We start from the raw sequence: 115343 nt of genomic DNA on the forward strand, positions 1-115343 counted from the left end.
GTCGTCCTTGGCCAGGTCGTTGCTGGTGCCGGTGTAGGAGAACCCGGTTTGCAGGGCTCGGCCGAGGGCGTCGTAGCCGTAGGTTTCGGTGCCGCCGTTGTAGGTCTGGGTGATCGTCTGGTCGAAGGCGTCGGCGGTGGTGGTGTAGGCGTTGTTCGGGCCGACCACGTTCTTGAGGGTGCCGCGCGGGGTGTAGCCGTAGCTGACGCCCGTGTTGTCGGTGGTCAGGCGGTTGCGTTCGTCGTAGGTGTAGGTGGTTGAGCCGTTGCCGGTTCGGTTGCCGGACAGGTCGTAGGTGTAGCCGATGGTGGTGTTGCCGTCGCCCCAGGAGGTGAGCCGGTCGGCGCGGTCGTACGTGTACGTGTTGGTCGTGGTGGCGGTGGTGCTGCCGAAGTTGGTGGTCGTCTTCGAGGTTTCGTTGCTGTTTTCGTCCCAGCCGTACGCGATCTTCGCGAGAGACGTGCCGCCGGAGGTCTTCAGCTCGTCGGCAGTGGTGCGGTGCAGGCCGTCGTAGGTGAAGATTCGCCGGTTGGCGGTACCGCCGTAGGTGATCTGGCTGACCGCGGACGTCTGGTCGTAGGTGTAGGTCAGGTCCGTGCCCGCGGTCGTGTTCTTCAGCGTGAACAGCCGGTCGGCTTGGTCGTAGGCGTAGTTCGTCGTGCCGGCGGCGTCGGCGCGGGAGGACATCAGGCCGTCGTCGGTGTAGGTGAAGGACGAGTTACCGGACGGGCCGGTGACCGCGGTCGGCAGGCCTCGGTCGTCGTAGTCGACCGTGTTGTCCCCGGTGGGTGAGGAGAACTTCGTGACGCGTCCACCGAGGTCGTATCCGAAGGTGCGGGCGCTGGTCGCTGCTTCGGCGCCGGTACCGGACTGGCTGGTCAGCTCGCCCATGTTGTCGTAGGTGTAGGTCTGCGCGATCCCGCCCGGGGAGGTGCGCTTGACCGTCTGGCCGGCCGCGTCGTAGGTCGTGGTGTAGCTGCGGTCGGTTTCGGCGGGGTACTGGCTGGTGGCCGGCTCGATGGTCTTCTCGGGCAGGTTCCAGGTGTTGTACGTGGTCCAGAACGCGTTCTTGCGGCCGTCGGTGAACCGGGTCCGGTTGCCGAGCAGGTCGTAGCCGAAGGAGGTGTCGACCGCTGTGCCCTGAGTGTCTGCGACGGTGGTCGGCTGGTGTTCGCCCAGGACCAGGCCGGTTGCGTCGTAGGTGAACGAGGTGACCGTCTTGCGTCCGTCGGTGCTGGTCAGCACGTTGCCGGCGGCGTCGTAGGTCTGCGCGCTGCTGGTCAGGGCGGGAGTGCTGGTCCTGGTGGTGTACGCGGCGGTTGCGGTCGCGCGGCCGAGCATGTCGTAGCTGGTGGACTGGTATGCGCCGTCGGGTTGTTCGACGCCGGTGGGGCGGCCGAGGCCGTCGTAGTCGGTCTTGGTGATCTGGCCGGCGCCGTCCTTGACGGTCAGCTGGTCGCCGGCGTTGTTGTAGGTGTAGCTCTCGGTCACGCCGGCCGGGCTCTTCGTCGATTCGAGCAGGCCGGCGGTGTTGTACTTGTTTTCGGTGATCAGCGTCTGGCCGGTCTGCCGGACCGCCTGCGTCGACGTGATGGTGCGGCCGAGGTAGTCGTAGAACGTTGAGGACACCGCGCCGGTCGGGCCTGTGACTGTCAGCGGCTCGCCCACGTTGTCGTAGGTGGCGGTGGTTTCGCCGCCGTTGGGTGTCACTGTCTTGGCGAGCCGGCCGAGCTGGTCGTAGGTGTAGGTGGTCTCGTTGCCGAGCTCGTCGGTTGACTTGGTCGGCTGGCCGAGCGTGTCGTAGTCGGTCTTCGACATCGGGTTGATGGTGGTCACGCCGTCGGGCGTGACGTATTTCGCGCCGTGGGTCTCCAGGACGTTGCCGGCTCGGTCGTAGAACGTCCAGGACTTGTTCTGGTTGGCGTCGAGGCTTTCGGTCTGGTCGCCGAAGGTGTCGTAGCCGGCCCAGGTGACTGGCCGTGCGGGCGTCGGGAGCTTGCCGAAGAGTTCGTTGGTGACGGCGGGGCCGGTGGTGACGGTGGGCCGTTCGCCTTCGTCGTAGCTGACGTCGGTGAGGTTGCCGAGCGGGTCCTTGGTTCGTACGGCCAGGCCGCTTTCGTCCAGCGTCGCGCTGGTGCGTGAGACCGTGGCGGAGGCAGCGGGTGCGGTGCCGCTGGTGATCGCCGCGACCTGGGTGGTGCTCAGGGAGCTTTGGTAGGCCTGGACGTCGGCGATCGAGCCGGTGAAACCGGTGCCGCTGGTGGGCTGGCCGATCAGGATCGACGATGCTGGGGCGTTGAGCGTCTGGCTGCTGGTGAGGGTGGCTTCGGCGGTGCCGTTGACGTAGAGCACCACCGTCTTGGCCTGCGGGTTGACGCTGACCGCAAGGTGCGTCCAGGAGCCGAGCGTGGGCGAGCTGGTGCCGTCGCCGCCGGCCGACGCGATGGTGCCGTCGGTCTTCTCGGCGGCCAACCCGACGTGCCAGCGGTCAGCAGTCTTCGCGTAGGAGACGCTCAGCGGGAGCGTGCTCAGCTTGCCTTGCAGCGCGACGATCTGGCTGTCGGCGCCCTTGCTGGTCAGTTTGACCATCGCCGAGAGGGTGTACGGCTGGGTGGTGTCGACCGGCGCCTCGTCGCCCTTGATCGTCGAGGTGGTGCCGTTGAACGTGGCGACCTGGCCCCGGGTGGTGTCGTTGGTCCAGGTGATGTTGGTGGCGGTCAGTGGGTTGTTGCCGGAGCTGTCGGCGACGGTGGTGCCGCTGGTCTGGTTCATCTTCCAGCGGGCTACCGGGGTGGTGTCCGGGCTGGCGTTGTACGCGGTCTGCGCGGTGATGCGGCCTTCGCGGTCGTAGCGGTAGCGGGTCGCGTTGAGCGCGCTGCCGGTGCCGACGTTCTGGACCGTGTTGACCACGTTGCCGATCGCGTCGAGGTCATTGGTGGTGACCCGGTTGACCCCGTCCGGGTCGACGATCGTCTGGTACTGCCTGCCGGCGTTGTCGTACTTGAACTGGGTCTTGGTGACCCCGTTGTTGGTCCACTGTGTGATCAGGTTGCCGTCGTCGTCGTACTCGTTCTTCTCCTGCAGGTACGCGTCGCTGCCCTGGGAGATGGTGACGGTCGCGGTCAGCCCGTTGTCGGTGTAGGTGTACGCGGTCGTGCGGCCCACGGCGTCGGTGCGGCTGATCAGCCGGCCGGCCGGGTCGTAGATGTTGCTCACGATGGGCAGGTCGGTGGCGGCGGTCGGGTGGTTCGGGTCGCCGGTCCAGCCGTGCATCGTCTCGGACAGCACGTTGCCTTCGGCGTCGACGTCGAAGGTCGTGACGCCGCCGTCGGAGTCGGTCTCCGAGGTGACCTGGCCGTAGGGGTTGTAGGTGAAGCTGGTCGTCTTGGTGAGCGCGTCGGTCTGCGACTGCTTCTGCCCGAGGCTGTTGAACGTGACGGTCTGGGTGCGGGCTACATCGCCGCCGGTGCTGTCGGAGATCGTTTGCGACGTCATGTTGCCGTCGGCGTCGTAGACGTTGGTGGTGACCGCGGTGTGCGTGGCGCTGGTGACCCGGTTCGTGATCGTCGGATCGGTCTCGGTGAGCACCCGGCTTTGCGCGTCGTAGGTGAACGACGTGGTGCGGCCCTGCGCGAAGGTGCTGGTGGTGACCTTTTCCGCGAGTTTGCGGCCGAGGTTGTCGTAGGTGTAGTCACTCACCTCGCCGGCCGGGGAGATGGCTTCGGCCACGTCACCGTTGGCGGTGTAGAAGATCTGCTGGACGCCGCCGCCGGCGTTGACGATGCGGTAGGGCAGCCCCGGCGGGGCGAAGGTTGTGGTGGAGCCGAACGCTTTGACGGTGGTTCCGTCGGTGAACAGGGTGCTGGTGGTGCCACCGAGCGGATCGGTGGTGACCAGCGGGTTGCCCTTGGCGTCGTAGTCGTAGGTGGTCTTGTAGGCGTTGTAGTTCGCGGCCGTCTTGTCCGCCGGCGTGCGAGCGTCACGGCTGGCCGTCATCAGGTCGTTTCGCGGGTCGACCGGGCTCGCCGCGTTCAGGTAGTACTCGTAGTAGGTGCTCGAGCACTTGTTGGCCGACTGGTCCTGGCAGGTGACCTGCTGGACGGTGTTGCCGCGGGCGTCCTGGACGGTCTGGGTGCGCACCCCGTTCGGGTCGTAGACGAGGCTGTCGAAGCCCCCGGTGTCGTAGCCGTACTTGGTGATCTTGCCCAGCGCGTCGGTCTCGGCGATCTGCCGGTTGTTGATCAGGTCGTAGGCGTAGGCGATGGTCTTGCCGCCGGGGTCGGTGACGGTCACGTTCTTCACCGGCATGGTGATCGTTTTGACCGTGGTGTCCACGGTGGTGACCGCGACCGCGACGGTCTGCTTGCTGGCCTCGAACTGGGCGGCCACCTGGTCGGCGGACAGTTCGCTGGGGTAGAAGGCCGCTTCGGCGAGTTTGCCGGTGTAGCGCACGGTGTTCAGGCCACGCAGGCCGGACAGGCTCGTGCCGGTGTAGCCGGCGCCGAGGTAGGCGTTCGGCTGGTTACCCGGGTCGAGCGCCATCGTGCCCTTGGTCGTGCTCTGCGCGACGCCGTCGAGGTAGAGCGTCTGGGCGGTGCCCGACGAGGTCAGCACGGCGCTGTGCCACTTGCCGTCGTTGACCGCCGTCGCGGACGACAGCGACTGGTTCCAGTTCTGCGAGACGGCGCTGTTGCAGGTGTAGATCTGCATCTGGGTGTGGTTGGTGGTGGCGCCGCTGGCCGAGTCGAGGCACTTGCCGGAGTTCGGGTTCTTCAAGGTGGCGCCGGACTGCTGCCACACCTGGCCGACTCCGCCGCTGCAGGTGGCGAGCTGGACCACCGTGCCGTTGGCCGCCAGAGCGCCCTTGACCTCCAGGCACTTGCCCAGGACCTTGACCGGCCCGGTGCCGCCGGCAGGCAGCGTGAAGTTCTGCGACACGGCGGCGTTGCAGTCGTAGATCTCGGCTTTGGTGCCGTCCGCGGTGGCGCCGGCGGCGATGTCGATGCACTTCGCGTCGGTCGCGGAATGCAGCGGGCCGGTGGGAGTGGCCGACGGGGACAGCCCGCGGAGCCTTCCGTCGGAGGTGGTCCACAGCCAGGGCAAGCCGGGGGCGGTGGTATCGCCGATCGCGCCGGCCTGAGCACCGAGCAGGACACCACCGGTGCTGCTGGTGGTGTTGAACCAGACACCAGCGGAGGAGGCTCCGGCGGGGGCCACCGTGCCGGGCAGCGCGATGTTGGAAGTGGTGCCGTTGAAGGTGGCGGCGGTGGAGTCAGCGAACGGGCCGGTACCGCCGAGCGTCACGGCGCTGTAGGTGGCGGTGTCGCCGGCTACCTCGTTGACCGCGTCGGTGGTGTCGGCGTTGGTGTCGCCGAGGCGCCAGTAGTTGGTGGGCTTGCCGCCGAGCACGGAGGCGGCATAGATGTCGCTGCTGCCGCTGACGGTCGGCGTGCCCAGCTTCCAGAGGCCGCCGTTCTCATCAGTCACCGAGGTGACCTGGCCGGTGACGTTGCTGACCGCGACCTGTGCCTGGACCCGGCCGGCCGGAGAAGTGATCGTCTGGATCGTCGAGCTCGGCGTCTTCGCGACACTGTTGAGCAGGTCGACGTCGGCGCCGGTCAGTGCCTTGGCGTAGAAGGCGACGTCGGCGATCGAGCCGTTGAAGTAGGCCGCCGGGGCCGGCGAGACACCATAGTTCTGGTTGTCCGGCCAGCTGCCACCGACATAGCCTGCACCGACGTACTCATAGGCGGAGCCGGCACCCTGGTAGAGCGCGATCGTGCCTGCCAGCGGGGTGCCCTGGGCCTTGCCGTCCAGGTACAGGGTCTGGGTGTTGCCGGCGCCGGCGAGCACGGCGTGATGCCAGGTCCCGTCGGTCACGGTCGCCGTCGACTTCATCGGCGCGATGCCGCCCTGCCAGAACTCGCCGCGCAGGTAGCCGTTCTTGTCGACGTACAACGCCGGCGTGTAGTTACGGGCGCTGGTTCCCGCGGTGATCGCGTCGCTGCTGTAGCTGAACAGCACACCGCTGGCCTTGGTGGTCTTGAACCACATGCTGACCGACTGGTACGAGCCGTCAGCGACCAGTTTGCCGGGCAGCTGCACGTACGACGAGGTGCCGTTGAAGGCAGCGGTGCTCGCCCCGGAGCCGGTCAGTGACGGGGCACCGCCGAGCGTGACGTTCTTGTAGGTGCCGTTGTCGACGCCGGCGTTGGTAAGCACGCTGCTGGCGGCGGAGACGCCCGCGGCGTCGTTGAGCCGCCAGTAGGAATACGGGTTGAGGTTCAGCACCGCGTTGGCGTGCTGGTTGTTGGTGTTACCCCAGGTGTAGGTGGTGCAGGCGGTGGTCGTGCCGGGCGGGCAGACACTGGTCAGCTGGTCGCCGGTGGCGTAGCCGTAGGTCCAGGTGTAGCCGGTGCCCCCGGTGGTGGGGGCCTCGGTGGCGACGGTGGCGACATGCGAGGCATCGGTGCCGGAGACCGGGGTGCTCCAGGTCATGGTCAGCTTGCGGCCCGACGCATTGGTCATCGTGGAGACGCGACCGTTGCCGTCGTAGCCGAAGATCAGTTGCCGCCCGTTAGCGTCGATGATCTTCGCGATCGGGAAGACCTTGCTGCCCGCGGCGCCGCTGAACACGTACTGCGTGGCGTCCTTGTCGGTCAGTGTGTAGCCGGTCGTCCCGTTCTGGGTCAGGATCGCGTAACGGCCCGACGCAGCGGTGAACGTGCCGTCGGCGTTGCGGCCGAACGCGACCTCAGAGCCGTTCGGGTAGGTGATCACGACGGTCTGCACGGCACCGCTGGCGTCGGAGCGTTCGGTGGCTTTGACGTCCAGGATGCTGGACCAGCCCTGGCCGAACGCGCCGGTCCGGCGGGTGTCGACGCTGTTGTAGCTGCGGGAGATCTCCAGCGACGGACCGATCCCGGCGACCTGGGCGTCGCTGGCCGAAGTGGTGTAGTTGCCGTTGTTCGGGTCGAAGCCGGCGCCCGGGTTCTGCGCCAAATCTGAGGTCACGCGTGGCTGCGGCACCGGCGTGGTGAACACGAACGCGTTGGACTCCACGGAGGTTCCGACGGTGTCCCCGACCTTGACGGTGTAGTAGTAGCTGCCGTTCCAGGCCAGCTTGCCGGCCGGGACCTGCCAACTGCTGGAGGTCAGGGCACCGGAGGTGGCCACGACATTGGCCGCGGTGTCATAGACCGTGTACGTGTAGGTCAGGCCCTTGTTCGGGTACGCGTCCGGGTCGTGCGCGCGGGTGGCCAGCTGCGGCGTCAGCGTCTCCACGACGGTGTTGTCCGTCGGGTAACGGGTGTCGACCTGAGGCAGCACGTTCGGGGTGTAGGTCAGCGACAACTGCGGCTTGTACGCGCCGGAGGAATAGGTCCCCGACGTGAACCGCTTCCACGCGACCTTGTCGGTCTCGGACGCCACCAGCGCCAGACCGTAGTTCGGGCTGCCCGACGTCCACGTGTTGAACGTCGCCGGGTTCAGCGTCACGGTCACCCATGTGCCGACGCTGCGGTTGCTGGCGGTATTGGTGCAGGCAGCACCAGGATCGGCCACGGTCAGCGAACCCAGCGCCGACGCGCTCACGGTGGGGCCCGGCCAATTCGCCGACTTCAGCGTGTTCACGTCCCACGACTGCGTGGCCGCGTAAACGCTGAAGGGACGGTTCTCGGAGCAGGAGTACTGCCAGGTCAGGTACAACTTCAGCGACGCTGAGGTGACTCGCTGGCCGGTGGCCGGGGTGCTCGCGCCGGCGAAGTGCAGGAAGGAGCGGGTCTTGGTGGTGGCGGTGGCGTCCCAGGTGCCGACCGGCAGGTTGTCGCCGTTCTGGTCGGACGGGCCGGTGCTCGTGTCGTTGTCGACGTACACGTCGTCGTTGTCACCTGTGGTCACGGTCGGGTCGACCCGAACCGGATACACGCGGGCGGGGTCGTCGAGCCACGCCCGGTCCGCGACGACCTTCAGCGCGGGCTCGCCGGCGACCTCGGTCAGTGACATCGTCACGGCCGAGGAGTGGGCCATGTCGCCGCTCTCCGGGTTGAACTTCGAGTCCTGCATCGAGCCGTGCGGGAACGACGCCTGAACCTTGCCGTCCGCATCGACCAGGTCGACCGAGCCATCCGCGGTCATCCGCGGGGTCAGCCCGTCCAGGTGCAGCGGGAACACCCATTCGTTCTCCGCGTCCGGGGAGTCAAGGACCAGGGTCTCCTTGACGCCGTTGGCGAAGGTCTGCAACTCGAGGTTGGTACCCGGCAGGATCTGCGCATACGTCGCGAGGTTGTCGGTCACCGTGGGCACGACCGTGGACGCGCCGCGCAGGTCGTAACCGACCGAGTCGTCGGAGGGCAGAGTCATCGACACCAGCGGGCCGGCCGCCGGCGTTTCGGTGGCCGGCGTTTCGGTGGCCGGCGCCGCCGGATCCGATGCCGAGGCGGAGGGATCCGCCGTCACCGGGTCCGAACTGGGCGCCGTGGGCGCCGTGGAGGTGGCCGTCGCGGTCGGCGTCGCGGAGGCCGCATCGGAGGGCTCGACCATCGCGGCGCGGGCGCCTTGCTTGCGGACCGGCGTGGCGGTGGCCGCACCGAGGGTGACCTTCAGCGAGTTCGCTTTCATCGACCAGCGGTCACCGGAGGTGACCAGCGTCGGGTCGATCGGCTGCCAAGTCCCGTCAGCGGCTTGGTAGTTCTCCTTGCCCGCGGTCAATACCTGCGTCGTCGAACCGTCCGCGTTCGCGAACTGGTCCATACCCGCCTTGGATTTGCTGGCCTGCCGCTTGCTCGTCTCATCGACGTAGCCGTCATGGCCGCGGGTGGTCCTGGTCGACCCGTCGCCCCGGTGCGGCTGATAGCCGTCAAGGCCGCCCTTGACCTTCTTCTGCACCGAGCCGTGACCACCGTTGGCGGCCGACGCCGACGCCGAGCCGTAGCCGCCGTGTCCCGCGTCACCGTGCTCCTGCACCGGCAGCCCAGTGACCGCCGCAAGCGCCTTACGCAGGGCGAACAGATCCGTGAACCAACCCAGCGGGAAACTACCGCCGGGCTGCACCACCTGGGCCGGAACAGCTACTGACAGTCCGAAGACCACAGCAGTGACAACGGCACAACGCCGCATCCATGACATCGCGAATCGACTCCCCCGTGCGTGGTGCGGCTTGCCGGGGCAGTGTTCGCTGAGAAGATGATCTCGGTCAACGGGGAAACGGCTGAAACTTTGATAACAATAAGATCACGAATATTGAGATTGTTATGTTTACAGTGGACAATCAGCCGCCGCTGAGGCGCTCGTTGATCAATGCCTCGACTTGCGAGAGATCGACCCGGCTGACATTCGCTGCCCCCGAGGCATCGCCGCCGACAACAACGAACTGCTGCTGCGACTGCTGCGCCGCGACCGACCTGACCGCATCACCCGCGATCCCCTGGACCGCCACAATCACCGAGCACCCACCTATCACCAGCGTGCCCACGAACGTCTGCGCATTCGCGGGCGTCTGCTCACCGGTCACGGCCAGGTAGCGCACCTGACCACGGGTTTGCACCGACGCCGCCTGCATCGCCGCCCACACCGGAGCCGCTGCCTCCCCTGCCACGCCCTGCCGATCAGTAATCAGGCAGGCGGTCACATCCCGGTACTCCCGCGGACGCGGCTCAACCTGATCCTCAGGCAGCACGACCCAGACCACCCCGGCGAGCGCAAGCACACCCGCAACGCCCCCGGCGAGGATCGCCTTGCGGCGCGGCGTCCACTCCCGCGGAGTACGCCGCCCCTTCGGCCGCCGCGGCCCGCGCATCGAACCATGCAATCGCTCATCAACTCGTCCACCCAACACGCGCCGAAGCGTAGTGACCTCCACCCGGCCCGGGATCCCCAGTTCAGAGCGACCTTCGGTCACCAATCCAGGCACTGCAGTCCCAGACACCTCAGCCGAACGGCCAGGCGGCGGAATTGGTGCAGCAGAGCGAAGGTCTGCTCGACGACGTAACGCAGCTTGCCCAGACCCTTGATGTTGGGCGTCTTCGGCTTCGCGATGATCGGCTCAGTGCCGCGTTCGCGGCAGGCCTGGCGGAAGGCCTCACTGCTGTAGCCCTTGTCGGCCAGCAAGACCTCGAAGCGGCGGCGAGGGCGGCCCGGACGGCCGGCGATCGGCGGATAGCAGTCGAGCAGATCAAGAGCGCGGCTGATGTCCGGCACATTCGCGCCGCTGGTCAGCACGTAGATCGGGGTCCCGTTGCCGTCGCAGATCAGGTGGTGCTTCGAGCCGGGCTTGCCACGATTGACCGGCGACGGACCTGTCCCGGCACCCCCTTTTTTGCGTCGATGTGACTACCGTCCATCGCCGCTCTCGACCAGTCGATCCGGTTCGCCGCGTTCAGCTTGGCCAGCAGTATCTGATGCACCTGATCGAAGACCCCCGCGTTGGTCCAGCGTTCGAGGCGCCGCCAGCACGTCATCCCCGAGCCGAAGCCGACTTCCTGCGGCAGGTCTTCCCAGCCCAGCCCGGTATGCAGCACAAACAGGATGCCCTGCAAGCAGAGACGATCCGGGATCGGCCTCGGCCCGGGAGCCTTCTCCGGCCACGCCGGCAGGACCGGCTCGATCAACTTCCACAACTCGTCATCAACGACCCACGGCCTGCCCACGACGAACGAACGAGACTGATCTTCAGTTCGCAGTGCTGATCATCATCGATTCAGCAGATCGTGTTAGGGACTCTTAGGACACCGCCACTCAGGTGACCCTCAACGGGATCAATCATCGCGAACCGAACACCCACAGGCCACATCCAGCCAGCAGCGCCCTCCATGCCGTGCGCAAGGAGTCGCTAGGCCTCTTGAACCGTCAGCGCGCGGACGCCGACCAAACGCTCCTTTGCCATAATTCGCCAGGCAGGAGCGGTAGAACTGCCGGATCAAAGAATTTGACAGGCAGATCTATCACAGCGTCGCGATCGGCGAATATTCAGCGCGGGCAGCGCATTTTACGAGTTATCGCTAAAGCCATGCCGCGCAGGTTTCCGCCAGCCAATCCTCAAGGCCGGCAAGCATGGCAACGGTTCCGTAGGAGATAGCTGGCACATTTGTGACCCGATCAGACCGGCCATTGTCTCCGAACGCGAAAGCACTATCAGTGATCGCCGGAACTTCTTGATTTGTCGTGACAACCCCGATGAGCTCCTGCGGCCATGATCTCCAACTGACCGGAGCACCGCTCATCCCCGCAGGGACGGCAACACTCATCTCGCCCGCAAAGTAACTGCCGCCCAACGGCTTATCATAGTCGAAGAAGCGCTGGAAGTGTCCCTTAATGAGTCGGCCCACAAGATCGTCCCGCAGCGGACCGTCCGGATATCCGAATGCCAGAAAGTCTCCGCCGAAGAGCAGAGCATCTCGCTTCGGCAGGAATATCTCACTTGCCATGGTCTCCCCCCGCACACGCTCGGCGATGAGCACAGCAATGTCCGAGGTGTCATGTCTGGCAATGTTGACAACATTCCGCTCGGACTGCCCAGGAATGGCGACGAAAGCCTCCGCGCCCTCGGGCACACAGCGAGAGGCGGTGACAAAGACGTGACGCGCAAGATACGCCCCACACGACCCGCCGATGACCCGCGGGCTGTCGCCGACCTTGTAGATTACGACTCCGGTCGAGTCCATTGGTTGGAACACTGCGCCAGCCTATCCGGCACTGCGGATCGATACGGCTTCGTCGAAGATGCCAGCCTTGAATGTCAACCTCGACGTCGATGCTGATGCTCTGCTCCGTTCCCTCCTAGCCGAACCTCAGCCAGGAACGTCAGGAGCAAGCCCGCCATCTGCTGCGCCGCGACACCGACGCCTCCGCAGTGGTCAAGGACCTGCTGCGCCGCGAGGAGATCGCCGCCCAGGCCAATGCTGATCCACCGAGCCGGCGACTGCTACACGAAGCCGAACTCGACCGATATCGGCAGCAGCAGCATCATCATCATCAGCAGCCAACGCCCGGACCGGCGCCGCGCCCGCCCGACCCGACGCCAGCGGCACGGATCACGGCGGCCGAGACACCACGGGAGGTGCTGGAACCCATCGGAGCCTGCACCGCATTCTGTGTCCAAGTACAACCCTGGTGCCACATCTGCCGTCAGTCCCACAGATCGGGGCGGGACGGGATTTCCAAGCGGGGCATCGGCAGGTTCGAGCCACTCGGGCTGACGAACGCCTTGTAGGCGAGCGAGCCCGGCGACGGGATGTCGAAGACCTCGCGCAGCGCGGCCACCGACATGTCGGCGATCCGGCGGTACTCGGCGGACGGCGCCGGCCACGACAGGCTCAGAGCATGGTTGCGGCTGGGATCGAGCGGGGGAGCCGGCCAGCCGATGCGTTCCAGGGCGGCGGTCTGCTCCAGGGTGAGGTTGGGCCGGGCCAGCGGATCCCAGCCGCTGGCCACCTCGGCGAGGATGCGGCTCTGGCTGAACATGAACTGCACGAAGCACTCGGGGCGCTCCTGATCGCCGACCAGGAGCGCGCCGCCGTCCGGCAGGGCGGCGATGCTGCCGGCGAGCCCGTCGCGGAACGCCGTCCAGTTCACTTCCATGGCCCGGTCATCAGCTGGTTGGGGGTCAGTTGGATGCCGACCGCGTCGTCCTTGGTGATCAGACCGAATGCGGTGTCCGGGCGGCGCCACCACAGCTGTGGTTCCTCGCCCGGCAGCGGGTCGGTCGGCCGGCCGAACTCTCCGGTCAGGGCGGCGGCGGCCGCGGCGAAGGCGTCCTGTTTGAACGCCTCGATCGCCGGTTTGTCCCCGACGGCTTTCTCCGTGAGGTTCATCGAGACCGACTCGACGCGGCTCTGCTCGTCGGTACGGAAGAAGCCGCTCATCGGGCCGAGCCCGAGCCCGGTGTCCAGGAACGCGCCGAGGTCCGCCCACTCCTGGTCGAAGTCGGTCACCTGCCAGCCGAGGTCGGCGGCGGCCTGCGGGACGACGGCCGACATCAGCCACGGCTCGGCCGACAGCAGGGTCCGCGCCGCCCGTACCGTCATGGTCTCGTCGAGGGCTCGCCACTGCGCCATTCGTCGGTACCTCCGTAGTTCTATCGTGCGTCGATGTTGCGCGGGTCGAAGATGTTGTTCGGATGGCCGGTGCCGAACACGAACCGGGTGACCCGGGCGTCCGGCACCACGCCGGCCGCGTCGGCGTGCGGCTGGCTGACCAGCAGGTAGTCCACCTTGATGATTCCGGAGCGGATCTGCTCGGCGATCACCGGGTTGTCCCGCAGGAATTTCTGGAAGTTCGGGTCGAGTTGCATGACCCGCTCCAGGTACGGGCCACTGCCCTGCTGGAGGTGCTCGCGGCCCTCGGTGCCGGCGCCGCCGCCCTTGGCCTCGACGACGACGAGCGTGGTGTTGCCCTCCTGGTCGTGGCCCAGACCCCAGATGTCGAGCTCGCCGGATTTCGGCGCGTCGAACACGCCACCGTGCAGTTCCCTCGGGGCAATCCCGTACTCGCTCATCGCGTACTCACGACCGGCGATCATGCCGACCCGGTTCGAGGCGAGCGTGCGCTGGTTGTACGTCTCCGACCAGGTCCGGGCCGAGTCCCGCAGGTCCTTGATCATCGGTTTCATCTCGGGGTGCTCGCGGGCCACCTCGCGCAGGCGCTCGATGGTCTTGTCGAGGTTGGTCGAGTTGAGGTCCTTCGGGGTGACCCGTTCCAGCTTGCTCTCCGGCAGGCTGGAGTTCGGCTCGACCGCGTCGAGGACCGCGTTCACCGCGTCGATCTTCGCCGCGCGGTCAGTCGTGGCGGTGTCGAGGTCCGTGGCGTGCTGCTGGTAGTTGGTGGTCTCCCCGGCGATCTGCTTCTCGTGCGCGGCGTCGTGCGGGTGGTCCGGCAGGGCCTGCTTGCTGTTGGTGACGTCCCAGCCCTCCGGCTTGCGGAACGGGTCGGTGGCGTAGTGGGTGCGCCCGTCGTGCCCGTACCGGTAGAGCTCGCCGCTCTCGATCCGGAACGTGTTCGCCGGGTCGCCCTCGACGTGCAACCGCAACTTCCAGGGGGTTTGCTGGTTGGCCTCCATCTGGAGGGTTTTGTCGTCTGCCAGGAAGCTGGGATGTTCGTCGATGCCGAGCCGGTCGGCGAGTTCCTTCGGGATGGCGCGCAGGTCCGACTCGGTGTAGGTGTGTGGCTCGGGCGCCGCCGGAAGGTCCTGCTCCGGGCCTTTGAGCAGGTCGCTGAGCCGGCCGGCGGCGGCGTCGTTGAAGTCGTGCGCCGATGGGTTGTCGAGCAGGTCGGTGACGGCGTCGCGGCCGGCCTGGGCGGGCGGACGGTCGCCTCGCAACCCGAGGTGGTCGATCAGTTCGCCGAGCCGCTCACCGGCTCCGGGTTCACCGGCCGCCGCGCGTTCGTGCCAGTCGAGCATCTCGGCGATCCGGCCGTGGTCGTCCGGGCTCAGTTCACGCGCGCCGGTGTCCTTCGGGCTGAGCAGGTTCTTCGTCGGGGCCGGCTCGCCGGCCGCGCGCAGGCGCTCGGTGTGCAGGATTTCGGCGATCTCGTGGCTGGTGACCGTGGAGACGTGCTCGGGGCGGGTGCCGGAGTTCGCCCTTACGTCCCAGACGTCGCCGTGTTTGGCGTGCGTGGACGTGCCGACGAACCGGCGGTCCATCGGTTCGGCGCCGAACTCGGCCTTGATCTCGCCTCGACCGTCGCCGGGCCGCAGTACGTCCGGGCCGCCGCCGTCGGGCCGCTCGAACTCGACGTCCCGGAAGATCCGGTCCAGCACGCCCGGCACGGACTCGCGCACCTCACGGCCCACCGCCACGGTGTCCGACGGGCGGCCGAAACCGTGGTAGTCACCGCCGACCACGTGCTCGGAGTGGATCGGGTCGGCCGCCGGAATCTCGCGCGGCAGCTGCGGCAACAGCTCTCGCAGCTTGTCGATGTTCAGCAGCCGATGGGTCAGGCTCGGCGGGCGGGAGGTGCCGAGCTCGCCCAGGCGGGCCGCGATGTCGTCGGGCGAGGACGGGCGCCGGATCGGCTGGCCGTCCTTGAACGCCGGGTCGGTGAAGTTGTCCCGGACCATGTCCTGGAACCGCCGGGCGGTCGCGTCGAGCCGGTCGGCGGGCGCATCGAGGACCTTGCGCACGGTCTCCGGCGTCAGCCGGGGCTCGCCACCCTCGCCGGGCCCGAACCGGCGCGCCATGGCCCGGTCCATCGCGGCCTGGTCCGCGGTCCGGTTCTCCGACCAGCGCTGCACCCGTTGGGCGTAGTCCCGCCAGCGCTTCTGGTTGTCCCGATTCTCGGGCCTTTCGCGCGGACCGTCCCCGCGCTCGTCCCGCAGCGGATCCCGCCGATCGTCACGGGCGGGATCACGGCGCTCGTTGCCTGAGTCGCGCGGCGACTCACGCCGGTCATCTCGCGTCGGATCACGACGGTCGTCACGCGTGGGATCGAGGCGCTCCTCGCGCGGCGCGTCGGATCGCGGTTCCTCACCGCGTCCATCGCGCGCCGGCGCATCCGAGCCGGGCCGGGCGTCCCGGGGCCCGGCATCCGTCCTGGCGTCCAGGCCACGGTCAGATTCAACACCACGATCAAACCCAGTTTGCCGTACGTCGCTTCGCGCCCCGCCGTCACCGAACCGCCCACCACCCTCGCCGCCACCGCTGTGCGCACCCACCGGCTGCGGCGCGCCGGCAGCGTCGGGCGACGACGACTCACCCCGTTCCAGGTTCCGGGGACCACCCACCTCGGCATGGCGCCCGTTCCCGGAGGAGGACGCCGCATCGGACCCGTCGCGGACGGGAGCACCGTCGGACGGCGTGGCCCGCTCACCACCACCGCCGCGCTCAGCGGGCCGATCGGCGTCAACCGGCCCGCCGTCTCGCGCCGTCCTGTCCGATCCGGCCCGCTGCGAGCCGTTCGCCGCGTTGTCCGGCGTGGCCGGCTCGGTCTCGCTGTCTCGCGTCCCCTGGTCGGACGCACGCTCCGGCGAGGGCCGATCCGTCCCGCTCTCCTGGGACGGCCGCTCGCTCCCGCCCGACTGCTCCGGAGCGGTCCGATCCGTTCCACCCGGCTGCTCCGACGCGGGCCGGTCGGGGCCGGCCGAAGCCCGGTTGCCGTCGCCGGACGTGCTCTCCGGACGCGCGTCGGCGCTGTTCTCCGATGATGCGGGCCGATCGGCGGGCTCGGCGCGCGCGTTCGGCGTTTCCGGCTCGGCAACCCGCAGCTGCCCGCCACGATCCGCCCCGCCGCCCTGCTCCTGCGATCCGCCCGCCGGATCGGTCTCACCCCGCGTCGACCGGTCGCCGGCAGACTCACCACGCGAAGGCTCACCCGAGCCGTGCGACGACGCATCGCCCGACGTCTCCCCGCGCGAGGACGGCTCGCCCGAAGCACGCGACGAGGAACCGCCTGCGGATTCGCCGGGCGTCGACGGCTCGGCCCCCGGCTCGCCGGAGGTGCGCTGGCCGCCGGTCTCCGACGGGGCGCTCTGCCCCGTACCCGCATCCGATCGTGACGGTGATCCGAGCTTGCCATCGCCCAGAGCGCCCTGCTCACCGAGTTTGAGCCGGAGATCGGCCCCGGCATCGCGCATCCCCTCGCGCATGCCCTTCGCGCCGAGGACCCCGCCGAAGAGGCCGGCGGTGGCGACCCCGTCGAGGGGGTTGAAGTTCTCCCGGTCCACGTAGAGGCCGTGGTCCTTGGCCCACTGCGTCAGGCCCATCGCGTCGAACAGGTCGTCGCGGTACAACCGCAGGTAGTTGTCGCCGAGCTGCCCGAGGGCCATCGCCCCAGCCTCGGTCAGCGGATTGTGCCCGCCCATCGCGATCGGCCCGCCGAGGAACCCGGCGAAGAACCCGTCGACGACCTCACCGGCGAACTCGATCGGGTCGAAGTTGGCCATCGGGTCGTGGCCCTCGGCCGCCTGGACCGCCATGATCCCGGCCTTGGACCCGGCCGTGAACATCGCGAACTGCAGGCCACGCTTGAGCCCGGCCTTGAGCGCCGCCTTCACCGCGCCCTTGAAGCCCTGCCCGATCAGCTTCTCGACCAGTTCTTTCAGCGCCGTCTTGAGCGCCTGCCGGCAGGTCGCGATGGCCAGGCCCTCGCCGACCGCGGAGAGCCCGACCGTCTCGATGATCGTCAGGACCACCTCGAGCGTGGCCATCGCGAGCATGACCAGGTTGACGACGTCCATCATCTTGGCCGCTTCGACGCTGAGCGCCGCGCCGTGGACCATCTTCTGCATCTCGCCGAACGTCTGGGCGTCCGCGTTGACCTGCTCCAGGTATTTCTGGAGGTGATCCTGGGTCTTCTGCGCGCCGCCGTCGCCCTGCCAGACGCGGTACAGCTCGCCGAGCTGCTGGCGGACCTCCTCGGCGTGCTCGGCGTGCAGCTGGGCGGCCTGGCCGTAGTAGTCGGCGAGGTCGAACAGTTCCAGCTCGCGACCCTCGGGGATCTCGACGAGCATCTCCAGGACCGGTCCGACGATCGGCACCCACTGCTCGCACTCGTGGAAGAATTCGAGCAGCTCGTCGAGGATGGTGTCGAAGGCGGAGCCGAAGCCGTTGCTGCCGGGCATCAGGCGTGCGGGCTCACATCACGCCCGCGATGTCGGTGCCACCGGTCTGGTCAGCGACGTCGTAGTTCGTCATCGCGGTGACCACGTTCGTGCCGACCTCGTCGAGGACCTTGCCCGCGGTGGCCAACCGGTCCTGCAGCGCGTGCGCGAGCGTGCCCTGCTCACCCATCGGCTTGTGGTACTGCTGCTCGAACGCCTTGCCGGCTTTGTCGGCGCCCCACGGCGTGCCGCCGTCGAGGCCCTGGATCCTGGACAGCAGCGCGGCCGAGCGCTGCTGAAAGCTCTCCGCCGCGGCTTTCAGCCGCTCACCGACCTGTGCGGCGGCCTGCGGGCCGTCCGGCAGATTCACGTACGAACTCATCGACGCGACTCCCTCCCCCGACGACGCCGAACCCTCATCGTCACCAGAAACGGATCACCGGCACCCATGACAGATGTCATGGTCAATCACCGCGGAGCACATTCAGCACGGACGGGCGCCACCAGGCGAGCTCGGTGTCGTAGGTGCCGACCACCACCTCGTGGCCGCTGACGAGCCGGACCAGCTGCGCGCCGTGCGGCAGGGTGACCTCGGCGAGCCCGGGATCCGTGCCTGCCGCCACGTGCCAGCGCACCAGGTAGCCGTCGACGATCCCGGACGGGCCGGCCGCGGTCACCGTGCCGCTGATCCGGGCGCCACCCTGCTCGAGCAGGCTCTTCGCACGATCGGCGGTGATCTCGGCCTGAACCCGGATCATCGGTGGCGCGACCGGTTCGTCCTTTCCTGAAGAGACAACGGTTTCCGGCGTACGGCGCCGGACCAGTTCCTGTGCCCAGCGAAACAGATCCGGCACCTGCGCGCCGGTGAACGCGGACTCCATCGCCGAGCCGGGATTGACCGTGAGCCGGTACCCGTCACCGGGCCACGCCCGCACCACCGACAGCAACGGCACCCGGATCGTCGCGCCCTGGAAACCGGCCTCGGTAAGCCGCCGCGACGACGTGAACACCGCGATCGTGGCGTCCCCGGCCGCCCGCCGCACCAGCCACGGAAAACCGGGCCGGCGCAGGTCGCCGGGGCGCGCCGGGGCATCGACCGGCAGCAGGACGTCCGAGGTGACCAGCAGGTCGAGGTAGACCTCGGCGTCGCCGGACTGCTGGGCCGCGCGCATAGCCCGTTCCCGCTCGTCGGCCGGGCGGAACGCCGGCTCGGCGGCCACCTCCCCGGCCAGCTCCTGCACCTGCTCCGGGCCGAGGTACGCCCCGATCGGCGTGTGCGGGCTGATCGCCAGCCCCCAGCGCTCGTTCGGCCACGACCCGGCCAGCTCGGCGAACGTGACCCGCCGCCAGCCGTCGGTGACGTGCTCCATCGCTTCGTGCAGCGCCTGCACGGACGTGTAGACCAGCACGTACGTCTGCTCGTCGCGCTCCCGCACGACCAGGCGCTGCCCGTCGTCGCCGGCCTCGGCGAACCCGGGCAGGTAGAGGTCGCAGGCGAGCAGCACGTCGGCGAACGTGTCCGCGTCGTCGTCCGCCCACGCCTTGGCCAGTCGCCGCTCGACGCTGTTGGCCGCTGTCCAGACTTTCCCGTCCACGCCGGCAACCTATCCCAGCAGCGAGTCGATCGAGATTGCTCGACGGCCGGTCTCGGGCTGCCAGTCCGCGCGCAGCTTCGCTGGCAGCGCCGCCCCGGCCAGGTCCGGCCGCACCGCACGGATCAGTCCGTCGGCGCTCAGATCTCGGCGACCTCCCGCAGTACGGCGGCCGGCTGGCGCAACCCCGCCCAGAACGCGTCCCAGTCGTCGGCGCACCGGCGCAGCAGGCGGGCGCAGATCTCGGCCGGGCCCAGCCGATCGTCGTCGCGTGGATCGTCGTCGTCGAGAAACCACACGCTGCCGGTGTCCGGGCCGGTCAGCCGCAGCGCGAGCAGGCCGCCCTGGACGAAGCCGACCGGCAGGAACTCGGGCGTGAACCGGTCGGCGAGCCACTGCGGGGCGTAGGCCAGATCTCGGTACGGATCCTCGGCCCCCAGCCCGAACAGCGGCTGATCCATGACAAACCCGCAGGTCGGCAGGACCGCGGGTGCGGCGGGGCCGGCGCCGTTGCCCTCGAGCAGGAATCGCTCGTAGGCGGGCGGAAGGTCGTACGGAAGCAATCGGCGGACCTCGGCCAGAATCTCTGCCGGAACCGGCTCGCCCGCCTCACGTGCCATCGGCGCCGGAGCGGCGTCGGTCCGCACACCGGTCCCGGGACGTCCCGCCAGCAGGGTGCGCGTGCCACCGCCGTGCCGGAATGCGCCGTGCAACTCGATCGGGACAAGCACGATCCGGCGGGCCGGACCGTCCCCACTCACCGGAAGCCGCGCCCAGCACCAGCCGGCCGGCGTCCGATCGGAATCACCGAGCGGATCCGCGCCCTGCAACCCCAGGTTCGCCGCGAGTACATCGAAGACCCGCTGCTCGTCGGCGGTCAGCTCGGCGATCGGCGGCGGCAACTCGACCACGGCCCGCGCGTACAGCAGCCAGTCCGGGAAGCCGTACGGGCCGATCAGAACACCCTGCCGGAACCGGACGTGCAGCGAGGCGGGGCCGGGGTGCAGCACGCTCATGGCGTGCCCGGCGCCCGGCATCACCGGCCGGTCAGTCGTCGGCATCCAGCGCCCGCTTCAGGTCGCCGTCGTGGTGGCGCATCAGCGTGCGCACATCGAGCGGACGAGGCGTGCCGGGCGGCACGATGTCGTCGAGCGCCGGCAGCTGGCTGTCCACGATCTCCTTCGTCTGCTCGATCGCCTTGTCGACCGCGACCCGGGCGGTGGCCAGGATCGTCGCAGCGAGCGCGCCCGCGTTCGGCGTCCGGTAGACGCGTGGATCGATCTTCAGGTCGATCAGCTGGCCCCGCGGCCCGACCACCACCGTGATCATCCCGTCAGACGAGGTAGCCGCCGCAGTCACGGCCAGCACACGCCGTTGCGTCTCGGCCGCGTCACCGACCGTACGGCGAAGGTCGCGGATGACACTCAACAACGCGGACGGGTCGACGTTGCTCATCCCTCGGCCACCTTTCCAATCCCCGGTGACCGCACACTATCGCTTGGCCCGGGCATCCAGCCGTTGCCCAACCGCAACAGCCGCTGCCCCGCTACCCCGGGCCACTGCAGAGCGCGCAGTACCAGACACCACGACCGACGCGTCCGGACCGGTCGCCTGAATATCCTCGCCGCCAACCACCTCATCGATGCGCTATACCTCGCTGCCCGGCGCTCTCGTGCGCCGAGGGGCCGGGCAGACCAGATGGTTCTGGTATGCCACGACTACCGCCCGGGTGCGCTGATGGACACATCGCCTCGGTACCGCGGGGATCAAGGTTGAGTCCAGCACCCACTTAACTGCCGATGAGATTGCTTTGCGCACGGTGAACAGACTCGAGTTTCCCTACGTCGTAGGTGCCGACTCTCGAGGCGTCAACGTTATGGAAGTCGGAACTCGATGACCTTCAGAAAGAACCGAAGAATCGGTCCCACCACCTGGGCTCACCGGAACCGTGGAAAAGCAAGGGAGTTGCTCCGTCATAGTGATTCGCAAGAATCTCTTCCTGGATCGCGACGTACCCCGACCCGGAAAGAGCTTGCTCTACCGTTTCAAGGTCACTCGCGGCGAGGGCACCTTCAGCGTGGGCTTCATCCGTGCCCAGGAAGGCGCCCTGGTTGTCGGCCGCCACCATGGCCAACGGGTGGAACCTGCTCACTAGGACAACGATCCGCGTCCCGCAGACTGTAGCTTGCGCCGGCACTTCGATTCGCCCGTACTGAGCAGAATCCTGGATGTCTTGATCGATCTCGCAACCTATCGAAAAGCGAGAATTAATCTGCATGACCAGACGGCTGGATGAAGCTGCAGTTCGGGTTTCATCATAGTTAGATGGGAATTCCCCCCATTCGGGATCATCCAGCTGATGCAATATTTCCATCGGACTTGTATCTCTTCCCATGATCCACCAGCTTCCGATGATGCTGCATCCGGGTTCGCTGAGCCAACTCTTCAGATGCGGAGCGTACCGAGGCCACCGATTGGTGCATGGCTGAGCGCCCTCTTCTGCCGCTGTCCGGGCTGGGGCCGGCTGCCGTCGCGGCCGGCGGCCGACTGTGATGGCCCGGCGTCTTGTCGTGCCGATGTCCGTGCATGTGATCTCGACGCGGTCGAGCGGATCGTCAGTCCTTGTCGGCGGTTCATGCCGAGGCCGAGAAGGCTGGCTCAGGTCAAGAAGTAGACCCTCCGGATTCGTGGGTTACCTCTGGTGGGGCTTACAGCTGTTCCGTGCGCGTTCGTAGTGCTTCGGTCAAATCATCATTGGCCGCTTCGAAGCGGCTGTCGGCGGCCGCGAGGCCCGCTCGGTCGGTGAGCGCCTGAGCCAGCAGTGCCGCGCCGGCAGGGTCGCCGCTGTCGTGACATCGGCGAGCAGAGACAACGCTCTCGTCGAATACCGACGCGCATCGCTGAGCCCACCTCGTACCGCTGCGCCACTCATCGCGCACCGCAGTTCGAACTGCCAGTTCGCGACGCATCAAAGCGAGCTCCGGCTGGCTGGTCAGCGCGGCGGCCGACCCGGCGATCGCAGCGGTCTCTGCGCTGTACGTCTCCCGTAGGTCAGGTGACCAATCGGTGATGCTCCAGCCGAACGCCGGCAGCGGGCCCTCGGAGTCCCGCTCGCTCGTGACGCTCGATGCGGCCAACAGTGTGCTCCACAGGCTCGACTGGTAGCCACTCCATACCTTCCGCTCGCCGCCAGCCCGCACGATGCTGCCGAGGACCGCTAGGGCGTCCCGCTCCACCTCGGCTGCTGCCTGCCCGCAGCCGTCAGCGCGCAACATCCACGCCTGATACACCAGCAGATGAACCAGCACCCGCTCCTGCCCCTCGCCGCGGTCGACGAACTCCCGGTCGACCTCGATCGCGTCAGCGAGGACCGCGTGGGCCTGCTCAAATCGTCCGGCCGCATGAGCCTGAGCGACGAAGCGGATGATGCCCCACAGCTGGCCGCTCCAGGTGCTGCCGTCAGCTGGGCGCTGCTGAACCATGAGCTCTGCGCAGGCATCGGCAGCCTCGGCATGCCGGCCACTTTCAGCCAAGCAACGCGCCCACACCGCGAGCCCAGGCAGGCTTCCGTCATCCGCCCGCCGAGCCAATCGCCCTAACTCGGCGCACACATCGAAACCCTCGGCCCGCCGACCCGCCTCGTACAGCGCAGATTGGTAGCTGTCGAGTACCTCCACGTACCTCCGGACGTCACGCGCGGACGTCAACGGAGACGAACGCCCAACCGTCACCGCTTCTTCGAGCAAAGCCATCCGGCCCGTACGAACATTCCAGCTGCGCTTATGCAGCTGGCCCGCGAGCCTCAACCCGTACACCTGCGGTTTCCATGCCGCCAGGATCCGGTACGCCTGCACCATCTCAGCGGCTGACGCCCGGCTCTTGACCAGAACCGCTTGCGCCCAGGCGACCTCGTCTTGATCAACCTCATCCGACATCACGAGCACCGTAGCTGACCGCCGTACAACGGAGTACGCGCGCCATCTCGCGGACAGGACTTTGATGGCAGACCTGCTGTCAACGGGCATCCGGCGCATGCGCGCGGATATGCCGCGAGTTGCGCGTCACGGAGCGTCAGAGGCTGCCGTGGCGACCGGGGTCCGTTCCTGCCGCATGGCGCGCTTCTCCAGCAGCCCGCGCCACCGTCCGGCAGCCAGGTACCTACCGGGGACCGGTGACGTCGCTTTCAGGAACGCGAAAGACACCGCGGCCGCGTTGGTCCTGGATGTGGAAGTGCAGCCGTACGAGGACGGACGCGGAGCCGGCAGCGTCCTGATCTCGTTCCAGCACGTCGCACGGAACATCGATCTGGGAAGGGATCTCCGGCTCGGTAGCTGGTAGCTCATCTGAGAGAAGAACGGGCACCTTCTCGATGATGGCGGTCGTGGTCCCGTCCGCCTCGCGGAGATGCACCTCGATCCACCCGGGCCATTCGGCGTCCACCCAACGCACGAACTCGACTTTGACGTAGTTCACGCGGCATATGGTCAACTGCGCAGCGTCGCGCGGCAACATCGTTCACTCAAGGCCGTACTCAACTGCCGCAGGTAGCTCTCCACCCGGCAGCGGAGAAGCCTTACAGCGGCCTTCGCCTTCGTAACGTGCAATGGAGCCGGGCGGCTGGGCGCGAGGCTGCTGGAGCTGGACATGCTCGGCGACCGCCGCCGCGCCGTTGACGGACGCCCGGGTAGCCTCCGCGGATGACCGCGAACGTCCACCCTTTTCAGACCGTGCACGTCGGCACCCGGCGCGCCGAGATCGACGAGCTGCTCGCGCCCGTCATCGAGGCGATCTGGCAGCATGACCTGGTCACATTGACCAGCTGCCAGGACGCCGGGCAGAGCAACGCCGACTGGGTCGACGTCCTGCCGCACATGGCGGGCTATGTCGAGTCACGCCGCGGCTGGGCGTTCATCGACTTCCCGCAGGACGACGGCCTGGAATTCCTCACCCTCCTCGCCAACGCCGGGCCCCGTGACGCGTTCTACACCCGCATGACCCACTGGGCCGCCCCGTCGGCGTGGGACGTCAAGATCAGGCCGCGGGACGTGGCCATGCAGGACTGGCCGCAGCCGTCCCGGTTCACGACCACCCTGCTGCAGGTTTGTTTTCCCGTCACCGACCTGCCCGAGATGCTGCGCCGCCTACAGGCCGGCCAGATCGTCCCGCCGGCTCCCGCGGACTGGACCACTGTCGGCCGCTCCCGCCCGTCACCGGTCACCTTCCCTGACACGCCGCCGGCGCCGTCGACGCCGGTGATCCGCGCGGTCGAGAGCACCGGCGACACCTGGGACGATCCCGACCACAACACTCTGGACCGCCTGATCGCGGACCTGAACCTGCGGTGGCGCCACCTCGTCCTGGAACGCCGGGATCTGCCCGGCGGCGAGCACTACCTGCAGATCTACCTCAACGACGACCACAGCTTCCAGGTCGAGTTCCGCGAAGGCGGCGCGGACCGCCACTACCGCGCCTACCTCCCGATCGAGCCGGAGGGCGATCTCGAGCCACTTCTCGACCTGGTTCACGCCTGGTCCACCGATCGGCCCGGCTGGCGCGACACCCTGCAGTGGTACCCCCTGACCGCCTGAGCAAGTCGGCCGACGGTAATTCGGCCGGTAAATCTCACCACGGCGGCTCGGCGTCTGATCACCGCTTGCAGCGGCCTCGATCACCGGGTTGAGGTCGACGCCATGCGGGACTAAAACAAGACGGTCACGTTCACGCCGGCGCGCTCATCTGCCGCTCTGAGCGTGCTGGCGTTCATCGTTGATGGTGACGCACCGTGGTGCATGACTACCTTTCCCACCTCCATGTCCGATGTCGTCGCCTCCGATCAACTCGGCGTGCGGGCCGCAGTGTCCGCTTTCCTGGGCCGATACCGCGGCCAGACCCGTGTGCACACCGACTCCGACCTGCGCGTCTTCCTCCGCTGGTGCACCGACCGGGACCTCAACCCGCTCACCTTGTGCCGGGTCGACGTCGAGCGGTATGTGCGCTGGCTGCAGGAGATACGCCGGTACCAGCCCTCGACGGTCTCCCGGCGGCTGTCGGTCGTGGTCGGCTTCTACCGGACCTGCGTCATCGATACCGTCCTCGAACACTCCCCAGCCGACTACGTCCGCCGCCCCACCGTTCCTGCTGAATCACAGACCCTCGGGCTCGGACACCTGCAATTCGAGGCTCTGATCACCACTGCCCGGCAGTCCACCAACCCGAACGACTTCGCCTTGATCGCGCTGCTGGGCCTGCTCGGTCTGCGGATCTTCGAAGCCTGCGGCGCCAGCATCGCCGACCTGGGCGAGGAACACGGCCACCGTGTGCTGCGCGTCCACGGCAAGGGCGGCAAGGTCGTACTCGTCCCACTACCGCCCGCGGTGGCCCGAGCCATCGACCGGGCCGTTGAGGAACGCCCCAGCGGACCGATCCTGCGCAACACGATCGGCGCCCGGATGGACAGGCACGCCGCGACCCGCCGGCTCAAACACCTCGCCGCCACCACCGGCATCTGGATGCCCAGGATGCACCCGCATATGCTGCGCCACACGTTCGTGACCACCATGCTCGACGCCGGCGTCAGTCTCCGCGACGTGCAGATCGCCGCCCGGCACGCCGATCCCAAGACCACCATGCGATACGACCGGGCACGCAAGAACCTTGACCGACACCCCAACTACATCCTCGCCGCCTACATGGCCTCCGGTACATAACAGCGACCGACCAGAGCGAGCGACTCTGCCGATGAGAGTGCGTACGAGCCGCCTTCTCGATGCACTGGCTACGCCTACGGCAGATGACGAGACGAGCAGCAGGATCCTGCGCATCACTCAAATGTCTTCCCTTGTGTAAGGCGGCGTGCTAAACCGTCTGCATGTCACTGAGGTCGTTGAACCATGCCGGCGGAAAGCTGCTCTATTCGGTGGGGCGGCTCGATATCATGTCAGGTCAGGGTCAACACCTTCTCAAGGTCAGCACCGAGGTCAGCGCCGATTGGCTTGCTCAACAAAGCGATACCGCGCAGGTGCTGGTAACCGGCGAGGTCTGGTGCGCCAACGCTCCAAGCGCGCCCTGGCTGGGTGCGCTCGTGCCCCAGGTGCAAACATTTCGACTGTTTACCACCAGCACCTGGTTCGCAGTGCAGGTCACCGACGACCAGCTGATCGCGCTAGACAAGGCACGCGACAACAAGACCCTCGACTTGCGTGTCGACGTCAAGTCGACACTCTTGCACCCCGGCGACGGTTTCTACCCTGTTGCGGAGGACCAGTTCACCGCCTCCGTCGACGAACCGGAGTGGACGAAACTGCTCGATCGGGTGGGCGTGCTGACTGGCTTCTTGATCCGAGTCGCCGGCCCATTCCATGGCCAAGCCACCTACGCTTCCCAGCCGCACGAGGAAGACCAGGCGTCATTGACCCAGGCCATTGCACGCCTCCGACAGGCACGGGCGGAGCTGGCGGAGGGGCGTTGGGAGGCGTGCACCGCAACGTGCCGGCGGGTCCTGGAGAACCTTCAAAGGATTGCTCAACCTCTGCCGACCGCCAAGTCCATCAGGACTGCGCCGGATCCGGAAAAACTCAACGAGGATGAGCGATGGGCGGCCCTCTTCTATGCCGTCAAGGCACTGACACAGCCCGCCCATCATGATGACCACACGACGCTGGCCTTCACTTTCACCCGTGAGAAGTCCGAAGCTGCGCTCGCGGCAACGGCAAGCCTTCTAAACGTCTACACGGCGGGTTAGCCTGCCAATCGGACTTGGCGCGATCCGACAGTCAACCCTCGATACTCGGCGCGCTACCCAAACCGGCAGCCGTCGCTGTCGAAAGACTCTAATTGGATGACGACATGCGCGCTGTTGATTGAGCTATCCCAGATACTCATCGCTCCCGGATTACTGAGTTGCCGAGTTGAGTACATCCACGAAAGGGCCTTCGGATCGAATATTCTTTTCAGCTTCCTCCGTCTCCGGCGGCAGGTTTTTTACGGAAACGGTCGCCCTCCACGACCTTCTCATCAAATGGTCGTTGGGAAAGTCGAGAGACGGTCGCCCACATTGCGCGTTCATCTTTCAGCGTGGCTGGAAGCGTTAGGCCTAGTTGGTTGGCCAGCGAGGAACGACCCAGGTTGACCATTGCCCGAGTAGCAGCGGCCCAGTCGTCGACAGCAATGACAGCCACGCTATACCACGCGACCGCCAGCAGGAGCAACGTGGCGATCGTTATCATCAAGACCAAGTAGCGGCTATCGCCCGCAATCAAGGCCCCGAATCCGACAAGGGCAGTAAACAGGTGTCCGTATAGCAGGGCTATTAAGAAATCAACCGTAGTGCGGGCCTGATCAACATGCTTGCGACTTTGTTCGGGTGCCGCAGCGGATAACTCGTACCAAAGGGCCTGGGAATCAAGCCTATAGCGGTTATATCCATACTCCTCTAGGCGGCGCATGGCATTCCCCAGACGAGTCGGCGCCACTTGGTCGTCCGCTACGGGGTAGCGGCGAACTTGCTCGCGCAGGAGACCTAGCTGGCTTGCGCCTCGCTGAAGGTCTGAGTTCCGGTAGGGATCGAGACGGCGGTCGCCCTCGGCCGCTGTAAGACGGTTGACAAGTTCCTGTCGGAGCGGATCTCCCTTATCCCTTAGCGGCTTTAATTCGGCATAATCGAGTCGCCGCTCCAGGATCTGCTTGCGAGTCAGTTGCCTCTCTCGCGCGCCACGGAGAAACGCTGCTAGCCAGGCACGCGGCGTACGGTGGGAGCGCCCCGGTGGCTGCCAGCCGATGTAGCCCTCCAGCAGCCGGTAGAGTTGCTTTTGTAGGGTAGCGAGTAGAAGTCCGAGCACGACCGCGCCGGCTACGACTATAAAGCCCTGATTCGTCGGATCTAGCTTGACAAACCAAGAGACCGACCCGGCGGTTCGTATGCTTGGCAGAATTAGGTAGCCGAGGACGAGCAAGTTGATCGCGGACGGCAAAATCCAGCCTACGAGAAGCGACCAACCACCCCCGAGCACCCCTTTTACAAGATCACTCACGGCACGCCCATCAAGGCTCGGTCGGGAAGTCGGGGCCGTCAGGGGGTCCTTGCGTCTGGTACAACCGGCCTAGCAGGCCAGGCAGCAGCTCAGCGTTGGACCGATCGACCTGGATGCTCGTATTTCCGACGGAAATCCTGGCCATGGTGTCGTTCGGCATTCGCCGGAGCCAGGCGACGATGACCTCTGCCGCGGCAGAGGATGTACGAAGGCTGAGGTCGAGACCAAGGTGGTCCGGCGCACTTAACCGAACCGACACTGCCACGAACTCCCGAAGTGCCGCCGCCAGTGAAGCAAAAGCATCTTCAGCAGGGCTGACGACCTCGATATCGACGGGATGCTCAGGTTCTCTTTCGGCGTTCAGTTCCTGCCCCTTCGTTCTTTTGCAGCCAACCGAGCACGTCGCGTGCGGTCGAGTTTAAGTCGACTCTCCTTTATAGCGGAACTGGCTACATGCTGGCGGAACTTCGCTGAATTTTCTTAAGAGTCCCTAACACGATCTGCTGAATCGATGATGATCAGCACTGCGAACTGAAGATCAGTCTCGTTCGTTCGTCGTGGGCAGGCCGTGGGTCGTTGATGACGAGTTGTGGAAGTTGATCGAGCCGGTCCTGCCGGCGTGGCCGGAGAAGCCTCCCGGGCCGAGGCCGATCCCGGATCGTCTCTGCTTGCAGGGCATCCTGTTTGTGCTGCATACCGGGCTGGGCTGGGAAGACCTGCCGCAGGAAGTCGGCTTCGGCTCGGGGATGACGTGCTGGCGGCGCCTCGAACGCTGGACCAACGCGGGGGTCTTCGATCAGGTGCATCAGATACTGCTGGCCAAGCTGAACGCGGCGAACCGGATCGACTGGTCGAGAGCGGCGATGGACGGTAGTCACATCGACGCAAAAAAGGGGGTGCCGGGACAGGTCCGTCGCCGGTCAATCGTGGCAAGCCCGGCTCGAAGCACCACCTGATCTGCGACGGCAACGGGACCCCGATCTACGTGCTGACCAGCGGCGCGAATGTGCCGGACATCAGCCGCGCTCTTGATCTGCTCGACTGCTATCCGCCGATCGCCGGCCGTCCGGGCCGCCCTCGCCGCCGCTTCGAGGTCTTGCTGGCCGACAAGGGCTACAGCAGTGAGGCCTTCCGCCAGGCCTGCCGCGAACGCGGCACTGAGCCGATCATCGCGAAGCCGAAGACGCCCAACATCAAGGGTCTGGGCAAGCTGCGTTACGTCGTCGAGCAGACCTTCGCTCTGCTGCACCAATTCCGCCGCCTGGCCGTGCGCTGGGAGCGCCGGCTCGACATCCACGACGGCCTCGTCAGCCTCGCCTGCGCCATGATCTGCTGGCGACGCTTGATCAAATGGACTAGTTAGAGATCGCGTTAGGAGCTCTAAGGCACGCATGCTGCCGGCCAACATCAACGCGCTCTTCTAATAGGTTCCGTCAGCCTGTGGGTGCAGGATGGCTCCAGTAGCGGCTGGCGGGTCAGCACTCCACTCTTCGGACCCTGTTGAGGTCTTGCCGCAGACCGTGCGCCCGTTGGTCGTGAGGAGATGAGACAGCTGATGAGATGACGTGCCCCACGGCTGTGGTGAGCACTTGGCTATTAGATCGCTGGCGTCTCCTCCGTGCTGCTACCAGGCAGTTTCGGGTGTGGGAGGTGCGAGATGATCTGGATAGGTGACGACTGGGCCGAAGACCATCACGACGTCGAGATCCTCGACGAGGACGGGCGGCGCCTGGCTCGGGCTCGGCTGCCTGAGGGCCTGGAAGGCATCACCCGGCTGCATACGTTGATCGCGGAGCATCTGCCAGCGTCGTGGTCAGATCTGGAACCGGTGCAGGCGGCAGGGAGAGTCGGGATTGGGATCGAGACTGATCGCGGCACCTGGGTTCAGGCGCTGCTCGCAGCCGGTTATCAGGTTTATGCCATCAATCCGATGTCGTCGGCCCGGTATCGAGAGCGGCATTCCACCTCGGGTGCGAAGTCCGACGCCGGGGATGCTCACGTGCTGGCCGAGATCGTGCGTCTGGACCACGACCACCACCGGCAGGTCGCTGGCGACAGCCCGACCGCCGAAGCAGTGAAACTGCTGGCCCGGGCTCATCAGAGCCTGGTCTGGGATCGCACTCGCCAGGTCCTGCGACTGCGGTCGGTGCTGCGGGAATTCTTCCCCGCCGCCCTGCAAGCCTTCGACGACCCTGGCTGCCAGCGACACCCTCGAACTACTCGATCGGGCTCCCGACCCGGACCGGGCTGCCCGCCTGCCCCGGCTGACCATCGTCGCCATTCTGCGCCGGGCCGGACGCCGCGACCTCGACGGCAGGGCCACCACGATCCAGCAGATCTTCACAGCGCAGCAGCTGCGCCAGCCGCGGCCGGTCCAGGCCGCCTACGCCGCGATCGTGTCCAGCCAGGTCCAGTTGATCAACATTCTCAACATCGAGATCGCCGAGCTGGGCCGGGTGATGGGCGACCATTTTGGCCGGCACCGGGACGCTGACTGCTACCTGAGCCTGCCCGGCCTCGGGCCAGTACTCGGCGCCCGGATCCTCGGCGAGTTCGGCGACGACCCCCACCGCTACGCCGACGCGAAAGCCCGCCGCAACTACGCCGGCACCTCACCGATCACCCGCGCTTCCGGCCGCCGCCGGGTCGTGCTGGCCCGCTACGCCCGCAACCGGCGCCTCGCCGACGCCGTCCACCAGTGGGCGTTCTGCGCCATGCGCGGATCACCCGGCGCCCGCGCCTACTACCAAGCACTTCGCGACCGCGGCACCGGCCACCAAGCCGCCCTGCGCCAACTCGGCAACCGCCTCGTCGGCATCCTCCACGGCTGCCTCAAAACCAAAACCGCCTACAACGAAGCCACCGCCTGGGCCCACCTGCAGCCCACCGCTTGACATTCAAAAACATGGGATGTCTGCCGCCGACAGTGCCCTCCGCACCTAGGAATTCCGGCGGTGCCGAGCCGGTACGGTCCGGCGATACTGCGAAGGGCCGGGAGGATGATGTGTCTCGTGGCGTTGTCTCAGGGTATGGACGCCACGGTCTCGGCCGCTTCATCGGTGACCAGAAGCTGCCGGTCCGGCTGCAGTCGGACGCTGTTGCTATCGAAGACGGCTCGAAGCCTCGCCACGCTATCTCGCCACCACGATTGAGGCGGGACACCTAGGAATTCGACATCGAGAGTCAACCGCACCGCAATATCGAGGTCGTTCCAGACCAGTTCGTCACCGACGATTTCGGCTGTCTCTGGCGGTCTGCCGTTGCGGAGTACGACCACCGTCATGGAGGAGCTGAGCTGGCGCCACCACATTCGCTCGCGGATCAAGTCTTCTACTGGCCGCGGCTTGGCGACAACGGGCCAGCTCAGCCGACCTCCGGTGACCGCGGCCGAGAGGTCACCGTCTCGATGCAGCGTCACCATTACACGAGGCTTGGGCGCGGCCACGTATTCCAGAAGACCGGCGGCCGTCCAGGCCGCGATCACCAAGGGCCAATCCTCGGCCGAATAGTCCCCGAAGTACATCGTTGGCCGACACGCAACGGCTTCGCGAAGAGTCAGAGACCTCACGTCGGTGGCCGAATATCTGCGGTAATCATCCACGCGTCAATCATGGCACCTATCGAGCAGCATCCGGATCTGCCGCCGAGCGTGCGGCGCATTGACGGAGGGCCGCCACGCAGTGTCATGCCGACCGAGTTGGCCGGCGCACGCTCGTGCCGAGGAGAGTGCGTCAGCCGCGAGGGGCTGGATCGCTGAAATGTCTCCGCGATTACTGTCTAAAGCCGCTAAGGGCAGGAATCTCTGAATTTCTGCCCCAGTTCACGACTTGGGGCAGTCCATCGCGGAAGGCCGCGAGAGAATCACCATCAACGTCGAGCTTATGGTGCTGACTTCAGCTAGTCCGATGGTCGCGGAGGCGTCTGGCGATATCGTCAAGGTTAGATCCGTGCCAGCCAGCTTCGCTGAGCGGAGCCCACCGTAATGGGTTCGGCCATCGCCCGTGGTGAGGCAGTAAGTGTCAAAACCTAGTCGGACGTCCTGCTCATCGGGCTCGTAGTCAGTGCGTTGAAACATCAGCGCAAAGCCCGACCCATCGGGCTCTTCGGCGAAGCCCGCCTCGACCACCTCATCCGCGTCGTCGATCTCGAACCCCGCAACCTGAGCAACCACTACCCTGCGACTCTGCATCCGGGACTCCCGCTGAACCGTCACGCTGCCTTATGGCCAGCGCCATCTGAACCAGAACATCATGGCGCTGCCGATCTGGTGCTGCACTCGAGAGAGCAGGGCTCCAGAACGCGCCGATCGGCCGCACTCAGTGCACGGCGGACCACCGGGACCCGTCACGCGATGTAAGCGTCAGCCCGGCTCGCCGGCTGCGCGCTCGTGCCGATGTGAGTGTGTTGTTGCGCTGGCGGGATACGGCACTCCCTACGACCGTCGACGCAATATATTGACTGCTGCTCTTGCTTGTGCGGCAGATCGGGATTATGCGTTCCAGCATCGTGGCTCTGTCCGTCTAATTTAGGAGGTAGGCGACAAAACGTGACAAGCATCCCTCGCGGTATCACGATCTGGGCCTAACCCGGCTGCATGAGCCGCTAAGCCTGTCATGCTATTTACCGTTTCGCGCGTGTGACGCCTTGTGCCGGTTCGTTCCATGGTGGACCATTCTCTCATGGGCGCATTTCAAGTGATCGCAACGGCGGCCCTGGCTGCCGCCACTGGAATACTAACCGCGTTGATCACCGCTCGATTGCAAGCCCGAAACGAAATTCGCAAATGGGAACGCGAGAAAGCGATAACACTCTCCAAGCTGATTGCGGAAGACCTTACCAAAGGGATGGCGCTGGCCAGCCAACTCGCTACGTCATACATTCGCGACAGTGCAGGTAGGAAGTTCTTCTTCGCTCCTGGAGCAAGGTTGATCGTCGGCCGCGACCCTGAAGCCGCAATAAGATTCGATGACGAAGACAGCATGTCTAGGAAGCACGCCGCATTTGAAGTGAGAAGCGATGGAACCTGGCTGACGGACTTGCACACCGTTAACGGCACCATTGTCAACGGACAGAGGCTCAGTCAGGGGGAATCTGTTCGACTGAATGATGGCGATACAATCCGATTCTGCCGAAATTCTGTTGTGAAGTTCCATGACCTATAGAATTCGCTGTCCTCGTGTCCTAATATCACTTCAGCGCCTAGCGACTGGCCCTGCCGCCAAACGCGCGGTCAGCTCTGCCGAGATTCCGGTTCCGCAAATCCGCCCAACGTTGGCGGTCGACCCCATCTGCCGCGATCCGTGAAGCGGCGGCGCCGCGCGAGGAGCACCAGATTCGCTGTGCGGATCCCAAGACACGTTGGGTGGTGCTGTCGATCTACGGTGTCGCCATGGCGTACGTAAGCGAAATGCGGGCTCTTGTTGGGCATCGGCCGCTGTTGCTCGCAGCGGCTGGCGTGGTCGTCTTGGACGATGCCGGTCGTTGGCTGCTCCAGCAGCGCGTCGACGACGGCCTGTGGGGACTTGTCGGCGGCGCCGTAGAACTCGGAGAGTCCTTCGAAGACGCGGCGCGCCGCGAACTTTTCGAAGAGAGCGGCCTGTCCGCCGAATTGCTCCGCCAACTCGACGTGTACTCAGGTTCTAATTTCAGGCATACCTACCCCAACGGCGACCAGGTGTATGTAGTGGGCGTGACGTTTCTGGCCGACCGGGTAACCGGCTCTGCAGTAGCCGACGGCCAGGAAGGGGCCGAGCTGGGTTGGTTCAGTCCGGATCAGTTCCCCGCTTTCAGCGGATACAACGCCATGTTGACGACCCGGGCCAGAGCGTTAATCGCGGAACTTGAGAAGTAGGGGGCAGGGTGCGGCAAGCAACCTCCCCTTCTGCCGCCGATCAAGCGAAGAACCGCCTTATTCCTAGGTCTTGGCCTTTGCAATCTGTCCTGCGACGTCTACCAGATCAACCGCACCACGGGTGTCGACATACACAACTGGGCCGACGCCGAGAGGTTCCGCCTCCACTTCCCACCGGGGCCACGCATCAGCGAGTTGGCGCCGGTCATCGTGGATTCGGTGCCGCTGCCGGACTGCATACCGGCTCTTCGCGACATGAACCGGAACATCACACCAGACCTCGACAATCTTCGCTGGATGACATCGGCGCAGTCCAGCCTCGACGAAGCGCAGATCCCGCGGCTTGAACCACCAAGATTCCAGCATCACGCTGCCGGACATCGCAGCCGCCAGCGTCCACATCATCTCACTGGCTGCAATCCCGAGAGCCTGGCCAGGAGCTTCCGACACGATCTGCGCGACGGCCTCTTTGATCGCATCCTTGGATATCAGCGGCACGTCGAGCACCGTCGCCAGCCCGGTCGCCAAGGTCGTCTTGCCCGAGCCGGGCAGACCGTTTATGAGGACCAATTCGAGCATTTCGTCATGATGTCAGAAAAACGCTGACGCGCGCTTTTGCGATGCGCTCACATGCCGCCGTCCGCGTGCGGAAGCAGGTCGGCGTGTACGGACGAGCGGAGCGCCAGTACCGTTCGGCCGTGCCTCCCGACGCCGAACGATATGACCGCCTCCTTGCGATGTACCGCAGCCGCGTCGCCGGCTACGACAGCGTGCCTGACGACTATCCGCAGCGCTGGAGCCGGTGGTGCCAGCATCTGCTGCAGTACGGCGGCGAACTCGTGGTTCCCCACCGGTACCCGGAGCACCACCTGGACGAGTTCCTCGCCAGCGCCGCCGTCTTTTCCGCAGCCGGTCGCTTCGTGCCGGGTGAGGACAACGGCTGCCACGCCAATGCGGCGATGCTGTGGACCGACGGGACGGTTGCGGCGATCGGCACCGGCTACGCGCTGTCCGACGACGGGCTGTGGCGCCAGCACTCATGGGGTGTCGACGCCGATGGCACCCCGGTTGAGACCACGGCCGCTCGAATTAGCTACGCCGGTATCACCCTCACCGCAGTGCCGGCGTTCCAGTTTGCCGTCAGCAACGCCGGTGACCAAGTCAAGGCCATGCTCAAGGCCAACGGACCGCGCTCCCGGGAGCTGAGCGCCATCCTGACCGAGGCCCGCCGCCAGTACACCAACATTCGACCCGGATGACCTTCTCAGCCGCTCACCCCGGACGGCACCTCGCGTGCGGTCGTTTTCGATCTTGACGCGGATGAGTCCGGCTGTCCGCTTCTGCCGCGAACCGCTCGCCACGGAGCGTGACAGCACGCGGCTGCTCGGCTCGCGGACATGCCGAGTTGATTATGTAGTCGGCAATGCCTGTCGCCCGTCTCTGTTCCACATCAGACGCATAGAGGGCTGAAGCTGCTACGGAGTGGGACTCCGTCGATCGCTCGACTTGGATATCGTTTACCCAGGGCGAGCGGAGGTTCGGCATGGGCCACGATGATCCAGACGATCAGCAAGAGTATGCCGGCGATGGCGAAGAATCGGATATCGATCGGTCATCTAGCGGCTTTTCCCCTAAGGATGGATACGTCGATCCGGAAATCTTCCCGTCGGAAGAAGCAGGTGACCACCCACAAGAACGCGATGATCGCATAGCGGAGATTCAATCGAATCCCAAGGAAGCGACCTTACTTTCCTTTATAATCTCGGAACTGCCCGCCGTCGAGAGGGAATGTGCTGTATTGCTTGACAGCGAAGCAGCAGGCCGGCACGAAGCGGCTGCGCGCGCTGTCTTGAAAGCATTGCTGGTTGGAGTTCGCCGCATCAGACAACTAAATCTTCCGCTACCGGCCTATACCGAAACTGCAGTGACTGCTGCACAAGCTAGAAGTTTTCTCGAAAAGGTGGGAACACTTCTGAACGGGGCGGTCAGGGAAATGGGAATGGAGTGGCCGCCGCCACTACTGCACCCTCCCCCTGCCGTTACGCGAGACTTAAACTCTCTGTACGACCTCGCCACCATAGGATCGCTACGCCGCGATCGCAGTCCCGACGAATCGTTCCTGGCTGCCCTTCAGCTGATCGACAAGAAAACTACGGAACTCCTCGCGGGCTCGGAGGAGCGCCGCATTAGAGGTGCCAAGGCGGCGGCAGCTTCGCTGCCAGGAACGACGCGGTCTCGAGTAGGTATGTTCCTGAGTGGTTCCGCCGTATTAATCGGCCTACTCCAAGGGCCGGGAGCAGCTCATGACTTCTACCAAGATTCTTTAACGCTGGGTGGAGATATAAGGGATATTGCTCTACACATCGTGTCAGGAGTATCAGATTCGTGGAGTCGTACTGTCACCGAAATAAGCAACGTGATCGACCCCAGCTTTCAACAAGATATCCAGGATGGCCCGCTCCCTGAAAGCAGAAACGACCGAGGAGGTTTTGAGGGCGTGGCAGAGTCTGAGAATAACATGGAAGCGATATTCGCGACGCTGGATCAACTGGTCGCGCTCTTGCCCACCGAATCGCTTGAACAGGCAAATGAACGCGTGAACTCAGCGATCGCTGGCCTTCAAGTGATCGAAGGATCTGTCGGCCATGACGCCGTATCCGGCGCCGGGCAGAATGCACTTTATCGGATCCTAGCCGCTCAAGAGGCTGTCGATACGCTGCGCGAGCAGATCGAAATCTGGAAAGAGCAGCGTGGGGGTCACCGGTTGCACTGATCTGCCGCGAACCGCGCGCCGGCAGTCGACGTGTCGTCACTCTCGGTGGTCGACTTCTCGGGCTGGCCGGCAATCTGAACTGCCGAAGAGCTGCCTAAGCCGGACCATCGCGATCCTGCACGCCGTCCTCTTTCCAACCTGCATCGACTCGATCAAGTTGGCTTCGCCGCTGGAATAGGCCGATCACGACCGCGACGATCATGCCCACGTATGCCCAAAAGATCGCGTTCGCTATCTCGGACACTGGGTCCCAGGTCCCGTGCCAGGCCTCGTGGACGGCCTGCGACCAGGTGTCGCCGTTCCCGGTGGTCCACGGCAGTGGGAGTCCCAGGCTGACGATCCAGGCGGCGTCGCAACAGGCCTGCTGGATCGGGGTCACCACGCTCGCCAGCAGCCCGACGGCACCGACCGCCGTACCGGCGATCCGCCCTGCCCGGCTTCTCCGTGGCTGTTGCCGAGCCTGCGCAATCATGATCGGTCCCCCGATGACCACCACCGCGGAGAACAATGAGACGTTCCACTGCGCCTCGTACACGGTGGCGTTCATGCCGCCCATGTAAAAGCCAAGAATGACACTGCCCCCACCGACAAGCACCCGGACGACGGCGTGCAGGGTACGCCGCCGCGGCCTGAACCCGGGCCGACGCTCGCCGGCCAGGTACCCGTCGTGCTCCGCCGCGGACACCGGTCGATGATCGCACGGACGCGCCTGGCGGGCCGGGGGTAAGGCACTTGTGCGGCCTCGTCAGTACCACTGGCCCAGGCGCCTGGGACAGCGACATGGAGGTCGGCGGTTTGCCGACCTTCTCAGGTGCGATATCACTATGAATCACAGTGGGGCAGGAGGTCCGTTGGTTCGAGGCCAAGCAGCGATACAACGGAACATCCCGACCATCCGGATCTGCCGCGATCCGCGTCGTCAGCGCCTCTCATCCGGTAACACGGCGTGATCGCCGGACGTTGGGGTTCCTATTGTCGATCCTGGAGCCGAACCGACGTCGCCAGCAAAGGACAAACACCTGGCTAACCACGATCGCCGCCGAATGCCCAGGCTCGGGGCTTCCCCCCAGCATGTAAGGACGGGCTGCCCGGTTAGGCGCTGATCTTGCGGCCTAGGCCGGCGTAGATGGGGATGTCGCGCGGGTCGGCGGCGGATTGCTCGGTGGGGTGTGGCCAGTGGTCGACCCAGACCACGCCGGGTTCCTCGAGGTGGAAGTCGCCGAAGAAGGCGGAGATTTGCTGGAGTGTGCGGCTGACGGCGGTGGGCGCGTTTGTGCGTTGGTAGATGGCTGCGACTTGGGTTTCGGCGTCGCGGGTGGTGGCTTCGGTTGCGACGTGCGAGATCGCAAGCAGGCTGCCGGGGGCGAGCGTATCGCGTAGCGTCGCGACGGCTGGATAGCACTGCTCGTCAGGCAGGAAGTGCAGCATGGAGACCAGCAGCAGACCGACCGGGCGGGTGAGATCGAGCAGGTCACGGACGCCGTAGTGGCTGAGGATGGCGTCGGGGTAGCGCAGATCGGCGCGGATCGCGGCGGCATGCGGGTTGTCGCGTAGCAGCTCGACGCTGTGCGCGACCGCGATCGGGTCGATGTCGGCGTAGACGACCCGGGCGTGGGGCTGGGTTTCGGCCGCGATGTCGTGGACGTTGCCGGCGGTCGGGATGCCCGAGCCGATGTCGAGGAACTGGGTGATGCCGGCCTGGGTCATGAATCGTACGGCGCGGTGCAGGAACGCCCGGTTCGCGCGGGCGACCTGACGGACGTTCGGGGCGACCGCGATGACTTGTTCAGCGGCGTCGCGGTCGGCGGCGAAGTTGTGGCTGCCGCCGAGGTAGTAGTCGTACATGCGAGCGGTGCTGGGCGTGCTGGTGTCGATGTTTCCTGACCAGTCGCCGGCTGTCATGAACGAACAGTAGCAAGGTGACCAGTTGACGGTCATCCACCGTGTGCAGCACACCGGTGCTCCGGCAGGGCCCTGTCGTGAGGGCTCCTGCCGGAACACGGGTGGACTGTTTCAGCTGGCCCGGCCTGCTGCGGTGTCCGCGCTGCGGCGTAGTACCGGGCGCGGGTTGAGCAGGACACCGCATTGGGTTGCGGTGGCCGGCCGGCCGTAGTGGCGTCCTTGGACGGTGTCGCAGCCGGTGTCGCGTAGCGCGGCGGCGTGCGCGGGGTTGTCGACGCCGTGCACGGTGAGGGTCATGTTCATGCTGTGTGCGACGTCGGCCATAGCGGTCAGCAGCGCCCGGTCAGTGTCGGTCGCCGGCCCGGAGCCGGTGCTGGCGGGGGTACGCAGTTCGTGCACGGGCAGGTTCCGCAGTGCGGCGAGGTGTGTCAGGTCGATGCGGGAGCCGTCGACCGCGATCCGCACACCGAGGGTGTCCAGGCCGGCGAGGACGGTATGGGCGTGTGCCTGCGTCGGCAGGGTGTCGATGCCGGACAGCTGCAGTTGCAGACGTTGCGGCGGCAGGCCGGTTTCGGTCAAGGCGTGCCGGACCAGTTCTACGACGTCGGGGTAGCCGAGTTGCAGGACCGGCAACTCGACGGCGAGGTAGGGGGCGTGGGGTGCGGTGCCCCATTGTTGGGCTTGCTGGCACACCTGGCGTAGCAGCACCGCGGCTTTCTCCCGCACTGCGGCGGGGCTGCCGGTGAGTTCACCGATGCGGCGCAGGTCGAGGTCGCCCAGGTGCGGGTGCTGCCAGCGGGCCACCGTTTGCATGCCGTGGACCTGGCCGTCGCCGAGGCCGACGATCGGCTGGAACAGCAGCGGAATGGTGTGCAGGTCGGCCATGACCGGTGCCGCGGCGACAGCGGTGTGGCCGGCCGGTTCCTGGATCGCCCAGCCGTCGTCGCTCTTGCGAGCCTTGTGGACGGCGATCTCGGCGTCGATGAGCATGCGGGCGCCGTCGGCCTGCCCGGGTGTCGTGACGACGATGCCGACGTGGGCTCGTAGCCGGACGGTGACTCCGGGGACCCCTACCGGCTCCCAGAGCGCGGCCAGGACACGGTCGGCGAGGTCGACCAGGTGGGCCGTGCCGGCGCAGTCCTCGACCAGGATCGCGAACTCGTCGCTGCCGCACCGAGCGAGCAGGTAGTCGCTGTCGCGGATCAGTTCCTTCAGGCGCTGGGCAACCGCGGCCAGGACCCGGTCGCCGTTGTCGACACCGTGCTGATCGTTGATGCGTTTGAAGCCGTCGAGATCGATAAGGCACAGCCCGATGCGCTGGTCCGTGCCGGCGAGGCTGTCGCTGTTGCGCAGCTGATGCAGCAGCGTCCTGCGGTTGGCCAGCCCGGTCAACGGGTCATAGCGGACCAGACGCTGGGTTTCACGGCTACGCGGCGCCAGACCGGTCTGGTCCACAGCCGCCCGGGTGGCCCGGTGCAGCGCCTCCTGCTGGCGCAGCACCTCGTTCCGCAGCGCCTCGGTGAACCCCGCGGCGAGCGTGCTCAGCACACCCACCAGCGCCACCGGTAGCTGATTCTCGCTACCGGCCAGGAACTGCGCCAGGATCCGCAACGTCGCGGCCAGCGCCGCCGGCTGGGTGATCCCGAACGCCACCAACTCCGTCCCGACGCGGTGGGCGACCTCGGACGCGGCCGCGCCGGCCGAGTTGTCGCTGAGCACCCGGACATACCCGGCCAGGGTTGCCACCACCGCGGGCTCGGCGACCGGGAACAGGACCCCTGCCGCGGACAGCGCCGCATACCAGTGCGCGGCGACCGGCGTGTCCTTGCGGTCGGCCGCTCCCGGCGCCGGTGCGAGGGCCGGCACGGCCCTCTCGACGGTCGTCCACGCGGTCGCCCGCTGGGTCGCGCGCCGCGCGGTCTGCAGCGCCCGACCGGCCTGATCCAGAGCCTGGTCGGTGTACCGGTCAGCCACGACCTGCGCCGCCGCGATGATCTCCGCGCCCCGGCGGCGGGCGTCGGCGATCACTGCGGCCGCGTCGGCACGCGCCTGGTCGCGGGCCGTCCAGGGCAGCTGCGCCCGTAGATAGTCGCAACGAGCCGACTGGCAGCCCGCCCCCGCGCCGGCCCCGCCACGAGGCTGGCCGCCGTGGATAGCGTCGAGATCGCGGCGCATCATCTGTTCCATCCGAGCACTCATGCGTGGCTCGCCCAGGATGTTGCGGATCTCGCTGACCATCTTCTCGAACGACTCCGGTTCGCCGAACGGCTCAGGAGTGTCGTCCGGATCGCTCGAGGTGCCCTCAGGCCTACTCATCACTAGCCTCCTCCGCTGCGGTGACCATCGGCGGCGTCACCCGTCGCTGGTGTGGCAGGCCGGCGCCTTCTGAGGCTGCGCGCGTGCGCAGCGCGGCGAGCGCCCGGGCGATCAGTTGCCGCACCGCGTCCGGGGACCTGCCCATCTCTGTGGCGATCTCGGTCATCGGGTAACCGTCCATCGCCAATTCCATCGCCCTGCGCTGTCCGGGCGTGAGCGCCTGCAGCAGCCATTGCCGCCGTTGCTCGCCGGCAACCAGCACCGCGCAATCCACACTCGACGCGTCGGTGGCCGGCAGATCCGCATACAACGTCGCCCGGCCCGCCTGCACCTTGTGATCGATCAAAATAAATGGGGCTGCGGTGAATACCCAGGCGGCCGGGTCGTCCAGCTCATCCCAGCGGGCCAAGGCGCGCGAGACCGCCTCGGACGTGGCGTCCTCAGCCGCGGACTGATCCGCACCGCTGCGACATAACCGCGCAACGACGCGTGGAGCCAACTCCCGATACCACCGCTCTGTCTCGCGGCGATCCGGGCGAGCCCTCGCCTGGTCAGACCGCAACGACGACTCGTCGGGGTCGTCCGTCTCCACCACCGCCATGGCTCCCTTCGTCATTGAATGCACACTCATAGGCGGGCCAGCACGCGCGTTTCGTGACGCGACAAGAACAAGATCTTTTAGTGCCGTTCCACGCCACGCCGATAAGCAGCAGAAATGAAGATCCCCATACGATTTTTGTGTAGCCAGAGCCGGCCGGATCTCGATCTTCGAGATGGCCGGACGCATTCGGGCATGCCCGGGCCGCCGCCGTCACGGCGCCTGCCAGCCGCTTGCGCAGTGTGCCCGGTCAAGGACGGCCATGCCATAGAGGTGCGCGGGAACTGCAGGACGCCGCGGGCCGCCGACTTCCCGAGCGAGCTACGGCTCTGACTACCTGCTTACGCTCGACGAACTGCAGCAGATCGCCGCATCGCGCGCGCATCGGTCGAACCGACCGTAATGCACGCACGCGTGGCCAGAGGACCGCCCCAGAACCGCCCACACACGGCCCAACCAGGTACAAGATACGTATGGGCGGCTCCCGAGAATCAGGCCTCGAAGCTCGGCTGGCGCGATCTCGGTGACGACATCGGACAGCTACTCGGCATGGAACGTGACGAGATGCTCGGCGGCTGAAGCGAGGCCTCGCTCCGTCCCGGGTCCGCCTACCCCGGTGGCCCGGGAGCGGCGCCGAGCGGCGCGGATCTCGATGTCAGCGACCTTGTCATAAAGCAGCGCGTAGATCTGGGTGGTCTCGGTGGAGGCGTGCCCGAGCCGACGGCGGGCCGTCTCGATGGAAACGCCAGCGTTGATCAGTTCGGTGGCGTGGGCGTGGCGCAATTGGTGGATGCCGATTTCGACGCTGGCCCGGGCACAATAACCAGCCCACCGGTGCTGGGCGGCGTCTTAGGACAACGTGCCGCCGGTGCCGTTGATACTGGCCCGGAACAGCGGCCCGTGCTGGTAGCCGGCGCGCTGCAGGTAGAGCTTGAGCAGGGCGACGTAACCACGGTCGTCGAGCAGCACAGTGCGTACGGCGCCGCCCTTGCCGTGGATGCGCACGTGTTCGTCGTCTAGGCGCAGGTCGAGGTCATCAACGTCGAGCGCGCAGACCTCGCCGGCGCGGGCGCCGCAGACGTAGACGTAGACGTAGACGTAGACGTAGATCGTTTCGAACAGCACCCGGTCGCGGAGCCGGTCCAGCCGCAGGTCCCTGCGGGGCCGGCGGGGGCAGATCGCGTTCAGGACCTTCGCCACGGCGGCGGCCGGTGCGGGCCGGGGTAGCCGCTTGGGGACTTTGACGGTGTCGACGCGGTCCATCGGGTTCGCGTCGAGCAGCTCGTGCTGGACCGCCCAGCGGCAAAACGAGGAGACCGCGGCGCGCTTGCGCTTGCGGGTGGCCGGGGCCAGGTCGGTGGTCGCGGCCAGGAACGCGCGCACCGGGGCGACGGTCAGCTCGCCCGGGCCGGCGTCGTGGTGGGCGGCGAACTGCAGCAGGTCGCCGCGGTAGGCCCGGATCGTGTGCGCGGAGGCCGTGCCGTTGGCAAGGTCCGTGAGGAATGCGTCGATCGCCGCGGCCAAGGGGTGGTCGGCGCCGAGCTGCTCGCGGATCGCCTCGTCCATCGTCATGTTCTCCAAGTTGCCTAACCGGAAATCGAGCGGTCGCCGTCGCTGGCGCGGTCCCGTGGTCACGAACACCTCTGGCACCGATGTTGCCTGATAACCGAAGTTATCAGGCAACTGATCGAAATCCGCACAGGCCGACAGTGGTTGCCGGGTTCCAAAACGGCTACGCTGTAGAGAACTACAGCACTTGAGATTGGACTTCTGCACTATGGCGCTGCACTACAACTACCGGCCCGTCGCGAACGGGCTTCGCACCGACCACCCCATCGAGGGCCTGCCGTTCGTCGACGACTCGCTGCTCGACCTCGACGATCCGGACGCGATTGAAGCGATCGGGCGCGGAACCGGTGAGGGCATGTGGGGCCGCACCGACCGCTGCCGCGAGGGCTGGGCCGCGTTCACCACCGACCCCCGGCGCACCGATCTGGCCTGGCTGGTGCGCTGGCACCCCGAGCACGGCCGCTCCGTGATCGTCTACCGCGACGAGGACGCCGCTGGCGCCTACACCACCTACGAGGAGGAGGCGCTGCTGTTCCGCTCCGGCGGTTACTGGTTCGACGGCACCACCTGGTACCGGCCCTCGCAGGTGTTCGACGCCTCCCGCGAGACCTACGTCAACCGGCCGGTGCCGGGCTCAGTGACTGCCTCCGCCGCGGACCGGCTCAAGGCCGGCCGCACCGACCCCAGCCGGGGCGTGGTGCTCGACATCGTCAACGTCGACCCGGACTCTCCCCGACGGGGTACCCGCTGGAGTGACGACCTGGCCCTGTGGGCCCAGCAGCACATCGGCCGGCCCCTCGGCGAGTGCGTCGTCGGCCTGTCAGCGCCCGAGCTGAACCCCGAGCAGCTGCTCGGCGTCACCGAGCTGGCCGAGACCGCCGAGATCGCCGCCTCGACCCTGCGCGCCTACCAGGCCCGCGGCGAGGGCGACGTGCCGATCCCCCAGGCCGTCGTCGGCGGCCGCGACATGTGGTCGCGCCCGGTCGCCGAGGACTGGGCCGAGAGGCGCCGCCGCTCCCACGAGGGCATCGCCGAGGTCCTCGGCGATCAGGAGCACCCCAACCTCGATCGGGGTGTCGCCGAGCTGTGGCAGGAGTTCACCCGTCAGTTCACCAGCCGGCTCTGGGACAACATGACCTGGCGTAAACGGTTCGCGCTGCGCTGGCGCACGAAGACCGCTGTCGAGGAGATCGCCACCGATCTCGCCTGGAACGTCGCCGGCGGCCTGCGCCGCATCGTCCCCATCAGCGAGCTCGGGGCTACCGTGCACGACTCCGTGCTCTACCAGTTCGCCGCCTGGCTGCGCCTCATCGAGAACGACCCCGGCTTCGACGATCTCAACGCGCCCGGCGCCTACCTACCCACCGGCCGGCAGGCCGGGCACATGCTCGACTGGCTAATCCGGCACCACCACAGCCAGGCCGCCCACGTTGTGGCCACCATCGTCGGTGACGCCGAAAGCGAACTGAAGATCCCGGCCGCGCTGGCCGGCTACTCACTCCGCAAGGCCATGAGCGAGCACGGCAAGCTCGACGCCGAGACGTACAACGCGTTCTTCGACCGCGCGCTACCCCCGGAAAGCTGAGGCACCGGTGACCACGACGAGCTCGGCGCCGACAGCCCCCGTCGGCGCCGGCGTCTACCACCCGGCCCAGCCGGGACTGGCACGTTCACCCGCCGGGGTGATCTTTGCCAGCGATTCCGTCCGGGGGTGGCCGCCGGGCCTTCCGCCTACCGGTTTCGTCGTACCCAACCGAGATCATTTACAGCATGACCAACAGGAACAGCATCTGGCTGATGCGCGACGAGTCCCTGCAGCAGCCCCACGTGCTGTAGTTATTTACAGCATACACGCTGAGGTTAGTGCAGCCATGCTGCTGAATGAATCGACAAAAAGGGCAGCGCCCTCCTGTCGAGGACGCTGCCCGGGGTGCCTTTGCCGTCTGGCTGGAGTCAGTGCCCAGCCCAGCCCGCATCAGCTCACGACGAAAGCGCGGCGCCGCTCCGCAGGGCAAGCGGTGCCACCGCGCAGCGGCTATCGCCTCCGGCGGTTACGGCGACGGCTAGCCCGCCGGCTGGGACGGCACGGCGCCACGGGCGCGATGACCGCCTGCGGCAGCGGGTGCACGGAGTCCGGCTGCTGTGCGCCCCGGTCCTTGCAGGACTTGCGCAGCTGGCTGGTCGCACTGACCAGGTCCGGCAGGAGCCTCAGGATGACGCGGCACACCTGGACTACGGTGTCGGGGTCGATCTCGTGGAACATGGGCGTTGGTTCCTCCGCCGCTAGGGGCTGCGTGCCCACCCGGAGGTTTCCGGGTGGCGGAGTCATCGGTGCCTGGCCGGTCGAGCACGTCACTCGCCGGCGCCTCCCGGCCAAGGCCATAACTGCAGGTAAAAGCCACGACGCAGAAAGGTGTGACCGGGGTCACACTTAATCTTCCGGTTCAGCGGCGCCGCTGCCGGACCGGCGGCCGCGGCTCGCGATCACGTCCCTCCCGCAGCCGCGACGAACCCGCATGAGTCAGGGTCAGATCGGCGTCGAGCCCGCAGCGGCCTTCTCGATCCAGCTCAGGCCCAAGCTGAGGTTCGGGCCGGGGTACGACATGTCAGTTCCTCCCGGCGTGCTCGGCGTGGAGGCGGCGGATCGTCTGCGCACCGACGCGGGCCGGCCCGGTGCACTGGGCATCGCGGCGCACGCACTCGTCGACCGGCACCCCGGTGAGGTCTTCGACCTGCAGCCGGGCGCCGGCGTCGGCGGCGAGCCGGGCGAAGGCGGCGACCGCGTCGTCGGACAGGTTGGTGTCGGCGGCGACGACGACATCGACGCCGCCCTCGAGCAGCGCCCGGATGCTGGCGTGCTGGGCGGCGGTGACCATCGTTTCCTGTTCGGCGGTGCCGAGCCTGCGGCCGTGCATCATCGCCCGGATGTCGTCGCGGTTGAGCCGCGCCCGCCGCACCGGGGCTGCGGCGACCCACGTGCGGGCCCAGACGGTCTTGCCGGGGCCCGGCAGCCCGCGGGTGATGGTCAGCAGCGGGCCGGCGTCGGCCTGCGGTGCCGGAGCGACGGGCCCGGCGGTCAGGGCGGCGATCTGCCGCAGGGCGTGCAGCCGCAGGTCAGGGTCGGTGGCACCGAGGCCTGCGGCGGCCAGCCGGGCAACCGCCGCGGCGAGGGCGGTCATCGCGGCCGCTCGCTCTCATCCGCGACGGTGCTCTGATCGCTGTCGCCCGGGGCGAGGTCGCCGCGCAGGCCGGGCACGTCGCCGGCGGTGCAACGCGGGCCGGATGCAGCCGTGGGTCGGGGTCTCCGATCGAGGTTAGGCCGCACGGGTCTGCGCGGCGACGGTCCGGAACGGGTAGGTGTACTCGGCGCCGCAGCCGGCGCACCAGGCGCGGAAGAGCGCGCTGGTCGGGGTGTCGGCCGCGGCCGGCTCGACCTCGTAGCGCACGCCCTCGATCACGACGTAGAGGCGCGGCCAGCGGATCAGGCAGATGCACGCGGATCCGTTCATGCCTGCACCTCTCCGTCATCGCGGGCAGCCGCGGGGTCCTGGGCACGCCACTCGCGCGGCTTGGCACCGGTGGCCTCGGTGACCGCGTCGACGTCGCGGTGGCCGTAGGCGGTGCGTACCCCGGAGATGGACATGCCGGCGGCCTTGGCGAGGTCGCCGAGCGTGTAGGGGCGGGGCTGAACGAACTCGCGACCGTACGCGAGCAGCTCGCGGATCAACTCCTCGGCCTGTTCCTTGGCCTGACGGGCGTCCGCGAGGGCGTAGATCAGCGGATCGACTTGGCCCTCCTCCCAGGAGAGCCGCAGCTGCTCGGCAGTCTCTTCCTGATCCCGGGCCGCCTGGTCGCGCATGTCGAAGAAGCCGTCGTGCTCGTCCTCGTCGGGTTCGGGCCGCGGGATCGGGTGCATGATCGCGGCCAGGTCGCTGAAGATGTCTCGTCTACTCACGACATACATTCTGCGCACTGATTTGCGACTATCGCAATACTTGGCGCACGACGTAGTTTTGAGCAGTTCTCGCATTCTTCGGATGGTTGCGCTCAGGCATCGACCAAGTACATTGAGTAGTCGTTGTGGCGGGGCGGTCTCCCCCGGCCCACGCTGCCGTCGACGATCGGGGAACGCGCATGGGATTGACGGACAGCATCCGGATCATGCTCGGCAAGCTCACGCCCGCCGAGATCGAGGAACGCGACGCCGCCGCTCGCGCACGCCGCGCGAAGATGCAGGCCGCGGAGAAGCAGGACGCCGATCGGCGCGCCGCTGAGGCTGCGGCGGCCCAGGCAGAAAACGCTGCGCGCCGCCGCGAAGCCGATCTCTTCAAGCAGCGGCTCTCCCGGGCGGCCGGCATCGCGATCCTCGAGCTCCACTGTCACCGGGACACCTGGCAATGGATCCAGGACTGGATGAGCGTCGGGCTCGGCGGTGGGCGCAGCTGGTGGTCATCGGCCTTCGACGACCGGATCACCCAACAGACCGACCACATGCTGGTAGTCCAGCTCTCCGGACCGCAGACTGCGGAGATCCTCACCCGCGTCGCCCGGATCGGGCGGATACACGGCGCCTCGACCGGATTCGGCAGCACCGCCAACGACACTGACCGAGCCATCGGCAGACGCCTCTACCAAGCAATCGGCCGAATCCTCGACCAGATCGCCCCCGACACGACCAGCAAGCAGGCGGTTCCGCCCGTAGTTCTCGACGACCGCCCCGAACACCGCAACGACTAAAAAGCCGTGCCTACCGGGCGTCTCCAACCCGGGCCTGCGGGACTCATGGCCCGGGGTCTCGCTCATGGGGTCGGCTACAGCGGCCCAACCACGCGGATCCACGGCTCGGTGATCCCGTCGAACTGCTCCGTGGTCAGCAGGTGGCGGTAGCAGACCGCCGCGGCGACGTACCCGGCGAAATAGTTCGGGTTGCCCGGGATCTCCGGCAGGTCGGCGCGTTGTTCGAGGACGTACTGGGCGGCATGCCGGGCCAGGTACCAGGCGCGCTGCTCCCGGCTTTCCACCTGGTAGCGAGTCATCGCGACTTTCACGCTGGCGTCGGCGCCGGCCTGACACCGGTCCATGTCGTCGTGGTCGACGGCCGCGGCAAAGTCCAGCCGCTCGCGGCGCTCGTGCCCGGCGCGTTTGAGCGCCCGTACGCCATCGCCGTTCCTGGGCGCCGGCTGCCGGGGCGGCCGCGACGTCTGCGGTCGTCAGCGCGGTGAGGATCTCCGCTTCGGTCCGGCCGCTGGCCAGCAGACCTGCCGGTCAACGGCCGGGAGCAGAGCATCCTCATGCCGGGCATGGACCTAGTGGTGGTTCGCGGTTTGTCGCGGATGCCCCGATGGCGAAGGTCAACAGCGTCTGATGGTGCTGGAACGACGCGGCAGGTTCCGCGATCCCGTTGCCGGAACGGCAGGCATGGCTGGGCACCAGCCCATCTCGTGGCCGTTCCGAGTCCGCCTGAAATACGCTCCGCACTGCCCGGGGTCCCAGTCGTCAGCCGTGACTGGGGAACGGCCCGATCTCGGTGGCCTCGATGCCTGCCAGCGCCACGATCATCCGTTCCAGACCCCAGCGCGGATCGAGGAGCGGCCGGGCAACCCACTGCGCGCCAACCCAGTCGAGGGCGCCGATCTCGGCGCGCAGCGCGTCGTGATCATCGGCGGGAGCAAGGATCGCCACCACCCGGCCCGGAAAGGACAGCGGGAAGTCGCCGGCGTGGCGCCACTCGCGCTCCCACCAGAACTCCTTGAGGATGTCCCTCGGCTTGCCCATCTGCTCGAAGAACGGCGTGAGCTTGAAGATGGGATTCTGGGCGAACGCCGCAGCGTCGAACACGCCCTCATCGGAGGTGGCCACCTCCCGGGCCTGCTCGATCAGGTCGTTCACCGATTTGACCAGCCAATCGCGGCCGGTTCCCGGGGTCATGTCCGTGTACCAAACGGGGTTGCAGCCGGCCCTGCGGGCGGTGGTCTTGGTGATCACCAGGCCGTAGGCGTCGAGTTCTACCTGGCGGCGGGGGTTCTCCAGCTCTTCCAGGATCGTCCAGGTGTGCTCGAGCGGCGTCTCGGTGAAGCAGACCGCCTTCTGGCTGTCGGGGTCGAGGTTCCCCAGTCCCCCGGCAGGACCGAACTTCGAGCGCGCTTCGATGCGCAGGCTCTTCAGGATGGAGAGCAGGTTGGCGCGGGCGGTGCTGCCGCCGTAGGAGCGGGTCAGGTGCACCAGGAAGGTCGACAGGTCGGTGCGCCGGTGCAGCAGTTGCGTGATCGTGGGCACACGCTTCACCCTGCCGCACCAGGGCGTCTGCCCGTGCAAGAACGAGCGCGGCCGGGCACGGGATGCGGGTCGTGGCGGACAGCCACGAACGATCCGGGTGGGCCGTTCGGCACACCATCATCGCGGATTTCGGCCGAAAGGTAGACCCGCGCGCCGGTCGATGTCCACCCGATCTGAGCTGCGTTTTCCCTGTTCACGACCGCGCGATGCGAAAATGCTGTGGCGTTTCACAAGTTGAAATCGGATTGTTCCCCCGGGCGGACAGAGACGCAGGCTGAGGACCTCAGCATGACCCCGGAAATCTTTACATGAACTCCGATATCGTTAACGGGTTTGACGTCGGCCAACTCAAATCCAGATCCGTCGACCGCGACCCAAATACTTCCCGAAGAACCGTCAACCCCAGAAACAATACCGGCCTTAGTCTTCACAGTCGGTCGATAATGCGCATCTGAACAATAAATGCCCGCAGCAATATCCAATGCCGTCACAGCGTCAGGAGTGACCAGAGGGCTTCCAGTCAGTTCTTTAAAGGCCTTTGCTCGCTGACGGTCTCCGTAATCGTCGCCATCAGTCCAGTTGTCCACGATCTCCTGGCAGGCATCTTCGGCCCTACTGACTAGATCATCAGCAGGAACCGCAGCGAACGCGGAAATTTTGTGCATCCGCTCGACCAGTTCCTCCTTGCGGTCCTGATCGCTCGGCATCAGAATAAAAATGGCAGCTAGCAGAGGTAGCGCAAGAATACCTGCCAACCCGCCTCCGGTTGATCCCCTAGAACTAGAACCCCCTTTTCGTCGCCAGGCTCCGCCCATAGAAAGCAGGCCAAACCCGACTCCCGCACCACGATTACTGAAGCCAATTCGGAACGGCCCTAAACCGAATCCGAAACCGATTTTCATGGGTCATCCAAAATCTTGAGCGGATTAGAGCTACTGGCAGAAATGTGAATAATTGAAGACAAAGAAATTTCCTATATCGGCAGTAGCCTGGCAAATCTAAGAGGTTCCGAAGACCTGGGCTGCACCTCGTGCAAGATGTCCAGTGCAGGTAGCGTCGACGGCCTGGACGCCACGCACCGCGAGGTGCTGCGCGGCGGGCGGACCGTGCGCCGGGGGCCAGGGCTACAGCTTGCACGTCACACCCTGGCCGGTCAGACGATCCACCTGCCGCACCACTGCCTGGCAATCCCCGCCGACCAGCACGCCCGGTCCGCGCCGGTCGGCCCGGGCCCGGTGCGCGCTACGTACGGCAGATGTACGAGGAGACCGGGCCCGACGGGCGCCTGCTGTACACCGTCGAACAGATCGCCGCGGAGTTCGGCGTCACCCGGCCCACCATCTACCGGCACCTCGCTGGGCTCGCCGCCCTGACGCCCACCCCGTAGATCGGACCATCGACGGCTCGGCGTCCCGCGCGCCATGCACCACGAGTTAAGGGTCAAACGACGGTAGTGCACACGACTTCGGAACGGATAGATGTCCGAAATCGTGTGCCCCGGGGCTTTCTACCAGGGGCGCCGTGCAGACGACTTCGGAAACTGACATCAGGGCCGCCTCCTACTCGGAGGCGGCTCCTCTTGGTTGTCGGCGCTCGGAGCGTCGAGTTGGTCGAATGGTCTTTGCCGTGTTGTAAATCTTGGACGTCTCGAGTTCACGCACCTGCCGCTTGTACACGCGGGCGCCCAGTGCTTCGCGGAGCCGCTGCAGCACCGTATGATAGGCGCTGCGCAGGAGCTGGTGGTACTTGGTCAAGTAGAGAAACTCTGCGAGCAGACGGAATAGGCCCTGATCGCTACGTCGGGAGCTGCGCCGACGCTCAGGGTCTCTGTCGATCACGCGTCTCCATCGGATACCGACGCTGTCGGTGAACGCGACCTCGGCGTCAGCGATCTTCCGCACCAGGCTGACGCGCGGATCCAGGTCCACAAATGGCCAGGGGAAAGGCTTGGCGAAGAGAACTTCGGTCGAGTCCGTGATATTGCCGGGGATCGGCGACATACTCACTTCGCTCGCGCCGAATCCCGTCTGTCTAATCAGAGCGACCTGCACATGGACGTCGAATATCGATGTCGGGCTGTTATTGCTCACCGAGACACGCAGGCCACGCCATTGCTCGTCGCGGGAACCGACGGCGCCGACGATGGAGACTAGGACCAGGCGTGCCTGCGCCGCCACGGAGTCGTCCTTGTCCTCGCGCCGGTGGTTTAGCTCGCGGCGAAGGACAAGAACTGCAACTAGGACTGCGGCAGCGGAGAGAATGGCACCGGCCAGGGTGGCCCAAGCTTCGAGCCAGTCGGCGGCGTTCGGACCGTCAGCAGCGTAGATAGACATAGTGACTCAGGGTACGAACCGACCGCTACCGGCTGATGGGTTGCGGTCCGGCGGTCGTCATCAGAAGGGGTTCGTCAGCGCCCGCCGGAGCCTGCCGTAGGTGCCGTTCCCCACGTCCTGTGGGCCCGCAGGGCTAGGCGTGTTTTGGCCGGTGGTGTATAGCCCAGACGGCACCCACCTGGCCAGCACCAGCACCGACGCGAAAATACGAATCTGGGACCTGGCCACCGGCAGCGTCCGCGTCCTGGTCGGCCACACCGCCCCGGTGATGGCGGTGGCATTCAGCCCGGACCGCATCCACCTGGCCAGCGCCAGCGACGACGAGACGGTACGGGTCTGGGACCTGGCCACCGGCAGCGTCCGCGTCCTGGTCGGCCACACCGAGGCGGTGTCCACGGTGGCATTCAGCCGGGACGGCACCCACCTGGCCAGCGCCGGCGTCGACAAGACCGTACGGGTGTGGGCGGGTGCCGGGATGGCTCCGTCAGAAGTGATCGAATTCATTTGTGACCGGCTGCGGCGCGACCTCACCCCTGACGAACGCGAGGCCTACCTGCCATCAGCAAGATCCAACCAGCGGGCATGCCCTTAGCGGCAAATTCGGTGACGCAGTCGGCATCGGGCTGGCGGGGCCCCTCGTCTTCGGCGGCTCACCGGTCGATAGGTAGGGAGTCGATCGCGGCCTGCTTGTCGTCGTCGGTGGGCAGGCTGTGGAGGCGGGTCGTCTCGATGCGGGCGTGGCCCATGAGTTCGGCGACCAGGACCAGGTCGTAGCCAGCGCGGACCAGGCGGGTGCCGAAGGTGTGCCTCAAGATGTGGCCGCCGTTGAAGACCTCGGCAATCGCGGCGTCGTCGGCGATCGCGAGCAGGACGTCGTGGGCGCCGCGAGGAGAGAGCCGGTTGCCGCGGTGGTTGAGCAGCAGCGCCTTGCTGTCGGCGGCGCCGGGCAGGGCGGGCCGGGTGTCGGTGAGCCAGGTGCTGAGCGGGCCGCGTAGCTGGGGGTGGATCGGGACTTCGCGGTAGCGGCCGCCCTTGCCGGCGCGGACGATGATCAGGCCTTTGCGGGCTGACATCTGGATGTCGTCGGTGTCGAGGGCGACGACTTCGCTGGTGCGCAGGCCGGCGTAGAGCGGCAGCAGGCCGATCACCTGGTCGCGGACCTTGGTGTGGCGTTCGACGGCGCGTAGCCAGCGTTTGGTGTCGCGCTCGTCGAGGGCGCGGGGCTGTTTTTTGGGCAGGTCGAGCCGGGCGGCCACCGGTTCGCCGAGTCCGAGTCGGGTGTAGAAGTCGGCGAGCGCGGCGAGGGTGGTGTTGATCGTGGCCGGGGCGTGTTTGATGACGGTCTGCTGGTGGGCTTTGTAGTCGCGGACTGCGCCGTCGCGGGCGGCCCGGTCGGTCAGTGGGTCGCCGTCGACGTCGGCGGCGGCGGCGAGCCAGGCCAGGTAGCCGCGCACTTGGGAGACGTAGGTGCGGTGGGTGTCGTCGTCGAGCACGGTCACCAGGGCGAGCTGGCTGGAGTAGACGGCCAGGACGGTCGCCAGCTGCGCGGGCAGGACCCTGGCGGACCGGCCACGCCGCGGCGCCGGCAGCGCCTCCTCGGTGTGCACCTCGACGGTCATGCCTGCGCCTCGCCCTTCTGCTCTTCTGCTGCGCGCTGGTGCTGTCGGGTTGACCAGTCGTGCATCCAGGTGTCCGGCTGATCGGCCCAGAGTTCGGCGGCCTGGGCGCGCAGCCGGACGGCGGCCGCGGCGAGTTCGTCGACGGCCGGGTCGGGGTGCGGCGGCGCCTGGGCCACGGTGATGCCGGGCGACGGTCTTCTCGGCGTGTTCCGCGAGGTTGCTTCACAGGTGGCATCTTCGGCGACCTGCACCGTGTCTGGAGCAATCGTCGTGCGATCAAACAGCCTTCGGGCGACTTGGGCGGTCCTCTTTCGAGGTCACTTTTCGTTCTTCGCAATTAGAATGAATCACTACTATATCCGGCATGCACGCGTGAGCAGATGGCGTCGACAGAACTGGATTTAATCAGGCCAAGGCGTCGCGCCATCTCCTGTGGACGGGTTATCCACAGACCAGGTCTATGACGCCCACCAGAGACCGCCCTGCCGCTACCGTCCTCCTGACCAGCCCAAAGGCCCGCCCACCCGAGCAGGCCCAACATGGCCGGTTTCTGGGATGGAGGAGTCGAGATGGGCAAAGATCGTGGTGTTGCCGAGGGCACCAAGGCAAGGGCAGTACTTGCAACCGGCGGCGGATTCACCACCGCAGTCGCCACCGTCCTGGGCATCTGCGGCCGCTATGAGCTGGGGGATCGTGCACTGCTCTACGGGCTCGGCGCGACATGCTTCATCACGGCCCTCACCATGCTGACGGCCGCAGCGATCGACCGCGCTTAACCTGCGGCTCGCGGCGCCCCTGGGCCGTCGTTAGCATTCAGCCCGACCGGACCTCTCTGGCCATCAGCCTCGATGGCCGAGGCCGGTACCTCGTACAGCCCATCGAGCAACTAGACGTTGCGCCAAGCCTTGACGAGTCGCTCTCCCGGTCCACAGCATATCGACCGACGCCCTGCTGGCGAACGCGCCGGGCCATGTCAGCGGAGTACACCCACGCACGTAAGTTGCTCCGACGGTTACCCCTCTCGGGATCTCGTGAGCCGCGGCTTCCCTCTCGAAGACCACCCTGGCAACCTCGACCCGCTTCGCGCCAGCGTCGACCCGGCCACGCGCGCCGACCTGGGCCAGCCAGCCGTCGGCCTGAACCACCGTCACCCACCGGTCCGAACTGCCGACCGTAGAGGCCGATACACACTGGCCCGCCACCGGGAAGCTCCACCTGACCATGGACCTCGTCCTGCCCTTCGAGCAGGTTGAAGCGCACAGCGCAGTCGAGATGAGTCTGAAAGTCCTACTCGAGGTCAACCCGCATCGACGCAAGCTCACAGCGCCCGGCCCTGCGGACGTCGTGCCCGCCCACGGCAACGGCCGACACGACGCGATGGTCGGCCGGCAGACGGTCGCGACGTCAGATGATGGTGGGCATGACTCAACGCCGCCGCCCGACCGGCAAACGGGCCGAGCCCGGGAAACGGCACCTTCCGGCCGGTCGTCCCTCGCCAGCGGCCGGCGGCGCACCGGGCCGTGACGCGCACCAGGAAGATCCCGAGCGGGCGATCCACGCGCAGATGCGCTGGGACGGGTACGCGGACATGGTCGAACTGTGGGCCCAGCAGCTCGAACGCCAGCACGGCGACTTCACCCGCAGCGCGGAAAGATGGTCGAGCACCGAAGACGGCAGGGACCTCGGATCCCGGTGGGCGGCCAAGGCGCGCGAGACGGCGGCCGTACTTGAGGTGGTGAGCCGGGGCCTGGACCCCGCAGGGGACCGGCTCTTCCACGGACGGGTGTCCCTGACGATCCGCTGCCAGCACCTCGTAGCCGTCCAGCCGCAGCGCCCGGTCTTCGCGCATCATCTCCGCGTACCGCTGCGGGCTGGCACGGTCGCCGTCGGCGTAGTGGTGCTTGCCGTCGATCTCGATGACTAGCCGGCGGCGCCCGCGCAGCAGCATGAGGTAGTCCATGCGCTGGCGGGGCAGCGGACCGGCCGCGCCGGACCGGCGGCCCTGAGTGTAAGGGTCGTAGTGCAGATAGACCTGCGGGATCAACGCCGGCAAGCCGAACCCGTGCTCGGCCAGCAGCGCCCGGTAGGCCCGGAACATCAGCCGCTCGGGGCCGGGCTCGGCGGCCCGCTCCCGGCCGGCGTCCAGCGAGCGGGCCAGGCGGCGGTAAAGATGAGTGGCGGCGTCGCGCTCACCGGTGCCGGGCTCGGCGTGCCGGTCGGTCCACCAGGCGACCAGTTCCGCCCAGCTGAGTCCGCTCTCGCTGAGCGGGCGGTCGTACACCAGGCAGAACTCTGCGTTCTTCACGATCTCGATGGTGTTGCTGACCGCGTCGGCGAGCACCAGTTCGGGCTTGGGTCCGTCAGCGGCGAAGATCAGGTTCCGGAACGGGGTACGCACACCGCCCTGGCGGGCGCCGACGATCTGCAGCAGTCCCCAAAGCTCCGGCAGATAGTGCTGCTCGACGACCCGGTTGCCGAGTTCGGCCAGCTGGTCCTCGGTATAGTCGCCGATCCGGCTGCGTACGTAACCGCGCTTACTGGCGTGCGCTTCGTCGCCGTCGCCGTCGGCGAGCCCGAACGCCCGGCACACCTGCGGCAAATCGTACGACCGCACCGGATGCAGGGCCTCGGCGATCGCCTCGCGCAACTGGATGACGGTGGTGCCCGCGCCGCCGAGGTCGGCCCGGGCGAACGGGTCGGCGAGCATCGGCTCCACGGTGACCCGATGGCCGCTGCTGGTGTCCCAGCTGCGCAGCTGGTTCATCTGTTCGGCGATGGCCTGCAGGTCGGCCGGCTGGAACAGATCGAGGAAGGCCGGCCGGACCCGCAGCACCACCGGGACCGGGTCCCACGGGTCGCCGTCACGCAGCTCGGCCGCTGGCACGAGCGAGAGCAGCCGGGCCGCACGCTGGTTACCGGCGCGCACCAGCAACTGCGACAACGTGCTCTGCTGCTGGCTCCAGAAGCCGGCGGCGGCCGGCCCGGCGATAGACATGGCCGTAACTCTATGAGGCCGGCCCGGTACAGTGGCCGCAGCGGGACCAGATTCGCCGAGGCCGGGTGTTCTCGCAGGGTCATAGATCACGGCTCGTGGGTACGGTGACACGGTGGATCGGCTGGAGCACGGGATCGTCCCGCTGTGGCCCGCTGTCCGCCACCAGGCCCGTTTCCTCGCGGCCCGGTGGCGGCTCAACGACGACGCCGTTGATCGTGAGGTCTTCGCCCGGCACTCGATCGACCGCAGCCCAGCCGGACCGCGCGAGATCACCCTGCTGACACGCCGGCTCCGCTCCCGGTGGGAACCCAGCCCTGACGAGGTGGCGCATCTGGACTACCGGATCTGTGACCTTTGCGAGCTGGGCACGATCCTCAAGATCCGCACCGTTGCGGAGTACAAGCGTCGTCGCTACGCCTCCTGGATGATCGACCGCTCCCGCCGGTTCGCGCCGAGCTACACCTGGGTGACCAGCCGGCAGCTCACCGGCTCCGAGCAGTTCTGGCGCCACGCCCAGACCCGGGCCCCTGGCCAGTATCGCCCGCACCGCTACTGCGAACACCTTCACGCCAGCCTGCGCCACCCGGGCCGCAGGCACTGGCGAGCCGTCGGGGAGCCCTAGACCGTCCGCCCTCGGTCCGTGCCCGCACCCGGATGCAGGTTCTATCAGGCCTCAAGCTTCGCCCCGGTGCGGGGCGGCCCCCGGGTCTCGTTGCGGTCAGCCCATGGCGATCGCGAGGATCTCCCCGACGACGGTGACCATCAGCGCGGCGATTCCGACGATGGCTCCCGCCTTGGTCCACCAGGTCTGCTTAGCGACCTCGGCGGTGCCGGTGGCAAGCCGCAGAGTGGGCAGGGACCGCAGCTTTGCCTGCGCGCCGGCCTGGACGGCGTCGAGCACGCCGCGGATGGCGTCGGGTGTGATCACTCAGTACAGATTGAACAGGCTCAGGTCGTCGCGGTCTCGTGGCATCAGCCGGATCAGCTCGGCGCCGGGCGCAGCACCGGTCCGGGCTCAGCGCGTACTGCGGCTGGGGCAGCAAGACCCGCTCGAGGGCCGCGACGCCCTGGTGCATGCCGAGCCCCGCGGGGCGCCGGCTGATCTGATCGCGGTGCGCGGCGTGCCGCAGGTTCACTACCTCGGCTACGCCTCGGCACCGGCGTAGGCTCCCGTCGAGGTTCGCGGCAGATGGCCCTGCTCGTGCGCACCCCGATCAGCACGACCTGCTGTAGCCCAGTCCCGCAGTTAAGGCCGCTGACGCGCGGTGCGGAGGTCGATGATCCGGCGCTGACCCACCGAGCGATCTGCCCGAACAGCTTGCCCAGTTCCACTCCGGTGACCCGGACACCAGCCGCATCCGCTTGCTGGCAAAATTCGCGGGCGGCCGACCGCTTCTGTCCTTCGGGCTTGGTCACCATCTCGCCGAAGGTGGTCAAGGTCCACATGCCGTCGTGGCGGAGGTTGGCACCAAGCCGGGAGCCTGCGTGACGCCGAGCGCGAAGTTCGGGGCGATCAGCGCGACGTGGCCGTACAGGCGACCACCGGGCGGTGACGTCGATCCGGCTCTACTGCACCGATGGACCGGGTGGGTGTGGCCTGATACCCGGTCCTCGCTGGTTCGCCAACGACCATGAGTCTGACCGGGCTTGCGGGCGACCGGGTGACCGCGCTGTGCTTCGTCCCTCGCTTCGAGATGAAGGCGGTCGCCACGTGCAACGAGGTCGCCACCCCGGTCCGGCTCGGCGAGCTGAAGGCCGTTCTGCATCATCGATACGTATTGCCTACTGAGTGCCGTTGCAGTGTTAGGACTCCCGTATAGCCCGGGTCGACCTGGCGACGACGCAAGTCCTGAACACGCCTCTCCCGGTTTCAAACACGCCCGTCAGCACCCAAAACATGCGGGTCTTCGTGACCCACGACACGCCGGTTCGGAAATGCCGTTGCCCCAGCGTTACCCCAAACCTCGAGGAGGGTACCTGGCTGGGCTCGTCTGCAGCAGCGGAATCACGGTGCCGAAGTACTGGCCGGCGGCCGCAAGGATCCTGGAAACGGGCAGTCGCCGCGGGCGCCTGGAGGCTCATCGCGGCCACGACGAAGCCATGCCAGTGGATACCCCGGCTTCCCCGAGGGCCGATGCGCTATCTCCATCAGCGGGTAGTCCCGAATTTGGAGCGATTACCTATAAGTGCAGGTCACAATGAGGGTCGGTGGGCTCCCGTGGCACCTCCGGCGGGGCTGCTCGCTGCGGTGTAAGTTGGGTCTTACATTACCAAGTGAGAGACCTCTTACATGAAACTGGGGACAGCATGACCATCCGGCTCGGCTACCAGATCCCGAACTTCACCTACCCCGGTGTGCCGAACGAGCAGCTGTTCGACACGGTGGCCGCGCAGGCCAAGGAGGCCGAGGCCGCGGGCTTCGACACCGTCCTGGTGATGGACCACTTCTATCAGCTGCCGGGCATCGGCACGCCGGACCAGAACATGCTCGAGGCGTACACGACGCTCGGCGCGCTCGCGTCCGTGACCTCGACGATCCAGCTGTCCACGCTGGTCACCGGCAACACGTACCGGAATCCCGCGATGCTCGCCAAGACGGTGACGACGCTCGACGTGGTGTCGAAGGGGCGCGCGGTCCTCGGCATCGGCGCCGGGTGGTTCGAGCTCGAGCACAACGAGCTGGGCTTCGAGTTCGGCACGTTCGGGCAGCGCTTCGAGCGGCTCGAGGAAGCGCTGACGATCATCGCGCCGATGCTCAAGGGTGAGCTGGCGACGCACGAGGGCAAGTGGTACGTGGCGCGCAACCCGATGAACAACCCGCGGGTGCGGCCGAGCATCCCGATCATGCTGGGCGGGTCCGGGGAGCAGAAGACGTTCCGGCTCGCCGCGCGGTTCGCCGATCACATGAACATCATCTGCGACGTGGACGACCTCGGCCGCAAGGTCTCGGTGCTGCGTGAGCGGTGCGAGGAGATCGGGCGGGACCCGGCGACGCTCGCCACCAGCTACCTGGTGATGGGCATGATCGGGGAGAGCGAGCAGGAGGTGAAGGAGCTCGGCGCGTCGATCCCGGAGGACCGGCGGAACCGGGCCTTCCTGGGTACGGCGGAGCAGGTCGCCGAGCAGCTGCACGAGAAGGTGATCGGGGCGGGCATCGACGGGATCACCATCAACCTGGTCCGGAACGGTCACCGGGCGGGGCTGGTCACCGCGGTCGCCGAGGCGCTCAAGCCGATCGTCAAGGCCTGAGGGGTACGGCGGACGGCTCGGTCGCCGTTCGGCGCGGACATGCGGCCCGCTCGTCCGTGGACGGGCGGGCCGCCCACAACGGACCGGCACGCCGGCGGCAACGCGGGCCGGGCGACGGGGGTGGGGCGACGGGGGTGGGGCGCGTGCACAACGACGTACCCTCGCAAGATTGAAGATGGACCGGCGCGCCTGCCGTCAGCCGCGCATGGTTGCCGCCGTTGGCGGTAGCGTCGCGGGAATGGACAACGCGCGGGTTCTTGTCGTGGGTGGGCACGGGAAGGTGGCGCTGCTACTGCTGCCGCTGCTGGTCGAATCCGGTCACCGGGTGACGGCGGTGTTCCGCGATCCGGCGCACACCGACGAGGTGGCGGAGACCGGCGCGGATCCGGTGGTCGCCGACGTCGCGCGGCTCGACGTGGAGGAACTCGCCAAGATCTTCCGCGGGCACGACGCGATCGTCTGGTCGGCCGGGGCCGGGGGCGGCGATCCGGCGCGGACCTACGCGGTGGATCGGGATGCCGCGATCCGGTCGATGAGCGCGGCGTCGCTGGCCGGGGCCCGGCGCTACGTGATGGTCTCCTACTTCGGGTCGCAGATCGATCACGGCGTTCCGGAGGACAGCGGCTTCTTTCCGTACGCGGAGGCGAAGGCCGCCGCCGACGCGCATCTCGCGACGACTGATCTGGAATGGACAGTGGTCGCGCCGAGCCGGCTCACGTCCGAGCCGGCCGGCGGGCGGATCGAGATGGCGAACCAGGGCGCGACCTCCGGTTCGGTGAGCCGGGCGGACGTGGCCGCGGTCGTGGCGCACGTGCTGAGTGGGCCGGCGACGATCCACCGGACGATCCGGTTCAATTCCGGCGCCACGCCGATCGCCGACGCGCTGAGCGAAGGCGACCTCGCCTGAGGCCTGAGGCCTGGGTCGAAGCCCGGCGCCAAGCCCAACCGCAGGCCGGGACCCACACCAGGCCAGGGGCCCGAGGCCTGAGGCCCGCAACCCGCGACCAGGCCGGGGCGCGGCATGCCGGGGCAGGGCGGGGCAGGGCAGGGCAGGGCAGGGCAGGGCAGGCCGGCGCGGGGCAGGGCGGGGTCGGCGCTCAAGGCCGCCTGTTTGGGCTCCCGCCGGGCGGGTAGATGGATCTTGAGCCGTGTTCCGGACCGGAACGCGCCTGGTGCGAGGGGGGATCATGCCGATCCAACGACTGCAGTCCGACCCGGACCGCTATCCGCCGCTGGATCCCGGGGCCCCGATCCCCGACGACCCGGGTGAACTGGACCCCACCAACCCGGATCTGCCGCCGGCCCCGGCCGAGCCGCTGCCGCCGATCGACCCGGTGCCCGCCATCCCGGTGCCCAACGAGCCCCTGCCGGAGCCCGAACCCGCGTAGCACCGCGATTGCCCGGGCCCCGAAAGCCCGGGCAATCCCCAGATCCCCAGATCCCGGATCCCGGATCCCGGATCCCCAAGATCAGCGGATCCCCAAGATCAGCAGGTCAGCGCCAGAACCCGTGGTGCACCTCGGTCGCCGACGGCAGCGCCACCGGCCCCTCGACCACGATCACCCGCCCACCCCGGGCGAACACCTCCCGCGACGACAGCCGCAGCGGCGGAATGTCCGAGGTATCGGGCACCATCGCGTTCAGGTCGTCCGAGGAGAGCGCGAACACCATCCGCCCCACCCCGGCCCAGTAGATCGCCCCCGCGCACATCGCGCACGGCTCGGTGCTGGTGTAGAGCGTGCTCCCGGCGAGCTCCCCGAGCGACAGGCCGCCCGCGAGCCGGACCAGGTTGGTCTCCGCGTGCCCGGTCGGGTCCGCCCCGGTGACCATCGTGTTCATCGCCTCGATCACCGCGCCGTCCGCGGTGACCAGCAGCGCGCCGAACGGATGATCACCGCGCTCCCGGGCCGACCGGGCCAGCGCGATCGCCCGTTCGAGATATGTCGCGTCGGACGAGGAAACCAAGGTCATCTAATGTCCCTTTCACGCAGAACCGCAGCAGTCAAGCCGTGAAAGCAGCCTACGACGGACTGACTGTGCGACTTCGGGAACATCAATTCCGCGGGTCGGGTAGCCGATAAACGCGGCCCGCGGAAGTTGACCTTCGGCGGTCTGACCTGCGGTAAGCGTACCGGGCACCGGTGCGTCAGGGCATCGGTGAACGCAGATTCCGGCTATCTTGTAATCGACGGCCGACTACCTGCCGTGGCCATCGGCATCTACGGTGCGAGGAAACCGCCTCGCCTTTTGCCGAAGGATGTTCGATGGCGCATTTGATCAATCGCGCGGTCCGTCCGCGCTCTACCGCCGGGCACGTGCCGGTGATCGCCGGGTGAGATGGCGTGGACTCTCCGGTGTTCTGAGCTCGCAGGCCTGCACGCTGTCCGCGAACCGGCTGCTCACCGTCGCGGTGCCGTGGCTGGTGCTGGATCGTACCGGCAGTGCCGCGCAGACCGGCCTGGTGGTGGCCTGCCAGGTGCTGCCGTACGCGTTCACGCAGTGGCTGGCCGGGCCGCTGCTGGACCGGATCGGCCCGCGGCGGATCAGTGTGGCCGGCGACGTGACGTCGGCGGCTGTCCTGATCGTCCCGGCGATCCTGGGCACCCCGCCGCTCTGGCTGCTCACCCTGATGCTGCTGATCGTCGGTTGCGCGGACGGTCCGGCCAGCGCCGCGAAGCGCCTGCTGGTGCCGTTCGCCGCCGCGGACGCCGGGCAGTCGACCGTGCGCGGCGTCGGCCTGGCGACCGCGGTGGAGCGGACGGCGACCGCGGTCGGCACGGCGATGGCCGGCTGGCTGGTCGCCACGCTCGGTGGCGATCGAGCACTCTGGGTAGCCGCAACAATGCTCGGAGTAGCGACGGTCATCGTGACGATGACGGTGACCGACCCGGTGCGGGACCGCGGGCGGGACGACGAGACGTACCTCGACCGGCTGCGGACCGGGACCACGTTCCTGCGCGGCAGTCCGCCGTTGCGCGCGCTGACCGCGATGTTCGTCGTCACCAACCTGCTCGATCAGGCGCTGATGGCGGTGCTGCTGCCGGTCTGGGCGCGATCCGGCGGCCACGACGCGACGGTGGTCGGGCTGGCGCTGAGCACGGTGGGCCTGGCGTCGATCGCGTCGGCGCTGGCGTCGGCCGGCTTCGGGACCCGATTACCGCGCCGCGCCACGTACCTCATCGGGGTGCTGAGCAGCGGCCCGACCCGGATCCTGGTGCTCGCGCTGGGCCTGCCGCCGGAGGTGGTGATCGCCGTCTACGCCCTCGCCGGGATCGGGTCCGGGCTGTTCAACCCGCTGCTGGAGACACTCCAGGTGGAACGGATCCCGGCGGCGCTGCGCGGGCGCGTGCAGACGCTGATCAGCGCGTGGGCCTGGGCCGGCATCCCGATCGGCGGCCTGTTCGGGGCGGCGCTGCTGAACTTCGGCGGACTGACCACGGCACTGTGGATCTGCGGGCTCGCCTACCTCGCCGCCGTGCTGCGCCCGGCCTGGCGCGTCGACTGGTCGATTCCGGTCACCGCCGAGCCGATCCGGGAGATCAAGATCAGGCTCGCTCCCCCCGAGGTCGCTGCCCGGGTCCCGGTCCGCCGACCATGAAAGACGATTTTCCCGTACGGCGGGGAGCCGCCCCGACCGCACCGCGGGGCCGGGCTGCCGCCGTACGGGAAAATGGTGTTGATCGTCGGTCTTGTCAGCCGAGACGGGGCTGGAGCCAGCTGAGCAGGGTGGCGAAGGCCGCCGACATCGCGGTGTCCGAGCTGGTCAGCGTCGTCGAGTGCGGCCCGTCCTCGACCGTGACGGTGTAGGTCATGACATCCCGGGCGGACCGGGCCGGGTGCACGCCGCCCGGGTCGGCGGCGGCCGCGGCCAGCAACCGGCGCAGCTCCCGGGCATCGTCGTCCGGGAGCCGGTCGGCGTCGAGCACGCGGGCCGGCAACCGCCGGACGATCGGAGCCGCCAGCCCGCCGTGCGTCGCCAGGGACACCCGCATCTAGCCGCGCCCGAGCAGGGTCGGCGCCGTCGTGACCGGAATGCCCACCGTGCCCCACGCCCCCTCGACCGCCTGCTGCTGCTCGCTGTCCGCACCGTAGAGCTCGGCCGCCTTGCGGTACGTCGTGTCGGCGAAACCCTGGAAATCGGTGGTCGGGTTCGACGCCTTCAGCGACTCGTACCAGATGTGCCCGGGCGCGTCCCAGGAGAAACCCCCGAGGGTCGTGGCGACCAGGAAGAACGCCCGGTTCGGGATGCCCGAGTTGATGTGCACGCCGCCGTTGTCGCCCTCCTCGGTGTCCGGCAGCTCGACGTACCGGTCCATGTGGTCGGGCTGCGGGTCCTTGCCGAACAGCTTGTTGTCGAACGCGGTGCCCGGCGCCTTCAACGAGCGCAGCGCGTCCGCGTCGATGGCCGGGGTGAAGACCTCGGCGCCGATCAGCCAGTCGGCCTGATCCGCGGTCTGCCGCAGCGACCACTGCTTGACCATCGAGCCGGCCACGTCGGACAGCGACTCGTTCAGCGCGCCGGACTGGTTGTGGTACTCCAGGTTCGCGGTGTGCTCGGTGACGCCGTGCCCCAGCTCGTGCGCGATCACGTCCAGCGAGCCGGTGAAGTCCGTGAAGACCTCGCCGTCCCCGTCGCCGAAGACCATCTCCTGACCGTCCCAGAACGCGTTGTTGTACTTGTCGCCGCGGTGCACGTAGCCCTGCAGGCGCATGCCCCGGTCGTCGATCGAGTCGCGCTGGAACACGTCCCGGAAGAACGTGCGGGTGGCGCCGAACCCGTCGTGCGCCCGGTTCACCGCCGCGTCCGCGACCGGCTCGTCGTCCTCCGAGCGGACCAGCGTGGCGAACGGCAGGAACGTCGAGTGCGCGCAGTCGAAGATGCTGCGGCGGCCGTCCGCGGGCGCGGAGAGCGCCCCGGCGATCAGGCCCCGGACGGTCCGCTCGCCCCGCAGCTGGGACGTGGTGAGCAGGGTGGACAGCGCCGCCTGCCGGATCGCCACGTTGTCGCTGTCGAGCAGCCGGGTCAGGATGAACGGCGGAGTGATGCAGCTGAGAGGCCTGATGGACGTCATGGTCAACCTCGAATCCGGTCGGTGCGCTTCTGGTGGGAGAGATGCGTCGAGGCTGGGGACAGATACATCTCAGGCGGGGGAATCCGACTTCGCCTACGGTGAGTCAGTCGGCACATGCTCGCAGTGATCAAATCCCGGGTCGAGAGGTCCGTCCCTGATCAGACAGTCCCCGTTCGGGTCGCGGCGCGCTTCGTTCCGGTCAGGCGGCCGGTGAAAGTGTCAGACGGCCTTGCTAGCGTCGCGGGACTGTTGCGTGGGATGTGTGATCGACGGCCGAGGGAGTCCCGTGACCATCAACCATCATCTGACCGAATTCGCCGGTCTGCCGATCGTGACCCTGGAGGACGAGCCCCCGGCGGATCCGGCCGCGGTGGCCTGGCGCATCGACATGGAGGACTTCGAGGCCGACCTGTCCGAGTTCGAGGCCGCGCTGGAGCAGGTCCTGGAGCGCTGCGGCCCGGCCGGCCCGACCGCCCTGGTGGTCGGCGAGTGGGGGTCGTCCTACGAGTCCGAGTTCCCGGTCGAGCTGATGGTCCGGCACGCCGCCCGGTTCAGCGGGCTGCGGGCGCTGTTCATCGGCGACATGACCTACGAACAGTGCGAGATCTCCTGGATCAACCACAACGACATCACGCCGCTGCTCGAGGCGTTCCCGGCGCTGGAGCGGCTGTGGGTGCGCGGCTCGCAGGGGCTCGAGCTGACCCCGGGGCGGTTCCCCGGGCTCCGCGAGCTGGTCCTGCAGTCCGGTGGCCTGCCGCTGCCGGTGATCCGCGCGGTCGCCGCGTCCGACCTGCCGAACCTGGAGCATCTGGAGCTGTGGCTCGGGGTGGCGACCTACGGCGGTGACGCCCGGGCCGAGGATCTCGCGCCGATCCTCGGCGGGCGGTCGATGCCCGCGCTCACCCACCTCGGGCTGTGCAACTCGGAGATCGCCGACGAGGTGGCCGCGGCCGTGGCCGCCGCGCCGGTGGTGGCCCGGCTCACCCGGCTCGATCTGTCGCTGGGAATGCTCGGCGATCTCGGGGCCGAGGCGCTCCTGGCCGGGCAGCCCCTCACCCACCTCGATCGGCTGGATCTGCACCACCACTTCATGACGGCGGAGATGGCTCAGCGGGTCGTCGACGAGCTGCCGGGCGTCCAGGTGGACGTGTCGGACCAGCAGAAAGAGGAGCAGTGGGGTCGCTACACGGTCTGCGCCGAGTAGGTGCGGCTCGCCGTCGTCGGTAACCCGGAGAACCGGCGGGTCACCATGTTCAGCGCGGCCGCGGAGTCCGCTGGGCTGGCCGCGCCGGAGGTCTTTGCCTGGCGGGACGTTCTCCTGTCCGGGCGGGTTCCGGGGCCGGGGACTCTCGTCCGGATCGACTCGCCGGGTGAGAACGCCGAGGTGGACGGGCTGCTGCGGGCGCTTGGCGGGGATCGGTCCGGGGTGGCGCCCGAGCATGGGGAGATCGCCGGTGGGGCGGCGGTCTTCGCCGGGCTGGGCCGGGCGTTGGAGCGCGTCGCCGCCGGGGGTGGGACGCTGCTGAACGATCCCGGGGACATCCTGGCGATGACGTCGAAGCCGCGGTGCCACGCGCTCCTGACCGCCGCCGCCATCCCCGTGCCGGCCGCACTAGGCCCGGTCGCACTCGGCCCAGCCACACTCGGCCCGGTCGCGCTCGGCCCGGTCTCGCACAGACCCACCGCGCTCGGCCCGGCCACGCTCAGACCCACCGCGTTCGGACCCACCGCGCCCGAGCCGGCCGCCCCCGAGCCGGCCGCCCCCGAGCCGGCCGCCCCCGAGCCGGCCGCGCCCGGGGCGGACACGGTCGGGGCGGACACGGTCGGGCTGGTGGACGGCTATGAGTCGCTGCGGGCGGCGATGACGGCGGCCGGGTGCGGCCGGGTCTTCGTCAAGGCCGCCTATGGATCATCGGCCTCCGGGGTGGTGGCGCTCGCGGTCGGCGGGCCGGGGCGGATCATGGCGGTCACCTCGGTCGAGCTGAGCGAGGGGAAGATCTTCAACAACCTTCGGGTACGCCGTTATGACGACGAACCCTCGATCGCGGCGATCGTCGACCGGCTGGCGCCGGACGGCCTGCACGTCGAGCGGTGGTACCCGAAGGCGGCCCTCGGCGGCCGGGTGCTGGACCTGCGGGTGGTCGTGATCGCCGGCCGGGCGCGGCACGTCGTGGTCCGCACCAGCCGCTCCCCGATGACGAATCTGCACCTCGGCAACGCCCGCGGGGACGTGTCCGCGGTCCGCGCCGCGGTCGGCGAGCGGGGCTGGGCCGCGGCGATGGAGACCTGCGTCCGGGCGGCCGGGTGCTTTCCGCGCAGCCTGCACGCGGGGGTCGACCTGATGTTCCGAACCGGCTGGCGTGGTCACGCGGTGGCCGAGGTGAACGCGTTCGGCGACCTCCTCCCGGGGATCCGCTCCGACGACGGCCTGGACACCTACGAGGCCGAGATCGCCGCCGTCATCGCCGGCTGGCAGCCCCCGCCAGCCCCCTGACCGCCGGGCCGGCGAGCCGGTCTCCTTCGCCACGGCCAGGCGCGCCGGCTCCCTGACGACCGACGGATGCGCCAACAGCGCGGGCCGACGGCGGGAAAGCCGACAGCGCAGGCGCGAGGCAGCGCAGCGCGGCGCGAGGCAGCGCAGCGCGGCGCGAGGCAGCGCAGCGCGGCGCGAGGCAGCGCAGCGCGGAACTCAGCGTTGGACCACGAAGCGCTGGACCACGAGCCGACACCACCGGGTGCCCATCGCCGGGCTCAGGTCTGGATCATCGGCCGATACTCCTCCTCGGTCAGTCCGAAGGTCCAGGCCACGCCCGCCCGGGCAGTCCTGGTCTGCGGCGGCACGCGCAGCCAGTACACGCGGCTGGTCCCGTCCGGCTCCGGGGTCGCGTTGACCACCTCGACCATCACCAGCGGCTCGTCACCCGGCAGGTCGAGCCACCACAGCGTGCCGGCCTCGTCCGAGCCGCGCCGCTGGGCGCCGGCGTCCCGCAGGTACCGCTCGTACCCGAAATGCTCCAGCATGACCCGGCGGAGCTCGGCGTTCTCCTCCTGCTGGATGCGTTCCACGGTCAGCGCCGGCAGCTCGGCGGCCAGGCTCACCGGGATCGGCATGCCCCGCCACGCCCACAGGCCGTAGCCGTCGGCGAACTCCAGCGCGGCGCCCTCCCCGCGGTGCAGCCGGCCCACGTTGTCCCGGGCCAGCAGCCGGGGGCGCTCGGTCAGCACGGCGACCCGCTCGTTCGCCCACCACCAGCCGGCGTGCCGGGCGACCTCGGCGAGCCCGGTCAGCCCGTCGGTCAGGCCGGCCTCGGGGCACAGCCGGTCGGCGGCCTCGAACGTGCTCAGCCAGGTGCCGTCGTGCTGCCCGTAGATCGCGTCGAGCACCGGCCGCCGCGCCGCCCGGCCGGCCTCGTGCGGCAGATCGGCGACCAGGTCGTCCCCGAGGCGGAGCCGGAGCCGGCCGGCCACCAGGTCCATCACCAGCGCCCAGGACCGCCGGCCGGCCGCCGCGCTGAGCTGGGCCCAACCGTCCGCGCCGAGCGCCGCCACGGCGGCCTTCCGGGCGGCCGCCCACGGCTCGGTCCGCACCCGCCGACGCACCGACGAGCCGGCCGTCTCCCCCGGCGCCCAGCCCTGGGCCCGCAGCTCACCGGCCACCGAGGCGAACCAGTCCGGCGTTCGATCGGCCGGACCGGGCGAAGGGTCCCCGGGCAGCAGGGCCACCGCCGCCGGCGCGGCCGACAGCTCACCGGAGAGCAGGGCCACCGCCACCGCCCCGGCCCGCGGCGACCCCAGCCAGTAGATCCGCGACGGGCCGGGCAGACCGGCCAGCCGATAGGCCTCCCGCACCCCCGCCTCGGCCGCCGCCCGATCCCCCGGCCCGGTCTCGACGGCCGCGGCCAGCCACTGGTCCTCGACGGCCGCGGCCATCGCCTCCTGCTCGTGGGTCAGTCGCATGCCCGCCCCCTCAGTCCGCGACCGGACGGAACGAGCCCGGCACGTATTCCCGCTGGCGAACCACCCGGTAGTCGCCGGACGGCAGCGGGATCGGCCCGTGCTCCTCGTGCGAGACCCGGGCGTGCTGCGGCACCGCGAGGAACATCAGCTCCGGATCGTCGAGGTCGGCGAGCAACTGCACGCCCGGCCCGCCGACCACGTGCGCGTGCCCGGTGGCCTCGCCGCGCGCCAGGACCATCCGGCCGCGCCGGTCACGGGGAAGCGGCGCGCAGGCGGGCAGCTCGCCCCGCGCCACCGGAATGATCAGCACATCGCCCTGCCGGTACATCGGCCCTCCTGAGAAGCTCGGCTTCAGTCAGGAGGAACCTATCCACCGGGTACGACATTTTCCCGGGCCGCCGACGCCCCGGGGCGGACATTTTCCGGGACCTCCGCCGGCAACCCGACCGTCGACAGCGCGTCCCGCCGCAGCACCTGCAGCAACTCCTCGTACGGCCCGATCAGATACGCCTGGTCCCCGGCCGCGAACCGGGTGTCCCGGCGCGGCGGGTGCTCGAACACCCCGAGCCCGCTGCCCCGCCGGATCGCCACCACCCGGGTCCGCGCCGACAGGTCCTGCATGGCCAGGCCGTCCAGCCCGCCGCCGGGCGCCACCGTCAACCGTCCCACCAGCATCAGCTGCGACCCGACGTAGAAGGTGGCCAGCACGTCCAGGCCGAGCGCCGCCCCGACGAACCAGGGCGCGGCCAGCGCCGCCGTCGACCGGGTGACCCCCAGGCTCAGGGTGTGCTCGACGGTGTCCGCGAGCGTCCGGTCGAACAGGCGCAGCACCACCGGGACCGCGCCCCACCGCTCCCCCAGCCGGTCCTTCACCGCCAGCCCGGTCTCCAGGTTCACCAGGTCGTCGCTGGTCAGCACGGCGACCGCGCGGGCCGAGCCGATCTGCACCCGGTCCAGGGTCCGGGCCAGCGTCGCGTCCGCGATGATCACCGGGACGCCGCTGTCGCGCACCTGGTCGACGTACCGGTTGTTCTCGTCCGACTCGATCACGACCACCTCGGTGCCGGCCGCGCGCAGCCGTTCCACGACGCGCGCGCCGACCGAGCCGATCCCGATCACGATCACGTGGTCGGTGAGCCGGTCGAGGAGCCGGTTCCCGAGCGCCTCCTGGATCTTGATCGAGACGAGCACGTTGGTGAGCAGGGCGATGAACATCGCCGCGAAGCAGGCGCCGATCACCATCAGGCCGATGGCGAAGATCCGCAGCCAGGGCCGCTGATAGCGGAAGTTGTAGTCGCCGTAGCCGACCGTGGCGATCGACTCGACCGAGAAGTAGAGCGCGTCGAGCGGGGTCATCCGGGTGCCGTCCGGCTCCCGGTAGCCGAACTGCAGCACGGTGACCGAGATGTTGAGCAGCGTGACCAGCGCGATCAACGCGTACGCGATCCGTCTGTCCAGCGCGCGCACGACGGACCCGGCCATGTGCACCCACCGTGCCCACCGCCCGGGCTCGGCGTCAGCCGGCCCCTCCCTGGTGTCGACCACGCGCGCCTCGGCCAGCTCCTCCGGGGTGCCCAGCAGCGTGACCTGGTCGCCGGCCCGCACCGGATGGTCGCGGCCGGGACAGATCACCACCTCGCCACCGTCGGCCGGGCTGACCGCGAGCGGTGCGAGCGACCCGTACCGCGCCCGCAGCGTCCCGGACTGATCGGCGGTGACCCGCGCCGCGACGAACGGCTGCCCGTCCAGGTCCAGCTCGTGCGTGCCGGTCCGCAGGCATGCCTCGACGACCGACGGTGCGGAGAGGCCGGCGACGTCGAGCACGCTCACCTGGATCGCCGACAGTGCCCGGCCGACCGCCGGGTTCCGCAGCTGGACCACCACCCGGACGTCGGCCCGCAGCTCCCGCATCAGCAGCGCGGCCTCGAGCGTGTGCAGGTCGTCGGCGAGCACGCAGATCACCGCGACCGCGCCGGGCAGGCCGGCCTCGTCCAGGGTCTCCTGCAGGCGCGGGCTGCCGACCACGACCGGCACGCCCCAGCCGCGGACCACCCGGACCAGGCGCGGGTCGGCGATGTCCTCGACCACGACGACCCGGACGCCGGCGTGGTAGAGCTGCTCGACGGTCCGCAGGCCGACGTCGTCGAGTCCGCACACGATGATGTGCCCGCGCCAGTCCCGGGTGGGTGCGGCGTCGGCGGGGGCCATGGGTCTCACGTTAGCGGCGCGGCCGCGAACGCAGGCCGGACCGGGAAAACACCCGGTCCGGCCAAAACCAAACAATCCGAAAAGAATCAGCCGCGTACGTCGAATTCGTAGATCCGGGCCGCGGTGTTGCCGTCGTTCGCCGGAGTGACGATGTTCAGCCGGACGTAGCGCGCGTCCGCGTCGATCGTCGTCGTGGTGCTGTCGGCGGTGTTGCCACGCACCGTCGCCCGGGTCGTCCAGGTCGTGCCGTCGGTGGAGGTGAGCAGGTCGAAGTCCCGGGTGTTCCAGGACGGGTACTCCCCGCCCGCGCCGGCGTGCCGGATCACCACCGAGCCGACGTGCTTGGTGGCGCCGAGGTCGGTCTGCAGCCACTTGGTCGCGCCGCCCGAGCACCACTTGTCGTTCCAGCCGCCGAGCCAGCTGCCGTTGACCGCCTTGTCGGCGCTCTCGTTCGCGCCGCAGATCGAGTCGGCACTGGCCGGCTGACGCAGCGCCAGGTCGGCTGCCGCGCTGCTCGATCCGTACACCTCGAGCTCGTAGATTCTCGCGGCGGCGGAGCCGTCGTTGGTCGGCGTGGTGACGTCCAGGCGGACGTAACGCGCGGTCCGGGCCGGGATCGGGGCGTAGGTACGGCTGGCCCGCGCCCCGCTCACCGTCACGGCGGTCGACCAGTTCGCGTTGTCGGTGCTGGTCGCGATCGTGAACGCGCCGGTGTTCCAGTTGGTCGGCTCACCGCCGAGGCCGGCGTGCTTGAGTACGAACGAGGACACGTTCTGCGCGGATCCCAGGTCCACGGTCAGGGTGCGCGGCGTCCCCGTCGTACACCATTTGCTGTTGTCTTTGAGAATGTTGTCGACGGCCTTGGCCGGCGCCTCCGCCGTGCCGCAGGCCGCGGCGCCGCCGGTGACGGCCTTGCCGAGCGCCAGGTTCGGCCCGAGGTCGGGCTCGGCCGGCGGCTGCTGCGCGCCGTCGCCGAAGCTCGGCGGCACGTCGCCGGCCGCGGTGCCCCAGGTGCCGCTGGGCGAGGAACCCATCGTGTACGCGATCGTCGCGCCCCCGCCGATCTGCGGGTAGCGGATCCAGCTGTGGCTGGTCGCCGTCCCGTTGACCGAAAGTGACTGCACGTACCGGTTGGTCGCGCTGCCCCCGGTGACGGTGATGTTCCCGCCCGGCCGCTGGATCAGCGCCTGCGGGAAGAGGCCACCGTGCACGGCGAGGGTGTCGGCGCCGGGCGTGACCGGGTAGAGGCCGAGCGCCGACCAGACGTACCAGGCACTGGTCGCGCCGAGGTCGTCGTTGCCGGGCAGGCCGCCGGCGCCGGTGGTGAACGACTCGCTCATCACCCGGCGGACCGCGTCCGAGGCGCCGGCCGGCTTGCGGGCGAAGTTGTACGCCCACGGCACGCCGTGCTCGGGCTCGTTGCCGACGTAGAAGTACGGCCGGGACAGACCGCCGTTGAGCTCGGTGAAGTGGTGGTCGAGGCGCTGCACGGCGGTGGCCGGCCCGCCCATCAGGGTGACCAGCGCGCCCAGGTTGTGCGGCACCATCCAGGTGTACTGGGCGGCGTTGCCCTCGACGTACGGGTTCTCGGTCGCCGGGTTCAGCGGCCAGGCGTAGGAGCCGTCGCTGTTGCGGGTGTGGATGTAGGACGACTCGCCGTTGAACAGGCTGCGCCAGTACTGCGAGTGGGTCGCGTAGGTGTCGTAGGCCGCCGTGTCGCCGACCGCCTTGGCGAACTGGCTGATCGCGAAGTCACTGGACGCGTACTCCAGCGTCTCCGACGGGTTGCCCGGGATGAAGTGACCGCTTTCGTACGTGGCACGGTTGCCGCGCAACACGTACCCCTGGGTGCTTCCGCCGGAGGCGCTCTTCTTCATCAGCGTCAGGGCCGCCGCCGTGTCGAAGTCGCGGACGCCGAACGCGTAGGCGCTGGCCACCACGATCGGCCCGGGGTCGCCGGGCATCACGAAGTCCTCGATGGTCTGGTGCGACCACTTCGGCAGCAGGCCGCCCTGCTGGCCGTCGAGCACCATCGACTTCACGATGTCGGTCATCACGTCCGGCGCGATCAGCGCGGTCAGCGACGCCCACGACCGGTAGATGTCCCAGCCCGAATAGTTCTGGTAGACCGGATGCGCCGCCGTGTGCACCGCGCCGTCGAAGCCCATGTACTGCCCGTTGGTGTCGCTGGAGATGTTCGGGTTCATCAGCACGTGATAGAGCGCGGTGTAGAACTTCTGCAGATCCGTGCTTCCACCCCCGGTCACCTGGATGCGGTTAAGAGCGGAATTCCAAGACCCAAGGGCATTTGCCCGTACGGTCGGAAAGGCGCCCGCCTCCGCGGTGGCGTTGTTCTGGGCGTTGGCCACGCTGACGAACGAGATCCCGATCGTCGCGTTGACCACCGCGTTCGACGTGGTGTCGAAGGTGACGTAGGCGCCGGCCTGGTTCCCGCTCACGCTGGTCCCGCCGGCGGTGACGGTCCCGCCGTTGAACGTGCCGACGCCGGTGGGCGTGCGGTCGAACAGGATCGAGTAGTACATCTTGAACGTGCGGCCGCCGCAGAAGCCGCCCGCGGTGTGCTCGCCCCAGACCCGGTTGCCGCTGATGTTCACGTTGCCGGCCCGGTCGCCGGTGGCCGACCGGGAGGCGTTGATCAGCACGCGCGCGGTGGTCGACGCGGGGTAGGTGAGCCGCAGCGCGCCGGTGCGGGTGGTGGCGCTGAGCTCGGCGTCGACGCCGTACTTGTCGAGCCGGTTCTTGTAGTAGCCGGGCGCGGCCGTCTCGTTGGTCTTGGTGTAGCCGCTGGCGTAGGAGGTCCAGGCGCTGCCCGGCGACGAGCCGAGGTTCCCGGTGATCGGCAGGATCGGGATGTCCTCGTTGTTCGGACAGCCGGCGCCGTTGAAGTGGGTCAGGCTGAACGACTCGATGGTCCGGTCCCGGTCGCGGTAACCCGAGGGCGAGCCGGTCGGGGTGTCCGGGCTGAACTGCACCATCCCGAACGGCACGGTGGCGCCGGGGAAGGTGCTGCCGCCGGCGCCGCCGCCGACCGGGTTCGGGGAGTTGCTGTCGTCGGTGCCGACGAACGGGTTGACGTAGCCGGTGAGGTCGAGATCGGCGGCCTGGGCCGCCTGTGGGATCGAAAAGGCCGCGGCGGCGAGGAGGACCGCGGTGGCGAGGGCACGGAGCATTGGTGCCGTCCCTTCGGACGTGACATGGGAATGACAGCGTTGTCATCGGCCACCATCGATGTCAATATCCAGCCACGGTTCCGGAACCACCCAACAGCCTTCGCCCCCGACCACACGGACCACCCCGACGCCCGCACAGACCCAGCCCAGCCGAGCTCACACCGCCCGGCCCAGCCCAGCCCAGCTCACACCGCGCAGCCCGGCCCGGCCCAGCTCACACCGCGCAGCCCGGCCCAGCCCAGCTCACACCGCGCAGCCCGGCCCAGCCCAGCTCACACCGCGCGGCCCAGCCCGGCGCAGCCCAGCCCGGCGCAGCCCAGCCCGGCGCAGCCCAGCCCGGCGCGGCGCGGCGCGAGCGGCCCGGCGCGGGGCGGCGCGGGGCGGGGCGGCGCGGGGCGGGGCGGGGCGGCGCGGGGCGGGGCGGCGCGGGGCGGGGCGGGGCGGGGCGGCGCGGGGCAGGGCGGGGCGGCGCGGCGCCAGCGGGCGGCGCGGCGCCAGCGCAGCGCGAGCGGCCCAGCCCAGCCCAGCCCGGCGCTGGGCAGCGCGAGCGGCGCGGGGCGGCGCTGCGCCGGGGCTACGCGCGGAGGAACGTCAGGACGGCGAGCACCCGGCGATGGGTCTCGTCGTCCGGCGGGAGTCCCAGCTTCTGCAGGATGTTGCGGATGTGCTTGGCCACCGAAGCCTCCGCGACGGTCAAGGCCGCGGCGATGGCCGCGTTCGACCGGCCCTCCGCCACCAGCGCCAGCACCTCCCGCTCCCGGACGGTCAGCGCGTCGAGCGGATCCCGGCGCCGCCGCAGCATCTGCCGCACCACCTCGGGATCGATGACCGTCCCGCCGTCCACCACCCGGCGCAGCGCGTCGACGAACTCGGTCACGTGCCCGATCCGGTCCTTGAGCAGGTAGCCGACGTGGGTACCGTCACCGGCGTTCAACAGCTCCGTCGCATACCGGGTCTCGACGTACTGACTCAGCACGAGCACCGGCAACCCAGGCCGCTCGCGGCGCAGGTCCAGCGCGGCCCGCAGTCCTTCGTCCCGGAAGCCCGGCGGCATCCGGACATCGGTGACCACCACGTCGGGCTCGTGCGCGGCGACCGCCGCCCGCAGGCCGTCCGGGTCGGACACCGCGGCCACCACCTCGTGACCGAATCGGGCCAGCAGCCCGACGAGCCCGTCACGGAGCAGGACGCTGTCCTCGGCGAGGACTACGCGGAATCCGGGAGCGGCTGACAAGGAATCTCCACGACAAGACGGGTGGGTCCACCGGCCGGACTGGACAGCGACAGTCTGCCACCGACAACCGAGACCCGATCGGCCAGTCCGATCAGGCCGGTGCCAGCGCCGGCGCCGGCCCCGACACCCGCGCCGCCCACGGCACCCACGCTCGCCCCGCCACCCACGCCTCTCTCATCGCCCACGCCGGCCACGGCACCCACGCTCGCCCAGACACCCACGCCTCCCTCATCGCCCGCGCCACCAGCGACGCCCACGCCTCCCTCATCGCCCACGCCACCAACGACACCCGTGCCTCCCTCGTCGCCCACGCCAACCCCATTGCCCCTACCGGCCCTGATGCCCCCTTTCCTCGCGCCGCGTGCGACGCCTGCAATGGCCGTGTCGGCGCCGATGCCCGCGCCGCCACGGCCGTCGTCGGCGATCTCGATGGTCAGGACGCCGCCGGCGTGACCGCCACTGATCTCGCCCCGGTCGGCGCCGGAGTGCTTCGCCACGTTCGCCAGCGCCTCGGAGACCACGAAATACGCCGCGGACTCCACCGCCGGCGGGAACCGCCCGGCGACCGCGAACGTGACGTCGATCCGGACCGCGGACCGGGCCGCCAGGTCGGTCACCGCCGCCTCCAGCCCGAAATCGGTCAGCAACGGCGGATGGATGCCCCGGATCAGCTCGCGCAGCTGCACCAGCGCCGCCCCGGCCTCGTCCTGCGCCCGGGCCAGCTGATCGGCGAGCGGCCCGGCCGGCGCGTCCAGCCGGGCCAGCCCGAGCATCACCGTGAGCGCGACCAGCCGCTGCTGGGCGCCGTCGTGCAGGTCCCGCTCGATCCGGCCGCGCTCGGCCTCGAACGCGTCGACCAGGCGCACCCGCGACCGGGCCAGCTCGACGACCTGATGATCCGGCTGCCCGCCGGCCGGGGTGAGGATCGCCCGGGCCAGCGCGCCGCGCACCCCGGCGAGCAGGCCGATCCCGTACGCACAGGCGACCAGGGCGAGCAGGCCGGCCGCGGACGCCGCGAAGGCCTGCGGCCAGGAGGTCACCGCAACCGTCTTCAGCACCCGCACCTGCTCGCCGTCGCCGAGCGTGCCGAACAGCACCGGCGTGGCGAGCAGCGCCACCGGCACGGTCCCGCCGAGGAGCACCGCGAGCAGGTCGACCGGCCAGAGCAGGACCATCAGCAGCGTGACGAAGCCCAGCTCCCGCCAGGTGCCCGGCTCGGTGTACCGGGTGCGCAGCCAGGAGGCCAGGCCGGCCCGCGGCGGGACACGGTGCCCGGACGGGAGCGGCCGATCGTCGATCAGCCGCTGGAACCGGCGCTCCAGCCCGGCCGCCGGAACCCCGATCAGGACCAGGGCGGCCAGCAGCGGCACGCCGACCACCAGCACCGCGAGCAGCCCGCCGACCGCGAACAGCGGAACCGCGACGAGCAGCGCCAGCAGGCCGGCGACGCCGTTCGCCAGGAGATAGAGCGCGGCTCGCAGCGGCCACCAGGACGCGGCGAACCGCGGCCGGGACAGGGCCTGCCAGACGTTCCGCGAGTTCATCCGCACACCGTAGGGCCGCCGCCGGGCCGTTCTCCACCCCGCTGGGGTTACCCCGGAGGTAGTCCTGGCGTTACCAGGAAGACTCCACCTGGCGGGGTCGTGGCCGGCGCCGCGGTCCGCCACGGTGGACCGATGACCAGCGACGCCATCCGGCTGCGCCGCGTCGTCCGGACCTTCGGGACCGGCGACGCGGCGGTGACCGCCCTGCACGAGCTCTCCCTGTCCTTCACCGCGGGCAGCTTCACCGCTGTCATGGGGCCGTCCGGCTCCGGCAAGTCGACGCTGCTGCAGTGCGCCGCCGGGCTGGACCGGCCGACGTCCGGCTCGGTGCTGCTCGGCGACACCGAGCTGACCACGCTCGGGGAGAACCGGCTGACCCGGCTGCGGCGCGACCGGATCGGGTTCGTCTTCCAGTCCTACAACCTGCTCCCCGCGCTGACCGCCGAGCAGAACGTGGCCCTGCCGCTGCGGCTGGCCGGCCGCCGCCCGGCGCGGGCCGACGTGCACGACGCGCTGGCCCGGGTCGGGCTGACCGGCCGGGCCGGCCATCGCCCGAGCGAGCTCTCCGGCGGCCAGCAGCAGCGGGTCGCGATCGCCCGCGCGCTGATCACCCGTCCGGAGGTGCTCTTCGCCGACGAGCCGACCGGCGCGCTCGACTCGGCGGCCGGCCGGGACGTGCTGCGGATGCTGCGCGGCCTGGCCGACGACGCCGGGCAGACCGTCGTCATGGTCACCCACGATCCGGTCGCCGCCGCCCGGGCCGACCGGGTGGTCTTCCTGGCCGACGGGCGCCTCGACGGCGCCCTGGACGCCCCGACCGCCGAGGCGGTCGCCGCCCGGATGACCCGGATGGAGGCGACGCCGTGCTGACCGTCACGCTCAGCGGCCTGCGGGCCCGGTGGGCGACCCTGGTCGGCGCCTTCGTCGCGCTCGGTCTCGGCGTCGCCCTGTGCGCCACGATGGGCCTGACCCTGGCCGCCACCCTGCACGCCCCGGGTCAGCGCCCCGAGCGGCTGGCCGGCGCGCCGGTCGTGGTCCGCGGCGCGGACGAGTTGCGGGTGCCGACCCGCCACGGCGAGCGCGTCCAGCCGCTCGCCCGGCCCGGCGCGGTGCCGCCCGGCCTCGTCGCCGAGCTGGCCCGGATCGGTCCGGTCATCGCCGACCGGTCGTTCCCGGTGACCACCGCCGACCCGGCCGGGCACCCCTCGCCGGTCACCGACGGCTCGTCCCCGGCCAAGGCCGCCGACCCGGCCGGGCACCCCTCGCCGGTCACCGACGGCTCGTCCCCGGCCAAGGCCGATGACCCGGTCGCCGGCAGTTCGTTCCCGGCGGACGCCGGCGACCTGGTCGGGCATTCCTGGTCGGTCGCCGCTCTCGGCGATCGTCGCCTCGTCGCCGGGCGGGCGCCGCGCGGGCCGGCCGAGATCGTGCTGGCCGCCGATCCCGCCCAGGTCGGCCGGGTTCTCCCGGTGCGCACTCCGGCCGGGCAGCGCGACTACACCGTGTCCGGGGTGCTGGCGCCGGTGGCGTACGAACGCGCCGTGTTCTTCGCCGACGACGCGGCCGCCGCGATCGCGCCGCGGATCGACAACCTCGCGGTGTGGGCCACGCCGGACGCCGTCCGCGCGGTGGCCGGCGGTTCCCCCGGCGTGCGGGTGCTGACCGGGGACGACCGGCGGCGGGCCGACCCGGAGCCGGATCGGGACCGGGATGCGCTGGTCGCGATGAACGCGCTGGTCGGTACCGCGGGCGGGGTCGCCGTGTTCGTCTCGGTGTTCGTGGTCGCGTCCACGTTCGCGTTCGCCGTCGCGCAGCGGCGCCGCGAGATCGGCCTGCTGCGCACCGCGGGCGCGACGCCACGACAGGTCCGGGCGACGCTGCTCGCCGAGGCCGTCGTGGTCGGCGTGCTGGCCTCGGCGGCCGGGTGCACGCTGGGTGCCCGCGGCGCGCCGTGGCTGGCCCGGCTGCTGGTCGGCGAGGGGCTGGCGCCCGCCTGGTTCACCATCGGTGACCAGCACTGGCCCTACCACGTGGCGTTCTGGACCGGCCTGGCGGTCGCGCTGGCCGGCGCTGTCGCCGCGACGGTCCGGGCCGGGCGGGTCCGGCCGGTCGAGGGGCTGCGCGAGGCGGCCGTCGACGCCACCGCGCGGACGCCCGGCCGATGGCTCCTCGGCGGCGGGCTGCTCGCGGGCGGCCTGGGCCTGCTCGCCTGGCGGCTGCTGACCGATCCCGGGGAGGCGCTGCACCGCAAGACCTACACCACCCAGCCGATGCTGCTGATCATCGCGGCCGCGCTGCTCGCGCCGATCGTGATCGGCCCGCTGACCCGCCTGGTCGCCGGCTGGCCCGGCGCCGTCGGCCTGCTCGTCCGGGCGAACGCGCGGGCGGGCTCCCGGCGGGCCGCGGCGGTCGCGGCACCGGTGCTGGTGACGGTCGCGCTCGGCGGTTCGCTGCTCGGCACGACGGCGACGATCCAGGCGGGCAAAGCGGCGGAGGCCCGCGCGCAGACCGTCGCGGACCTGATCGTGGACGGTTCCGGGATCGACGAGCGCACCACGGCCGCGATCCGGGACGTTCCCGGCGCCCAGGTGATGACCAGCTCGGCGACCGCGGTCTACACCGTCGAGGAGGGCGTCGCGCTGACCCGGTCACCGGCCGAGGCCGTCGATCCCGGGACGCTGGGCGCGGTCCGCCGGCTGCCGGTCACCGCGGGCCGCCTCGAGGACCTCGACGACGGCGGCATCGTGGTCACCGAGGAGTGGGCCGAGCACACGGTCGGCCGGACGGTCCGGGTGTGGCTGGGCGACGGCACCCCGCGCTCGTTGCGGATCGTGGCCGTCCTGGCGACCGGCACCGGCAGCAACGGCGCGTATGTGACCAGGCACAACGCGGGTGGCTCCGTACCAAATGGTCTTTCGATCTCATGGCGGCCCGGAGCGGACCGCGTCGCCGGCGCGGCCGCGGTCCGGGCCCTGACGGAGCCCACCGGGGCGCGGGTCCGGACCCGGGACCAGTGGCTGGCGGACCATGCGCCGACCGGCAGCCGGCAGACCCGGGCGGGCTACCTCGTGGTGCTCGGCATCGCGCTGACCTACACCGGGATCGCGGTGGCGAACACCATGCTGATGGCGATGTCGGACCGGTCGCGGGAGCTGGCCGTGCTGCGCCTGGCCGGGGCGACCCGGCGGCAGGTGGTGCTGCTGGTCGCGGCCGAGGCGACGACCCTCGTGCTGGCCGGGTCGATCCTGGGTGTGATCGTGGCCGGGACGAGTCTGCTCGGGATCTGGGGCGCGCTGACCGTCCTCTCGGTGCCCGCGACGATCATCCTGCCCTGGGCGACCCTCGGCCTGACGGTGGCCGCCTGCACCGCCGTGGCGGTGACGGCGGCGGTGCTGCCCACCCTCGGCCTGGTGCGGCGATGAGCCCCGCGATGCCCGTCCCGGTGATCACCGGCGAAAGCACCGGCTCCGGACCTCGGCGCTGTCAGACTGTTCGAAGGTGGTCCGGCACCGCTTCGCGCGCGAGTCGGGAAGTGATCCGGCGCCGCGAGTCGGTCGAGTCGCGTGAGCTGGGCGAGTCGGGCGAGCCGCGTCGGGCCGCGTCGGGCGAGCCGAAGGCACTCCGGGTCGCGCGAACCGGGCGAGTCGCGCGAATCGGGTCGCGCGAATCGGGCGGGTCGCGCGAATCGGGCGAGCCTGAGGTGGTCCGGCACCGCGGGTCGCCCGCATCGGGCGAGCTGTGCGAGTCGGGCGAGCCGGCGGTGCTCCGGCGCCGGTTCGCCCGGGTGCGGCGGGTGCCACCAGCAGGTTTGCGGGCCACCACGGCGGGGCAATGGCCGTCTGATTTGTGTCGGGAGGGGTGCCATGCGGGAGACCGGGCAGCTCGAGCCGTTCGACGATCTGGATCTGCTCGCCGATCGGTACGCTCGGGCCCGGCTGTGCGCGGACGCGGCCGCCCGCCGGCGGCTGCGGGAGGCGTTCGTGCGGGACGCGCTGCCGTTCGCCGGCCGGCTGGCCCGCCGCTACCGGGGGCGGGGCGAGTCCGCCGACGACCTGGAGCAGGTGGCCCGGCTGGGGCTGGTGAAGACCGTCGACCGGTTCGATCCGGACCGCGGCTCGTTCACGGCGTACGCGATCCTCACCATCACCGGCGAGATCAAGCGGCACTTCCGGGACTACACCTGGGGTGTCCACGTCCCCCGCGGCCAGCAGGACCGGGTCCTCGACCTGGTGCAGGCCCGGGCCGTGCTGACCAGCGAACTGGCCCGCACCCCGACCGTCACCGAGCTGGCCGAGCGTCTCGACCTCGCGGAGTCGGAGGTGCTCGTCGCGCAGACCTCGGCGGCCGCGCACAGCACCGAGTCGCTGAACGCGCCGCTCGGCGACAGCCCGGCCGGCGGCGAGATCGGCGACCTGTTCGGCGCCGACGACGGCGCGCTGACCCTGATCGACGACCGGACGACGGTGGAGAACCTGCTCTGCGAGCTGCCCGCCCGGGAGTGCCGGCTGCTGGCCCTGCGGTTCTGGGGCAACCTGAGCCAGGCGGAGATCGCCGAGCAGATGCAGATCTCCCAGATGCACGTGTCCCGGTTGCTCGGCCGTACCCTGACGTGGTTGCGCGAAGCGATGTTCTCGGACACCGCGCCGGTCTGGACGGCACCCGGCGGGCCGGAGCACCGGGTCCTGGTCACGACCGGGCCGCAGGGCGTCCGCGCGGCGCTGCACGGCGAGATCGACCGGGACAACGCGAACCCGATCCGCCGGGAGCTGCTGTCCGCGGCCGCGCTGTGCGGGGCCGGTCGGACGCTGGTGGTGGACTTGTCCCGGGTCCCGCTGATGAGTGCGGCCGGCGTCGCGATGCTGAACGCGGTGTACGAGGTCACCCGGGGGCGCGGCCTGACGTTCCGGTTGACGGGGACACAGCCGTACGTCGCAAGGGTGTTGATCGTCTCGGGTCTGCGCAATCTGATCGACGGCCGGTCAGACTGCCAGGGTCGCCCAGACCACCTTGCCGTTCAGGGTCGGCATGGTCCCCCACCGCGTCGCGAAGCTCTCCACCAGCAGGAGGCCCCGACCGTGGTCCGGGCCGCCCGGCACCCGAACGGTGATCTCCGGCGCGCGCGGTGACCCGTCCCGCACCACGACGTGCACGAACCGGGGCCGGCGGACCAACTGCAGAGTGATCATCGTGCCGGCGTGCTCGACGGCGTTGGCGACCAGCTCGTCGGCGACGATGGCGGCCGGGCCGGCCAGCTCCGGCAGCCCCCACCGCAGGCAGGCCTCGGTGGCCACGTGCCGGGCCCGCCGGGTGGCGCCGGTGGCGGGCAGCAGCCGGTCCGTGATCATCGGCGGGACGGCCGCGCCCAGGCTCACCTCCCGGATCGCGTCGTCCACGTCGTCGCGCACCAGCAGCGCCCCGAACCGCCGCCGGGCCAGCGGAGCGGCCACCTCCGGCCGCGGGCCGCAGAGCAGCACCGGGGTGCCCGGCCAGATCGCCGCCTGCCGGTTGATCGCGGTGAACACCGACAGCGCGACCACGTCGCCGAGCGACATCCCGGACAGGTCGACGAGCAGCGCGGACGGCTGCTCGGCCAGGGCCTTCTGGAGCCCGATGAACAGGCGCGGGGTGGTCGCCAGGACGAGCCGGCCGTGCACCGCGACGATCGTGAACCCGGCCTGCTCGGTCGTGGTCCAGGTCAACGGCTCCGCCATGCCCGCCACCTCTCTCTCGGGCCGGTGCACCCGCCGCATACCCCACGCGACCTCCCCAAACTACCCTGCCGGGGCGACCGCCTCCATCACGACTATGCTTCCGGTGGGCGTGCCGCCGCCGTCCACCAGCGGGCTGCACCCGACCCGGACGGTGATCGCCCGGCCGCGGCGGTTGACCGCGTCGATCTGCACCTCGGCGGTGTCCCCGTCGCCGGCGATCGACTGGCGGATCAGCGGGCGGACCTGGTCGAAGGGCAGCCCGATGTCGAGGTTGAGCAGGTGCTGGCCGACCGCCTCGGCGCTGCGCAGCCCCCACAGCTCCTCGGCCTGCCGGTTCCACACCCGGACCCGCAGGTCCTGGTCGATCACCGCGACCCCGGCGCGCAGACCGGCGAGGATCGCGTCCAGGAACGACTTGGCGTCGTCCAGCTCGGTGGTGCTCGCCTGCAGCTGCTCGTTGATGCCCTGGAGCTCGTCGTTGGTCGACTGCAGCTCCTCGTTCATCGTCTCGAGCTCCTCGTTGGTGGACTGGAGTTCCTCGTTGGTGGTCTCCAGCTCCTCCACCGTCGACTGCAGCTCCTCGTTCGTGGTCTCCAGCTCCTCGTTGGTGGACTGGAGCTCCTCGTACGCCGCTTCCAGCTCCCGGTTGGTGTGCTCCAGCTCGCCCCGCAGCCGCTTGGCCGCGGTCACGTCGTGGAAGACCAGGCTGACGCCGAGCAGCCCGGCGTTCGCGTCGACCAGCGGGGTGAGCTCGATGTCCAGGTACATCGGCGCCCCGCCGCGGTCGAGCTCGACGTCGGTGACCCGCAGCGTGCGGCGCTCCACCTGCGCCTGCTCGATGTATTTGCGCAGCTCCACCGGCCGGTACGAGACGTCCAGGTCGCGGAAGGGCCGGCCGACGTCGCGCGGCGAGACCCCGAACAGGCTCTCCGCCTGCCGGTTGCCGAGCGCCGTCAGCCCGTCCACGGTCACCACGATCTGGGCGGCCGGGCCGGCCAGGAGCGCGGCGTTGCGCAGCTGATCGAGCGGGGCCGGGCGCCCGTGGGCCGGGCCGGCGGCGTGGTCGGCGCGGGCCGCGCCGGGCACCGGGGCGCTGCGGGACGGCACCTTGCGGAAGATCCGCCGCTGCAGGTCGGACGGGAGGAACAGGTCGCCGTGGCTGAGCAGCATCTCGGCCTTGCCGAGGAAGAGCGTGCCGCCCTCGGCGAGCGCGAAGTGGAACCGGCCGAGGATCCGGCTCTGCGTGTCGGCGTTGAAGTACATCATCGTGTTGCGGCAGGTCAGCACGTCGATCCGGGAGATCGGGGCGTCCTGCACCAGGTCGTTGCGCCCGAAGATGACCGCGCGGCGCAGGTCCTTGCGGAACACGTACCGGCCGCCGGTCTGCTCGAAGTAGCGTTCCAGCAGGTCGGACGGGACCCCGGTGACGTCCCCCGGGCTGTAACTGGCCTGCCGCGCCTCGCTCAGCTGCTCCTCGTCCACGTCGGTGGCGTAGATCTTGACCCGGCTGCGGAACTCCTCCGGGCCGAGGATCTCGCTGAGCAGGATGGCCAGCGTGTAGGCCTCCTGGCCGGCCGCGCAGCCGGCGGTCCAGACCCGGATCGGGCTGCCCGCCGGCTTCGACTCGACCAGCGGGATCAGCACGCCGGTGCGCAGCTGCTCCCAGGCCTCCGGGTCGCGGAAGAACGCGGTCACGTTGATCAGGATCGTGTTGAACAGCGCGGTGAACTCGTCCGGCTGCACCTGCAGATAGTCCAGGTACTCCAGGTAGCCGGTCACCGGGAGCTGCGACATCCGCCGGTCGACCCGCCGGATCAGGCTCGACCGTTTGTAGCCGGTGAAATCAAAACCACGAGATTCCTTGAGGTACGTGAGGAGGCCCTCGAACCCGTTGTCCACCTGATCCATTCCTCGCGTCTCCCGTCTCGCCCGGCGCGTCACGGTATCGCAGCGCCCCTGGCCCGGCCCCGTCCCGCACCGGCAGGTCACTCCAGATGGGTGGCGCTCGAATCGGCCAGCCGGGCGAGCAACGCCCGGATCAGCCCGGCGGCGACGTGCGCGTCGTCGGCCATCCCGCGGAAGCGCTCGCCGTAACTGCGCCCGGCCGCGCCCTCGGCCATCCGGGTGCTCAGCGCCGCCTTCTCCTCCAGGGCGCGCAGCGCCAGCCACAGCGCGCCCTCGGTGGCGACCGCCTGCTCGTCGAGCAGGCTCTCCGGGGACCAGGCGTGCCCGACCCGGCACCGGAAGTGCGGCAGCGGCTCCAGAGCCACGGACTCCGGGGTCAGGGTGAACAGCGCCCCGCCACAGGTCGGGCAGCCGAATCCGGCGGGCTCACCGGGGATCCGGTCGGTGGTCGGCCCGGCGTCCGCCCCGATGCTCACCTCCGCCGCCAGCAACGCGCCGACCGGCCGCTCGCCGTCGCCCGCCTCGGCCGCGCACAGCTCGCCCAGCAGCTTGCCGATCACGTCGGCGGACCGCACGTAGGCCGACGGCACCCGGGTCACCGCGGCCTCGGGCATCGACGCGAACACGGCGTCGGCCGGATCCTGCACCACGACCAGGCCACCCTGCGCGGCCACCACCTCGGCACCGGCCGCCCCGTCGTCCCGGGTGCCGGAGAGCACCACGGCGACGACCCGCCCGCCCCGGGCCCGCGCGGCCGACCGGAACAGCGGGTCGATCGCCGGTCGGTGCCCGTTCTCGGCCGGCCCGTGGCTGAGCCGGATCCGGCCGTCGATCAGCATCAGATGCCGGTCGGCGGGCGCCACGTAGATCCGGCCGGCGTGCACGACCTCGCCGTCGACCGCGGTCACCGCCGGCAGCGGGCCGGCCCGGGTGAGGATCCGCGGCAGCGCGCTCGGCGACGCCCGTGGCAGGTGCAGCACCACCAGGACCGCCGCCGGCAGATCGGCCGGCAGCCCGGCGACCATCGCGCGGAGCGCCTCGACCCCACCGGCCGAGGCGCCGGCGACGATCAGGTCCCGTCCGGTCACCGGGAGACCCGCCCGGCGCGTGCCGCGGCCGGCCGGTCGTCACGAGCGGGCATGGAAGCCTCCTACGGCTGACGGATCTCGACGGGCTCGCGGACGATCACCGCGATCGGCACCCCTGCCCGATCGGTGAAGATCCGGTCCGGGATCACCTGCTGGTTCTCCGCGGCCGGAACGTGCCGCCGTGCCACGGGCCCACCACCCAAGCATCCCAGCCCGTGCCGGTGACGTCACCCTCGCCGAGCGGCCCGGTCTCGTGTCCGCCGCCCTCCCTCAGCGCGGACCCCCGGTCCGCGATCCGGTTGAGCAGCAGCACGTCCCCAGCGGGCCGGCCACGGTGCGCTCCTCCGGCGCCGGCGTGAGGCTCGGCATCTTCACCGAATTCCCCGTCACCATCAGCCGAAACGCCGACCCCGTGCGGACCCGGCCCGCCACGGATAGGGTGACAAGTCCGCGCTGTTCACGGCGGGCGAGGCATCATGTGCCCGGGTCATCCGGTGCACGCTTCGTCAGGTTCACGGTTGGTCAGGTCCACAGTCGGTCAGGTTCACGGTCGGTCGGATTCACCGGCAGTCGGGTGCGCGATTTGTCAGGCGCACGGGTCATCAGGTGCGGGAACATCGTCGGCGGGGGTTGAGATGACGAGCTCGTTCGCGGTCAGTAAGCACGACGAGGGCGCTGGCGTCACCCGCCTCGCGGTCCGCGGTGAGATCGACGACGAGGTCAGCGACGTCCTCGCCGAGATCATCGGCAACGCGGCCGCCCAGCCCGGCGTCACCGCCCTGGTCGTCGACCTGCAGCGGGTCCCGTTCCTGGCCGCCGCCGGAATCCGGGCGCTGCTCGAGGGCCGGGCCGCGGCGCTGCATCACCAGCGCTCGTACCAGGTGGTCAACGCCCGCGGCGTGGTGCACGGCATCCTGGCCACCACCGGCCTGCTGAGCCTGTTCCACACCACCATCCGCCGCACCCCGGCCAGCCGCTAGCCCGGGCCACCAGCCTGCCGAGCACTCCGCCGGGCCCGCCACCAGCCTGCCGAGCACTCCGCCGGTCCAGCCACCAGCCTGCCGAGCACTCCGCCGGGCCCGCGACCTTCCGGTCGGCCCCGGCTCCCGCCGCGCGCCCCGGCTGAGCACGCCCGCCTGCTCAGCGGCGCAGGTTGGCCCAGACCACCTTGCCGCCGTCGGCCGGGACCGTTCCCCAGCGCTTCGCGAACCGCTCCACCAGGAACAACCCGCGCGGCGCCGCCGGATCCAGCACCGACCCGTCCCGGGTCCGCGGCACCTCGTAGGACCCGTCCCGCACCGCGACCAGCAGATACCGCCGCCCGAGCGAGAACCGCAGGTCGATCATCGTCTGCGCGTGCACGACCGCGTTCGTCACGAGTTCCCCGGCGACGATCCGCGCCGGATCCGCCAGCTCGGGCAGGTTCCACCGCGCGCACGCCCGCGCCGCCAGCCGCCGCGCGTGCGCCGCCGCCCCCGACACCGGCAGCAGGCTGTCGGCCAGCCACGGCATCTGCCGCCCGGGCATCAGGTCGAGCGCGGCGGCGGTGGTCGGCAGGATCGACACCTGCCCGGACCGCTCGGCCGCGAACCACCGCGCCACCTCGGCACTGGGCCCGCTGAGCAGCAGCGGCGTACCCGGCCACATCGCCGCCTGCCGCGCCACGGCCGCGAACACGGACAGCGCCACCGGTTCCCGCACCCGCAGCTCGGCCAGCTCGACGATCACCGCGTCCGGCCGGGCGACCAGGCATTTCAGCAGCGTGGCACGCAGTTGCGGAACCGCCGCGACGGACAGCTCACCATCGATCCGCACCACGGTCCGGGTGCCGACCTGGTCGACCGTGCAGCAGATCCCCTGCATCTCGTCAGTCTTGCCCTTCGAACCGGCAAACCCCACATAAGATCTGCCACCTATCGCTCTGCTACGCAGCCGGATGCCCGCTGGGTTCAAAACGAACCCCCGAACGCCGATGAACTCTCGCCGCAGCGTGCGGAACGTCCCTCCGGAGCGCTCGTGCGCCTGTCGTCCACGAGGGGGACACGAGGCGGGAGACGCCGCGGCGGCGTTCCGGCCCGGCGACTAGCATCGCGAAGCGTGACGATCGACGAGGACACCGCACTCGCGCAGTTGCTCCACCAGCACGTGCTGGATGTGCTCGGCCGGCTTGCCGAAACCGGCGAACCGGACACCGATCCGGACGCCGTGGCCGCGTTCCGGGACGCCGTCCTCCCGCCGGCCCCGGTCACGCTGCCGGTCGCCGCCGGTCTCTTCGTCGACCTGAACTGGTGGCTCGACGCCTGCGACGACGACGAGCTCGACCCGGACTACGCGGTGAAGCTCCTCGAGGAGAGCGCCACCCTGGTCCAGGGCCTGCCCGAGGCGCGGCTCGAGCGCCTCCTGGCGACCGTCGCCACGCTCGCGGCCGGCGAGACGCACCCGGCCCGCCGCTACCAGTTCCGATTCGTCCCGTACGCCTTCGGCCTCCTCGACGACGAGCCCGACCTCGACGAACCGGATTCCCTCGCCTGGACGCCGCCGGCGGACCGCGCCCCGATCCGGTGATCGCGACCGGGGGGTGTCCGGAGGCCATCGGCCGGTATCCCCGCGAATTCCGGTGAACGTCCGTCGCCCGACAGTGCGAGCGACCCATCTGGGCCATCGTCATCGGCATGGAATTGAGAACAAAATTCACTGAGGCGTACGGCCTGAGCACCCCGATCGCCCAGGCCGGAATGGCGTTCGTCGCGTCCACCCCGGAGCTGCCGGTCGCCGTCAGCAACGCCGGCGCCCTGGGCGCGCTGGGCGTCGGCCTGATGCCGGCGCCGGTGCTCACCCAGGTCATCGCCGGGATCCGGGCCGGCACCGAGCGGCCCTTCAACGTCAACTTCATCACCGGCTTCACCCAGCCGGACCAGATCGACGCGGTCTGCGCGGCGGCCGTCCCGGTCGTCTCGTTCCACTGGGGTCACCCGCCCCGGGCCTGGATCGATCGGCTGCACGCCGCCGGGGTGCGCGTCTTCGAGCAGGTCGGGTCGGTGGAGGCGGCGGAACGGGCGGCCGGCGACGGGATCGACGTGGTGGTCGCCCAGGGCCTCGAGGCGGGCGGGCACAACTACGCCACGCTGCCCACCTTCGCGCTCGTGCCACTCGTGGTGGACGCGGTCGCCCGGGCCGCCGGTGGCGCGGGCGCGCCGCCGCTGGTGCTCGCGGCCGGTGGGATCGCGGACGGGCGCGGGCTCGCGGCCGCCCTGATGCTGGGCGCGGACGGCGCCTGGATCGGGACGCGGCTGGTCGCGAGCGACGAGTCCGGCGCGCACGACGGATACAAGGAGCGCCTGGTCGCGGCCGGGCCGACGGCGACCGTGCGGACCTCGCTCTTCGGCCCGGAGACGCCGGACTTCAACCCGATGCGGGTGCTGCGCAACCGGGTGGTCGACGAATTCCCCCAGCTGCCGCCGCCGGACGCCCCGCGCCCGGTGATCGGCCGGACCAGCCTGGGCGGCCCGGAGATCGACGTGCCACGTTTCGCCAACCTCGTCCCGATGCGCGGGGTGACCAGCGGCGACCTCGACGAGATGCCGCTGCTCGCCGGCCAGGGCGTCGGCCTGATCGACGCGGTCAAGGGCGCCGGCTCGCTGATCAGCGACATCACCGCGCAGGCAAAGGAGATCATTTCCCGGTACGCCGGAAGCTGACGCCCGCCGTCGCCGGCGCCCGCCGCGACGGGCCACGGCGGCCGCCTGCGTCGGAGGCCGGGATGCGAGGTTCGCTGTCATGCCCGGCACGGTACGCCGCGGGACCGACAAGAAATGAGTTATCCACAGTGGCCCGGGGCGGACGGGTTATCCACAGGGTCCCGGGCAGGCTCGCGCGCGCCGTCGTAGGGTGCGGGCATGGACGAGATCACGGCACTGATCATGGAGGACCACCACACGTTCCGGGTGGGGTTCGCCAGGCTGGACGATGCGCGGGGCGTGGAGCAGTTGCGGGCGATCTGGGAGCCGCTCGCCCTGCATCTGGACATTCACGCGGACGCGGAGGAGGAGATCCTCTATCCGCACCTGCTGACCGACAGCGGCGGCGACGACGCGGAGGAGGAGACCGACGACGCGATCCGGGATCACAACAAGATCCGGGACGGGATCGTCGAGGCCGCGCGGCACGAGGTCGGGTCGGACGGCTGGTGGGCCGGGGTGTGGACGGCGCGCACCGAGAACAGCGAGCACCTGGCCGAGGAGGAGGACGAGGTGCTGCCCGACTTCCGCAAGCACGCGAGCATGGAGCTGCGGATCGAGCTGGGCGCGAAGTGGCTGCGGTTCTTCGCCGAGCACCCGCAGGGCAAGGGCCTCGACTTCAGCAACAAGGACCCGAAGAAGTACATCGCCGAGCACGAGTGAGCCGGCCCAGCCAAGCCGGCCCAGCCAAGCCAGCCCAAGCCAGCTAGTCGGCCCAAGTAAGCCGGGCCCCAGCCGGCCGATCATGAGCGAGTCGCGCCCGAGCAGGTAAGGAACGAGCGAGCCGGCGCGAGCGAGCCGGCCGGGCACGAGCCGGCCCGGATCGCCCCGCGGAGCAGAGCGGTCCGGGCCGGGCCGGGCCGGTCAGTGCGTGGCGGCGTAGACGATCAGGGCGATCAGGGCGAACGGGATGACCAGGCCGAGCCAGGTCAGCGGCCGTTCGAGCAGGCGGGGCCCCGGGTCCGCCGGCGGGTGGCTGGTGCCGTAGGGGTTGGGCTGCGGCGCCGGGAGGTTGGCGATCTTGCCACGGCGGATCAGGTTCATCAGGACGGTGATCGGGGTGATGATGAACGAGCCGTAGCCGTACCAGCCCTGCACCAGGGTGCGGGAGGTCATGTGGCGGAACACGCCCAGACCGCAGTCCCGGCAGAACGGGCCCTCGTTGCTGAGGAACCGCATGAAGACGAACATGCCCTGGTGGCCGCGGAACTTGACGTGCGCGGCCGGGATCGACCCGCAGAAGCGGCAGGGCAGAACCCCTTCCGGCGCGTAGACGGGCTGCCCCTGCGGATACCCCGCCTGACCGGGCTGCCCCGGGTAGGGCGCCTGACCGGGCTGCCCGGCGTAGGGCGCCGGGAACGCGCCGGGCTGCCCCGGAGCACCCGGGTACCCAGCAGGCTGGCCCGGAGCACCCGGGTAGGCGGCGGGCTGAGCCGGAGCGCCCGGGTAAGCGGCCTGCACCGGAGCACCGGGGTAGGCAGGCTGAGCCGGAGCACCCGGATAGGGGAAAGCGGCGGGCGCGGCAGGATCAGGGGTCGCGCCACCCCAGGGGGCGGGCTGCGGCTGGGACATGGTCACCTCGTGGCAGGGAAAAACTGTAAAGAACCTGTGAGCGCGCCAGGGTACTGGTTGATCAAGTCGGCCGCTGCCCCGTATCGGCGGGAACCCGCAACCGAACCGCACCCGGCGCCCGCCGCAGGTCCGGTGCTCAGCGGACCGATGGTCAGGGCGAAGCCGGCCCCGGGAGTTCGCGAATGTCGCACCGCGCATACCGCACGTTCGGGTGGCTCGTGTCCGTGTTCGCCCTCGCCGCCATGCTGGTGTTCCCGGGTCAGACCGACCGGATCTACGCGATCCTGATGATCACGGCGACCTGCGGCGGCACCGTGCTGCACGCGGCGTACGCGCGCCGGCAACGGTTCTGGGCGCTGACCGCCACGGCCCTGGCCTGCTGGGCGTACGCGGAGCTGTCGGTCGGCATCGGGGCCGTCACCACCGGTGTCGCGCCGGGCCGCGGCGTGGTCGCGAACCTGGTCAACCTCGGCGCCCTGGTCCTCGCCGTCGCCGCGATGCTCGCCCTGCCCACCGCACCACGCACCCGCGCCGGCCGGCTGCGGATGATCCTGGACGGCACGGTCGCCGCGTCCGCCCTGTTCGGCGTGGTGTGGGATCTGGTCCTGGTGCCGATGACGCGGCTCGAAGGCGTACGCTCAGCTCTTTTTGATCTTGCTTATCCGGTGTTGGCGGTGGCGGTCCTGGCGCTCGCCCTGATCATCATGTCCGGCACCGGGGGCGCGGGCGCGCTGCGCGTGATCACCGGCGGCGTCCTGGTCGTCTCGCTCACCCTGCTGACCGAGGTCCTCGGGCAGGTCGCCGGCGCCGCGTGGATGCGCCCGTTCGTGCTGACCGGCTACGTCACCGGGGCCGGCCTGCTCGCGATCGCCCCGCTGTTCCGGCTGCCCGGCCGCGCCGAGCGGGAGTGGCGACCCGCGGGCCTGGTCGCCGATCTGCTCCCCTACCTGCCGGTGCTCGCGCTCGGCGTGGTGTGCGTGGCGCCGACCCTGGCCGGGCACCGGCTGGAGTCGCCGCTGCTCTGGATCGGCTCGGTGACCGTCGCCGCCCTGCTGGCCCGCCAGTTCGCGGCGCTGCGCGGCAACGCGGCGCTGACCCGCGAGCTGGCCACCGAGGCGGTCCACGACTCGCTGACCGGCCTGCCGAACCGCGCGCTGCTGCACGCCTCGCTGGCCGGCGCGGACCTGCTGCTGATGCTCGACCTGGACGGCTTCAAGCAGGTCAACGACACGTACGGGCACGCGGCCGGCGACCAGCTGCTGATCACCATCGGTCAGCGGCTGCGGGTCGCCGACGGTCTGGTGGCCCGTCTCGGCGGCGACGAGTTCGCGATCCTGCTGCGCGGAACGTCGATGGCCGACGCCGAGGAGCTGGCCCGGACCCTGGTGCGGGCCTGCGCCGAGCCGGTCGTCCTGGGCGATCGCACCGCCCGGGTCGCGGCCAGCATCGGCATCGCCGCCCGCGACCCGCACCGCCCCGCCGAGCACCTGCTGCACGACGCCGACCTGGCCCTCTACCAGGCGAAGAACCAGGGCAAGGGCCGATTCCGCCGGTTCGGCGACGAGCTCGCCGCGGTCGAGCGGGACCGCGAGCGGCTCACCGCCGACCTGGTCGCCGCGCACGCCGCCGGCGCGTTCCGGCTGGTCCACCGCCCGGAGGTGGACCTGGTCACCGGCGCGGTCACCGACGTGGAGGCCCGGCTGCACTGGCGGGACCGGGACCTGACCGATTTCGAGCAGCAGATCACCGAGGCCGGCCTGCTCCCGTCGATCGAGCGCGCGCTGCTGGAGCGGGCCCTCGGCCAGCACCGGTCCGGGCTGCTCAGCGTCGGACTGTCCGCCGCCTACCTGGCCTCGGCCACCGCCGTCGACGACATCCGGGACGCGCTGACCGGCGCCGACGTCGCCGCGGACGCGCTGACCATCCGGATCACCGAGGTGGGCGACGCGGCGCCGGCGCTGCGGGCGCTGCGCGGCTTCGGTGTCCGGATCTGCCTGGACCGGTTCGGCACCCGTCCGCTGCCGCTGGCCGACCTGCGGGAGCTGCCGCTGGACGCGGTCCGCCTCGATCCGCGCTTCCTTGCCGATCCGCCGCTGCTGGCCGCCCTGTTGTCACTGGTCCAGAGCCTGGGCCTGACCGCCGGCGCGGACGGGGTGACGACCGGGGCCGAGGCCGACGAGCTGCGCGCGCTCGGCTGTGCCCGGGCCGCCGGCCCCCTGTTCCGCACCGCCCCGCTGATCACGACCGGTCAGCCAGCCAGGAGCTGAGCAGGTCGACGGTGCGCTCGCCGGCCTCGGTGAACGGATCGTTGAGCGTGCCGTGCGCGGCCCCCGGCAGCAGGTGCACGCTCGTCTCCACGGCGGCCGCGCGGAGCTGCTCCGCGTACAGCTCCCCCGAGCTGCGCAACGTGTCCGACTCGCAGTTCACGATCAGGGTGGGCGCGATGCCCACCACGTCACCCACCCCCGGGAAGGCGTACGGATCGGCCAGCCCGGCCGCCCCCGCGTAGTGCACGCTCAGGTCGTGGATCCACCCCGGCGAGAAGTACACCGCGTCCCGGTCGTCCCGGATCGCCGCCAGCTCCGCCTCGTCCCAGCCGGTCAGCTCCGGATGCACGGCCGGATAGGCGAGCACGACCGACGCCGGTGCCCGCCCCTCCCCGTCCCGCAGGCGTTTGGCGACCCCGGCCGCCAGGCTCCCGCCCGCGCTCGCCCCGCCCAGGTGCATCCGCGCGGCGGGCACGCCCAGCTCCTCGGGGTGGTTGACCGCCCACGCCCACCCGGTCAGCACGTCGTCGGACCCGGCCGGGAACGTCACCCCGTGCAGCGCCTTGCGGTAGTCCAGGGCCAGCACCGGGATCCCCCGCGCGGCGAGCATCAGCCCGGTCCAGTGCGACTCGGCCATCGCCAGGTCGCCCCAGACGAACGCGCCGCCGTGCACCCAGACCAGCGCGGCGGACGCGTCGCGCCCGGGCACCCGGTAGAGCCGGGCCGGCACCCCCTCGATCCCCGGGTCGCTGACCTCGACGTCCGCGAGCTCCGGGTAGTGGGCGAGCAGTTCGGCGTGCGTCGGGCCGTGATTCGGCATGTCACCGGCGATCTCCAGCATCCGCACGAAGTCGGCGACCGGGGGCAGCTCGCCCGCGGACGCGCCGCCGAGAACCGCCCGGCGGACCGGGCGCGGCAGCGTGCGCAGGGCTTTCATCGCGTACCCCAGGACGGTCGCCCGGGCCCGCGCCTGACGCGGCACCGGGCCGCTGAGCTGGGTGTCAGTCATGGCCCCCATCTTCCACCGGCTCGCCGCCGGTGGTCACCTCCAACACCCGCAACGCCCAGCGGTTCACCGCCGCGAGGACCGCGAGCAGCCCGCCGAGCACCGGATGCCCGGTGACGATCAGGGCCACGGTCGCACCGCCGAAGACCACCCACTCCGGGATCAGCCGCTGCGGGTCCGGCAGCGGGTGGCTCGCCTTCGGCGCCACCCAGCGACCCCAGATCAGCGCGGCCACGGCGACGAGCACGACTGCGGCCGCGACACGGGCCGCGATCGGCCCGGGCAGATTCCAGCCGCCGTACGCCAGCGCCGCCAGCGCACACAGCTCGAGCAGAAATCGGAGTGTGAGATTGGCCGCGCGCATGCCGGCAGGGTAGTCCGGATCAGGCGGGATACCGTCGATGGGTGGACGTTCAGACACCCGCCTTGACACTGGGCCATCAGTTCGCCGACGAGCTGCCCGAGATGGCGGTGCCGTGGCAGGCGGAGGCGGCCCCCGAGCCGCGCGTCCTGGTCCTCGACACGGACCTCGCCGCCGAGCTCGGGCTCGATCCGGCGCAGCTGACCGCGGGCCTGCTCACCGGCACCGAGCTGCCGGCCGGCGCGAAGCCGGTGGCCCAGGCCTACGCCGGGCACCAGTTCGGTGGCTACTCGCCGCGCCTGGGCGACGGGCGCGCGCTGCTGCTGGGCGAGATCGACGGCCGCGACCTGCACCTCAAGGGCTCCGGCCGCACCCCGTTCGCCCGCGGCGGCGACGGCCTCGCCGGGATCGGCCCGATGCTGCGGGAGTACATCGTCAGCCGCGCCATGCACGCGCTCGGTATCCCGACCACCCGGTCCCTGGCCGTGGTCGGCACCGGCCGCACCGTCCGGCGTGAGCAGCCGCAGCCCGGCGCGGTCCTGGCCCGGGTCGCCGCGAGTCACCTGCGGGTCGGCAGCTTCCAGTTCGCCCGGGCCACCGATGACACCGAACTGCTGCGCCGGCTCGCCGACCACGCGATCGCCCGGCACTACCCCGAGCTGGCCGGGGACTACCTGGGCTTCTACGACGCGGTGGTGGCCGCGCAGGCGTCGCTGGTCGCGCGGTGGATGCTGGTCGGGTTCGTGCACGGCGTGATGAACACCGACAACATGACCATCTCCGGCGAGACCATCGACTACGGTCCGTGCGCGTTCATGGAGGCGGTCGACCCGGCCACGGTGTTCAGCTCGATCGACACCGGCGGGCGGTATGCGTACGGGAATCAGCCCGGCATCGCCCAGTGGAACCTGGCCCGGCTCGCCGAGGCGCTGCTCCCGCTCTTCCACGACGAGCAGGAGCAGGCGGTGCCGCTGGCGGTGGCGTCGCTGGAGCGGTTCGCGCCCGCGTTCACCACCGCGTGGACCAGGGGCATGCGCGACAAGCTGGGTCTGGCCGAGGACCCGTCCGCCGAGCTGACGACCGACCTCGCGGACCTGCTGCGGGCCGGCCGGGTGGACTACACGACCTTCTTCCGTACGCTGTCCGAAGCGGCCCGGGGCCGAGCGGACCTGACGCGGGCCCTCTTCGACGACCCGGCCGTGTTTGATTCCTGGCTCCCGCGCTGGCAGGCGCTCTCGCCGGACGCCGAGCCGATGGACCGGGTGAACCCGGTCTACATCCCGCGCAACCACCTGGTCGAGGAGGCCCTGGCCGCGGCCGTCGCCGGCGACCTGGACCCGCTGCACCGCCTGGACCAGGCGGTGTCCGATCCGTTCAACGAGCGCCGGGGCCTGGCCCGATACGCCGAGCCGGCCCCGGGCGACTTCGGCCCCTACCAGACGTTCTGCGGAACCTGACCGCTCCGACCTGACCGGGAACGATCAGCCCACGGTGACCGAGATCGTGTGCCATCCGGTCGCGCCGTCCGGGAACGGCGTCACCCGGGTCTCCGGCTGCACGGCGCCGCTCCGGTCGGTGGCCCGCACCGCCAGCGAGTGCGGCCCGGCGCTCGCCTTCCAGCTGTACCGCCACTGCGTCCACGTGTCGATCGAGGCCGTGGGCAGCAGTTCGGCCCGCGTCCAGGGGCCGCCGTCCACGCTGATCTCGACCGCGCCGATGCCGCGCCGCTGGGCCCAGGCCACGCCGGCCACCGTCACCGTGCCGGCCGCCATCCGGGCGAACGGCTTCGGCTTGTCGATCCGCGACGCGGTCTTCACCGTCCCCGCCGGGCCCCAGCCGCGCTCGACCCAGTAGGCGTCGAACCGATCAAAAGTGGTCAGCTCCAGCTCGGTGACCCACTTGCAAGCACCCGCGTAGCCGTACAGTCCGGGGGTCAGCATCCGGACCGGGAAGCCGTGCTCGAGCGGCAGCGGCTCGCCGTTCATGCCGACCGCCAGCATCGTGTCGCGTCCGTCCAGGGCGGTCGCGACCGGCGTGCCGATCGTCATCCCCTCGACCGACCGGGCGACGATCTGGTCGGCGCCGGCCTGCACCCCGGCCTCCCGCAGCAGTGCCCCGAGCGGCACGCCCAGCCACCGGGCGGTACCGATGTAGGGGCCGCCGACCTCGTTGGACACGCAGTTGAGGGTGATGTCGCGTTCGACCAGCGGCCGCCGGAGCAGATCGGCCAGGCTCAGTTCCAGCTCCCGGTCGACCATCCCGTGGATCTTCAGGGTCCAGGTGGACGGATCGATCCGGGGCACCGTCAGCGCCGTGTCGACGCGGTAGAAAGTTCCGGCCGGTGTGGTGAATCCGGCTGCCGTCCCGGCCGGCAACGGCGGGGCCGGATCGGCCGGAGCCGGCAGTTCGATCGCTTCCCGGGCGTTCCCGGCGGCGTTCTGCCGCTGACCTGAAACGGTCAGGGCCGCGGCCTCCGCCGCCCCGGCGCCGAGCGCCAGCAGGGTCAGGCGAAGAACCAACCGACGATCAACCCCGGTTTCCGGTACGGCGTCGGCCACCGCCCGGGGCTCCCGGGTCAGCCACCACAACGCCAGCCCGGCCACCAGCGCCCCGGCCGCGGACGGGATGGCGTCCAGAGCCGTCGCGGCCGGCCGGGACAGCGCGGCGGTCACCCCGACCGCGCCGAGCACGGCCGTGCCCACCGGGATCGCAACCCGCCACCTCGTCGCCGCGATCCCGGTGACCACCGCCAGCTGGACCAGGACCAGAGCGATCACGGCCAGCAGTACGGGTTTGTCGTTGGTGCCCAGCTCCCGGACGGCGAACTCCTTGACCGGGGTCGGCGTGGCGTCGATCACCGCACCGCCGACCGCGATGAGGGGGCCCGCCCCGGGCCGGGCCGCGGCCGCGAGCAGTTCCGCGACCGCGATCCCGGCGCCCGCCGCGACGATCCCGCGGATCGCCCCGCGCAGACGGTGTCTCATCAGCTCTTCGGCATCAGGACGGAGTCGATGATGTAGACGTTGGCGTTCGCGGTCTGCACGTTGCCGCAGATCACCGACGCGCTGTCACCGACCATGAAGTTCTCGCCGCTGCCGGTGACCGTCAGGTCGTGGCCCTGCAGCGTCTTGTGGGTGCCGGCCAGGTCCGCCGGGGTCAGCTTGCCGGGCACCACGTGGTAGGTGAGGATGCTGGTCAGGGTCTTCTTGTCGGCGAGCACCTTGTCCAGGGTGGCCTTCGGGATCTTGGCGAACGCGTCGTTGGTCGGCGCGAAGACGGTGACCCCGTCGGCGGAGTTGAGCGAGTCCACCAGGCCGGCCTTCTTGACCGCGGTGACCAGGGTGGACAGCAGCGGGTTGCCGCTGGCCGCGGTGGCCACCGGGACCTGCGCCATGGCCTGGAAGCTGCCGGCGTTCGCCGGGTCGGCGGGCACCGCGGCGCAACCGGCGCCGAAGTTGACCATCGAGTCCATCGGCGCGGCCGAGCTGGCCATCGGCGCCGCGGAGGTCATGGTCGGCTCGGCGGCCGTCCCGGACCCGGTGTCCTTCGAGTCACTTCCACAGGCGGCCAGGGAGATCGCGAACAGGGTCGCGGCGGCCAGGGCGGTGATCTTCGTTGCACGCATGGTTCGTACCTCCATTATCGGGACTTACACGAATGATTCGGAGCGAACCGTTCGGCGGATTGGTGCGATCTCAAAGAATTTTGAGATCGGCGGCCATCGGGAGCGTGGGCGTGCGGGATCCCCCGGCCGGCTCGACGGTGACGCCCACATCGGACGCCGACGACAGGCCGTCGACGACCTTCACGACCGAGGTCTGGCCGACCGCGAGGACGCCCTCGTCGACCGGCGTCGCCGAACGGACCGTCCACAGCTGGAAGGCCCGGCCGCCGGTGGGCGCCGCGTCGGCGGCCATCATGACCACGCCGGAGTCCCGCAGGCGGGAGTACGCGACGGTGACCCGTCCGCCGCCGGCCAGCTCCTGGGTGCGCACCACGATGTCCGGCGCGGCGAGGATGCCGTTGACCCGCTCCTGCTCGACCCGGGCCGCGGCGGCGATGCCCTGCAGATCCCGTACCCGCTGATCCTGGATCCGATAGGCGGCCGAGCCCGCGCCCGCCGCGGCGACCAGCACGGCGGCCGCGACGGCCAGCAGACGACGGCCCCGGCCGGCCGGCGGCGCGGCGATCGCCGGGGCGCGTGGCGGCAGCTGGCGGGTCTTCTTGATCTCGGTGAGCACGGTGGCGCGCAGCCGGGGCGGCGGCACCGACCAGGCGGCGCCGGCCAGCCGGACGGTGGCCTCGTGCAGCTCGGACACCTCGTCGCGGCAGGAGTCGCACTCGCTCAGGTGCCGGTCGAAGGCGACCCGTTCCAGGTCGTCCACGGCGTCCAGCACATACGCGCCGGCCAGTGTGTGAATGTCCGCGATCATGCCGTTACCCCCGCTCCCAGGCAGTCCCGTAACCGGATCAGCCCGTCTCGCATCCGCGTCTTGACCGTTCCGACCGGGGCCTTGAGCAACTCGGCGACCTGCGGATACGAATAGCCCTGGTAGTAGGCGAGGGTGACGGCCTGCCGCTGCAGCTCGGTGAGGTCGTCCAGGCAGTGCCGGACCTGCTGGCGCTCCAGCCGGCCGGACACCTCGTCGGCGACCGAGTCGTACGGCGTGTCGATCGCCGCCACGCCGGCCCGCATCGTGCGGTCGGCGGCGGTCTGCTCGGCGCGCACCCGGTCGACGGCCCGCCGATGCGCGATCGTGAACACCCACGCGGTCGCCGAGCCGCACGCCGGATCGAAGCGGGCCGCGGTCCGCCAGACCTCGACGAGGACCTCCTGGGCGACCTCCTCGGCCAGCGCCGGGTCCCGCAGCATCCGCCGGATCAGGCCGTAGACACGCGGCGCGACCAGGTCGTAGAGCCGGGCGAACGCCTGCTCGTCGCCGCGCGCGGTGGCCCGCAGCAGCTCACCGGGGTCCGGCGGCGCCGTCTGCGGGGTGTCGTCCGGGACCGGTGTCAGATGGTCCGGCCGGCGCCCCGTTGCACGTTCCGCCATGAAATGTCCGCCCCTCGCTCCGCCTGATCGTCAACTCGGGATTCGGAGCCGAGCGGCGAGCGGATGGGTGAGAGCAGCGGAAAGTTTCCTCCGGCGGCCCGGTACCCTGCCGGGCATGATCTTTGTGGGAAACATTCTGGCCGGGATCGTCGCGCTGATCCACGTCTACATCCTGGTGCTGGAGATGTTCCTGTGGACCAAGCCGCGCGGGTACAAGGCGTTCGGGCTCACCCCGGAGTTCGCCGAGCAGACCAAGACGCTCGGGCTCAACCAGGGTCTCTACAACGGGTTCCTGGCGGCCGGCCTGATCGCGGGCCTGATCGCCGGCGGTGACACCGGCTTCGCGGCGAAGGTTTTCTTCCTGTGCTGCGTGGCGGTGGCCGGGGTGGTCGGCGCGCTCACCGCCAGCAAGCGGATCCTGTACGTGCAGACCGTCCCCGCCGTCCTCGCCCTGATCTTCGTGATCCTCGGCCACTGAGCCGGGCCGTGCGGCGGCGGTGCGGGCCTGGCACTAGGCGCAGGCCTTGGTGAACTCGCGCGCCCACGGATGCCCGTCGAGCAGCGCGTCGACGTTCCGGACGGCGGCGTCGCGCGGCTCGACCCGGACCGTGACCCGCATCGCGAACAGATCGGTCCCGGCGCACGGCAGCTCGATGTCGAACCCCTGGTAGCTGACCCCGGCCGGGTCGACCCAGCGATCCGGCACGGTGATCGTGTTCACCGTGATCCCGCTGAGCCCGCGGACCCGGAACGCGGCCGGCCCGGCATTGACGATCGCCACGTGGCCGTAGATCCGGGCGGTCCCCTGGCTCCCCGCCTCCACCCGGTCGCCGACCCAGTCACTCGCGTCGGCCAGCACCAGGACGCCGACCGTGTCGCGTCCCCGCTGCTCGTCCCATCGATGCACGGCGAGCCCGCTGACCAGGCCACTCAGCAGGACCGCGGCCGCCACCGCGGGCCAGACCCGCCGGCGGTGCTCGGCGGCCGGCGCCCCCGGCCCGTGGTCCAGATCGATCATCGCCATGCTCTCCCCCGTCGCCGCGGATCAGTATGCCGGTCCCGGGCAACGCCGGAATTGATCGTTTGGACCGCTTCCGGCGCGGTCCGGACGACCGCGCGCCGCGCACCGGATATTCCGCCTGCCGGTCCTCCACACCCGCACCGACGAGGAGGTCCGGCGGCCTCCACGGCTCCCGTCAGCGGGCCAGCAGGTTCCGCGGCTCCTTCAGCGGGCCGGCAGGTTCCGCGGCTCCCTTCAGCGGGCCAGCAGGTTCCGCAGCTCCTGGAAGCGGCGCACCTCGCGCTCGTCGGCCCGGTCGGTGAACACCCGCGCCTCCAGCTCGGTGAACTCCCGGCGCAGCCGGACCACCTGCTCCGAGTACGGCGTGTCCAGCCCGAACAACTCGGAGATCACCGCGTCGTCGCCGGTGCCGTGCACGATCCGCTGATGACGCGCCCGGTCCAGGATCCGGGGCGGCTCGTCCTCGCCCGGGCCGGGCAGGTGGATCAGGCCGTGCTCGTCGGCGGCCTGGCAGATGTACGGACTGTGCGTGGTCACGATGAACTGGATCCGCGGGAAGTGCTGCTTGAGCCAGCCGCCGATCCGCTGCTGCCACGACACGTGCAGGTGCGCGTCGACCTCGTCGATGATCACCACGCCCGGCGCGGTCACCACGGTCGAGGTGAGCGAGTCGACGGGCAGTTCGCCGTACGCCTCGGAAAGTTGTTTCAGGATGTCGACCACGAGCGCGGCGACCGCACGGTAGCCGTCACTCATCTCCCGCAGCGGGAACCGTTCGCCGTCCCGCTCGACCCACAGGCCCTCCGAGTCGACGTCCTGGAGCAGGTAACCGTCCGGCAGCAGCCCGTCGCCGAGCACCGCGAGCGCGAGCTTCTTCAGCCGGGCGGCGCCGGCCCGCCGCTCCAGCGACCGCAGGTGCTGCTCGATCAGCCAGCTCACGCCCTCGGCGAGCGAGGCGTCCTCGTGGAACAGGGTGGCCATCCGCGCGGCCGGGCCACGCCGCAGCGCGAGCCGCTGACCCTCGCCCGAACCGCCCGCGAGCCGGCGGAACGGGCCGTACGCGGCGAAGAACCAGCCGATCGGATCGTCCAGCCACAGGTCCCGCCGGGCCGCGTCGAAGCGGGGGCTGCCCGGGGACTCGTAGAGCGCGGGCTGCCGCCCGGTGTCGCCGGGGACGCGCCACCACAGGCCGGCGGAGAACGGCTCGTCGGTGACGCCGAGGCCGGGGTCCGAGTCGTACTCCGGGTCCGGGACCAGCCGGACCTCGACCGCGGCGTCCGGCTTGCCCTTCGAGACCCAGTCGGTGAAGTCCGGCACCAGGACCCGGGCCAGGAACGGGCCACCGATCGCCAGGGCGACCGCGCGCAGCAGCGACGTCTTGCCGGAGCCGTTGCGGCCGGCCAGGACGGTCCACCCGGCGAGTGAACCGTCCGGCCTGGTCAGATCGAGGGTGACGGTGCGGCCGTCGTGGAAGCCGCGCACGTTCTCCAGCCGGATCTCCTGGATGTACACGCGGCCACTCTATCGACACTCACCGTTGGCACGGGCTGGCCGGCTCGTCAGAACGGGTTGACCGGCGACTCGGCGGGCGCGGCGAGGAGCTGCTCGATCTCGTCGTCCAGGCGGACCAGGGTCAGCGAGGCGCCGGCCATGTCGAGCGACGTGCAGTACTCGTTGACGTACGACCGGGCGATCGTGATGCCCAGGTCGGCCAGCCGGTGATGGGCGCGCCGGTAGGCGATGTACAGCTCGCTGATCGGGGTGCCGCCCAGCCCGTTGATCATCAGGGCCACGCTGTCTCCCGAGCGGTAGGGCAGATCCGGCACCACCGCGTCCACCAGGGCGTCCACGATCGCGTCGGCGTCGGTGAGCTTGCGGCGCTCGCGGCCCGGCTCGCCGTGGATGCCCACGCCGAACTCCATCTCGTCGGCGCCCAGCTCGAACAGCGGCGACCCCTTCGCCGGCGGCGTGCAGGCGGTCAGGCCGACCCCCATGGTCCGGGTCACGTCGTTGACCCGGCGGCCGATCCGGACCAGCTCGTCGAGCTCGGCGCCCCGCTCGGCGGCGGCGCCGACGGCCTTGATGACGAAGAAATTTCCCGCCACGCCGCGCCGGCCCACGGTGTAGAGCGAGTCGGTCACCGCGACGTCGTCGTTGATGGTGAGAATTTCCGTCCGGACGCCGTCCGCGTCGGCCATCTCCTTGCCCATGTCGAACGCCATCCGGTCGCCCGTGTAGTTGTTGACCAGCAGCAGCACGCCCTTCGGTGAGGCCAGCAGCTTGGCCGTCTCGTACACGTAGTCCATCGGCGGCGCCGCGAACACGTCGCCCGGGCAGGCCGCGTCGAGCAGCCCCTTCCCGACCACCATCACGTGCGCCGGCTCGTGCCCGGACCCGGAGCCCTGCACGATCGAGACCTTGTCCTGGCGCGGCGCGTCGGCCCGCATGATCAGGTTGTAGGCGGGGACGTACCGGAGGGTGTCCGGGTTGGCGAGCGCCAGGCCCTCCAGCATCTCCGGCACGAAGTTCTTCGGGTCGTTGACAAATTTCTTCATGATGCGGCTCCCTGGGCATTCCACACTTCGCTGATGCGTTCGGCGATGACCGCCACCGCCATGGCCCCCGCGTCCACCGATCCCCGGCTGCGCTCCCCGGTGTAGGCCGCCCGGCCCCGCTTCGCCACCATCGACACGGTCGCGTCCGCGGCGTCCCGGGCGGCCCGCGCCGCCTCGCCGACGTCGCCGGTCTTCTCCAGCGCGTCGATGAACGGGACCAGCGCGTCCAGCAGGGTCTTGTCGCCGACGTCCGACTGGCCGCGGGCCTTGATCCCCTCGACGGACGCGCGCAACATGGCCACGACCCGCGCCCGGTCGAGGGGCTCGGCGGCCGCCGCCCCGGCCCGCAGGAACGCCGTCCCCCAGATCGGGCCGGAGGTGCCGCCGATCCGCGAGGCGATCGTCATTCCGCAGCGTTTCAAGAAAATCCCGGCATCGGTACGGTCGATCTCCGCCCACCCGTCGAGCAGCTTCTCGAACCCGCGCGCCAGCGAATACCCGAAGTCACCGTCCCCCACGACGGAGTCGAGGTCCCCGAAGTACCGCTCGTTGGCAATCGCCGTCTCCGCAATGGTCCGGACCACAAGCTCGGTCCCGTTCACGAAAAGCCCCTTTCCGGCAGGCAGGCCCGCAGGTCGTCGAGGGTGAGGAAGTCGCCGGGCTTGGCCGCGCCGCGGTTGGCGAGGATGTCGATCGGCGGCCGGTCCGGATCGCCCAGCTCGGACACGACCAGCGCCGCCTCGCCGAAGTCCTCGTCGCGGGTGTAGTCGTTGACCGTGACCACGCAGGTCAGCCCGGCTCCGATGGCTGCGAGCAGCCCGTTGCGCGAGTCCTCGATCACCAGGGTGGCGGCCGGGTCGAGCGCCAGGCTCCGCACGGTCAGCCGGTAGATCGCCGGATCCGGCTTCTTCGCCGGCACCACGTCCCCGGCGAACACCGGAATCCGCCCGGCGAGTTCCGCACCGACCGCATGCGCGAGCACCGCCCGAACCGAAACCTCCGCCGAGGTAGACGCCACCGCGACCGTCCATCCGGCCCCCACCGCTTCCCCGATGATCCGGGCGATGCCAGGGCGAGCCGGAATCCGCCCCGCCGACACCAGCTCCCGGAAGATCTCCGTCTTGGTCCGGTGCCAGGCCGCAATCGCCGCGGCACGAGCCCCCTCCATCCCGGCCGGCGCCACATTTCCACGCGGACCGCCCCCACCCATCGCCCGCGAAGGCCCACCAACCGTGTCGGCTTCGGGCTGTTCGAGTGTTCCGTCGGCCCGGATCGGCCCGAGCGTTCCGTCGGCCCGGATCGGCCCGAGCGTTCCGTCGGTGAAGAGGCTGGCCAGGCGTTCCTTGCCGCCGCCGATCCGCAGCCGGCGGCCGTACTCGGCCTCGGACCAGCGCACCGGCAATCCGTAGCGTTCGAAGGTCGCGTTGAACGCGGGCAGGTGTCCATCGCGCTCGGTGTCGGCGAGTACCCCGTCGCAGTCGAAGATCAGCGCGGTCACCAGGCCCGCCCCGAACTCCGGAAGAGCCGGATGTGCCGCCGCGCCATCTCGATCACCGCGGCCCGCTGGTGCCGGAAGAGCGACGGCGGATCCCACCTGTCCGTCGCCGCCGCCTCCTGAAGGAAATCTCCACCGGACCGCATGAAACTTTCCTTCAGCGCGGTGGAGATATTTACCTTCGCGCAGCCCCGCGCGATCAGATCGGTGAACTGCTCGTCGGAAAGTCCCGTCCCGCCGTGCAGCGCCATCGGCACTCCGGTGGCCGCGACGAGATCGCTGACCCGCTGCGCGTCCAGCTTCGGTGCCTGCTGGTACCGGCCGTGGGCGTTCCCGAGCGCCGGGGCGAAACAATCCACCCCGCTCCGCTCGATGAAGTTGACGGAAATCTCCAACGACTGCACCGCGGGCCGGTCGTCGGAGCCGACCCCGTCCTCGACGCCCTGGATGCTCTCGATCTCGCCCTCGACGTGCGCGCCGAACTTCCGCGCCTCGGCCACCACCTCGGTGGTCTGGCGGAGATTTTCGTCGACGTCCAACTCGTGCGCGTCGAACAGCACCGAGTTCCAACCGCCGGCGAGGCAGTCGGAAATTACCTTCCGGTCCGGACAGTGGTCGAGGTGCAGGGTCACCGGGACCGAGACGTCCGCGGCGAGCGCGGTGACGATGCCGAAGAGCTGGTCCCGTCCGTACATCTGAACGGTTTTGACCGAAGTCTGCAGGATGACGGGTGCGTGCTCCTCGACGGCGGCCGCGAGCACGGCCTCGATCGTCAGGTCGTTAACAATGTTGAACGCCCCGACCGCATATTTCTCCGCGAGGGCCCGGTCGAGCAGCTCTTTCATCGATACGACTGGCACGCCCCCAGTCAAATCGCGTCAGCACCACCCGGGGTATGGGGGAATTCCCGTAACTTCGCCGCCGGCGACGGCAACACGGAGGCGGCGGCGCGGGTGGCGCGGCGCGGCGGCGGCGCCGGGCGTTACGGGGCGGGGCGGGGCGGGGCGGGGCGGCGCGGCGCGGGGCGGGGCGGGGCGGGGCGGGGCGGGGCGGGGCGGCGCGGGGCGGCGCGGGGCGGCGCGGCGCGGCGCGGCGCGGCGCGGCGCGGGGCGGCGCGGCGCGGGGCGGCGGCGGCGCGGGGTGTCAGCGTAGGTTGCGGGTGGGTGGGCCGAGCCAGCCGTTGTCGACCGCGGTCAGGACCGCCGCCGTGCGGTTTCGGGTGCCCGTCTTGCGGAGAATCGCGGACAGGTGCTTCTCCACCGTCTTCGGAGAGATGACCAGGCAGGCGGCTATCTCACGGTCCGTGCAGCCGTTGCGGAGCAGACCGAGCACCTCGTCCTCGCGAGGGGTGAACGGGGCGGTCGGCGCCTCCCTTGAGGACGGGCCCCGGCGGCGGGACTCGACGATCGCCGCGGCCGTCGACTGGGTGAAAGTTTCCAACTGGTCGACGTCGAGGCCGGCGCTGACCGCGAAGACCACGCTGACCGCGATGACGTCGCCGCGCCACCAGATCGGGACCGCGACGACGCGGCCGCGGCGGGCCGGGTCGGCGCCGGAGAGGTGGCCCGAGCGCAGGCGGGCGTAGTCGGGGATCACCACCGGGCGGCGCCGCGAGAAGGCCCGGCCGGTGGCGCCCTCGTCGAGCGGGAAGGTGTGGCCGAGGCGGCAGGAAGTTCCATACTCCGCGGCCTTGAGGTAACTGCCGTGCCCGGCGTCGATCAGCGACACGCTGGCGGCCATCGAGCCGGTCAGGCGGTGCGTGTGGCGGAGCAGGCGGCGCAGGACCGGGGTCAGTCGCAGGTCGCCGTAGACATCCGCGAGCGCCTGATCGAACCGGAACCGCGCCCCGGTGGACATGGCTCGAACCTATGCCATCGGACACGCCCGTACCATCGAAGGTTTTTGATCTGGGGGTGGAAAGAGGGACAAGCCACCCCTTCCCATCTCTAATCTATAGCAGCCCCCGGGGCTTGCGGCAAGCCCCGGGGGCTGCTGCACAATCGCTCAGTCAACGCTGTGAGCTGCAAAAATGGGGGAACCAGAGTGCGTGTGGTGCTGTCTGCGTACGACTCTCGGGGCGGCGTCGAACCACTGATCGGCCTGGCGGTGCGGTTGCGGGGGCTCGGCGCGGAGGTGGTGGTCTGCGCGCCGCCGGACGATCCGGAGCGCTTCGCCGCCGCCGGGGTGACGCTCGTGCCGGTCGGGCGTTCGCCCAAGGCGCTGATGGCCGCCGGGGTGCCGGTGACGCCGGTCAGCGTTCCGCAGCGGGCGGCCGCGCTGATCGCCGAGCAGTTCGACCGGCTGCCGGCCGTTCTCCAGGGTGCGGACGTGCTGCTCGCGGCCGGTCTGCTGCCGTCGGTCGCCGGGGCGCGGTCGGTCGCGGAGAAGTTCGGGGTTCCGTACGTGTACGCCGCGTTCCAGCCCAACTCGCTGCCGTCGCCGCACCACCGGCCGATCGCGCGGCCCGGGCATCCGCTGGATCCGGCGATCACCGACAACCGGATCCTGTGGGAGCGGGACGCCGACGCCGCGAACGAGCTGTTCCGCGACGTGCTCAACGCCGAGCGGGCCCGGCACGGGCTCGCCGAGGTCAAGGACGTCCGCGACCACGCCTTCACCGACCTGCCGTGGCTGGCCACCGACTCGCTGCTCGGCCCGTGGCTCGACGAGGACTCCGAGGTGGTGCAGACCGGCACCTGGATCCTGCCGGACGAGGGCGAGCTGCCCGGCGAGGTCGAGGAATTCCTCGACGAGGGCGAGCCTCCGGTGTACGTCGGTTTCGGCAGCATGCCGGTCGGCGACGCGGGCCGGGACGCGGCCGGGGCGGTTCGCGCCCTGGGCCACCGGGTGATCCTCGCCCGCGGCTGGGCCGGCGCGGACGCCGAGGACTGCCTGGTGGTCGGCGAGGTCAGTCATCCCGCCCTGTTCAAGCGGGTCGCCGCGGTCGTCCACCACGGCGGCTCCGGCACCACGCATACGGCGGCCCGGGCCGGCGCGCCGCAGGTGATCGTCCCGCTCAGCGGCGACCAGCCGTACTGGGCGGAGCGGGTGACCGCGCTGGGCATCGGGGCGTCCCGGGACTCGGTCGCGGAGGCGCTGAAGATCGTCCTGGCCCCGGAGACCGCCGCGCACGCCGCCGCCGTGGCCGCCGCGATGTACCCGGACGGTGCGGCCGTCGCCGCCGAGATGCTGATCGAGGAGTACCGCCGGTGACCGTCTTCGACCTGCGCAACCACCCCGCCAAGGACGACGCCGCGCTGATCGGCGCGGACGAGAAGCACTTCGTCGCGATGGCGGAGAGCCTCGCCCGGTCCATCGCCGACCTGGAACAGCGCCTGGAGATCGAGCGGAAGGCCCCGGCCGGCAAGGGCCGCCAGGCCGTCGACCGGGACGACGCCGTGCACCGGATCACCGCCCGGCTGCGGACCCTGCGCCGGTTCAGCCTGGACCTGTGCCTGGGCCGGATGGTCCACGAGTCCGGCGAGACGGTCTACATCGGGCGGCTCGGGCTGACCGACGGCGAGGGCGGCCGGCTGCTGGTCGACTGGCGGTCGCCGGCCGCCGAGCCGTTCTTCGGCGCCACCCACGCCAACCCGGACGGCCTGGTCAGCCGGCGGCGCTACCGGTGGCTCGAGGGCCGGATCATCGACTACTGGGACGAGGTCTTCTCGGCCGACGGCCTCGCGGCGGCGGAGGGCCTGGCCGGGCGGGCCGCGCTCGACGACCAGTCGGCGTTCATCGCCAGCCTGGGCGCGAGCCGGTCGCCGCGGATGCGGGACGTGCTCGGGACGATCCAGGCCGACCAGGACGCGATCATCCGGGCCGGCTCCCGGGGCGCCCTGGTGGTGGACGGCGGGCCGGGCACCGGGAAGACCGTGGTGGCGCTGCACCGGACCGCGTACCTGCTCTACTCCGACCCGCGGCTCGGGGCCCGCCGGGGCGGGGTGCTGTTCGTCGGCCCGCACGAGCCGTACCTCGCGTACGTCTCGGATGTGCTGCCCAGCCTCGGCGAGGAGGACGTGCAGACCTGCACGCTGCGGGACCTGCTCACCGAGGGCGCCGCCGCGCTGCCGGAGACGGATCCGGAGGTGGTCCGGCTGAAGTCGTCGGCCCGGCTGGTGCGGGCGATGGCCGCGGCGGTGAGGTTCTACGAGGAGCCGCCGGCGAAGACAATTACCGTCGAGACCCGGGACGGCGAGGTCCGCGTCACCGCGCGGGACTGGGCCACCGCGTTCGAGGCCGCCGACGGGATCCCGCACAACGAGGCGCGCGAGGACATCTGGGCCGAGCTGCTGGCGATCCTCGACCAGCCGGCCGGCCGGGAGCTGCGCACCGCGCTGCACCGGGCCTGGCCGATCCTGGACGCCGCCGACCTGGTGGCCGACCTGTGGTCGGTGCCGGCCTACCTGCGCAAGGTCGCGCCCTGGCTGAGCGTCGACGAGATCCGCACGCTGCAGCGGGCCGATCCGCGGGCGTGGACGGTGGCCGATCTGCCGCTGCTCGACGCGGTCCGGCAGCGGCTGGGCGACGCCGAGGTGTCGGCGCTCGAGCGCAAGCAGGCGGCGGCGACCGCGACCGCCCGCAAGGACATGGACCGGGTGGTCGAGGACCTGATCGCGTCCAGCGAGTACGACGACGGCGAGGGCCTGATGACCATGCTCCGCCAGCAGGACCTGCGGGAGGTGCTGGACGCCGGCAGCGCGCTGCCGAAGGCGGATCCGGACCTGCTCGCCGGGCCGTTCGCGCACATCGTCGTCGACGAGGCGCAGGAACTTTCCGACGCCGACTGGCAGATGCTGCTGTCCCGGTGCCCGTCGAAAAGTTTCACCGTGGTCGGCGACCGGGCGCAGGCCCGGCACGGTTTCACCGAGTCGTGGGCGGAGCGGCTGGGCCGGGTCGGCCTGGACCGGATCGGCATCTCCTCGCTGACGATCAACTACCGGACGCCGGCCGAGGTGATGGCCGAGGCCGAGCCGGTGATCCGGGCGGTGCTGCCGGACGCGAACGTGCCCACGTCGATCCGGACCAGCGGCCTCCCGGTCCGGCACGGCGGCACCGCGGACCTCGACCCGATCCTCGACGAATGGCTCGGCACGAATCCGGAGGGCATCGCCTGCGTCATCGGCGATCCCACCGTCGGCGAGCGGGACCGGATCCGGTCGCTGACCCCGACCCTCGCCAAGGGCCTGGAGTTCGACCTGGTGATCCTGGTCGACCCGGATCGCTTCGGCGAGGGCATCGAGGGCGCGGTCGACCGCTACGTCGCCATGACCCGCGCGACGCAGCAGTTGGTCATCCTGACCAGCGAAGGAAACTAACCAACGCAGGAAATCAACCAGCGCAGGAAACCAACCAGCGCAGGAAACCAACCAGCGCAGGAAACCAACCAGCGCAGGAAACCAACCAGCGCAGAGCGCCAACCGACGCAAGAAACAAACCCACAGCGGCGGCCGCTGATCAAACCTCGACCGGCCTCCGCTGTGGATCGGTGAGCAGCAGACCCAGCAGGAAGGCCGGGATCGGGGCGAGGCAGAGCAGGACGAACACGCCTTCCGGCCCGTGGTGCTGGGCGGTCAGGCCGAACAGCGGGGCGAACAGTCCGCCGATGCTGACGCCGAGACCGAGGGTCACCCCGGCGGCCGTGCCGGGACGCGACGGCAGGTAGTCCTGTCCGAGTTTGACCAGCACCGCGAACGGAATGTTGAGGGCCACGCCGGCCAGGCCGGCGAAGATCAAGGGCAGGACCGGGCCGCCGGTGAAGGCCAGTCCGGCCAGCGCCGGCAATCCCGCGAGGGCACCCCATTGCACGGTACGGACGGTGCCCACCCGATCCGCGATCCGCCCGCCGAGCAGCGTCCCGGCCACTCCCCCGACCAGGAACACGGCCAGCGCCGCCCCGGCCAGGGCGCGACTGCTGTGCAGGTGCCGCAGCCAGTACAGCTCGATGAACGTGTTCACCCCGAAGAACGCGGCGGAGCGCACCACCTCGATTCCGGTCAGCGCCAGGAACGGCCGCCATTGATCAGCCCCCGTCCGGGTCGTGACCGCCCCGGCGACGGCGGCCCGGTGCTGCCGAAGGAGAAATCCGGCGACGACCAGTGCCGGAACGACGAAAAGCACCGTCGCCGGAACGCCGAGGTACACCAGCACCGGCGTAGCCAGCACCGGCGCAAGAAAGAAACCGACACTCCCACCGGCCGCGAAGACACTCATCGCCCCGGTGCTGTCCCCGGCCGCGGCCCGCGCCGCCCGCCCGGCCGCCGGATGGAACATCGCCACCCCGAGCCCGGAGAGCAGGATCAGCGCCCAGACCGCCGGGTACCACCCGCCGACCAGCCCGGACAGCCCGAACCCGAGCCCGGCCAGCGCCACCCCGGCGGCGGCCAGCCAGTCCAGGCGATACCGGTCGACGAGCACGCCGATGAACGGCTGCGGGATCGAGCTGCCGAGCGCCGCCGCCAGGGTCAGCCCGGAGATCGCCACGTAGCTGTAGCCGTGGTCGAGGACGAAGTAGGGCACGGTCGCCGGGACCAGGCCCTGGTACAGGTCGTCGACGGCGTGCGCGGTGCCCCAGAGGCGCATCCGGCGCCAGGTTTCGTTCATACCCCGAGCCTGGCGGCTCCACGGCGTGCGGACTTCCGATATTCTGCCCGATTGTGTCGGTAGAACGCCAAGTGCTGACCGGTCCCACCATCCGGCCGCTCGGGCACCGGGAGCGGATCGAGTGGCACGACCACGCCGTGCACCAGCTGGTTCATCCCCTGCGCGGCGTGCTGCAGGTGCACACCGGCCGCGGCGTCTGGATCGTCCCGCCGAACCGGGCGGTCTGGCTGCCGGCCGAGGTGCCGCACGCCCACCAGGCGAACGGCCCGACCGAGATGCGCTCGCTCATCTTCGGGGTGACGACGGCGGCGGTGCTGACCGAGCCGACGGTGCTGGTGGTCGGGCCGCTGCTGCGCGAGGTGATCCGCACGCTCAGCGAGGACCGCGACCTGACCGCCGGCCACCGGCACCACCTGGAGCAGGTCGCGTTGCACCAACTGCGGCGGGCCGAGGCGCTGCCGCTGATGCTGCCGGCGCCGTCCGACCCGCGGCTGGTCGCGCTCTGCGACCTGCTCGCGGCCGACCCGGCCGACCAGCGCTCACTGCACGAGCTGGGCCGCCAGGTGGGCGCCGCGGAGCGCACGCTCAGCCGCCTGTTCCGCGCCGAGACCGGCTTCACCTTCCCGCAGTGGCGGGCCCAGCTGCGCCTGCACCACGCGCTGAGCCTGCTCACCGCCGGCCGCCCGGTCACCCGCGTCGCCGTGGACTGCGGTTTCCGCAGCCCGAGCGCGTTCATCGAGGCGTTCCGCGCCCTCTTCGGCACCACCCCCGGCCGGTACCTCCACAGTTAGCAAACGTGGTAGAAAGGCACGCCCAAGATCCGTGGGGGGACGATGTCGGAAGCGTTGATCGTGTGCGAGAGCCTGGTCCGGATCTATCAGACCGGGTCGATCGAGGTGCAGGCGCTTCAGGGCCTCGACCTCGTGGTGAACCGGGGCGAGATGGTCGCCGTGGTGGGCGCGTCCGGCAGCGGGAAGTCGACGCTGCTGTCGATCCTGGCCGGGATCGACGCGCCGACCGCCGGCAAGGCGCGGGTGGAGCAGTGGGACCTGCTCGCCATGTCGCGCGCCGACCGGGTCCGCTACCGGCGGCACACCGTCGGGTTCGTCCGGCAGCAGACCGCCGGCAACCTGGTGCCCTATCTGACCGCACGGCAGGTCGTGGACCTGCCGATGACGGCCGCCCGGAAACCGGTCAAAGAGCGAAAAGAACGTACCGAAGAATTGCTTGAAGCTCTTGGTGTGCTGGAATGCGCCGACCGTAGACCGGGCGAGATGTCCGGCGGTCAGCAACAGCGGGTGGCGATCGCGGTCGCGCTCGCGAATCGGCCGCACGTGCTGTTCGCCGACGAACCGACCGGTGAATTGGACACCGCCACCTCCGCCGAGGTGTTCGAGGCCTTGCGGGACGTCAATCAGCGATTCGGGGTGACCGTCGTGGTGGTCACCCACGATTCCGCGGTCAGCGGCCAGGTCGAGCGGACCGTGGCCATTCGCGACGGCCGGACCAGCAGCGAGGTGCTGCGCCGCACCGCGACCAACGAGGACGGCGACACCCACGTGATCGCCGAGGAATACGCGGTGATGGACCGGGCCGGCCGCGTGCAGATTCCCCGCGAATACCGCGACACCCTCGAACTCACCAACCGGGTCCGCCTCGCTCTGGAAGCCGACCACGTGCGGATCCACCCCGATCGGAACGGGAAATGATTAATTCAAACCCGATTGTTTCGGTACGGGGAATCCACCGCACCTTCGGCGCCGGAACCACCGCCGTGCACGCGTTGCGGGACATCTCCTTCGACATCGAACCGGGCACCATGGTCGCGCTCGTCGGCCGTTCCGGTTCCGGGAAGACCACGCTGCTGAACGTGATCGGCGGCCTGGACCGCGCCGACCAGGGCTCGGTCCACGTCGACGGCGACGACATCACCACCCTGGACGAGGACGGCCTGTCGCAGTTGCGGCGCGACAAGGTGTCCTACGTCTTCCAGACGTTCGGCCTGATCCCGGTGCTGTCCGCGGCGGAGAACGTCGGCGCCCCGCTGCGGCTGGCCCGCACCCCGGCCGCCGACCGGGAGAAGCGGGTGAAGCTCCTGCTCGACCTGGTCGGGCTCGCCGAGCACGCCGAGCAGCGCCCGACCGAGTTGTCCGGCGGGCAGCAGCAGCGGGTCGCGATCGCCCGCGCGCTGGCCGCCTCGCCGCGGCTGCTGATCGCCGACGAGCCGACCGGCCAGCTCGACGCGGAGACCGGCCGTTCGGTGATGGCGCTGCTGCGCGGCGTCGTCGAGTCGGAGGGCGTGACCGCGCTGGTCTCCACGCACGACCCGGTGATGATGGCGCTCGCCGACCGGGTGATCCGGATCAGTGACGGGCGGCTGCACGAGTGATCGCCCTGCTGCTGCGCCGGGCCCGCGCCCAGTGGCCGGTGCTGGCCGCGCTGCTCGCCGTGGTCACCCTCGGCGCGACCCTGCTCGGCGTGTGTGCGCTGCTGGTGACCCGCAGCGCGCCGGTCGCGCTCGCGGTCGCCGCCCGGCAGGCCGACCCGGACCGGATGGCGGTGACCGCGTACACCTCGACGATCAAGGGGTCGGACGCGGCGGCGGTCGCCGACGCCACCCGGGGTGTGCTCAGCGCCGCGCTCGACCCGTTCCCGGCGCGCACCGCGGTCCGGGCCTCGTCGGTGATGCGCACGCTGCCCGGCCGCAGGGACCAGGCACGCACCTATCTGTCCGCCGTCGAGGACCTTTCCGAGCGGGCCGCGCTGGTCACCGGGCGCTGGCCGAAGGCCGGCGGCGACCCGGCCCACCCCGAGGCCGTGCTGCTGGACTCCACGGCGAAGCTGCTCGGCCTGGCCGTCGGCGGCCACGTGCGGCTGGCCGCGGACACCTCCGCCGACGCCCCGGCGCCGGCCGTCGACCTGACCGTGGTCGGCGTCGCCCGGCCGCTGCCCGGCGCCGGCTGGGACCGCGACCTGCTCGACGGCACCGGCTTCGACCCGGACCACAACGACGGCACCACCATGCGGGACTTCCCGGCGTACGGGCCGTTCCTGGTCGACGCGGGCGACCTGCTCACCGGCGGCTCGTCGCTGCTGCGGATGGAGATGACCGCCCGCCCCGACCTGACCGGCGCCACCCCGGCCCGCCTGGACGCCGCGAGCGGCCACGTCGTGGACGCCGACGCGCGGCTCACCGGCACGCTCGGCGAGCGGGCCAGGTTCACCCGGGTGGCGTCCAGCCTGCCGGGCACCATGGTCGCCGCCCGGCACCAGCAGGACGTCACGCAGGCCGCGGTGCTGGCCGTGGCGGTGCTCGGGATCGTGCTGACCGCGGCCGCGCTGGCGCTGGCCGGGCGGCTCACCGCCGGGCTGCGCGCCGCGGAGACCACGCTGCTGTCGACGATGGGCGCGAGCCGGGTGCAGCTGGCGGTGACGGCCGGGCTCGAGGCGGGACTGATCGCGCTGGTGTCGGCGGGGCTGGCCGTACCCGGATCGTCTTTTCTGCATGCGGCCCTGAGCCACCTGGCGCCGATGAGCGGCGCCGGGCTGACCACCGCCCCGGTCGTCGATCCGAGCCAGGTGCTCGCCGTCCTCGCCGGTGCGCTGGTGCTGACCGTCATGCTGGCCCTCACCGCGCTGCGCGCCGAGGCCACCCCCGGTCAGCGGGGGCGCCGCGAGCTGCTCGCCCGGTCCGGTGCCGACCTGCTCCTGGTCGCGTTCGCCGCGCTGGGCTGGTGGCAGCTGCACGCCGGGCGCGCCGAGGCGGACATCCTGCAGGTGCTGGCGCCCGGCCTGCTGCTGGCCGCCGGCGCCGCCCTCGCGCTGCGCCTGGTGCCGCCGGCGCTGCGGGTCGCCGACCGGCTGGCCCGCCGCGCCGACAGCCTGCCGCTGCCGCTGGCCGCGTTCGAGGCCGCCCGCCGCCCGCAGGCCGCCGCGGCCGGGCTGCTGATCTGCCTGGCCGCCGCGACCGGCACGTTCGGGATCGCGCTCGCCGCCACCTGGAACACCTCCCAGCACGACCAGGCCGACCTGGCCGTCGGCACCGACCTGGCGGTCACCCTGACCACCCCGCCGGTCGCCGGGCAGGGCGCCGCGATCGCCCGGGCCACCGGCGCGACCGTGGTCAGC

General features: G+C 69.9%; 99 protein-coding genes and 4 pseudogenes (2 of these 103 only partly in view). 38 read left to right on the forward strand and 65 right to left on the reverse strand.

Annotated elements, in window-relative coordinates; all coding sequences use genetic code 11:
* The 5 genes from L3i22_RS30590 to L3i22_RS30610 form a co-directional block, all read right to left on the reverse strand.
* Nucleotides 1-9090 carry the 5' portion of a LamG-like jellyroll fold domain-containing protein gene (locus L3i22_RS30590; protein WP_221320972.1) on the reverse strand. It extends 2091 nt beyond the left edge of the window, so 9090 of the gene's 11181 nt are visible here — the first part of the coding sequence; the start codon lies at nt 9088-9090; the stop codon falls past the left edge of the window.
* 178 nt (nt 9091-9268) lie between these two features.
* On the reverse strand, nt 9269-9835 hold the full coding sequence (locus tag L3i22_RS30595) for a hypothetical protein (RefSeq protein WP_221320973.1): 567 nt from the start codon (nt 9833-9835) through the stop codon (nt 9269-9271).
* Nucleotides 9836-9894: 59 nt separating this feature from the next.
* Nucleotides 9895-10251 (reverse strand): transposase, encoded by a 357-nt coding sequence (locus L3i22_RS30600; protein WP_221330234.1) that lies wholly within the window; start codon nt 10249-10251, stop codon nt 9895-9897.
* Nucleotides 10248-10646: a transposase gene (locus L3i22_RS30605; protein ID WP_255657287.1), complete on the reverse strand. Its 399-nt coding sequence runs from the start codon at nt 10644-10646 to the stop codon at nt 10248-10250. The genes L3i22_RS30600 and L3i22_RS30605 overlap by 4 nt, the downstream gene beginning before the upstream one ends.
* 351 nt (nt 10647-10997) lie before the next feature.
* Nucleotides 10998-11660, reverse strand: a complete 663-nt coding sequence (locus tag L3i22_RS30610; RefSeq protein WP_221320975.1) for a hypothetical protein — start codon at nt 11658-11660, stop codon at nt 10998-11000.
* Nucleotides 11661-11818: 158 nt separating this feature from the next.
* Here L3i22_RS30610 and L3i22_RS54680 point away from each other — a divergent pair, with 158 nt between their 5' ends.
* Complete coding sequence (locus tag L3i22_RS54680; RefSeq protein WP_221330235.1) at nt 11819-12208, forward strand: DUF6192 family protein; 390 nt, start codon at nt 11819-11821, stop codon at nt 12206-12208.
* On the opposite strand, the gene L3i22_RS30620 is transcribed toward L3i22_RS54680, so the two are convergent.
* The 10 genes from L3i22_RS30620 to L3i22_RS30665 all read right to left on the reverse strand — a co-directional run bounded on the left by L3i22_RS30620 (nt 12124) and on the right by L3i22_RS30665 (nt 23598).
* Entirely contained in the window at nt 12124-12576 is a 453-nt protein-coding gene (locus L3i22_RS30620) for a hypothetical protein (RefSeq protein WP_221320976.1), read from the reverse strand. The two genes, L3i22_RS54680 and L3i22_RS30620, sit on opposite strands and share 85 nt — an antisense overlap.
* Entirely contained in the window at nt 12567-13052 is a 486-nt protein-coding gene (locus L3i22_RS30625) for a DUF6301 family protein (RefSeq protein WP_221320977.1), read from the reverse strand. Before L3i22_RS30625 ends, L3i22_RS30620 begins: the two co-directional genes overlap by 10 nt.
* A gap of 20 nt (nt 13053-13072) precedes the next feature.
* Complete coding sequence (locus tag L3i22_RS30630) at nt 13073-17554, reverse strand: hypothetical protein (RefSeq protein ID WP_221320978.1); 4482 nt, start codon at nt 17552-17554, stop codon at nt 13073-13075.
* Nucleotides 17555-17567: 13 nt separating this feature from the next.
* Nucleotides 17568-17915: a hypothetical protein gene (locus L3i22_RS30635; protein ID WP_221320979.1), complete on the reverse strand. Its 348-nt coding sequence runs from the start codon at nt 17913-17915 to the stop codon at nt 17568-17570.
* Between the two features lie 82 nt (nt 17916-17997).
* Nucleotides 17998-19128 (reverse strand): SseB family protein, encoded by a 1131-nt coding sequence (locus L3i22_RS30640; RefSeq protein ID WP_221320980.1) that lies wholly within the window; start codon nt 19126-19128, stop codon nt 17998-18000.
* A gap of 137 nt (nt 19129-19265) precedes the next feature.
* Nucleotides 19266-20186, reverse strand: a complete 921-nt coding sequence (locus tag L3i22_RS30645) for an SMI1/KNR4 family protein (protein ID WP_255657288.1) — start codon at nt 20184-20186, stop codon at nt 19266-19268.
* A complete protein-coding gene (locus tag L3i22_RS30650; RefSeq protein ID WP_221320981.1) occupies nt 20173-20580 on the reverse strand; it encodes a YbaB/EbfC family nucleoid-associated protein in 408 nt (135 codons plus the stop codon). Before L3i22_RS30650 ends, L3i22_RS30645 begins: the two co-directional genes overlap by 14 nt.
* Nucleotides 20581-21025: 445 nt before the next feature.
* Entirely contained in the window at nt 21026-21499 is a 474-nt protein-coding gene (locus tag L3i22_RS30655) for a hypothetical protein (protein WP_255657289.1), read from the reverse strand.
* Nucleotides 21500-21833: 334 nt separating this feature from the next.
* Nucleotides 21834-23060, reverse strand: coding sequence for a hypothetical protein (locus L3i22_RS30660; RefSeq protein WP_221320983.1), 1227 nt, complete (start codon nt 23058-23060; stop codon nt 21834-21836).
* A 223-nt stretch (nt 23061-23283) separates the two neighbouring features.
* Nucleotides 23284-23598 carry a hypothetical protein gene (locus L3i22_RS30665; protein ID WP_221320984.1) on the reverse strand — a complete coding sequence of 105 codons (315 nt, stop codon included), beginning with the start codon at nt 23596-23598 and terminating at the stop codon, nt 23284-23286.
* Between the two features lie 224 nt (nt 23599-23822).
* Between L3i22_RS30665 and L3i22_RS30670 the strand changes: the two genes are divergently transcribed.
* From L3i22_RS30670 to L3i22_RS54685, 3 genes and pseudogenes are all read left to right on the forward strand, one after another.
* Entirely contained in the window at nt 23823-24713 is an 891-nt protein-coding gene (locus L3i22_RS30670) for a hypothetical protein (RefSeq protein WP_221320985.1), read from the forward strand.
* A gap of 222 nt (nt 24714-24935) precedes the next feature.
* A complete protein-coding gene (locus L3i22_RS30675; RefSeq protein ID WP_221320986.1) occupies nt 24936-25832 on the forward strand; it encodes a tyrosine-type recombinase/integrase in 897 nt (298 codons plus the stop codon).
* A gap of 354 nt (nt 25833-26186) precedes the next feature.
* Nucleotides 26187-26282, forward strand: a pseudogene (locus L3i22_RS54685) (hypothetical protein); the annotation flags it as partial.
* A gap of 792 nt (nt 26283-27074) precedes the next feature.
* Here the strand turns inward: L3i22_RS54685 and L3i22_RS30685 are convergent.
* Entirely contained in the window at nt 27075-28154 is a 1080-nt protein-coding gene (locus L3i22_RS30685; protein WP_221320987.1) for a hypothetical protein, read from the reverse strand.
* A 557-nt stretch (nt 28155-28711) separates the two neighbouring features.
* Here L3i22_RS30685 and L3i22_RS30690 point away from each other — a divergent pair.
* Nucleotides 28712-29517, forward strand: a protein-coding gene (locus tag L3i22_RS30690; RefSeq protein WP_221320988.1) for an IS5 family transposase whose coding sequence is annotated in 2 segments (ribosomal slippage) — nt 28712-29042 and nt 29042-29517 — 807 coding nt in all. Because the reading frame shifts where the segments join, the coding sequence is not laid out codon by codon here.
* Between the two features lie 294 nt (nt 29518-29811).
* Nucleotides 29812-31048 (forward strand): annotated as a pseudogene (locus tag L3i22_RS30695) (IS110 family transposase).
* A gap of 128 nt (nt 31049-31176) precedes the next feature.
* On the opposite strand, the gene L3i22_RS30700 reads toward L3i22_RS30695, so the two are convergent.
* Together L3i22_RS30700 and L3i22_RS30705 are read right to left on the reverse strand one after the other, a co-directional pair.
* Nucleotides 31177-31755 carry a hypothetical protein gene (locus L3i22_RS30700; protein WP_221320989.1) on the reverse strand — a complete coding sequence of 193 codons (579 nt, stop codon included), beginning with the start codon at nt 31753-31755 and terminating at the stop codon, nt 31177-31179.
* A gap of 219 nt (nt 31756-31974) precedes the next feature.
* Nucleotides 31975-32343: an Imm10 family immunity protein gene (locus L3i22_RS30705; protein ID WP_221320990.1), complete on the reverse strand. Its 369-nt coding sequence runs from the start codon at nt 32341-32343 to the stop codon at nt 31975-31977.
* Nucleotides 32344-32833: 490 nt separating this feature from the next.
* Here L3i22_RS30705 and L3i22_RS30710 point away from each other — a divergent pair, with 490 nt between their 5' ends.
* A complete protein-coding gene (locus tag L3i22_RS30710) occupies nt 32834-33316 on the forward strand; it encodes an FHA domain-containing protein (protein WP_221320991.1) in 483 nt (160 codons plus the stop codon).
* A 200-nt stretch (nt 33317-33516) separates the two neighbouring features.
* The gene (locus L3i22_RS30715) at nt 33517-34005 is read left to right on the forward strand and encodes an NUDIX hydrolase (protein WP_221320992.1); all 489 of its coding nucleotides are present in this window, start codon (nt 33517-33519) and stop codon (nt 34003-34005) included.
* 63 nt (nt 34006-34068) lie between these two features.
* On the opposite strand, the gene L3i22_RS30720 is transcribed toward L3i22_RS30715, so the two are convergent.
* Nucleotides 34069-34584, reverse strand: a complete 516-nt coding sequence (locus L3i22_RS30720) for an AAA family ATPase (RefSeq protein WP_221320993.1) — start codon at nt 34582-34584, stop codon at nt 34069-34071.
* A 119-nt stretch (nt 34585-34703) separates the two neighbouring features.
* Between L3i22_RS30720 and L3i22_RS30725 the strand changes: the two genes are divergently transcribed.
* Both L3i22_RS30725 and L3i22_RS30730 read left to right on the forward strand, forming a co-directional pair.
* Nucleotides 34704-35264 carry a hypothetical protein gene (locus L3i22_RS30725; RefSeq protein ID WP_221320994.1) on the forward strand — a complete coding sequence of 187 codons (561 nt, stop codon included), beginning with the start codon at nt 34704-34706 and terminating at the stop codon, nt 35262-35264.
* 284 nt (nt 35265-35548) lie between these two features.
* The gene (locus tag L3i22_RS30730) at nt 35549-36778 is read left to right on the forward strand and encodes a hypothetical protein (RefSeq protein WP_221320995.1); all 1230 of its coding nucleotides are present in this window, start codon (nt 35549-35551) and stop codon (nt 36776-36778) included.
* A 94-nt stretch (nt 36779-36872) separates the two neighbouring features.
* Here the strand turns inward: L3i22_RS30730 and L3i22_RS30735 are convergent, their stop codons facing one another.
* From L3i22_RS30735 to L3i22_RS30760, 6 genes and pseudogenes are all read right to left on the reverse strand, one after another.
* Nucleotides 36873-37463, reverse strand: a complete 591-nt coding sequence (locus L3i22_RS30735) for a hypothetical protein (protein WP_221320996.1) — start codon at nt 37461-37463, stop codon at nt 36873-36875.
* A gap of 407 nt (nt 37464-37870) precedes the next feature.
* Nucleotides 37871-38680: an SAM-dependent methyltransferase gene (locus L3i22_RS30740; RefSeq protein WP_221320997.1), complete on the reverse strand. Its 810-nt coding sequence runs from the start codon at nt 38678-38680 to the stop codon at nt 37871-37873.
* Between the two features lie 111 nt (nt 38681-38791).
* A complete protein-coding gene (locus tag L3i22_RS30745) occupies nt 38792-40996 on the reverse strand; it encodes an EAL domain-containing protein (RefSeq protein WP_221320998.1) in 2205 nt (734 codons plus the stop codon).
* The gene (locus tag L3i22_RS30750) at nt 40989-41597 is read right to left on the reverse strand and encodes an RNA polymerase sigma factor (protein ID WP_221320999.1); all 609 of its coding nucleotides are present in this window, start codon (nt 41595-41597) and stop codon (nt 40989-40991) included. The genes L3i22_RS30745 and L3i22_RS30750 overlap by 8 nt, the downstream gene beginning before the upstream one ends.
* Before the next feature lie 537 nt (nt 41598-42134).
* A pseudogene (locus L3i22_RS30755) lies at nt 42135-42425 on the reverse strand (tyrosine-type recombinase/integrase); the annotation flags it as partial.
* A gap of 18 nt (nt 42426-42443) precedes the next feature.
* Nucleotides 42444-43166, reverse strand: a complete 723-nt coding sequence (locus L3i22_RS30760; RefSeq protein WP_221321000.1) for a site-specific integrase — start codon at nt 43164-43166, stop codon at nt 42444-42446.
* Nucleotides 43167-43371: 205 nt separating this feature from the next.
* Between L3i22_RS30760 and L3i22_RS30765 the strand changes: the two genes are divergently transcribed.
* Nucleotides 43372-44748 carry a hypothetical protein gene (locus L3i22_RS30765; protein WP_221321001.1) on the forward strand — a complete coding sequence of 459 codons (1377 nt, stop codon included), beginning with the start codon at nt 43372-43374 and terminating at the stop codon, nt 44746-44748.
* Between the two features lie 1021 nt (nt 44749-45769).
* Here the strand turns inward: L3i22_RS30765 and L3i22_RS30770 are convergent.
* The 3 genes from L3i22_RS30770 to L3i22_RS30780 all read right to left on the reverse strand — a co-directional run bounded on the left by L3i22_RS30770 (nt 45770) and on the right by L3i22_RS30780 (nt 47118).
* Nucleotides 45770-46342: an AAA family ATPase gene (locus L3i22_RS30770; RefSeq protein ID WP_221321002.1), complete on the reverse strand. Its 573-nt coding sequence runs from the start codon at nt 46340-46342 to the stop codon at nt 45770-45772.
* Between the two features lie 135 nt (nt 46343-46477).
* Nucleotides 46478-46672 carry a hypothetical protein gene (locus L3i22_RS30775; RefSeq protein ID WP_221321003.1) on the reverse strand — a complete coding sequence of 65 codons (195 nt, stop codon included), beginning with the start codon at nt 46670-46672 and terminating at the stop codon, nt 46478-46480.
* Entirely contained in the window at nt 46669-47118 is a 450-nt protein-coding gene (locus tag L3i22_RS30780) for a hypothetical protein (RefSeq protein WP_221321004.1), read from the reverse strand. Before L3i22_RS30780 ends, L3i22_RS30775 begins: the two co-directional genes overlap by 4 nt.
* A 179-nt stretch (nt 47119-47297) precedes the next feature.
* Between L3i22_RS30780 and L3i22_RS30785 the strand changes: the two genes are divergently transcribed.
* On the forward strand, nt 47298-47900 hold the full coding sequence (locus L3i22_RS30785; RefSeq protein WP_221321005.1) for a hypothetical protein: 603 nt from the start codon (nt 47298-47300) through the stop codon (nt 47898-47900).
* 74 nt (nt 47901-47974) lie between these two features.
* On the opposite strand, the gene L3i22_RS30790 is transcribed toward L3i22_RS30785, so the two are convergent.
* The 3 genes from L3i22_RS30790 to L3i22_RS30800 form a co-directional block, all read right to left on the reverse strand.
* A complete protein-coding gene (locus L3i22_RS30790) occupies nt 47975-48199 on the reverse strand; it encodes a hypothetical protein (protein WP_221321006.1) in 225 nt (74 codons plus the stop codon).
* 460 nt (nt 48200-48659) lie between these two features.
* Nucleotides 48660-49439 (reverse strand): hypothetical protein, encoded by a 780-nt coding sequence (locus L3i22_RS30795; RefSeq protein WP_221321007.1) that lies wholly within the window; start codon nt 49437-49439, stop codon nt 48660-48662.
* Nucleotides 49440-49666: 227 nt separating this feature from the next.
* Nucleotides 49667-50341, reverse strand: coding sequence for a hypothetical protein (locus L3i22_RS30800; RefSeq protein WP_221321008.1), 675 nt, complete (start codon nt 50339-50341; stop codon nt 49667-49669).
* A 353-nt stretch (nt 50342-50694) separates the two neighbouring features.
* Here L3i22_RS30800 and L3i22_RS30805 point away from each other — a divergent pair, with 353 nt between their 5' ends.
* Nucleotides 50695-50826: a helix-turn-helix domain-containing protein gene (locus L3i22_RS30805; protein ID WP_221321009.1), complete on the forward strand. Its 132-nt coding sequence runs from the start codon at nt 50695-50697 to the stop codon at nt 50824-50826.
* A gap of 172 nt (nt 50827-50998) precedes the next feature.
* Here L3i22_RS30805 and L3i22_RS30810 read toward each other — a convergent pair whose 3' ends face one another.
* Nucleotides 50999-51772, reverse strand: a complete 774-nt coding sequence (locus tag L3i22_RS30810) for a hypothetical protein (RefSeq protein ID WP_221321010.1) — start codon at nt 51770-51772, stop codon at nt 50999-51001.
* 151 nt (nt 51773-51923) lie between these two features.
* On the opposite strand from L3i22_RS30810, the gene L3i22_RS30815 reads away from it, so the two are divergent.
* Complete coding sequence (locus L3i22_RS30815; protein ID WP_221321011.1) at nt 51924-52364, forward strand: WD40 repeat domain-containing protein; 441 nt, start codon at nt 51924-51926, stop codon at nt 52362-52364.
* 58 nt (nt 52365-52422) lie between these two features.
* On the opposite strand, the gene L3i22_RS30820 is transcribed toward L3i22_RS30815, so the two are convergent.
* A complete protein-coding gene (locus tag L3i22_RS30820) occupies nt 52423-53391 on the reverse strand; it encodes a tyrosine-type recombinase/integrase (RefSeq protein WP_221321012.1) in 969 nt (322 codons plus the stop codon).
* Nucleotides 53388-53642 carry a hypothetical protein gene (locus L3i22_RS30825; protein ID WP_221321013.1) on the reverse strand — a complete coding sequence of 85 codons (255 nt, stop codon included), beginning with the start codon at nt 53640-53642 and terminating at the stop codon, nt 53388-53390. The genes L3i22_RS30820 and L3i22_RS30825 overlap by 4 nt, the downstream gene beginning before the upstream one ends.
* Nucleotides 53643-53930: 288 nt before the next feature.
* Here L3i22_RS30825 and L3i22_RS30830 point away from each other — a divergent pair, with 288 nt between their 5' ends.
* Entirely contained in the window at nt 53931-54167 is a 237-nt protein-coding gene (locus L3i22_RS30830; protein WP_221321014.1) for a hypothetical protein, read from the forward strand.
* Between the two features lie 542 nt (nt 54168-54709).
* Here the strand turns inward: L3i22_RS30830 and L3i22_RS30835 are convergent.
* A complete protein-coding gene (locus tag L3i22_RS30835; RefSeq protein WP_221321015.1) occupies nt 54710-56386 on the reverse strand; it encodes a hypothetical protein in 1677 nt (558 codons plus the stop codon).
* 112 nt (nt 56387-56498) lie between these two features.
* Between L3i22_RS30835 and L3i22_RS30840 the strand changes: the two genes are divergently transcribed.
* Nucleotides 56499-57008 (forward strand): hypothetical protein, encoded by a 510-nt coding sequence (locus L3i22_RS30840; protein ID WP_221321016.1) that lies wholly within the window; start codon nt 56499-56501, stop codon nt 57006-57008.
* Nucleotides 57009-57104: 96 nt separating this feature from the next.
* Here the strand turns inward: L3i22_RS30840 and L3i22_RS30845 are convergent, their stop codons facing one another.
* Nucleotides 57105-57314, reverse strand: a complete 210-nt coding sequence (locus L3i22_RS30845) for a hypothetical protein (RefSeq protein ID WP_221321017.1) — start codon at nt 57312-57314, stop codon at nt 57105-57107.
* Between the two features lie 1379 nt (nt 57315-58693).
* Here L3i22_RS30845 and L3i22_RS30850 point away from each other — a divergent pair.
* The 3 genes from L3i22_RS30850 to L3i22_RS30860 all read left to right on the forward strand — a co-directional run bounded on the left by L3i22_RS30850 (nt 58694) and on the right by L3i22_RS30860 (nt 61023).
* Entirely contained in the window at nt 58694-59635 is a 942-nt protein-coding gene (locus L3i22_RS30850; RefSeq protein ID WP_221321018.1) for an LLM class F420-dependent oxidoreductase, read from the forward strand.
* 238 nt (nt 59636-59873) lie between these two features.
* Entirely contained in the window at nt 59874-60542 is a 669-nt protein-coding gene (locus L3i22_RS30855; RefSeq protein ID WP_221321019.1) for an NAD(P)H-binding protein, read from the forward strand.
* Between the two features lie 280 nt (nt 60543-60822).
* Nucleotides 60823-61023, forward strand: coding sequence for a hypothetical protein (locus tag L3i22_RS30860; RefSeq protein WP_221321020.1), 201 nt, complete (start codon nt 60823-60825; stop codon nt 61021-61023).
* Nucleotides 61024-61129: 106 nt separating this feature from the next.
* On the opposite strand, the gene L3i22_RS30865 is transcribed toward L3i22_RS30860, so the two are convergent.
* The gene (locus L3i22_RS30865; protein ID WP_221321021.1) at nt 61130-61606 is read right to left on the reverse strand and encodes a nucleoside deaminase; all 477 of its coding nucleotides are present in this window, start codon (nt 61604-61606) and stop codon (nt 61130-61132) included.
* A 361-nt stretch (nt 61607-61967) separates the two neighbouring features.
* Between L3i22_RS30865 and L3i22_RS30870 the strand changes: the two genes are divergently transcribed.
* On the forward strand, nt 61968-63233 hold the full coding sequence (locus tag L3i22_RS30870; protein ID WP_255657291.1) for an MFS transporter: 1266 nt from the start codon (nt 61968-61970) through the stop codon (nt 63231-63233).
* Between the two features lie 94 nt (nt 63234-63327).
* On the opposite strand, the gene L3i22_RS30875 is transcribed toward L3i22_RS30870, so the two are convergent.
* Together L3i22_RS30875 and L3i22_RS30880 are read right to left on the reverse strand one after the other, a co-directional pair.
* Nucleotides 63328-63627: a protealysin inhibitor emfourin gene (locus L3i22_RS30875; protein WP_221321023.1), complete on the reverse strand. Its 300-nt coding sequence runs from the start codon at nt 63625-63627 to the stop codon at nt 63328-63330.
* A complete protein-coding gene (locus tag L3i22_RS30880) occupies nt 63628-64707 on the reverse strand; it encodes a M4 family metallopeptidase (RefSeq protein ID WP_221321024.1) in 1080 nt (359 codons plus the stop codon).
* A gap of 286 nt (nt 64708-64993) precedes the next feature.
* Between L3i22_RS30880 and L3i22_RS30885 the strand changes: the two genes are divergently transcribed.
* A complete protein-coding gene (locus L3i22_RS30885) occupies nt 64994-65911 on the forward strand; it encodes an STM4015 family protein (protein WP_221321025.1) in 918 nt (305 codons plus the stop codon).
* The gene (locus L3i22_RS30890; protein WP_255657292.1) at nt 65912-67201 is read left to right on the forward strand and encodes an STM4014 family protein; all 1290 of its coding nucleotides are present in this window, start codon (nt 65912-65914) and stop codon (nt 67199-67201) included.
* Nucleotides 67202-67458: 257 nt separating this feature from the next.
* On the opposite strand, the gene L3i22_RS30895 is transcribed toward L3i22_RS30890, so the two are convergent.
* The 6 genes from L3i22_RS30895 to L3i22_RS30920 all read right to left on the reverse strand — a co-directional run bounded on the left by L3i22_RS30895 (nt 67459) and on the right by L3i22_RS30920 (nt 76841).
* Nucleotides 67459-68664: a DUF6745 domain-containing protein gene (locus L3i22_RS30895; RefSeq protein ID WP_221321026.1), complete on the reverse strand. Its 1206-nt coding sequence runs from the start codon at nt 68662-68664 to the stop codon at nt 67459-67461.
* Between the two features lie 10 nt (nt 68665-68674).
* Nucleotides 68675-68992 carry a hypothetical protein gene (locus L3i22_RS30900; protein WP_221321027.1) on the reverse strand — a complete coding sequence of 106 codons (318 nt, stop codon included), beginning with the start codon at nt 68990-68992 and terminating at the stop codon, nt 68675-68677.
* A 38-nt stretch (nt 68993-69030) separates the two neighbouring features.
* A complete protein-coding gene (locus L3i22_RS30905) occupies nt 69031-70872 on the reverse strand; it encodes an NAD-binding protein (RefSeq protein ID WP_221321028.1) in 1842 nt (613 codons plus the stop codon).
* 86 nt (nt 70873-70958) lie between these two features.
* Complete coding sequence (locus L3i22_RS30910) at nt 70959-74063, reverse strand: GH92 family glycosyl hydrolase (RefSeq protein WP_221321029.1); 3105 nt, start codon at nt 74061-74063, stop codon at nt 70959-70961.
* 574 nt (nt 74064-74637) lie between these two features.
* Nucleotides 74638-75297 (reverse strand): response regulator transcription factor, encoded by a 660-nt coding sequence (locus L3i22_RS30915; RefSeq protein ID WP_221321030.1) that lies wholly within the window; start codon nt 75295-75297, stop codon nt 74638-74640.
* A complete protein-coding gene (locus L3i22_RS30920; RefSeq protein WP_255657293.1) occupies nt 75270-76841 on the reverse strand; it encodes a sensor histidine kinase in 1572 nt (523 codons plus the stop codon). The genes L3i22_RS30915 and L3i22_RS30920 overlap by 28 nt, the downstream gene beginning before the upstream one ends.
* Nucleotides 76842-76973: 132 nt before the next feature.
* On the opposite strand from L3i22_RS30920, the gene L3i22_RS30925 reads away from it, so the two are divergent.
* The 3 genes from L3i22_RS30925 (at nt 76974) to L3i22_RS30935 (ending at nt 81967) form a co-directional block, all read left to right on the forward strand.
* Complete coding sequence (locus L3i22_RS30925; RefSeq protein ID WP_221321031.1) at nt 76974-77711, forward strand: ABC transporter ATP-binding protein; 738 nt, start codon at nt 76974-76976, stop codon at nt 77709-77711.
* Nucleotides 77705-80263 carry an ABC transporter permease gene (locus tag L3i22_RS30930; RefSeq protein WP_221321032.1) on the forward strand — a complete coding sequence of 853 codons (2559 nt, stop codon included), beginning with the start codon at nt 77705-77707 and terminating at the stop codon, nt 80261-80263. Before L3i22_RS30925 ends, L3i22_RS30930 begins: the two co-directional genes overlap by 7 nt.
* A 441-nt stretch (nt 80264-80704) precedes the next feature.
* A complete protein-coding gene (locus L3i22_RS30935) occupies nt 80705-81967 on the forward strand; it encodes a sigma-70 family RNA polymerase sigma factor (RefSeq protein ID WP_255657294.1) in 1263 nt (420 codons plus the stop codon).
* Here the strand turns inward: L3i22_RS30935 and L3i22_RS30940 are convergent.
* The 4 genes and pseudogenes from L3i22_RS30940 to L3i22_RS53825 all read right to left on the reverse strand — a co-directional run.
* Nucleotides 81935-82591 (reverse strand): annotated as a pseudogene (locus L3i22_RS30940) (STAS domain-containing protein); the annotation flags it as partial. The gene L3i22_RS30935 and the pseudogene L3i22_RS30940 sit on opposite strands and share 33 nt — an antisense overlap.
* Before the next feature lie 21 nt (nt 82592-82612).
* Nucleotides 82613-84460, reverse strand: a complete 1848-nt coding sequence (locus L3i22_RS30945) for a CheR family methyltransferase (protein WP_221321034.1) — start codon at nt 84458-84460, stop codon at nt 82613-82615.
* 77 nt (nt 84461-84537) lie between these two features.
* On the reverse strand, nt 84538-85545 hold the full coding sequence (locus L3i22_RS30950; RefSeq protein WP_221321035.1) for a chemotaxis protein CheB: 1008 nt from the start codon (nt 85543-85545) through the stop codon (nt 84538-84540).
* Nucleotides 85546-85607: 62 nt separating this feature from the next.
* Nucleotides 85608-85733, reverse strand: a complete 126-nt coding sequence (locus L3i22_RS53825; RefSeq protein ID WP_255657295.1) for a hypothetical protein — start codon at nt 85731-85733, stop codon at nt 85608-85610.
* 447 nt (nt 85734-86180) lie between these two features.
* Here L3i22_RS53825 and L3i22_RS30955 point away from each other — a divergent pair, with 447 nt between their 5' ends.
* On the forward strand, nt 86181-86525 hold the full coding sequence (locus tag L3i22_RS30955) for an STAS domain-containing protein (RefSeq protein ID WP_221321036.1): 345 nt from the start codon (nt 86181-86183) through the stop codon (nt 86523-86525).
* 160 nt (nt 86526-86685) lie between these two features.
* On the opposite strand, the gene L3i22_RS30960 is transcribed toward L3i22_RS30955, so the two are convergent.
* Complete coding sequence (locus tag L3i22_RS30960) at nt 86686-87408, reverse strand: STAS domain-containing protein (protein WP_221321037.1); 723 nt, start codon at nt 87406-87408, stop codon at nt 86686-86688.
* A 234-nt stretch (nt 87409-87642) separates the two neighbouring features.
* Here L3i22_RS30960 and L3i22_RS30965 point away from each other — a divergent pair, with 234 nt between their 5' ends.
* The 3 genes from L3i22_RS30965 (at nt 87643) to L3i22_RS30975 (ending at nt 89945) form a co-directional block, all read left to right on the forward strand.
* A complete protein-coding gene (locus tag L3i22_RS30965) occupies nt 87643-88110 on the forward strand; it encodes a hypothetical protein (protein WP_221321038.1) in 468 nt (155 codons plus the stop codon).
* 107 nt (nt 88111-88217) lie between these two features.
* A complete protein-coding gene (locus L3i22_RS30970; RefSeq protein WP_221321039.1) occupies nt 88218-89243 on the forward strand; it encodes a nitronate monooxygenase family protein in 1026 nt (341 codons plus the stop codon).
* A gap of 198 nt (nt 89244-89441) precedes the next feature.
* Nucleotides 89442-89945 (forward strand): hemerythrin domain-containing protein, encoded by a 504-nt coding sequence (locus L3i22_RS30975; RefSeq protein WP_221321040.1) that lies wholly within the window; start codon nt 89442-89444, stop codon nt 89943-89945.
* Between the two features lie 201 nt (nt 89946-90146).
* Here the strand turns inward: L3i22_RS30975 and L3i22_RS30980 are convergent, their stop codons facing one another.
* Nucleotides 90147-90743 (reverse strand): hypothetical protein, encoded by a 597-nt coding sequence (locus L3i22_RS30980; protein ID WP_221321041.1) that lies wholly within the window; start codon nt 90741-90743, stop codon nt 90147-90149.
* 293 nt (nt 90744-91036) lie between these two features.
* Between L3i22_RS30980 and L3i22_RS30985 the strand changes: the two genes are divergently transcribed.
* Nucleotides 91037-93121, forward strand: coding sequence for a diguanylate cyclase domain-containing protein (locus L3i22_RS30985; RefSeq protein ID WP_221321042.1), 2085 nt, complete (start codon nt 91037-91039; stop codon nt 93119-93121).
* Here the strand turns inward: L3i22_RS30985 and L3i22_RS30990 are convergent.
* Nucleotides 93093-94130 (reverse strand): alpha/beta hydrolase, encoded by a 1038-nt coding sequence (locus L3i22_RS30990; protein WP_221321043.1) that lies wholly within the window; start codon nt 94128-94130, stop codon nt 93093-93095. The genes L3i22_RS30985 and L3i22_RS30990 overlap by 29 nt on opposite strands.
* Nucleotides 94123-94491 carry a YrdB family protein gene (locus L3i22_RS30995; protein ID WP_221321044.1) on the reverse strand — a complete coding sequence of 123 codons (369 nt, stop codon included), beginning with the start codon at nt 94489-94491 and terminating at the stop codon, nt 94123-94125. The genes L3i22_RS30990 and L3i22_RS30995 overlap by 8 nt, the downstream gene beginning before the upstream one ends.
* Before the next feature lie 41 nt (nt 94492-94532).
* Between L3i22_RS30995 and L3i22_RS31000 the strand changes: the two genes are divergently transcribed.
* On the forward strand, nt 94533-95945 hold the full coding sequence (locus L3i22_RS31000; protein WP_255657296.1) for a YdiU family protein: 1413 nt from the start codon (nt 94533-94535) through the stop codon (nt 95943-95945).
* A 24-nt stretch (nt 95946-95969) separates the two neighbouring features.
* Here L3i22_RS31000 and L3i22_RS31005 read toward each other — a convergent pair whose 3' ends face one another.
* The 4 genes from L3i22_RS31005 to sigK all read right to left on the reverse strand — a co-directional run bounded on the left by L3i22_RS31005 (nt 95970) and on the right by sigK (nt 99541).
* Nucleotides 95970-97472 carry a molybdopterin-dependent oxidoreductase gene (locus L3i22_RS31005; protein ID WP_221321045.1) on the reverse strand — a complete coding sequence of 501 codons (1503 nt, stop codon included), beginning with the start codon at nt 97470-97472 and terminating at the stop codon, nt 95970-95972.
* Nucleotides 97472-98113: a fasciclin domain-containing protein gene (locus L3i22_RS31010; protein WP_221321046.1), complete on the reverse strand. Its 642-nt coding sequence runs from the start codon at nt 98111-98113 to the stop codon at nt 97472-97474. The genes L3i22_RS31005 and L3i22_RS31010 overlap by 1 nt, the downstream gene beginning before the upstream one ends.
* Nucleotides 98114-98183: 70 nt before the next feature.
* Nucleotides 98184-98921, reverse strand: a complete 738-nt coding sequence (locus tag L3i22_RS31015; RefSeq protein WP_221321047.1) for an anti-sigma factor domain-containing protein — start codon at nt 98919-98921, stop codon at nt 98184-98186.
* Nucleotides 98918-99541 carry an ECF RNA polymerase sigma factor SigK gene (sigK, locus tag L3i22_RS31020; protein ID WP_221321048.1) on the reverse strand — a complete coding sequence of 208 codons (624 nt, stop codon included), beginning with the start codon at nt 99539-99541 and terminating at the stop codon, nt 98918-98920. The genes L3i22_RS31015 and sigK overlap by 4 nt, the downstream gene beginning before the upstream one ends.
* 115 nt (nt 99542-99656) lie before the next feature.
* Here sigK and L3i22_RS31025 point away from each other — a divergent pair, with 115 nt between their 5' ends.
* Nucleotides 99657-100019 carry a DUF1304 domain-containing protein gene (locus tag L3i22_RS31025; protein WP_221321049.1) on the forward strand — a complete coding sequence of 121 codons (363 nt, stop codon included), beginning with the start codon at nt 99657-99659 and terminating at the stop codon, nt 100017-100019.
* Nucleotides 100020-100052: 33 nt separating this feature from the next.
* Here the strand turns inward: L3i22_RS31025 and L3i22_RS31030 are convergent, their stop codons facing one another.
* The 7 genes from L3i22_RS31030 to L3i22_RS31060 form a co-directional block, all read right to left on the reverse strand.
* Nucleotides 100053-100565: a hypothetical protein gene (locus L3i22_RS31030; RefSeq protein ID WP_221321050.1), complete on the reverse strand. Its 513-nt coding sequence runs from the start codon at nt 100563-100565 to the stop codon at nt 100053-100055.
* Nucleotides 100566-100796: 231 nt separating this feature from the next.
* Nucleotides 100797-102074 (reverse strand): AAA family ATPase, encoded by a 1278-nt coding sequence (locus L3i22_RS31035; RefSeq protein ID WP_221321051.1) that lies wholly within the window; start codon nt 102072-102074, stop codon nt 100797-100799.
* A 47-nt stretch (nt 102075-102121) separates the two neighbouring features.
* A complete protein-coding gene (gene dhaK, locus L3i22_RS31040; protein WP_221321052.1) occupies nt 102122-103117 on the reverse strand; it encodes a dihydroxyacetone kinase subunit DhaK in 996 nt (331 codons plus the stop codon).
* Nucleotides 103114-103719, reverse strand: a complete 606-nt coding sequence (gene dhaL, locus L3i22_RS31045; protein WP_221321053.1) for a dihydroxyacetone kinase subunit DhaL — start codon at nt 103717-103719, stop codon at nt 103114-103116. Before dhaL ends, dhaK begins: the two co-directional genes overlap by 4 nt.
* Complete coding sequence (locus tag L3i22_RS31050) at nt 103716-104615, reverse strand: HAD-IA family hydrolase (protein ID WP_221321054.1); 900 nt, start codon at nt 104613-104615, stop codon at nt 103716-103718. The genes dhaL and L3i22_RS31050 overlap by 4 nt, the downstream gene beginning before the upstream one ends.
* A complete protein-coding gene (locus L3i22_RS31055) occupies nt 104612-105457 on the reverse strand; it encodes a class II fructose-bisphosphate aldolase (RefSeq protein WP_221321055.1) in 846 nt (281 codons plus the stop codon). Before L3i22_RS31055 ends, L3i22_RS31050 begins: the two co-directional genes overlap by 4 nt.
* 298 nt (nt 105458-105755) lie before the next feature.
* Nucleotides 105756-106469 (reverse strand): LuxR C-terminal-related transcriptional regulator, encoded by a 714-nt coding sequence (locus tag L3i22_RS31060; RefSeq protein WP_221321056.1) that lies wholly within the window; start codon nt 106467-106469, stop codon nt 105756-105758.
* A 195-nt stretch (nt 106470-106664) separates the two neighbouring features.
* Here L3i22_RS31060 and L3i22_RS31065 point away from each other — a divergent pair, with 195 nt between their 5' ends.
* Together L3i22_RS31065 and helR are read left to right on the forward strand one after the other, a co-directional pair.
* Entirely contained in the window at nt 106665-107825 is a 1161-nt protein-coding gene (locus L3i22_RS31065; RefSeq protein ID WP_255657297.1) for a glycosyltransferase, read from the forward strand.
* Nucleotides 107822-109930 carry an RNA polymerase recycling motor ATPase HelR gene (gene helR / locus L3i22_RS31070; protein WP_221321058.1) on the forward strand — a complete coding sequence of 703 codons (2109 nt, stop codon included), beginning with the start codon at nt 107822-107824 and terminating at the stop codon, nt 109928-109930. The genes L3i22_RS31065 and helR overlap by 4 nt, the downstream gene beginning before the upstream one ends.
* A 139-nt stretch (nt 109931-110069) precedes the next feature.
* Here helR and L3i22_RS31075 read toward each other — a convergent pair whose 3' ends face one another.
* A complete protein-coding gene (locus L3i22_RS31075; RefSeq protein ID WP_221321059.1) occupies nt 110070-111215 on the reverse strand; it encodes an MFS transporter in 1146 nt (381 codons plus the stop codon).
* Between the two features lie 71 nt (nt 111216-111286).
* Here L3i22_RS31075 and L3i22_RS31080 point away from each other — a divergent pair, with 71 nt between their 5' ends.
* The 4 genes in view from L3i22_RS31080 to L3i22_RS31095 are tightly spaced (at most 42 nt apart) and all read left to right on the forward strand, a layout consistent with a single transcriptional unit that may run on beyond the window.
* On the forward strand, nt 111287-112006 hold the full coding sequence (locus tag L3i22_RS31080) for a helix-turn-helix transcriptional regulator (RefSeq protein ID WP_255657298.1): 720 nt from the start codon (nt 111287-111289) through the stop codon (nt 112004-112006).
* A gap of 42 nt (nt 112007-112048) precedes the next feature.
* Entirely contained in the window at nt 112049-112924 is an 876-nt protein-coding gene (locus L3i22_RS31085) for an ABC transporter ATP-binding protein (RefSeq protein ID WP_221321061.1), read from the forward strand.
* Complete coding sequence (locus tag L3i22_RS31090; RefSeq protein WP_221321062.1) at nt 112921-113604, forward strand: ABC transporter ATP-binding protein; 684 nt, start codon at nt 112921-112923, stop codon at nt 113602-113604. The genes L3i22_RS31085 and L3i22_RS31090 overlap by 4 nt, the downstream gene beginning before the upstream one ends.
* Nucleotides 113601-115343, forward strand: partial view of an FtsX-like permease family protein gene (locus L3i22_RS31095; protein WP_221321063.1) — the 5' portion only. The gene runs 1386 nt beyond the window's last position; only the first 1743 of its 3129 coding nucleotides appear in the window; its start codon is at nt 113601-113603; the stop codon falls past the right edge of the window. The genes L3i22_RS31090 and L3i22_RS31095 overlap by 4 nt, the downstream gene beginning before the upstream one ends.

It is taken from the genome of Actinoplanes sp. L3-i22, assembly GCF_019704555.1.
Taxonomy (GTDB): Bacteria; Actinomycetota; Actinomycetes; order Mycobacteriales; family Micromonosporaceae; genus Actinoplanes.

Coding starts and splice junctions, on each gene's coding strand:
- L3i22_RS30610 (WP_221320975.1), bottom strand. CDS start 11,660: ATGGACTCGACCGGAGTCGTAATCTACAAGGTCGGCGACAGCCCGCGG.
- L3i22_RS30620 (WP_221320976.1), bottom strand. CDS start 12,576: ATGGAAGTGAACTGGACGGCGTTCCGCGACGGGCTCGCCGGCAGCATC.
- L3i22_RS30625 (WP_221320977.1), bottom strand. CDS start 13,052: ATGGCGCAGTGGCGAGCCCTCGACGAGACCATGACGGTACGGGCGGCG.
- L3i22_RS30630 (WP_221320978.1), bottom strand. CDS start 17,554: ATGCCCGGCAGCAACGGCTTCGGCTCCGCCTTCGACACCATCCTCGAC.
- L3i22_RS30635 (WP_221320979.1), bottom strand. CDS start 17,915: ATGAGTTCGTACGTGAATCTGCCGGACGGCCCGCAGGCCGCCGCACAG.
- L3i22_RS30645 (WP_255657288.1), bottom strand. CDS start 20,186: ATGCCGACGACTGACCGGCCGGTGATGCCGGGCGCCGGGCACGCCATG.
- L3i22_RS30650 (WP_221320981.1), bottom strand. CDS start 20,580: ATGAGCAACGTCGACCCGTCCGCGTTGTTGAGTGTCATCCGCGACCTT.
- L3i22_RS30655 (WP_255657289.1), bottom strand. CDS start 21,499: ATGGAAATATTGCATCAGCTGGATGATCCCGAATGGGGGGAATTCCCA.
- L3i22_RS30660 (WP_221320983.1), bottom strand. CDS start 23,060: ATGTCGGATGAGGTTGATCAAGACGAGGTCGCCTGGGCGCAAGCGGTT.
- L3i22_RS30670 (WP_221320985.1), top strand. CDS start 23,823: ATGACCGCGAACGTCCACCCTTTTCAGACCGTGCACGTCGGCACCCGG.
- L3i22_RS30675 (WP_221320986.1), top strand. CDS start 24,936: ATGTCCGATGTCGTCGCCTCCGATCAACTCGGCGTGCGGGCCGCAGTG.
- L3i22_RS30705 (WP_221320990.1), bottom strand. CDS start 32,343: ATGCAGAGTCGCAGGGTAGTGGTTGCTCAGGTTGCGGGGTTCGAGATC.
- L3i22_RS30710 (WP_221320991.1), top strand. CDS start 32,834: ATGGGCGCATTTCAAGTGATCGCAACGGCGGCCCTGGCTGCCGCCACT.
- L3i22_RS30720 (WP_221320993.1), bottom strand. CDS start 34,584: ATGCTCGAATTGGTCCTCATAAACGGTCTGCCCGGCTCGGGCAAGACG.
- L3i22_RS30730 (WP_221320995.1), top strand. CDS start 35,549: ATGGGCCACGATGATCCAGACGATCAGCAAGAGTATGCCGGCGATGGC.
- L3i22_RS30740 (WP_221320997.1), bottom strand. CDS start 38,680: ATGACAGCCGGCGACTGGTCAGGAAACATCGACACCAGCACGCCCAGC.
- L3i22_RS30745 (WP_221320998.1), bottom strand. CDS start 40,996: ATGAGTAGGCCTGAGGGCACCTCGAGCGATCCGGACGACACTCCTGAG.
- L3i22_RS30750 (WP_221320999.1), bottom strand. CDS start 41,597: ATGGCGGTGGTGGAGACGGACGACCCCGACGAGTCGTCGTTGCGGTCT.
- L3i22_RS30760 (WP_221321000.1), bottom strand. CDS start 43,166: ATGACGATGGACGAGGCGATCCGCGAGCAGCTCGGCGCCGACCACCCC.
- L3i22_RS30765 (WP_221321001.1), top strand. CDS start 43,372: ATGGCGCTGCACTACAACTACCGGCCCGTCGCGAACGGGCTTCGCACC.
- L3i22_RS30770 (WP_221321002.1), bottom strand. CDS start 46,342: ATGACCGCCCTCGCCGCGGCGGTTGCCCGGCTGGCCGCCGCAGGCCTC.
- L3i22_RS30775 (WP_221321003.1), bottom strand. CDS start 46,672: ATGAACGGATCCGCGTGCATCTGCCTGATCCGCTGGCCGCGCCTCTAC.
- L3i22_RS30785 (WP_221321005.1), top strand. CDS start 47,298: ATGGGATTGACGGACAGCATCCGGATCATGCTCGGCAAGCTCACGCCC.
- L3i22_RS30790 (WP_221321006.1), bottom strand. CDS start 48,199: ATGACTCGCTACCAGGTGGAAAGCCGGGAGCAGCGCGCCTGGTACCTG.
- L3i22_RS30800 (WP_221321008.1), bottom strand. CDS start 50,341: ATGAAAATCGGTTTCGGATTCGGTTTAGGGCCGTTCCGAATTGGCTTC.
- L3i22_RS30805 (WP_221321009.1), top strand. CDS start 50,695: ATGTACGAGGAGACCGGGCCCGACGGGCGCCTGCTGTACACCGTCGAA.
- L3i22_RS30810 (WP_221321010.1), bottom strand. CDS start 51,772: ATGTCTATCTACGCTGCTGACGGTCCGAACGCCGCCGACTGGCTCGAA.
- L3i22_RS30820 (WP_221321012.1), bottom strand. CDS start 53,391: ATGACCGTCGAGGTGCACACCGAGGAGGCGCTGCCGGCGCCGCGGCGT.
- L3i22_RS30830 (WP_221321014.1), top strand. CDS start 53,931: ATGGCCGGTTTCTGGGATGGAGGAGTCGAGATGGGCAAAGATCGTGGT.
- L3i22_RS30835 (WP_221321015.1), bottom strand. CDS start 56,386: ATGTCTATCGCCGGGCCGGCCGCCGCCGGCTTCTGGAGCCAGCAGCAG.
- L3i22_RS30850 (WP_221321018.1), top strand. CDS start 58,694: ATGACCATCCGGCTCGGCTACCAGATCCCGAACTTCACCTACCCCGGT.
- L3i22_RS30855 (WP_221321019.1), top strand. CDS start 59,874: ATGGACAACGCGCGGGTTCTTGTCGTGGGTGGGCACGGGAAGGTGGCG.
- L3i22_RS30860 (WP_221321020.1), top strand. CDS start 60,823: ATGCCGATCCAACGACTGCAGTCCGACCCGGACCGCTATCCGCCGCTG.
- L3i22_RS30865 (WP_221321021.1), bottom strand. CDS start 61,606: ATGACCTTGGTTTCCTCGTCCGACGCGACATATCTCGAACGGGCGATC.
- L3i22_RS30875 (WP_221321023.1), bottom strand. CDS start 63,627: ATGCGGGTGTCCCTGGCGACGCACGGCGGGCTGGCGGCTCCGATCGTC.
- L3i22_RS30880 (WP_221321024.1), bottom strand. CDS start 64,707: ATGACGTCCATCAGGCCTCTCAGCTGCATCACTCCGCCGTTCATCCTG.
- L3i22_RS30895 (WP_221321026.1), bottom strand. CDS start 68,664: ATGCGACTGACCCACGAGCAGGAGGCGATGGCCGCGGCCGTCGAGGAC.
- L3i22_RS30900 (WP_221321027.1), bottom strand. CDS start 68,992: ATGTACCGGCAGGGCGATGTGCTGATCATTCCGGTGGCGCGGGGCGAG.
- L3i22_RS30905 (WP_221321028.1), bottom strand. CDS start 70,872: ATGGCCCCCGCCGACGCCGCACCCACCCGGGACTGGCGCGGGCACATC.
- L3i22_RS30910 (WP_221321029.1), bottom strand. CDS start 74,063: ATGCTCCGTGCCCTCGCCACCGCGGTCCTCCTCGCCGCCGCGGCCTTT.
- L3i22_RS30920 (WP_255657293.1), bottom strand. CDS start 76,841: ATGAACTCGCGGAACGTCTGGCAGGCCCTGTCCCGGCCGCGGTTCGCC.
- L3i22_RS30925 (WP_221321031.1), top strand. CDS start 76,974: ATGACCAGCGACGCCATCCGGCTGCGCCGCGTCGTCCGGACCTTCGGG.
- L3i22_RS30935 (WP_255657294.1), top strand. CDS start 80,705: ATGCGGGAGACCGGGCAGCTCGAGCCGTTCGACGATCTGGATCTGCTC.
- L3i22_RS30945 (WP_221321034.1), bottom strand. CDS start 84,460: ATGGATCAGGTGGACAACGGGTTCGAGGGCCTCCTCACGTACCTCAAG.
- L3i22_RS30955 (WP_221321036.1), top strand. CDS start 86,181: ATGACGAGCTCGTTCGCGGTCAGTAAGCACGACGAGGGCGCTGGCGTC.
- L3i22_RS30960 (WP_221321037.1), bottom strand. CDS start 87,408: ATGCAGGGGATCTGCTGCACGGTCGACCAGGTCGGCACCCGGACCGTG.
- L3i22_RS30970 (WP_221321039.1), top strand. CDS start 88,218: ATGGAATTGAGAACAAAATTCACTGAGGCGTACGGCCTGAGCACCCCG.
- L3i22_RS30975 (WP_221321040.1), top strand. CDS start 89,442: ATGGACGAGATCACGGCACTGATCATGGAGGACCACCACACGTTCCGG.
- L3i22_RS30985 (WP_221321042.1), top strand. CDS start 91,037: ATGTCGCACCGCGCATACCGCACGTTCGGGTGGCTCGTGTCCGTGTTC.
- L3i22_RS30990 (WP_221321043.1), bottom strand. CDS start 94,130: ATGACTGACACCCAGCTCAGCGGCCCGGTGCCGCGTCAGGCGCGGGCC.
- L3i22_RS30995 (WP_221321044.1), bottom strand. CDS start 94,491: ATGCGCGCGGCCAATCTCACACTCCGATTTCTGCTCGAGCTGTGTGCG.
- L3i22_RS31005 (WP_221321045.1), bottom strand. CDS start 97,472: ATGAGACACCGTCTGCGCGGGGCGATCCGCGGGATCGTCGCGGCGGGC.
- L3i22_RS31010 (WP_221321046.1), bottom strand. CDS start 98,113: ATGCGTGCAACGAAGATCACCGCCCTGGCCGCCGCGACCCTGTTCGCG.
- L3i22_RS31015 (WP_221321047.1), bottom strand. CDS start 98,921: ATGATCGCGGACATTCACACACTGGCCGGCGCGTATGTGCTGGACGCC.
- sigK (WP_221321048.1), bottom strand. CDS start 99,541: ATGGCGGAACGTGCAACGGGGCGCCGGCCGGACCATCTGACACCGGTC.
- L3i22_RS31025 (WP_221321049.1), top strand. CDS start 99,657: ATGATCTTTGTGGGAAACATTCTGGCCGGGATCGTCGCGCTGATCCAC.
- L3i22_RS31030 (WP_221321050.1), bottom strand. CDS start 100,565: ATGGCGATGATCGATCTGGACCACGGGCCGGGGGCGCCGGCCGCCGAG.
- dhaK (WP_221321052.1), bottom strand. CDS start 103,117: ATGAAGAAATTTGTCAACGACCCGAAGAACTTCGTGCCGGAGATGCTG.
- L3i22_RS31055 (WP_221321055.1), bottom strand. CDS start 105,457: ATGAAAGAGCTGCTCGACCGGGCCCTCGCGGAGAAATATGCGGTCGGG.
- L3i22_RS31060 (WP_221321056.1), bottom strand. CDS start 106,469: ATGTCCACCGGGGCGCGGTTCCGGTTCGATCAGGCGCTCGCGGATGTC.
- L3i22_RS31075 (WP_221321059.1), bottom strand. CDS start 111,215: ATGAACGAAACCTGGCGCCGGATGCGCCTCTGGGGCACCGCGCACGCC.
- L3i22_RS31085 (WP_221321061.1), top strand. CDS start 112,049: ATGTCGGAAGCGTTGATCGTGTGCGAGAGCCTGGTCCGGATCTATCAG.
- L3i22_RS31090 (WP_221321062.1), top strand. CDS start 112,921: ATGATTAATTCAAACCCGATTGTTTCGGTACGGGGAATCCACCGCACC.